This is a genomic window from Cupriavidus cauae (genome assembly GCF_026210475.1).
GTDB classification, from domain to species: domain Bacteria; phylum Pseudomonadota; class Gammaproteobacteria; order Burkholderiales; family Burkholderiaceae; genus Cupriavidus; species Cupriavidus cauae.
In genome coordinates this window covers 679506-794848 of record NZ_CP080293.1, presented here as the reverse complement: position 1 = coordinate 794848, position 115343 = coordinate 679506, and the positions used below count along the sequence as shown (strand labels likewise).

General features: G+C 68.6%; 88 protein-coding genes, 1 tRNA gene and 1 pseudogene (1 of these 90 only partly in view). 69 read left to right on the top strand and 21 right to left on the bottom strand.

Annotated elements, in window-relative coordinates; translation table 11 throughout:
* Nucleotides 1-40: 40 nt before the first annotated feature.
* Entirely contained in the window at nucleotides 41-652 is a 612-nt protein-coding gene (gene soxR / locus KZ686_RS03580) for a redox-sensitive transcriptional activator SoxR (protein WP_407648503.1), read from the top strand.
* 74 nt (nucleotides 653-726) lie between these two features.
* On the opposite strand, the gene KZ686_RS03575 is transcribed toward soxR, so the two are convergent.
* The 5 genes from KZ686_RS03575 to KZ686_RS03555 form a co-directional block, all read right to left on the bottom strand.
* Nucleotides 727-1599, bottom strand: a complete 873-nt coding sequence (locus tag KZ686_RS03575; protein ID WP_265633023.1) for a ChaN family lipoprotein — start codon at nucleotides 1597-1599, stop codon at nucleotides 727-729.
* Nucleotides 1600-1615: 16 nt separating this feature from the next.
* A complete protein-coding gene (locus KZ686_RS03570) occupies nucleotides 1616-4819 on the bottom strand; it encodes an efflux RND transporter permease subunit (protein WP_265633022.1) in 3204 nt (1067 codons plus the stop codon).
* Nucleotides 4820-4823: 4 nt separating this feature from the next.
* Nucleotides 4824-6041 (bottom strand): efflux RND transporter periplasmic adaptor subunit, encoded by a 1218-nt coding sequence (locus tag KZ686_RS03565; protein WP_149317418.1) that lies wholly within the window; start codon nucleotides 6039-6041, stop codon nucleotides 4824-4826.
* 265 nt (nucleotides 6042-6306) lie between these two features.
* Nucleotides 6307-7479 carry an MFS transporter gene (locus tag KZ686_RS03560; RefSeq protein WP_149317419.1) on the bottom strand — a complete coding sequence of 391 codons (1173 nt, stop codon included), beginning with the start codon at nucleotides 7477-7479 and terminating at the stop codon, nucleotides 6307-6309.
* A gap of 160 nt (nucleotides 7480-7639) precedes the next feature.
* Nucleotides 7640-8662, bottom strand: a complete 1023-nt coding sequence (locus KZ686_RS03555) for a D-2-hydroxyacid dehydrogenase family protein (protein ID WP_150083193.1) — start codon at nucleotides 8660-8662, stop codon at nucleotides 7640-7642.
* 727 nt (nucleotides 8663-9389) lie between these two features.
* On the opposite strand from KZ686_RS03555, the gene KZ686_RS03550 reads away from it, so the two are divergent.
* A complete protein-coding gene (locus tag KZ686_RS03550) occupies nucleotides 9390-11246 on the top strand; it encodes a phosphoenolpyruvate carboxykinase (GTP) (RefSeq protein ID WP_265633021.1) in 1857 nt (618 codons plus the stop codon).
* Nucleotides 11247-11392: 146 nt separating this feature from the next.
* On the opposite strand, the gene KZ686_RS03545 is transcribed toward KZ686_RS03550, so the two are convergent.
* Both KZ686_RS03545 and KZ686_RS03540 read right to left on the bottom strand, forming a co-directional pair.
* On the bottom strand, nucleotides 11393-12067 hold the full coding sequence (locus KZ686_RS03545) for a response regulator (protein ID WP_265633020.1): 675 nt from the start codon (nucleotides 12065-12067) through the stop codon (nucleotides 11393-11395).
* A complete protein-coding gene (locus tag KZ686_RS03540) occupies nucleotides 12064-13503 on the bottom strand; it encodes a cache domain-containing protein (RefSeq protein WP_149317423.1) in 1440 nt (479 codons plus the stop codon). Before KZ686_RS03540 ends, KZ686_RS03545 begins: the two co-directional genes overlap by 4 nt.
* Before the next feature lie 426 nt (nucleotides 13504-13929).
* On the opposite strand from KZ686_RS03540, the gene KZ686_RS03535 reads away from it, so the two are divergent.
* The 3 genes from KZ686_RS03535 to KZ686_RS03525 all read left to right on the top strand — a co-directional run bounded on the left by KZ686_RS03535 (nucleotide 13930) and on the right by KZ686_RS03525 (nucleotide 17032).
* Complete coding sequence (locus KZ686_RS03535; RefSeq protein WP_265633019.1) at nucleotides 13930-16002, top strand: carbon starvation CstA family protein; 2073 nt, start codon at nucleotides 13930-13932, stop codon at nucleotides 16000-16002.
* 63 nt (nucleotides 16003-16065) lie between these two features.
* Nucleotides 16066-16269, top strand: a complete 204-nt coding sequence (locus KZ686_RS03530; protein ID WP_265633018.1) for a YbdD/YjiX family protein — start codon at nucleotides 16066-16068, stop codon at nucleotides 16267-16269.
* A 280-nt stretch (nucleotides 16270-16549) separates the two neighbouring features.
* On the top strand, nucleotides 16550-17032 hold the full coding sequence (locus KZ686_RS03525; RefSeq protein WP_149317426.1) for a hypothetical protein: 483 nt from the start codon (nucleotides 16550-16552) through the stop codon (nucleotides 17030-17032).
* Nucleotides 17033-17430: 398 nt separating this feature from the next.
* Here the strand turns inward: KZ686_RS03525 and KZ686_RS03520 are convergent, their stop codons facing one another.
* Nucleotides 17431-17697, bottom strand: coding sequence for a hypothetical protein (locus KZ686_RS03520; RefSeq protein WP_149317427.1), 267 nt, complete (start codon nucleotides 17695-17697; stop codon nucleotides 17431-17433).
* Between the two features lie 192 nt (nucleotides 17698-17889).
* Between KZ686_RS03520 and KZ686_RS03515 the strand changes: the two genes are divergently transcribed.
* Nucleotides 17890-18846, top strand: coding sequence for a LysR family transcriptional regulator (locus KZ686_RS03515; RefSeq protein WP_149317428.1), 957 nt, complete (start codon nucleotides 17890-17892; stop codon nucleotides 18844-18846).
* Nucleotides 18847-18980: 134 nt separating this feature from the next.
* On the opposite strand, the gene KZ686_RS03510 is transcribed toward KZ686_RS03515, so the two are convergent.
* From KZ686_RS03510 to KZ686_RS03495, 4 genes are all read right to left on the bottom strand, one after another.
* A complete protein-coding gene (locus KZ686_RS03510; RefSeq protein WP_265633017.1) occupies nucleotides 18981-21659 on the bottom strand; it encodes a DNA topoisomerase III in 2679 nt (892 codons plus the stop codon).
* Between the two features lie 202 nt (nucleotides 21660-21861).
* Nucleotides 21862-22287 (bottom strand): thioredoxin family protein, encoded by a 426-nt coding sequence (locus KZ686_RS03505; protein WP_265633016.1) that lies wholly within the window; start codon nucleotides 22285-22287, stop codon nucleotides 21862-21864.
* Nucleotides 22288-22426: 139 nt separating this feature from the next.
* A complete protein-coding gene (gene dprA, locus KZ686_RS03500) occupies nucleotides 22427-23584 on the bottom strand; it encodes a DNA-processing protein DprA (RefSeq protein WP_322784899.1) in 1158 nt (385 codons plus the stop codon).
* A 59-nt stretch (nucleotides 23585-23643) separates the two neighbouring features.
* Entirely contained in the window at nucleotides 23644-24018 is a 375-nt protein-coding gene (locus KZ686_RS03495) for a hypothetical protein (RefSeq protein WP_265633014.1), read from the bottom strand.
* A gap of 389 nt (nucleotides 24019-24407) precedes the next feature.
* On the opposite strand from KZ686_RS03495, the gene def reads away from it, so the two are divergent.
* The 18 genes and pseudogenes from def to KZ686_RS03405 all read left to right on the top strand — a co-directional run bounded on the left by def (nucleotide 24408) and on the right by KZ686_RS03405 (nucleotide 45585).
* Entirely contained in the window at nucleotides 24408-24914 is a 507-nt protein-coding gene (def, locus tag KZ686_RS03490; protein ID WP_149317433.1) for a peptide deformylase, read from the top strand.
* A 141-nt stretch (nucleotides 24915-25055) separates the two neighbouring features.
* A complete protein-coding gene (gene fmt, locus KZ686_RS03485; RefSeq protein ID WP_265633013.1) occupies nucleotides 25056-26060 on the top strand; it encodes a methionyl-tRNA formyltransferase in 1005 nt (334 codons plus the stop codon).
* A gap of 82 nt (nucleotides 26061-26142) precedes the next feature.
* Complete coding sequence (locus KZ686_RS03480; RefSeq protein WP_226107842.1) at nucleotides 26143-26793, top strand: LysE family translocator; 651 nt, start codon at nucleotides 26143-26145, stop codon at nucleotides 26791-26793.
* A 185-nt stretch (nucleotides 26794-26978) separates the two neighbouring features.
* Nucleotides 26979-27839: a zinc metalloprotease HtpX gene (gene htpX, locus KZ686_RS03475; protein WP_149317436.1), complete on the top strand. Its 861-nt coding sequence runs from the start codon at nucleotides 26979-26981 to the stop codon at nucleotides 27837-27839.
* Nucleotides 27840-28210: 371 nt separating this feature from the next.
* On the top strand, nucleotides 28211-29596 hold the full coding sequence (rsmB, locus tag KZ686_RS03470; protein WP_149317437.1) for a 16S rRNA (cytosine(967)-C(5))-methyltransferase RsmB: 1386 nt from the start codon (nucleotides 28211-28213) through the stop codon (nucleotides 29594-29596).
* 22 nt (nucleotides 29597-29618) lie between these two features.
* On the top strand, nucleotides 29619-30614 hold the full coding sequence (locus tag KZ686_RS03465) for a DUF4390 domain-containing protein (protein ID WP_407648502.1): 996 nt from the start codon (nucleotides 29619-29621) through the stop codon (nucleotides 30612-30614).
* Entirely contained in the window at nucleotides 30611-33070 is a 2460-nt protein-coding gene (locus tag KZ686_RS03460; protein ID WP_150083182.1) for a sensor histidine kinase, read from the top strand. The genes KZ686_RS03465 and KZ686_RS03460 overlap by 4 nt, the downstream gene beginning before the upstream one ends.
* Before the next feature lie 56 nt (nucleotides 33071-33126).
* On the top strand, nucleotides 33127-33819 hold the full coding sequence (locus KZ686_RS03455) for a response regulator (protein ID WP_149317440.1): 693 nt from the start codon (nucleotides 33127-33129) through the stop codon (nucleotides 33817-33819).
* A 66-nt stretch (nucleotides 33820-33885) separates the two neighbouring features.
* Nucleotides 33886-33961: transfer RNA gene (locus KZ686_RS03450), tRNA-Phe, on the top strand.
* Between the two features lie 778 nt (nucleotides 33962-34739).
* On the top strand, nucleotides 34740-35567 hold the full coding sequence (locus KZ686_RS03445) for a DUF2243 domain-containing protein (protein WP_265633012.1): 828 nt from the start codon (nucleotides 34740-34742) through the stop codon (nucleotides 35565-35567).
* A gap of 107 nt (nucleotides 35568-35674) precedes the next feature.
* Nucleotides 35675-35932: pseudogene (locus tag KZ686_RS03440) on the top strand (type II toxin-antitoxin system RelE family toxin); the annotation flags it as partial.
* Nucleotides 35913-36239 (top strand): helix-turn-helix domain-containing protein, encoded by a 327-nt coding sequence (locus KZ686_RS03435; RefSeq protein WP_265633011.1) that lies wholly within the window; start codon nucleotides 35913-35915, stop codon nucleotides 36237-36239. The pseudogene KZ686_RS03440 and the gene KZ686_RS03435, both read left to right, overlap by 20 nt.
* 313 nt (nucleotides 36240-36552) lie before the next feature.
* Nucleotides 36553-38766, top strand: a complete 2214-nt coding sequence (locus KZ686_RS03430) for a DUF6351 family protein (protein WP_265633010.1) — start codon at nucleotides 36553-36555, stop codon at nucleotides 38764-38766.
* Nucleotides 38767-38950: 184 nt separating this feature from the next.
* Nucleotides 38951-40945, top strand: a complete 1995-nt coding sequence (locus tag KZ686_RS03425; protein ID WP_265633009.1) for a sensor histidine kinase — start codon at nucleotides 38951-38953, stop codon at nucleotides 40943-40945.
* Nucleotides 40935-42332: a sigma-54-dependent transcriptional regulator gene (locus KZ686_RS03420; protein ID WP_226108158.1), complete on the top strand. Its 1398-nt coding sequence runs from the start codon at nucleotides 40935-40937 to the stop codon at nucleotides 42330-42332. The genes KZ686_RS03425 and KZ686_RS03420 overlap by 11 nt, the downstream gene beginning before the upstream one ends.
* Nucleotides 42333-42777: 445 nt before the next feature.
* On the top strand, nucleotides 42778-43047 hold the full coding sequence (locus KZ686_RS03415) for a MoaD/ThiS family protein (RefSeq protein ID WP_265633008.1): 270 nt from the start codon (nucleotides 42778-42780) through the stop codon (nucleotides 43045-43047).
* A 196-nt stretch (nucleotides 43048-43243) separates the two neighbouring features.
* The gene (locus KZ686_RS03410) at nucleotides 43244-44368 is read left to right on the top strand and encodes a WD40/YVTN/BNR-like repeat-containing protein (protein WP_226107830.1); all 1125 of its coding nucleotides are present in this window, start codon (nucleotides 43244-43246) and stop codon (nucleotides 44366-44368) included.
* 371 nt (nucleotides 44369-44739) lie between these two features.
* Nucleotides 44740-45585: an aquaporin gene (locus KZ686_RS03405; protein ID WP_407648526.1), complete on the top strand. Its 846-nt coding sequence runs from the start codon at nucleotides 44740-44742 to the stop codon at nucleotides 45583-45585.
* Here KZ686_RS03405 and KZ686_RS03400 read toward each other — a convergent pair.
* Nucleotides 45569-47356 (bottom strand): carbohydrate porin, encoded by a 1788-nt coding sequence (locus KZ686_RS03400; protein WP_265633006.1) that lies wholly within the window; start codon nucleotides 47354-47356, stop codon nucleotides 45569-45571. The genes KZ686_RS03405 and KZ686_RS03400 overlap by 17 nt on opposite strands.
* 551 nt (nucleotides 47357-47907) lie before the next feature.
* Between KZ686_RS03400 and KZ686_RS03395 the strand changes: the two genes are divergently transcribed.
* The 3 genes from KZ686_RS03395 (at nucleotide 47908) to dinB (ending at nucleotide 51457) form a co-directional block, all read left to right on the top strand.
* Nucleotides 47908-49053: a TRAP transporter substrate-binding protein gene (locus KZ686_RS03395; protein WP_226107825.1), complete on the top strand. Its 1146-nt coding sequence runs from the start codon at nucleotides 47908-47910 to the stop codon at nucleotides 49051-49053.
* A 95-nt stretch (nucleotides 49054-49148) separates the two neighbouring features.
* Entirely contained in the window at nucleotides 49149-50039 is an 891-nt protein-coding gene (rarD, locus tag KZ686_RS03390) for an EamA family transporter RarD (protein ID WP_265633005.1), read from the top strand.
* Between the two features lie 200 nt (nucleotides 50040-50239).
* The gene (gene dinB / locus KZ686_RS03385) at nucleotides 50240-51457 is read left to right on the top strand and encodes a DNA polymerase IV (RefSeq protein ID WP_265633004.1); all 1218 of its coding nucleotides are present in this window, start codon (nucleotides 50240-50242) and stop codon (nucleotides 51455-51457) included.
* Nucleotides 51458-51493: 36 nt separating this feature from the next.
* On the opposite strand, the gene KZ686_RS03380 is transcribed toward dinB, so the two are convergent.
* The gene (locus KZ686_RS03380) at nucleotides 51494-52537 is read right to left on the bottom strand and encodes a DUF2272 domain-containing protein (protein ID WP_149317451.1); all 1044 of its coding nucleotides are present in this window, start codon (nucleotides 52535-52537) and stop codon (nucleotides 51494-51496) included.
* Between the two features lie 295 nt (nucleotides 52538-52832).
* Nucleotides 52833-53111 (bottom strand): HU family DNA-binding protein, encoded by a 279-nt coding sequence (locus KZ686_RS03375; protein WP_006579334.1) that lies wholly within the window; start codon nucleotides 53109-53111, stop codon nucleotides 52833-52835.
* A 1146-nt stretch (nucleotides 53112-54257) separates the two neighbouring features.
* Here KZ686_RS03375 and KZ686_RS03370 point away from each other — a divergent pair.
* Nucleotides 54258-54854 (top strand): SET domain-containing protein, encoded by a 597-nt coding sequence (locus KZ686_RS03370; RefSeq protein WP_149317452.1) that lies wholly within the window; start codon nucleotides 54258-54260, stop codon nucleotides 54852-54854.
* Between the two features lie 28 nt (nucleotides 54855-54882).
* On the opposite strand, the gene KZ686_RS03365 is transcribed toward KZ686_RS03370, so the two are convergent.
* The 4 genes from KZ686_RS03365 to phhA all read right to left on the bottom strand — a co-directional run bounded on the left by KZ686_RS03365 (nucleotide 54883) and on the right by phhA (nucleotide 59199).
* Complete coding sequence (locus KZ686_RS03365) at nucleotides 54883-56547, bottom strand: sensor histidine kinase (protein WP_265633398.1); 1665 nt, start codon at nucleotides 56545-56547, stop codon at nucleotides 54883-54885.
* Nucleotides 56548-56716: 169 nt separating this feature from the next.
* A complete protein-coding gene (locus KZ686_RS03360; protein ID WP_023263551.1) occupies nucleotides 56717-57421 on the bottom strand; it encodes a response regulator transcription factor in 705 nt (234 codons plus the stop codon).
* 301 nt (nucleotides 57422-57722) lie between these two features.
* Nucleotides 57723-58040: a 4a-hydroxytetrahydrobiopterin dehydratase gene (locus tag KZ686_RS03355; protein ID WP_149317453.1), complete on the bottom strand. Its 318-nt coding sequence runs from the start codon at nucleotides 58038-58040 to the stop codon at nucleotides 57723-57725.
* A gap of 211 nt (nucleotides 58041-58251) precedes the next feature.
* On the bottom strand, nucleotides 58252-59199 hold the full coding sequence (gene phhA, locus KZ686_RS03350) for a phenylalanine 4-monooxygenase (protein WP_265633003.1): 948 nt from the start codon (nucleotides 59197-59199) through the stop codon (nucleotides 58252-58254).
* A gap of 242 nt (nucleotides 59200-59441) precedes the next feature.
* Between phhA and KZ686_RS03345 the strand changes: the two genes are divergently transcribed.
* The 6 genes from KZ686_RS03345 to KZ686_RS03320 all read left to right on the top strand — a co-directional run bounded on the left by KZ686_RS03345 (nucleotide 59442) and on the right by KZ686_RS03320 (nucleotide 71946).
* Nucleotides 59442-59915 carry an Lrp/AsnC family transcriptional regulator gene (locus KZ686_RS03345; protein ID WP_149317455.1) on the top strand — a complete coding sequence of 158 codons (474 nt, stop codon included), beginning with the start codon at nucleotides 59442-59444 and terminating at the stop codon, nucleotides 59913-59915.
* Nucleotides 59916-60169: 254 nt separating this feature from the next.
* On the top strand, nucleotides 60170-66472 hold the full coding sequence (locus tag KZ686_RS03340) for an alpha-2-macroglobulin family protein (protein WP_407648525.1): 6303 nt from the start codon (nucleotides 60170-60172) through the stop codon (nucleotides 66470-66472).
* Nucleotides 66473-66501: 29 nt separating this feature from the next.
* Nucleotides 66502-67182, top strand: coding sequence for a lysoplasmalogenase (locus KZ686_RS03335; RefSeq protein WP_265633397.1), 681 nt, complete (start codon nucleotides 66502-66504; stop codon nucleotides 67180-67182).
* Nucleotides 67183-67283: 101 nt separating this feature from the next.
* Nucleotides 67284-69731: a transglycosylase domain-containing protein gene (locus KZ686_RS03330; protein ID WP_407648524.1), complete on the top strand. Its 2448-nt coding sequence runs from the start codon at nucleotides 67284-67286 to the stop codon at nucleotides 69729-69731.
* A gap of 293 nt (nucleotides 69732-70024) precedes the next feature.
* Nucleotides 70025-71002 carry a delta(1)-pyrroline-2-carboxylate reductase family protein gene (locus KZ686_RS03325; protein WP_265633396.1) on the top strand — a complete coding sequence of 326 codons (978 nt, stop codon included), beginning with the start codon at nucleotides 70025-70027 and terminating at the stop codon, nucleotides 71000-71002.
* A gap of 215 nt (nucleotides 71003-71217) precedes the next feature.
* Nucleotides 71218-71946 carry an OmpW/AlkL family protein gene (locus tag KZ686_RS03320; protein ID WP_149317457.1) on the top strand — a complete coding sequence of 243 codons (729 nt, stop codon included), beginning with the start codon at nucleotides 71218-71220 and terminating at the stop codon, nucleotides 71944-71946.
* A 57-nt stretch (nucleotides 71947-72003) separates the two neighbouring features.
* Here KZ686_RS03320 and KZ686_RS03315 read toward each other — a convergent pair whose 3' ends face one another.
* The gene (locus tag KZ686_RS03315) at nucleotides 72004-72198 is read right to left on the bottom strand and encodes a heavy-metal-associated domain-containing protein (RefSeq protein ID WP_265633000.1); all 195 of its coding nucleotides are present in this window, start codon (nucleotides 72196-72198) and stop codon (nucleotides 72004-72006) included.
* A gap of 180 nt (nucleotides 72199-72378) precedes the next feature.
* Here KZ686_RS03315 and KZ686_RS03310 point away from each other — a divergent pair, with 180 nt between their 5' ends.
* The 15 genes from KZ686_RS03310 (at nucleotide 72379) to KZ686_RS03240 (ending at nucleotide 90999) form a co-directional block, all read left to right on the top strand.
* Nucleotides 72379-74913 (top strand): heavy metal translocating P-type ATPase, encoded by a 2535-nt coding sequence (locus KZ686_RS03310; RefSeq protein WP_265632999.1) that lies wholly within the window; start codon nucleotides 72379-72381, stop codon nucleotides 74911-74913.
* A gap of 20 nt (nucleotides 74914-74933) precedes the next feature.
* A complete protein-coding gene (gene cueR / locus KZ686_RS03305) occupies nucleotides 74934-75428 on the top strand; it encodes a Cu(I)-responsive transcriptional regulator (RefSeq protein WP_149317460.1) in 495 nt (164 codons plus the stop codon).
* Nucleotides 75429-75478: 50 nt separating this feature from the next.
* Nucleotides 75479-76369 carry an alpha/beta hydrolase gene (locus KZ686_RS03300; RefSeq protein ID WP_149317461.1) on the top strand — a complete coding sequence of 297 codons (891 nt, stop codon included), beginning with the start codon at nucleotides 75479-75481 and terminating at the stop codon, nucleotides 76367-76369.
* Between the two features lie 197 nt (nucleotides 76370-76566).
* Entirely contained in the window at nucleotides 76567-78186 is a 1620-nt protein-coding gene (locus KZ686_RS03295) for a GMC family oxidoreductase (protein ID WP_265632998.1), read from the top strand.
* 482 nt (nucleotides 78187-78668) lie between these two features.
* The gene (locus KZ686_RS03290; RefSeq protein WP_149317463.1) at nucleotides 78669-79445 is read left to right on the top strand and encodes an ABC transporter ATP-binding protein; all 777 of its coding nucleotides are present in this window, start codon (nucleotides 78669-78671) and stop codon (nucleotides 79443-79445) included.
* Between the two features lie 20 nt (nucleotides 79446-79465).
* Nucleotides 79466-80191, top strand: a complete 726-nt coding sequence (locus KZ686_RS03285; protein ID WP_149317464.1) for an ABC transporter ATP-binding protein — start codon at nucleotides 79466-79468, stop codon at nucleotides 80189-80191.
* Between the two features lie 93 nt (nucleotides 80192-80284).
* Nucleotides 80285-81493 carry an ABC transporter substrate-binding protein gene (locus tag KZ686_RS03280; RefSeq protein WP_149317465.1) on the top strand — a complete coding sequence of 403 codons (1209 nt, stop codon included), beginning with the start codon at nucleotides 80285-80287 and terminating at the stop codon, nucleotides 81491-81493.
* A 156-nt stretch (nucleotides 81494-81649) separates the two neighbouring features.
* Nucleotides 81650-82534 carry a branched-chain amino acid ABC transporter permease gene (locus tag KZ686_RS03275; RefSeq protein ID WP_149317466.1) on the top strand — a complete coding sequence of 295 codons (885 nt, stop codon included), beginning with the start codon at nucleotides 81650-81652 and terminating at the stop codon, nucleotides 82532-82534.
* A gap of 149 nt (nucleotides 82535-82683) precedes the next feature.
* Complete coding sequence (locus KZ686_RS03270; RefSeq protein WP_223819598.1) at nucleotides 82684-83601, top strand: branched-chain amino acid ABC transporter permease; 918 nt, start codon at nucleotides 82684-82686, stop codon at nucleotides 83599-83601.
* A gap of 303 nt (nucleotides 83602-83904) precedes the next feature.
* Nucleotides 83905-84444 carry a hypothetical protein gene (locus KZ686_RS03265; RefSeq protein WP_265632997.1) on the top strand — a complete coding sequence of 180 codons (540 nt, stop codon included), beginning with the start codon at nucleotides 83905-83907 and terminating at the stop codon, nucleotides 84442-84444.
* Between the two features lie 165 nt (nucleotides 84445-84609).
* Nucleotides 84610-85368 carry a TSUP family transporter gene (locus tag KZ686_RS03260; protein WP_149317467.1) on the top strand — a complete coding sequence of 253 codons (759 nt, stop codon included), beginning with the start codon at nucleotides 84610-84612 and terminating at the stop codon, nucleotides 85366-85368.
* Nucleotides 85369-85843: 475 nt separating this feature from the next.
* On the top strand, nucleotides 85844-86992 hold the full coding sequence (locus KZ686_RS03255) for an ABC transporter substrate-binding protein (RefSeq protein WP_149317468.1): 1149 nt from the start codon (nucleotides 85844-85846) through the stop codon (nucleotides 86990-86992).
* Nucleotides 86993-87290: 298 nt separating this feature from the next.
* On the top strand, nucleotides 87291-88343 hold the full coding sequence (locus KZ686_RS03250; RefSeq protein WP_053822848.1) for a branched-chain amino acid ABC transporter permease: 1053 nt from the start codon (nucleotides 87291-87293) through the stop codon (nucleotides 88341-88343).
* Nucleotides 88343-90244, top strand: a complete 1902-nt coding sequence (locus KZ686_RS03245) for a branched-chain amino acid ABC transporter ATP-binding protein/permease (RefSeq protein WP_223819597.1) — start codon at nucleotides 88343-88345, stop codon at nucleotides 90242-90244. The genes KZ686_RS03250 and KZ686_RS03245 overlap by 1 nt, the downstream gene beginning before the upstream one ends.
* An 11-nt stretch (nucleotides 90245-90255) precedes the next feature.
* The gene (locus tag KZ686_RS03240) at nucleotides 90256-90999 is read left to right on the top strand and encodes an ABC transporter ATP-binding protein (RefSeq protein WP_265632996.1); all 744 of its coding nucleotides are present in this window, start codon (nucleotides 90256-90258) and stop codon (nucleotides 90997-90999) included.
* Between the two features lie 156 nt (nucleotides 91000-91155).
* Here KZ686_RS03240 and KZ686_RS03235 read toward each other — a convergent pair whose 3' ends face one another.
* Nucleotides 91156-92100, bottom strand: a complete 945-nt coding sequence (locus KZ686_RS03235) for a LysR substrate-binding domain-containing protein (protein WP_265632995.1) — start codon at nucleotides 92098-92100, stop codon at nucleotides 91156-91158.
* 188 nt (nucleotides 92101-92288) lie between these two features.
* On the opposite strand from KZ686_RS03235, the gene KZ686_RS03230 reads away from it, so the two are divergent.
* The 20 genes from KZ686_RS03230 to putA form a co-directional block, all read left to right on the top strand.
* Nucleotides 92289-93302, top strand: a complete 1014-nt coding sequence (locus KZ686_RS03230) for a tripartite tricarboxylate transporter substrate binding protein BugE (RefSeq protein ID WP_265632994.1) — start codon at nucleotides 92289-92291, stop codon at nucleotides 93300-93302.
* On the top strand, nucleotides 93302-94156 hold the full coding sequence (locus KZ686_RS03225) for an N-formylglutamate amidohydrolase (protein WP_265632993.1): 855 nt from the start codon (nucleotides 93302-93304) through the stop codon (nucleotides 94154-94156). Before KZ686_RS03230 ends, KZ686_RS03225 begins: the two co-directional genes overlap by 1 nt.
* Before the next feature lie 308 nt (nucleotides 94157-94464).
* Entirely contained in the window at nucleotides 94465-96408 is a 1944-nt protein-coding gene (gene mnmG / locus KZ686_RS03220) for a tRNA uridine-5-carboxymethylaminomethyl(34) synthesis enzyme MnmG (protein ID WP_265632992.1), read from the top strand.
* Nucleotides 96409-97161: a 16S rRNA (guanine(527)-N(7))-methyltransferase RsmG gene (rsmG, locus tag KZ686_RS03215; RefSeq protein ID WP_149317474.1), complete on the top strand. Its 753-nt coding sequence runs from the start codon at nucleotides 96409-96411 to the stop codon at nucleotides 97159-97161.
* A gap of 25 nt (nucleotides 97162-97186) precedes the next feature.
* Complete coding sequence (locus KZ686_RS03210) at nucleotides 97187-97969, top strand: ParA family protein (protein WP_149317475.1); 783 nt, start codon at nucleotides 97187-97189, stop codon at nucleotides 97967-97969.
* 34 nt (nucleotides 97970-98003) lie between these two features.
* Complete coding sequence (locus KZ686_RS03205; RefSeq protein WP_149317476.1) at nucleotides 98004-98906, top strand: ParB/RepB/Spo0J family partition protein; 903 nt, start codon at nucleotides 98004-98006, stop codon at nucleotides 98904-98906.
* A 291-nt stretch (nucleotides 98907-99197) separates the two neighbouring features.
* The gene (locus tag KZ686_RS03200) at nucleotides 99198-99755 is read left to right on the top strand and encodes an ATP synthase subunit I (RefSeq protein ID WP_149317477.1); all 558 of its coding nucleotides are present in this window, start codon (nucleotides 99198-99200) and stop codon (nucleotides 99753-99755) included.
* Between the two features lie 263 nt (nucleotides 99756-100018).
* Nucleotides 100019-100882: a F0F1 ATP synthase subunit A gene (gene atpB, locus KZ686_RS03195; RefSeq protein ID WP_149317478.1), complete on the top strand. Its 864-nt coding sequence runs from the start codon at nucleotides 100019-100021 to the stop codon at nucleotides 100880-100882.
* Between the two features lie 64 nt (nucleotides 100883-100946).
* Nucleotides 100947-101213, top strand: coding sequence for a F0F1 ATP synthase subunit C (gene atpE / locus KZ686_RS03190; RefSeq protein WP_006579745.1), 267 nt, complete (start codon nucleotides 100947-100949; stop codon nucleotides 101211-101213).
* A 98-nt stretch (nucleotides 101214-101311) separates the two neighbouring features.
* The gene (locus KZ686_RS03185) at nucleotides 101312-101782 is read left to right on the top strand and encodes a F0F1 ATP synthase subunit B (RefSeq protein ID WP_149317479.1); all 471 of its coding nucleotides are present in this window, start codon (nucleotides 101312-101314) and stop codon (nucleotides 101780-101782) included.
* A gap of 2 nt (nucleotides 101783-101784) precedes the next feature.
* On the top strand, nucleotides 101785-102327 hold the full coding sequence (locus KZ686_RS03180; RefSeq protein WP_053822841.1) for a F0F1 ATP synthase subunit delta: 543 nt from the start codon (nucleotides 101785-101787) through the stop codon (nucleotides 102325-102327).
* 41 nt (nucleotides 102328-102368) lie between these two features.
* Entirely contained in the window at nucleotides 102369-103910 is a 1542-nt protein-coding gene (gene atpA, locus KZ686_RS03175; RefSeq protein ID WP_149317480.1) for a F0F1 ATP synthase subunit alpha, read from the top strand.
* Between the two features lie 84 nt (nucleotides 103911-103994).
* The gene (gene atpG / locus KZ686_RS03170; protein WP_149317481.1) at nucleotides 103995-104870 is read left to right on the top strand and encodes a F0F1 ATP synthase subunit gamma; all 876 of its coding nucleotides are present in this window, start codon (nucleotides 103995-103997) and stop codon (nucleotides 104868-104870) included.
* 45 nt (nucleotides 104871-104915) lie between these two features.
* Nucleotides 104916-106319 carry a F0F1 ATP synthase subunit beta gene (gene atpD / locus KZ686_RS03165; RefSeq protein ID WP_023264072.1) on the top strand — a complete coding sequence of 468 codons (1404 nt, stop codon included), beginning with the start codon at nucleotides 104916-104918 and terminating at the stop codon, nucleotides 106317-106319.
* Between the two features lie 87 nt (nucleotides 106320-106406).
* On the top strand, nucleotides 106407-106823 hold the full coding sequence (locus KZ686_RS03160) for a F0F1 ATP synthase subunit epsilon (RefSeq protein ID WP_149317482.1): 417 nt from the start codon (nucleotides 106407-106409) through the stop codon (nucleotides 106821-106823).
* A 694-nt stretch (nucleotides 106824-107517) separates the two neighbouring features.
* Nucleotides 107518-107943, top strand: coding sequence for a CoA-binding protein (locus KZ686_RS03155; RefSeq protein ID WP_226107809.1), 426 nt, complete (start codon nucleotides 107518-107520; stop codon nucleotides 107941-107943).
* Nucleotides 107944-108022: 79 nt separating this feature from the next.
* Nucleotides 108023-108985: an alpha/beta hydrolase gene (locus KZ686_RS03150; RefSeq protein ID WP_265632991.1), complete on the top strand. Its 963-nt coding sequence runs from the start codon at nucleotides 108023-108025 to the stop codon at nucleotides 108983-108985.
* Nucleotides 108986-109169: 184 nt separating this feature from the next.
* Nucleotides 109170-110270, top strand: coding sequence for a uroporphyrinogen decarboxylase (gene hemE, locus KZ686_RS03145; RefSeq protein WP_265632990.1), 1101 nt, complete (start codon nucleotides 109170-109172; stop codon nucleotides 110268-110270).
* Nucleotides 110271-110788: 518 nt separating this feature from the next.
* Entirely contained in the window at nucleotides 110789-113434 is a 2646-nt protein-coding gene (locus KZ686_RS03140; protein ID WP_265632989.1) for a primosomal protein N', read from the top strand.
* Between the two features lie 245 nt (nucleotides 113435-113679).
* On the top strand, nucleotides 113680-115343 hold the 5' portion of the coding sequence (gene putA / locus KZ686_RS03135; RefSeq protein WP_265632988.1) for a trifunctional transcriptional regulator/proline dehydrogenase/L-glutamate gamma-semialdehyde dehydrogenase. Its footprint extends 2326 nt past the window's final position; 1664 of the gene's 3990 nt are visible here — the first part of the coding sequence; its start codon is at nucleotides 113680-113682; its stop codon lies beyond the right edge, outside the window.

Genomic DNA, 115343 nt, shown 5'->3' with positions numbered 1-115343 from the left:
AGCATTGGGACTTTCGCGCGAAGACCGACGCAATCCCGCCATGCCACGCAAGCCTTCCAACGACCCATCGATCGAACCGCCGCCACGCAAGCCATCCAACGACGAATCGATCGAACGCCGTCGACGCCAGCCATCCAGCGACGAGCCGATCGAACGGCCGGTCCGCCAGCGCGGCCCCAAGGCCGCCGACCTGCTGTCGGTCGGCGAGGTCGCGGCACGCACGGGCCTGGCCGTGTCCGCGCTGCATTTCTACGAGTCCAAGGGCTTGATCCGCAGCACGCGCAGCGCCGGCAACCAGCGGCGCTATGCGCGCGCGGTGCTGCGGCAGCTGGCGGTGATCCGCGTGGCGCAGCGCATGGGCTTGCCGCTGGCCTCGATCGCCGAGGCGATGGCGCGGCTGCCGGAAGGACGCGCGCCGACGGTGGCCGACTGGCGCCGGCTGTCGGCGGCGTGGCGCGAAGACCTGGACGAGCGCATCCGCACGCTGACCCAGTTGCGCGACCAGCTCGACGGCTGCATCGGCTGCGGCTGCCTGTCTCTGAAGGCGTGCCCCTTGCGCAATCCGGGCGACACGCTGGCGGGCCAGGGGCCGTGGCCGCATCTGATGGGCGGCGGCACGGGGGGCGGCGGCACGGGCCGCCGTCACGACTAGCGCGGGGGCATGCGCGCTCGGCGCAGGAACGGCCGCGTCAGCACCTGGCGCGCTCAGCGCAGGACCGCGCGTGCTCAGCGCGCGGCCGGGCGCGCGTTGCCGCAGGGATCGGGCCGCTGCACCGGCGGCACCAGCACCACGTGGTCGTAGGCGCCGGCCTCGTCTGGCGCGGCCCTCTCGAGATACGCGACCGTCAGCACCTCGGCGGGCTTCGCGCCGAGCCAGCGCGGCACGCCGATGTCCTCGCGCACATGGCCGTTGCCTGCCAGCAGCACCACGCCGTGCGCCGCGTGCGCCCTCAGCGCGGCCGCCATCACGGCATCGCGCGCGGCCTGGGCGTTCAGCATGCCGGGCAACATCGCACGCGGGAAATGGCCGCAATGGCTGCCGTCTAGCACCGCCGTCTGCGCGGCGGCGAGATCGGCCGGCAGCGGCCGCGCCAGCCCGAGCCGTTCGCGCTCGGCCGCGCCGAACACGTCGCCGCCCCGCATCACGCCGCGGGCATCGTCGCGCGACAGGTTGGCGGCGATCAGCGGCAGGTCGTGCCGCAACGCCAGCGCGATGACGGGCCGGTACAGCGACCAGTCCCATCCGGCGGCGCCGGCCCGCGCGATCAGATGATCGGCATCGCCCGGCCGCTCGCGGCGTGCCCGGTCCAGATCCGCCTGCCGCTCGCGATCGAATTGCTCCATCGCGATGGCGGGCCGCCAGCCCGCGTCGATCGCCTCGGTCAGCGACGCGAGCCGGCGCCGATGCCCTTCGGGGTTGTCGTGGACCTCGCCCAGCAAGACATAGCGGAACGCTGCGAGCCGATGCGTGCCGTCGTGCGCGCCGACATGCGCGCCGTCATGCGCGTAGCCATGCGCATCGCCCTCGGGATGCGCGGGCGCCGTGGCGCAGCCGGCAAGCAGGGCAAGCGCGGCCGCCATGGCGGCGACCTTCGCCATGCCGCGGGGTCCGCCTTCAGCGGCCCGCATCCGCTCCCACCGTCGCCGGCACGCGATTGCCGTCCGCATCGATCTCCAAGGGGCCGCTGCCGGAGAAGCGGTCCAGCGCCAGGTAGATCACCGGCGTGATGAACAGCGTGATGACCTGCGAGAACAGCAGTCCGCCGACCACGGCCAGGCCCAGTGGCTGGCGCAGCTCGGCGCCGGCACCGAGGCCGAGCGCGATCGGCAGCGCGCCCATGATGGCGGCCAGCGTGGTCATCATGATCGGACGGAAGCGCAGCAGGCAGGCCTGGCGGATCGCCTTCGCCGGCGGCATGCCCTGCTCGCGCTGCGCGGCCAGTGCGAAGTCGATCATCATGATGGCGTTCTTCTTGACGATGCCGATCAGCATCAGCACGCCGATGATCGCGATCAGCGACAGCTCGACGCGGAACAGGAACAGCGTCAGCAGCGCGCCAACCGCCGCCGAGGGCAGCCCAGCGAGGATCGTCAGCGGGTGGATATAGCTTTCGTACAGCACGCCAAGCAGCACGTAGATCACCGCGATCGCCGCGATCAGAAGGATCACCTGTGTCGCCTGCGACGACTGGAACACCGCCGCATCGCCGCCCCAGCTGGTGAAGATCTCCTGCGGCATCGCGGTTTCCTGCTTGAAGCGGTCGATGCGCGCCGACGCGTCGCCCAGCGCCGCGCCCGGTGCCAGGTTGAACGACACCGTGACCGACGGCAGCTGCCCCTGGTGATTGACCGCGATCGGACCGACGCGGCGCTCGGTGGTCGCGAACGCCGACAGCGGCACCAGCGTGCCGTTGGTGCTGCGCACATAGATCTTCGAGAACGCGGTCTCGTCGACGCGGTCGACGTCCGCGGCCTGCAGGATCACGTAATAGCTGTCGATCGAGGTATAGATCGTCGACACCTGGCGCTCGCCGAACGCGGTATAGAGCGCGGTGCGCACGTCCTGCATCTGCACGCCCAGCGAGTTGGCCTTGTCGCGGTCGATCGCCAGCTGCGCCTCGAGGCCGGCCTGCTGCGAATCGCTGGTGACGTCGCGGAACAGCGGATCGGCGCGCATGCGGGCCATCAGCTTGTCGGCGGCGGTCTGCAGATTGCCCGACTGCACGCTCTGCAGCGTGTATTGATAGCGCGCCTTGCTGACGCGGCCGCCCAGCTGCAGGTTCTGCACCGGACGGAAATAGACGTTGAGCCCCGGAATGCCGGCCACGTCGCGGCGCAGCGACTCGACCACCTGCGGCATCTTCGGCCGCTCGCCGCCGGGCTTCAGTTCGATGAACATGCGGCCGGTATTGATGGCGGGCGAGGGGCCGCCGCCGATCGCCACCACGATGCTCTTGACCGCCGGATTCGCGCGCATCCGCTCGGCCGCGTCGCGCATCAGCGTCGACATCGCGTCGAACGAGATGTCCTGCGGGCCGTCGGCATTGACCTGAATCTGGCCGATGTCCTCTTCGGGGAAGAAGCCCTTGGGGATCAGCACGAACAGCACCGCGGTCAGCACGAAGGTCATGCCGGCCGCGGCCAGCACGGTGCGGCGATGCGCCAGGCACCAGTCGAGCCCGCGCGCATAGCGGTGCAGCGTGTATTCGAACAGGTTCTCGAACCACTGCGTCGAACGCAGGCCGATGCTCTGCCGCTGGGCGGGCGCGGCGGCGTGGGCGGGCGCATGGCGGGGCGCATCGCCGTAGGCGTGCTGCGATTCGTCGACCGGCACGTTCTCGGCCGACAGGAAACGCGCGCACAGCATCGGGATCAGCGTCAGCGACACCAGCGCGGAGACCAGGATCGACAGCGATACCACCGCGGCGAACTCGTGGAACAGCAGGCCGATCACGCCCGGCATGAAGAAGATCGGGATGAACACCGCCACCAGCGACACCGAGATCGACACGATGGTGAAGCCCATCTCGCGCGAGCCGACCAGCGCCGCCTTCAACGGCGCCATGCCTTCCTCGATATGGCGGACGATGTTCTCCAGCATCACGATGGCGTCGTCCACCACCAGGCCCACCGCCAGCGTGATCGCCAGCAGCGACACGTTGTCCAGGCTGTAGCCGAACGCCTTCATCAGCGCGACCGTGCCGATCAGCGAGATCGGCAGCGACACCGTCGGGATCAGCGTGGCCGCGGCGCGGCGCAGGAACAGGAAGATCACCATCACCACCAGCGCCGCGGTCAGCGCCAGCGTGAACTGCACGTCGTGGATCGACTCGCGCACCGAGCGGGAACGGTCATTGACCACGTTGACGTTGACCGAGGCCGGCATCTGCTGCACCAGCCGCGGCAGCGCCGCGCGGATCGCGTCGACCACCGCCACCGTGTTGGCGCCGGGCTGGCGCTGCACCGCCAGCACGATCGAGCGTTCGTTGTTCAGCCAGCTGCCGGTCTTCAGCGTCTCGACGCTGTCCTCGACCTCGGCCACGTCGGAGAGCCGCACCAGCGAGCCGTTGGGCTGGCTGGCGACGATGATGTTGCGGAAGGCGTCGGCATCGGCCAGCTGGCGGTTGGCCTGGATCGTCAGCATCTGGCGCGCGCCGTCGAGCGTGCCCACCGGCGTGTTGGCGTTGGCGCGCGAGATCGCGCCGGCCAGCTCGTCGAGCGTCATGCCGCGCGCGGCCAGCGCATCGGGACGCGCGCGCACCCGCACCGCGAACCGCTTCTGGCCGTAGACCAGCACCTGCGCGACGCCGGGCAGCGTCGACAGCGTCGGCGCGATCAGGTTGTCGCCGAAGGCGTTCAGCTCGGCCAGGCTCATCGCCGGCGAATTGATCGCCAGCAGGATCACCGCCGCGTCGGCCGGATTGACCTTGCGGTACGACGGCGGCTCGTTCATCTCGGTCGGCAGCGAGCGCTGGGCGCGGAACAGCGCCGATTGCACGTCGACCGCCGCGGCATCGATGTCGCGGTCGTTGTTGAACTCGATCGTGATGCTGGAATTGCCCAGCGTGTTGGCCGAGCTGATCACCGACACGCCCGGGATGGTGGCGAACTGCTTCTCCAGCGGCGTGGCCACCGACGCGGCCATCGTCTCGGGGCTCGCCCCGGGCAGCCGCGCGGTGACCTGGATCACCGGCGAATTGAAGCTGGGCAGCGCGGCGATCGGGATGGTCGGGTACAGCACAATGCCGGTGACCACGATCGCGATCGCCAGCAGCACCGTCATCACGGGCCGGCGGATGCAGAGTTCGGACAGCGTCATGGCGTCAGTGCTTCCCGGGGGCCGGCGCCGCGGCGGCGGCGCTGGCCTCGCGCACGGCGCTGCCCGGGCGCAGGTTCTGCACGCCCTCGACCACCACGCGCGTGCCGGCCGGCACGCCCTCGACCACTGCCGCGGCGGCGGTCGCCGCCAGCATCTTCACCGGCATCGCGCGGACCTTGCCGTCGGCCTGCACCGCATAGACGAAGCGGCCTTCGGGTCCGGTCACCACCGACTGCGGCGGCACCGACACCACGCCGGTCAGCGTCTGCACCACCGCCTCGACGCGCGCATAGGTGCCGGGCCACAGGCGCTGGGCCTCGTTGTCGAACTGCGCCTTGACGCGGATGGTGCCGTATTGCGGGTCGACGGTGTTGTCGACGAAGGTGATGCGGCCCTGCACCGGTTCGGGATTGCCGTCGTTGGGCTGCGCTTTCACCGGCACCGGGCCGCTGCGCAGCGCGTCGCGCAGCGCGGCGAGCTGGCGCTCGGGCAGCGTGAAGGTGACGGCGATCGGCTGGATCTGCGCGATGGTCACCATCGGCTGGGCCGCGGTCGGCAGCACCAGCGAACCGGGGAAGACGTTGATCACGCCGGTGCGGCCGCTGATGGTAGCGCGGATCGCGCCGTAGCTGACCGCGACGCGGCTGGCCTCGATCGCGGCCTGGTCGGCGCGTACCGTGGCCTCCAGCGCATCGACCTTGGCGCGCGCGGTATCGACGGCGCTGCGCGAGATGAAGTTGCGCGCGACCAGTTCCTCGCTGCGCGCCAGCGAACGGCGGGCGTCGGCCAGATCGGCCTGGTCGCGCAGCAGCTGCGCGCGGGCGCGGGCCAGGTTGGCCTCGTCCATGCGGGTGTCGAGCGAGAACAGCAGATCGCCGGGCTTGACGGTCTGGCCTTCGCGGATATGGACGGTGCGGACGGTGCTGGAGACCTGCGGACGCACCTCGACGGTGGACAGCGCCGTCACGTTGCCGTTGACGCTGACCTGCAGCGGCACGTCGCCCTGGCGCGCCAGCGCGGTGGTCACCGCCACCGGGGCCGGTCCCTGTGCCTGCGGCTTCGGGGCGAACCATGTCTTCCAGCCGAACCAGCCGGCCCCCGCCAGCAGGACGACCAATGCCAGCGCCAGCCAGGGCGACACACGACTTCTGCCGGTACCCATGGCCTGGCTCCAGTTGCTTTCGACGAAGCCCTTGGCCTGGTCGATACCCTTCGATTTCATGCGAGGACCCTCTGCTGCGCCGCGCTGTTGATGCGCGTGTTCGCTCCCGTTGTCGCCGTGCCCATCCGGACGGCCGCCGCCGGCTTCTGGGAACCGGTGGGCGGCCGGCCGCCCCCAGTGGTACCGCCATGGCGCCGTATCTGGCAAGCGTTGGCAGACGCGTCCGTATTACAAACGATTACAGGGGAGGGGCCGTCTTTGTATCAGGGATCAAACATTAGCAGAAAACGGACCTGCCGGGCCGGGCGCTCTGGATCCGGCGCGCTCAGGCCTGCTGCGGCGCCTGCCGGCGCAGCCAGCGGCAGCCCAGGGCGCGGGCTCGCCCGGACAGCAGCAAGGCGCCGAGCATCAGGGCGGCCGCGCCCCAGTGCAGCGCGTGCGCGCCCGCAGTGGCGTAGATCGCCGCGCCGACCATCGCGCCGATCGCCTGGCCCAGATAGATCGAGGAGGAATTGAGCGAGATCGACACCGCCGCCCGCTCCGGCGCGAGCGCCACCAGCCGCGCCTGCTGCGCGCTGTTGGTGGCGAAGCCGCCCACGCCCCACAGCATGAAGATCAGCACCAGCGCGACCGCGCCGACGCCGGTCAGCGGCCACAGCAGCATCGCCGCCAGCGAGGTGCCCAGCGCGACGTGCACCACGCGGGCCGGCGTGGCGCGGTCCATGCGCGCCGCGGCGACGACGTTGCCGAGCACGCCGCAGGCCCCGTAGGCCAGGAACATCAGGCTCAGCGCGCCGCCGCTGACGCCATGGACGTCCCGCAGCATCGGCGCGATATAGGTGAACATCGTGAACATGCCGGCCGACGACACCATGGTGACGCCGACCACCATCAGCAGCGGCGTATGGCGCAGCACCGCGCCCCAGGCCGCGCGGCCCACCGGCGCCACCATCAGCCCGCGCGGCAGCACCCGCCACAGCGCGAGCGCGACGCCCAGCGCCATCACGCCGACCACGCCCATGCTGACGCGCCAGCCCAGCGTGGTGCTGATCCAGGTGCCCATCGGCACGCCGACCACGCTGGCCACGCTCCAGCCGAGGAACACGAAGCTGATCGCCCGGCCGCGCAGCCTGGCGTCGACCAGCAGCGGCAGCGTGGCGGCGGCCTGCGGGGTATAGATGGCGGCGCCGATCGCCGTGACGAAGCGCAGCACCACCAGCGTGCCGAAGTTCGGCGCCAGCGCCGAGGCCAGATGCAGCACGCCATAGAGCGCGAGGGCGCCGGCCAGCAGCAGCCGGCGGTCGATGCGCGAACCGATCGTGGCAAACAGCGGCGCGCCGACGCAGCAGGCCAGCGCGAAGGCGGAGATCAGCTGGCCGGCGGTGGCGGCGCTCAAATGGAAATCGCCGGCGATGTCGTTCAGCATGCCGGTGACGATCATCGCACCGGTGCCGATGACGAAATTGCCGACGCAAAGCGTCAGAAGCCTGGGGTCCATGATGGGGCGCGTGCGGGGAGTCGGCCCGCGGGGCGCGGGCGGTCGCGGGCGCTGCCCGCGAAATCCCGGCAGTGTAGCGGTTTTGCGCCAATCGGGTCGGGCGCCACCGCGGCCGCGCGCGCGGGGGACGGGCGGGCCGGTCCGCCGCGGCGGGCTGCCCCTAGCGCGTCAAGGCGGGGCTCAGCGCCTTGGGATTGACCACGCTGCCGTGCTCGCCGGACAGCACGTCGAGGATGTTCTGGAACGCGGTGCGGAAGTACAGCTCGTAGCTGTCGCGCTCGACATAGCCCAGATGCGGCGTGCAGATGCAGTTCTCCATGCGCAGCAGTGCGTGGCCCTGCAGAATGGGCTCCGACTCGAACACGTCGACCGCCGCCATGCCGGGCCGGCCCCGGTTCAGCGCCGCCACCAGCGCGTTTTCCTCGACCAGCTCGGCGCGGCTGGTGTTGACGAACAGCGCGGTCGGCTTCATCGAGGTCAGGTCGGCCAGCTTGACGATATGGCGCGTCTCGTCGTTCAGCCGCAGCAGCAGCGACAGCACGTCGCTGTCGGCGAACAGCTGCTCCCTGGACTCGGCCACCGCGAAGCCGTCCTCGCGCGCGGCCGTCTGCGAGCCCTCGCGGCCCCACACCAGCACGTTCATGCCGAAGGCGCGGCCATAGCCGGCCACCAGGCGGCCGATCTTGCCGTAGCCCCAGATGCCCAGCGTCTGCCCCTTGAGCACCTGGCCAAGCCCGAAATTGGGCGGCATCGTGGTCGATTTCAGTCCCGACTGCTGCCAGGCGCCGTGCTTCAGGCTGGCGACGTACTGCGGGATCCGCCGCTGCGCCGCCATGATCAGCGCCCAGGTCAGCTCGGCCGGGGCGACCGGCGAACCGACGCCTTCGAGCACCACCACGCCGCGGTCGGTGCAGGCGTCGACGTCGATATGGCTGCCGGCGCCGCCGACCCGGCCGGTCTGGCTGATGATCTTGAGCTTGGGCAGCTTCTCCAGCAGCTGGCGCGTGATGCGGGTGCGCTCGCGGATCAGCACCACGGCTTCGACATCGGACAGGCGCGCCGCCAGCTGGCCCACGCCCTTGACGGTGTTGTTGAACACCTTGACGTCATGCCCCTGCAGCAGCTGGAAGCAGGCCAGCTTGCGCACGGCATCCTGGTAGTCGTCGAGAACGGCAATTTTCATCGTCGGATTCGGTGAGGCGGTTCGGTGAGACGGTTCGGTGAGGCGGTTCGGTGAGGCGATTCGGTGAAGCGGTTCGGTAAGGCGGTTCCGGCGGGGCGGCTCGGTCCGCTGCGGTGAGCGGCCGGATGCCCGATTGCGGTGCAATTGACCCAGCAATCCGGTTGGTACGCGTACCCACAGACCGGCATGCCCGCGGCCAGTAAGGTGGGCCACCAAAGTGCTGCGACAAGCCATGGCGACAGGGCGTTCCGACCGATTTCCGCGCCCGCCGCTTGCTGCAGAGCAAAAAACGGAGGACGACAGCGGTGGTATCCTTGCCGCCTTCGGTGACGTCCCGGATTGTCGGTCGAGCTTCGCTCCCGCAGCCGGTTTGTCGCCGGACAAAGCTTGACTGGCACCCGCTGCGACACGTCCGCGGGAAAACCGCCACTGTAGCGCAGCCGCAAGGACCCCCGCGATCGATTCACCACAGGATCGCGCCGGACTTGTAACGGGATGTGACGGTCCCGAGCGAGCGTGGTCGAGGACCGGCCACCATGCGGTCGCCATGCGGGCACAACGCCCGCCCCACATGCGGAACCGCTTCCACAAGAAGTGGTCCCTCAAGCATGCGGCCATGGCACGCGTTCTCGTCGGCTCCGCGTTTCACCCGGCTGTTTGACGATATTCAGAGCGCGGCCCCGGGCCAGGCTTTGCCAAAGATTTCTTTTTGCTTTGGAGTACCACCATGAACCACCCCACCATGCAAGGCACACCGGCGCTGAACGTTCCGGCCTGGGTCAAGCACCAGAAGCTGGTCGCCTGGGTCGCCGAGATCGCCGCGCTGACCAAGCCCGACAGCATCTACTGGTGCGACGGCTCCCAGGAGGAATACGACCGCCTGTGCGAGCAGATGGTCGCCGCCGGCACGATGAAGCGGCTCAACCCCGCCAAGCGCAAGAACTCCTTCCTGGCCCTGTCGGACCCCTCCGATGTCGCGCGCGTCGAGGACCGTACCTTCATCTGCTCGCAGAAGCAGGAGGACGCCGGCCCCACCAACAACTGGATGCCGCCGGCCGAAATGCGCCAGACCCTGAGCGGGCTGTTCGATGGCTGCATGCGCGGCCGCACGCTGTACGTGGTGCCGTTCTCGATGGGGCCGCTCGGTTCGCCGATCGCCCACATCGGCGTGGAGCTGTCCGACAGCCCGTACGTCGCCGTCAACATGCGGATCATGACCCGCATGGGCCGCGCCGTGTACGACGTGCTGGGCGCCGATGGCGAGTTCGTGCCTTGCGTGCATACCGTCGGCAAGCCGCTGGCCGCCGGCGAGAAGGACGTGCCGTGGCCGTGCAACCCGACCAAGTACATCGTCCATTTCCCCGAGACGCGCGAGATCTGGTCGTTCGGCTCGGGCTACGGCGGCAACGCGCTGCTGGGCAAGAAGTGCTTCGCGCTGCGGATCGCCTCGACCATGGGCCGAGACGAGGGCTGGCTGGCCGAACACATGCTGATCCTCGGCGTGACCTCGCCCGAGGGCAAGAAGTACCACGTCGCGGCGGCCTTCCCGTCGGCCTGCGGCAAGACCAACTTCGCGATGCTGATTCCGCCCAAGGGTTTCGAGGGCTGGAAGGTCACCACCATCGGCGACGACATCGCCTGGATCAAGCCGGGCAAGGACGGCCGCCTGTACGCGATCAACCCGGAAGCCGGCTACTTCGGCGTGGCCCCGGGCACCAGCGAGAAGACCAACTTCAATGCGATGGCGACGCTGAAGGAAAATGTCATCTTCACCAACGTCGCGCTGACCGATGACGGCGACGTCTGGTGGGAAGGCATGACCGAGGAAGCGCCGGCCCACCTGATCGACTGGCAGGGCAAGGACTGGACGCCGGAAATCGCCAGGCAGACGGGCGCCAAGGCCGCCCACCCGAACGCGCGCTTCACCGCGCCGGCGTCGCAGTGCCCGTCGATCGACGCGAACTGGGACAACCCGGCCGGCGTGCCGATCGACGCCTTCATCTTCGGCGGCCGCCGCTCGACCACGGTGCCGCTGGTGACCGAGGCCCGCAACTGGACCGAAGGCGTCTACATGGCCGCCACCATGGGTTCGGAAACCACCGCCGCGGCCGCCGGCCAGCAGGGCGTGGTGCGCCGCGATCCGTTCGCGATGCTGCCGTTCTGCGGCTACAACATGAGCGACTACTTCGGCCACTGGCTGGCGCTGGGCAACAAGCTGGAGGCCGCCGGCGCCAAGCTGCCGAAGATCTACTGCGTCAACTGGTTCCGCAAGGACGAGGCCGGCAACTTCGTGTGGCCGGGCTTCGGCGAGAACATGCGCGTGCTGTCGTGGATGATCGACCGCGTCGAAGGCCGCGGCCAGGGCACCGAGCACGTGTTCGGCACCTCGCCGCGCTACGAGGACCTGCGCTGGGAAGGCCTGGACTTCTCGCCCGAGCAGTTCCAGAAGGTGACCTCGATCGACCGCGCCGCCTGGGAACAGGAACTGGCGCTGCACGAAGAGCTGTTCACCCAGCTCAAGCACCATCTGCCGCAGGCGCTGTCCGAAACCAAGGACGCGCTGGCCAAGCGGCTGGCGGCCTGATGCGGTAGTGCCGCACGTCGCGCTTGCCATCGGCAAGCGCGACGGCAAAAAACGAAGCCCTCGCGATCTTGTGCGCGAGGGCTTTTTTTTTGTCCGGCGTTTTGCTCGACAGGCCAGCCTGGGCGCATCAACGCTTCGCCTTGGCCTCACCCGCCATTCGCTTCGCCCCCCAACTGCTCCACCGCATACTTGACCAAGCCTGCGCGCCCCTCGATGCCGAGCTTGCGTTTGAGGTTCAGCCGATGCGTCTCCACCGTGCGCACCGACACGCCGAGGGACGCCGCGATCTCCTTGTTGGCGAGGCCCCGGCCGATGCCGTTCAGGATGTCGCGCTCGCGCGGGGTCAACGCATCGAGCGGATGCGGAGCCGGACCTTCCTCGATCATGCGGCGCGCGATGCGGGCGCTGTAGAACACGCGGCCGGCCAGCACGGCGTCGATCGCGGCCAGCAGTTCGTCGGCCGGGGCGTCCTTGAGCACGTAGCCGCGCGCGCCGGCGCGCATCGCCTGGCGGACGTATTCGAGGTTGTCGTGCATCGACAGCATCAGCACCGCGATCTCGGGATAGCGCTGGTGCAGCGCGTCCGCCAGTGCGATACCGCCCATGCCGCGCATGCCGATATCGGTGATCAACAGATCGGGCAGCGCATCCGGCTGGCGGCGCGCCAGCCACGCCAGCGCCGTTTCACCGTCGTCGGCCTCGCCGACCACGGTCACACTTGGCTGCAGCGCCAGATGCATGCGCATGCCGTCGCGCACCAGCGTGTGGTCGTCGACCAGCAGCACGCGCGCGGGACGGTAGGGTTCGGAGAAGGAACTCATCGGGACAGCGGGGAAGAGTGGGACGGGGCGCCCGGCGGCGCGTCCGCCGTCCTGGCGAGCGCCCGCGTGTCGGGCACGAACGCCGAGGCCGGCAGATACGCCCGCAGGCGCGTGCCGCCCGGGGCGGACTGGATATCGAATTCGCCGCCGAGGCTGGCGATGCGCTCGCGCAGATTGCGCAGTCCGATGCCGCCGCGCGGGTCGCGCTGCACGCGCTCGAGATCGAAGCCGCTGCCGTCGTCCTGCACCACCAGCGCGACGCCGGACTCGGCATACGACAGCGTCAGCTGGACCCGCCGCGCATTGGCGTGGCGCTCGACATTGGTCAGCGCCTCCTGCGCGATGCGGTACAGCGCGGTGGCCGCTTCATCCGACAGCGGCCGCGGCACGCCGTGGCAGTCGATATCGATCTTCAGTCCGCTGGCGCCCTGCATCTCCCGCGCCAGATGCTGCAACGCGGCCTGCAGGCCCAGATCGTCGAGCAGCGCCGGACGCAGATTGCGGGCAACGCGCCGCACCTCGTTGAACACCGTCTCCAGCCGGTTCAGCGCCATGCCCAGCACGGGCGTCACCGCACCGCCGTCGGTGGGCGCCTGCGCGAGCCGGTTCAGCGCGGTTTCGAGCACCAGCTTGACCGACACCAGCAGCTGGCTGACGCCGTCATGCAGCTCGCGCGACAGTCGCGCCCGTTCGTCCTCCTGCGAGCGCACCACGCGCTGCGCCAGCTGCCGCAGCTTGGCGTCGGCCTCGCGATGCTCGCTGATGTTCAACGCCAGCCCGCCCGCGCCGACCAGCAGGATGCTGATCGCGGCGATCGCGCCGATCCACGCCAGCGTGGCGCGGATATCGGTCTCGGCGCGCTTGTCGAGCTCGCGCAGCGTGCGTTCGACATCGTCCAGGTAGATGCCGGTGCCGAGCATCCAGCCCCATTCCGGCACCGCGACCACATAGCCGAGCTTGGGCGCCATCTGCCGCGTCGACGGCTTCTCCCAGCGATAGCGCACCGCGCCGCCGCCCGCGCGTGCCGCCGCGATCAATTGCTGGATCGGCAGCGCGCCCTCGGGATCGCGCAGGTCCCACAGGTTCCTGCCGATCAGGTCCGGCTGGCGCGGGTGCATCAGGTTGCGGCCGTTCAGGTCGTACAGGAAGAAGTAGCCGTCCGGGCCGTAGTCCAGCCCCGCCAGCGCCTGCATCGCGGCCTGGCGCGTGGCCTCGTCGTTGCGGCCCGACTTGACCAGCGGGGCGATCGCGCTCTGGGCCAGCTGCACGTAGTGGCGCAGTTCGGTTTCCTTGCTCTGCAGATAGGCGGCCTCGACCAGCGCGCGCTCGTGGCGGACCAGCGCGGTGGCCTGATAGTGCACCGCCAGCGCGATGCCAAGCATGGCGATCGCCAGCGGCGCGACCGCGAGCAGCAGAATCTTCTGGCGGAGTTTCATCGTGACCAGGGTAAACACGGATGCCTGGGAAGCGGCCTCTGACCGTCCCGTTGCGTAGTACTACGCAGGATCGCTGCGTAGTTACGCGCTTGTGCCTCGATTGGCGGGTGTCAATACTACACGCCGACGCGCGACCGGCCCCAGGCCTGGCGCGGCGTCATTCGCAACGGGATGCGCCAGTGCCCCGCACCGGCGTATCGCCCCGCCTGCCAGACAAGATCCGGACCGGAAGTCGAGGGACCGGGCGCCGCTGAAATCTGTGCTGACGTCTGCGCTGACGTCCGCGCGGAAATCTGGAGACAGCTTGCCCCCGATCCCCCGCCATTCGCCGCCCGAGGGCGCGCGTGCCACCGTGCGCGCCGATCGGCCCACCGGCCCTTGTCCCTCCGCGGGCTTTGTTCCATGTGGTCTGAGGAGACCTTCACTATGAATCGCATCGGGCAACACCTGATGTGGCTGGCCGTCGCCGTGCTCGGCGCGTTTGCCTTCGCCACCGTTGCACTGTCGCGCGGCGAAGCCGTCAGTGCCTTGTGGATCGTGGTCGCCGCGATCTGCATCTATCTGATCGCTTACCGCTACTACAGCCGCTTCATCGCCGACAAGGTGATGCAGCTGGACGCCAAACGGATGACGCCGGCCTGGCGCCATAACGACGGCCTGGACTACGTGCCGACCAACAAGGCGGTGCTGTTCGGCCACCACTTCGCCGCGATCGCCGGCGCCGGACCGCTGGTCGGACCGGTGCTCGCCGCGCAGATGGGCTATATGCCCGGCATGCTGTGGATCCTGGCCGGCGTGGTGTTCGCCGGCGCGGTGCAGGACTTCATGGTGCTGTTCATCTCGACCCGCCGCGACGGCCGCTCGCTCGGCGACCTGGTCAAGGCCGAGATGGGCACGGTGCCGGGCATGATCGCGCTGTTCGGCTGCTTCATGATCATGATCATCATCCTGGCCGTGCTGGCGCTGATCGTGGTCAAGGCGCTGGCCGATTCGCCGTGGGGCACCTTCACGGTGGCGGTGACGATCCCGATCGCGCTGTTCATGGGCGTCTACACCCGCTACATCCGCCCGGGCCGCATCGGCGAGGTGTCGGTGATCGGCTTCGTGCTGCTGATGCTCGCCATCGTCGGCGGCCAGTACGTGCACGAGAGCGCCACGCTGGCGCCGCTGTTCACCTTCGACGGCAAGGCGCTGACCTGGATGCTGATCGGCTACGGCTTCGTCGCCGCGGTGCTGCCGGTGTGGCTGCTGCTGGCTCCGCGCGACTATCTGTCGACCTTCCTGAAGATCGGCACCATCATCGCGCTGGCGGTCGGCATCCTGATCGTCGCGCCGGAACTGAAGATGCCGGCCTTCACGCAGTTCGCCGAAGGCGGCGGTCCGGTCTGGTCGGGCAACCTGTTCCCGTTCCTGTTCATCACCATCGCCTGCGGCGCGGTGTCGGGCTTCCACGCGCTGATCTCGTCGGGCACCACGCCCAAGCTGCTGGAGAACGAGACCCACGCGCGCTTCATCGGCTACGGCGCGATGCTGGCCGAGTCCTTCGTCGCGATCATGGCGCTGGTGGCCGCCTCGGTGATCGAGCCGGGCGTCTACTTCGCGATGAACAGCCCGGCCGCGGCAATCGGCACCACGCCGGAGGCGGTGGCCCAGGCGGTGTCGAACTGGGGCTTCGTGATCACGCCCGACGTGCTGGTGCAGACCGCCAGGGACGTCGGCGAAAACACCATCATCTCGCGCGCCGGCGGCGCGCCGACGCTGGCGGTCGGCATCGCCCACATCCTGCACCAGGTGGTCGGCGGCCAGGCCATGATGGCGTTCTGGTACCACTTCGCCATCCTGTTCGAGGCGCTGTTCATCCTGACCGCCGTCGACGCGGGCACCCGCGCCGGCCGCTTCATGCTGCAGGACCTGCTGGGCAGCTTCGTGCCGTCGATGCGCCGTACCGACTCGCTGCCGGCCAACCTGATCGCGACCGCGCTGTGCGTCGGCGCCTGGGGCTACTTCCTGTACCAGGGCGTGGTCGATCCGCTGGGCGGCATCAACACGCTGTGGCCGCTGTTCGGCATCTCGAACCAGATGCTGGCCGCTGTGGCGCTGGTGCTGGGCACCTGCGTGCTGGTCAAGATGAAGCGCGGCCGCTATGCCTGGGTCACGCTGCTGCCGACCGTCTGGCTGCTGATCTGCACGCTGACCGCCGGCTGGCAGAAGCTGTTCCATGCCGACCCGAAGATCGGCTTCCTGTCGCACGCCAGCAAGTTCAGCGACGCGATCGCCCAGGGTACGGTGCTGGCGCCGGCCAAGACGATGGAGCAGATGCACCGCATCGTGTTCAACGACTACCTGGACGCGGGCCTGTGCGCGCTGTTCATGGCGGTGGTGCTGTCGATCGTCTATTACGGCCTGCGTACCGGCCTGCGCGCCGGCGCCCAGGCACGGCCGACCGCGCACGAGACGCCGTTCGAGCCGCTGCCGGCGGCCGCTTCGGCGCAGCGCTGAGCCAGGCGCCGAAGCCGACGCCGAACGCCGTAACGTCAAACCCCACGCAGAGGAAGGAACGCCATGCTGGATTCGCTGAACAAGATGGGCCAAATGGGCCGCTACCTGGGCCAGTCGCTGCGGCTGATGGTCGGGCTGCCCGACTACCAGACCTATGTGGCCCATATGGAAAGCACGCATCCGGACCGCGAGCCGATGAGCTACGAGGAGTTCTTCCGCGAGCGGCAGGAGGCGCGTTACGGCGGCGGGCAGGGCAAGTGCTGCTGAGCTGCTGAGCTGCTGACCCCGCGAGCTACTGAGCGCCTGAGCCGCAGCTGCCGAGCTGCCGAGGCTCCCGGGCGGGGGATCCGGTGTGTCGTTGTCCTGACGGGATCGCCGGGTTCCCCACCTTGGGGAAGACGACAAGCTGTCAACATGCCAAAGGCTGCCCACGGGCAGCCTTTGTTGCGTTTCTGCAGCATTAATAAAGGCTTACAGGCAGTTACAGCAATGTCCGTGCCCAAAATCTACACTTGCATCACAGTTTGGCAACCAGAGGAAAAACACTATGTCTCGCCGACTCGTTCGCAATATGACCGTGGCCCTCGCCCTGGCGGCATCGACGACGCTGCCTGCATTCGCGAGCGACATGAATAACGCACTGGGTGGCGCCCTCGGCGGCGTCGCCGGTGCAGCCGTCGGAGGCGCGCTGGGCGGCTCCACCGGTGCCGTGATCGGCGGCGCGGTGGGCGGTGGTGCCGGCGGCGCGATCAGCTCGAATCGCCGCGAGCGTACCGGCGCCATCCTGGGCGGCGCGCTGGGCGGCGGTGCGGGTACGGCGGCGGGCAACGCGATGGGCGGCCGGACCGGCGGCCTGGTCGGCGCGGCCCTGGGCGGCGGCGCAGGCGCGGCGCTGGGCGGCAACATCTCGCGCAGCAATTCGTACGCCGACGACCGCGACCGCTACTACCGCGATCGCCACTACAAGAAGAGCAAGTACAAGAACAAGCACCGCTACCACCGCCGCGGCCATCGTGACTGGGACGATTGATGGCGGATTGATGCAGTGACAGCCAGTTCGACGGGCCGCGCAAGCGGCCCGTTTTGTTTTGCGCGATGGGTACTCGGGTACTCGGGTGCTCGGGTGCTCGGGTGCATCGGGCGCATCGGGTGCATCGGGTGCATCGGGTGCTCGAGTGCGCGGGTGCTCGGGCGCTCGGACGCTCGGGCTCGAGCGGTGAGGCGGTGGGGGTGGGGCGCCAGGGCGGGCGCGCCGTCAGGCGGCGGCGATTGCTGTTTGGATGGCCGGTGTAGGGGCGACCGGTCGATCCCCATCATCCCGCCGCAAGCCGGCATCGAAGCCGAGGCCGTAAACGACGATGCCCGTGCGCGGGGCACGGGCATCGGGACACCAGGCAGACCGCCGAAGCGGTCCGGCAGCCGGCGTGCTTACTTCGCGGCGCCTTCGGTGAAGACGTCGAACTTGCCTTGGCGGGCACCTTCGCTGAACACGTCGAACTTGCCTTGGCGGGCGCCTTCGCTGAACACGTCGAACTGGCCCTGGCGGGAGCCTTCGGTAAATACGTCGGTCTGGCCGACCTTGGCGCCGTCGGTGTACGGGTCGAACTTGCCGGCCTTGGCGAACGCCGGAGCGGCGGTCAGGGTGGCAACGAGGGCGGTGGCGGCGGCGGTCAGGGCAAAGCGGGAGATCGTCATGATGTGTCCTTTCTTCTGTTTGGGAGGACGTCCGCGCCGGCGGGGTTTCGCTGCAGTGCGGCATCCGATGGCTGCATATTAGGCATTTCCCTTATATGAATAAACATTACCGCACACAATGATTAGTTCTATAAAGAACAACAAAAACCCCAAGCTGTGGAAAAATGGGGAAGAAAAAAGGGAGACTGTGCAATGGATCGGCTGCAATCGATGCGCGTGTTCGCCAAGGTGGTCGAACTCGGCAGCTTCGCCCGTGCGGCGCAGCAACTGGAAATGTCCAACGCGGTGGTGACCCGCTATGTCGCGGACCTGGAGAGCCATCTGGGCACGCGGCTGCTGAACCGGACCACCCGCAGCCTGTCGCTGACCGATGCCGGCGAAACCTATCTGCAGCGCTGCCAGCAGATCCTGGAAGACGTCGAGGAGGCCGAATCGGTGGTCACCGCGCGCAGCCAGTCGCTGTCCGGCACGCTGCGGATCGTCACGCCGGTGATGTTCGGGTTACATCTGCTGCCCGACATGCTGGCCCGCTTCCAGCAGATGTATCCCGACGTGGTATTCGATGTGCTGCTGTCGGACCGTAGCATCGATATCGTCGAGGAAGGCCGGGACGTCGGCATCGTGCTGTCCGACCTCGGACTGGGCTCGCATCTGGTGGCGCGGCCGCTGCTGTCGGCCGAAGTGATCCTGTGTGCCTCGCCCGGCTATCTGCGCGCCCATGCGCCGCTGCGCCATGCCCATGAACTGACCCAGCACCGCTGCATCGCCATGCGGCTGACCAATGCCGAGCACGCCTGGACGCTGTCCGGTCCCGAAGGCGAGGTGACCGTGCCGATCCGGCCTGGGCTCGTCTGCAGCAATGCCGAACTGGCGCACCAGGCGGCGCTGGCCGATCTCGGCATCGCAATGCTGTCGTCGTATCTGGCCCGGCCCAGCATCGAAGCCGGACTGCTGGAGCACATCCTGCCGCAATACCAGCTGCCGCGCCGCGACATCAGCGTGGTGTATCCGAGCCGCAAATTCCTGCCGACCAAGGCGCGGGCCTTCATCGACTTCCTGCTGGAAGAGGGGAAGAAGAAGAGCGCGGACGGAGCGGGTGGGGCGGCGGCAGCCGCGGCCGTCGCCGCGGACCATCACGCGGCAAGCTAGCCGAAGAGCCCGAAGGAACGCCGAAGAACCCGGAAGAACGCAGAAGAACGCAGAAGAACCCAGACCGACCCGGAAGAACGTCAGCAACCGAGGCCGGCGTGTGCCTGCCTCGGCCGGTCCCTCGCTCGTACGTCTTATTCGCTGGCGCTGGCCGCCGTCTTGGCGCGGGCGGTCTTCTTGGCGGGGGTCTTGCTGGCCGCCTTGGCCGCGACCTTGGTGCCGGTCTTGGCCGCAGCCTTGACGGCAGTCTTGCTCGCCGGCTTGCCGGCCGCCGCGCCGGCTTCGCCGGATTCGGCGGTCTTGGCGGCGGACTTGGCCGCGGCCTTGCCTGCCGCGGTCTTGGCGCCGGGCTTCGGCTCGCGCACCTCGAACTCGAAACCGATCTTGCCGTCCGGCTGCTTGACCAGATAGGCCTTGAAGTTGCGGCCGGTACGCGAGGACTTGAAGCCGGTCAGCAGGTCCGTGCGGCCCTGGTCCAGCAGCTTGCCGATCTGCTCGCGCGAAATCTCCTGCTGCAGGATGATCTTGCCGGTGGTGAAGTCGCACGACTTGGGCGACCCGACCGCGTTCTCACAGACGTACTTCATGCCGTGCTCGAACACGGAGCCGCTGCACTTGGGGCAGGTGCCGACCGGCTCCTGGCCGCTGAAATCGACCGGCTCGCCGTCGTTCTCGTCCTCGTTCTGGCCGAAGTCGAACTCCATCTTGTAGTTGCCGTCGTCGTCGCGCGCCAGCTTCAGGATCGCGGCGAAGGGGCGGCCCATCTTGCTGCGGAAGCCCTGCAGCGGCCCGATCTCCTTGTCGCGCAGCAGCGTCTCGACCTCGTCGATCTCGAACTGCCGCCCGCCCGGGATCTTGCTGATCGAGAAGTCGCACGCCGTGCAGGCGAAGCGGCGGTAGTTCTCCTTGACCTGGCCCCCGCACTGCGGACACGGCGTCTGCAGCGTCGCGTAGTCGCCCGGGATCGTGTCGCTGTCGTATTCCTTGGCGCGCTTGACGATCTGCTGCGTCATCTGCGCGATCTCGCGCATGAATTCGTCGCGCTTGAGGCGGCCGCGCTCGATCTGCGCCAGCTTGTGCTCCCACTCGCCGGTCAGCTCGGCCTGCGTCAGTTCCTGGACCCCGAGACCGCGCAGCAGCGTCATCAGCTGGAACGCCTTGGCGGTCGGAATCAGCTCGCGGCCCTCGCGCACCAGGTATTTCTCGGTCAGCAGCCCTTCGATGATGGCCGCGCGCGTTGCCGGCGTGCCCAGGCCCTTGCCGGCCATCGCCTCGCGCAGCGCGTCGTCGTCGACCAGCTTGCCCGCGCCTTCCATCGCCGACAGCAGCGTCGCTTCGTTGTAGCGCGCCGGCGGCTTGGTGGTCAGCCCGACCGGCTCCACCTTGTCGGTGCGGACCTTCTCGTCCTTGCCCACCGGCACCAGGTTGGCGTCGTCGCCCTGCGCCTCGCGGCCGTAGACCACCAGCCAGCCCGGATTGACCAGAACCTTGCCTTCGGTCTTGAAGTGGTGGCCGGCAACCTCGGTGATCCGCGTGGTCACCTGGTATTCGGCGGCCGGGAAGAACACCGACAGGAAGCGGCGCACGACCAGGTCGTACAGCTTCTGCTCGGGCTCGGACAGGTTCTTCGGCGCCTGCAGCGTCGGGATGATGGCGAAGTGATCGCTGATCTTGCTGTTGTCGAAGATCCGCTTGTTCGGCTTGATCCAGCCGCTGGACAGGATCTTCCTGGCATGCGGCAGATAGTTCGGCGAGCTGTCGGCCAGCATGTCCATCGTCTGCTGGACCGTGCCCATATAGTCCTCGGGCAGCGCGCGCGAATCGGTACGCGGGTAGGTCAGCACCTTGTGCTTTTCATACAGCGCCTGCGCCAGGCCCAGCGTGTTCTTGGCCGAGAAGCCGAAGCGCGAGTTGGCCTCGCGCTGCAGGCTGGTCAGGTCGAACAGCGCCGGCGACAGCTGGGTCGACGGCTTGGATTCCTCGGTGACGGTGCCCGGCTTGTCGCGGCACGCGGCGACGATGCTCTTGGCCTCGGCCTCGCTCCACAGCCGCGACTCGCGCGCCTCGGGATCGAACTCGTTCTTCTTGAACTTCGGGTCGAACCAGCGGCCCTCGTACAGGCCGGCCGCGGCGATGAATTCGGCGCGCACTTCCCAGTAGTCGCGCGGCACGAAGTGTTTGATCTTCTCCTCGCGCTCGACCACGATCGAGAGCGTCGGAGTCTGCACCCGGCCTACGGTCGTCAGGAAGAAACCGCCGCCCTTGCTGTTGAAGGCCGTCATCGCACGGGTGCCGTTGATGCCGACCAGCCAGTCCGCCTCCGAGCGGCAGCGCGCGGCGTCGGCCAGCGGCAGCATCTCGGCGTCCTCGCGCAGGCTGGCGAAGCCGTCGCGGATCGCCTGCGGCGTCATCGACTGCAGCCACAGGCGCTGCACCGGCTGCCTGGCCTTGGCCTGCTGCACGATCAGCCGGAAGATCAGCTCACCCTCGCGCCCCGCGTCACAGGCGTTGATCAGGCGGGTGACGTCCTTGCGCTTGATCAGCCGGTTCAGCACCTTCAGGCGCGACTCGGTCTTGGCGATCGGGCGCAGGTCGAAGTGCGGCGGGATCACGGGCAGGTTGGCGAAGCTCCACTTGCCGCGCTTGACCTCGTATTCGTCCGGTGCGGCGATTTCCACCAGGTGGCCAACCGCCGACGAGAGCACATATTCGTCGCTCTCGTAATACTCGTCATGCTTGGTAAAGCCCCCGAGCGCACGGGCGATATCGGCCGCGACCGATGGCTTTTCCGCGATGATGAGAGCTTTGGACATGGGTGGGAATCCTTGCCGGCCGCCCCTTGGCGGACCGCGTTTGGCACAGCACTAATAAGTAAACAGCACACTTGAGGCCCCCCGGGGGCCATGAGGCGCCAATAATAAGCGGGGTATTGACAACGGTGCAAGGCGAGTTCCATCCCCGCCTTCGCGCCTCATCCTTGGGCCGGACTCGTTCCAGACCCAGCCCCTGCGGGCTTCAAACGCCGCTTTCTCCCTGCTGTGACCGGCCCGATCCGTCAGGATTCAACCAGCCGAGCAGATCCGGCGGCGGTTCCGCGCCGGCCGGCATGGCCGCGCCGCGGCCCAGCAGCCGGGCCAGCGTGTCGGCGTGGGGCAGCAATGTGCCATAGAACTGGGGCGCCCCGCCGGCGGCATCCTGCACCAGCACGGTCGGGAAGTTCTCGATGTCGATGTCGCCCAGCGCGTCGGCATGCGTCTCGATATCGATCCAGACGAAGCAATCGCCCGGATGGCGCGCCGCCTGCTCGCGCCAGACCGTCAGATAGTCGCGGCAGGCGCCGCACCACTCGGCGCACAGGCACGCCACCAGGCGACCCTCGGGGTGGGCCCGCAGCGCCGCCGCTATCGCGGCCGCATCGCGTTCGGGAAAGTAAACGGCCATCGGTCATCCAAACATGAACCTTGCATGCGCTTGATCGAGCACGTGATCAACGCCGTGACGGCCACGGTGACAAGCGCCTGATCGGGCACGAGGAACGGCGATTGTAGCGACTCCGGCCGCCTGACGTGCTGGGCGGCGTTTACGCCTGGGCCAGACGCCGGTACAGATTGCCCGGCATCCGCTCGACCGCACCGGCCAATTCCAGTTGCAGCAGCGCCGCGGCAACGGCCTCCGGCGGCAGCCCGGTACGGATGCACAGCGTGTCGGGATCGACCGGATCGTACGCCAGCGCGGGGCCCAGCGCATCGGCGGCGGCGGACGACCGCGCCGCGGTCTCCGGCTTGCCGGCGGCACGCGAGGCTCCCGCCCACGAATCTGCCCTCGAACCTCCCCACGGACTTGCCCGCGGATCTGCCAATAAACCCGGTTCCTCGAACACATCCTGTGGCGACGCCACCAGCTTGGCCCCCTGCTGGATCAGCCGGTGGCAGCCCGCCGCCAGCGGCGCGTGGATCGAGCCGGGCACCGCGAACACCTCCCGGCCGAGCTCGGCCGCCAGCCGCGCGGTGATCAGCGAACCCGAACGCAGCGCCGCCTCGACCACCAGCACGCCGCGGGCCAGCGCCGCGATCAGCCGGTTGCGCTGCGGAAAATGCTGGCTGCGCGCCGGCGTACCCAGCGGGAATTCGCTGAGCAGCAGCCCTTCGGCGGCAATCCGCTGCCCCAGGGCGCGATGGCAGGCCGGATAGCAGCGGTCCAGCCCGGTCCCCACCACGGCGATGGTGCCGCCCGGGCCGGCTAGCCCGCCCGCATGCGCCGCCGCGTCGATGCCCAGCGCGAGGCCGGACACGACCGTGATTCCGGCGCTGGAAAACGTGGAGGCGAATAGTTCGGCGTCCCGCACCCCTTGCACGGTGGCGCTGCGCGCGCCGACCACCGCCAGCGCCGGCCTTTGCAGGGTCTCGAGCCGGCCGCGAGCGTACAGCAGCAGCGGCGGGTCGGCGAGGTCAAGCAGGGGGCGGGGGTAGGCCGCGTCCGCCAGTGTCAGCAGGTGGTGGCCGGGTTCGCGCAGCCACGCCACGGTGCGGCCGATCCTGGCCGACAGGGCCGCATGCGGGCGCGCCCGGACGTCCCTGGCCACGGGGCGCGGCAGCCAGCGCGCAAGCTGCGCTTCCCCCGCCGCCAGAACCTGTTGCGGCAGCCCGAACTTGTCCAGCAGCAGCCGGGCGGTCCGGCGCCCAAGGCCCGGCACGGCCTCCAGGCGCAGCCAGGCCGCAACCTCGTCCGGGTCGATCATGGCGGCGCACGCTTCAGGGGCAGAGCAGGGTTCCGGCATAGCGGCGTTCTATATGCTGTTTACTCCACTTCTGCGATCGGTTCGGCTTCGGATCGACCGGCGGGCACCGGCACCAGCACGCTGCCCGGCATCAACTCGCGGACGGAAGACACGATGTTCACGACGGCGATACCGTCCAGGCCGGCGGAACCCGACACCAATTCGACCGTACCCAGGTTCTGCGCCGGCACATCGGGCGGCAGCCGCGGCAAGACCTCACCGCCTCGCCGGTCGCGCGGGTCGGCGGCGGACGGTGCGTACACCTGCCAGCGGCTCCCAACCGTGGCGTCGAGCGGCATACCGATCACATACGCAACATCGCCGGCGGCGCCGAACTGCCGGCCATCGGGTAGCGCCACGATGCTGGGACCCGCGACGCAGGGCAGGGCGACCATCAACCCCGCGAGTGCGAGGCTCCGCGCAGGCCGGCGTGCCGGCCACCACAGCCACCACCGCCGCCACAGACGGCACAGACACCACAGAGGCCATTGCCGCCATTGCCGCCATTGCCGCCGCAACCGCCACACCGGCGCCGCCTGAGGTTCTTTGGTAAGATCGCGCACTTTGTTGAGCCGGTTGGATGTCCTGGCCGGATTGACGGGTTCCGAACAGCGGGGTACCCAACAGCGGGTACCTCAACAGCGCGCAGCGACCGCCGGCGCGCCTTGATTTTTTCCATTCGCGCCCCGATTTTGCTGACATGGCCCCTGCCGCGACAATGCGACAACGGCCCATTCGACAGCAGCGGCAAGCAACGGCGGCATCGGCGTCGCGCATCAGCACCATGGCCAAACTCGACATCCTCACCTACCCGGACCCCCGCCTGCACATCGTGGCCAAGCCCGTCGCGCAGGTGGACGACCGCATCCGCCAACTGGTCAAGGACATGGCGGAAACCATGTACGAAGCCCCCGGCATCGGCCTGGCGGCGACGCAGGTCGACGTGCATGAGCAGGTCATCGTGATCGACATCTCGGAGACCCGCGACGAGCTGCGCGTCTTCATCAATCCCGAGATCGTCTGGGCCAGCGACAACCGCAAGGTCTGGGAAGAGGGCTGCCTGTCGGTGCCCGAGGTCTACGACCGCGTCGAGCGCCCCGACCGCGTGCGCGTGCGCGCGCTCGACGAGAACGGCGAGACCTTCGAGCTCGAGGCCGACGATCTGCTGGCGGTCTGCATCCAGCACGAGATGGACCACCTGAAGGGCAAGGTCTTCGTCGAATACCTGTCGCCGCTGAAGCTGAACCGCATCAAGTCCAAGCTGCAGAAGCGCGCGCGTACCCGGATGTAAGCGCGCACCAGTCACGCGCAATCCAGCGGCAGCCCGCGCCAGCGGGTTTGCTATGCTGATGCCTCCCTTGCAGTCTCCGCACCGGCCGCCCTCGCGGCCGGTGTTGCCTTTCAGAGTCCAACCGTCCAGCCGGAGCGTTCCATGACCAGCCCCGCCCCCTTGCGCGTCGCCTTTGCCGGCACGCCCGAATTCGCGCGCGTCGCGCTCGCGGCCATCGTCGAGGCCGGCTTTCCGGTGGTGGCGGTGCTGACGCAGCCGGACCGGCCGGCGGGACGCGGCATGCAGCTGCAGGCCAGTCCGGTCAAGCAGCATGCGCTCGCGCAGGGGCTCGGTCCGATCCTGCAGCCGCGCTCGCTGCGCCGCCATGGCAAGTATCCCGAGGAAGCGGTCGCCGTGATCGACGCGCTCGCCGCGCAGGCGCCCGACGTGATGGTGGTCGCCGCCTATGGCCTGATCCTGCCGGCCGAGGTGCTGACGCTGCCGCGCCATGGCTGCCTGAACATCCACGCCTCGCTGCTGCCGCGCTGGCGCGGCGCCGCGCCGATTCACCGGGCCATCGAGGCGGGCGACGCGCAGACCGGCATCACGCTGATGCAGATGGACGAGGGCCTCGATACCGGCGCGATGATCGCGCGCGAAGCGGTGCCGATCGGCGAGGACACTACCACCGGCACGCTGCACGACACGCTGGCGGCGCTCGGCGGCCGCATGATCGTGCAGGCGCTGCGGCGGCTGGCGGCCGACGGCGCGCTGCCGGCCGAGCCGCAGCCGGAGCAGGGCGTCACCTATGCCGAGAAGATCGGCAAGGACGAGGCCAGACTCGATCTGCGCCGCGCCGCGGTGGAACTCGCCCGGCAGATCCGCGCCTTCAATCCCTTCCCGGGCGCCAGCGTGCAGATCGGCGACGCAGCGATCAAGTGCTGGCAGGCGCAGCCGCTGGCTCGCGCGCCCGAGCATGGCGACGCTGCACCCGGTACGGTGCTCGCCGCCGACGCGCAGGGCGTGGTGATCGCCTGCGGCGAAGGCGCGCTGCGCATCACCGAACTGCAGAAGGCCGGCGGCCGGCGCCTGCCCGCGCAGGCCTTCCTGCAGGGCACGCCGCTGGCGGCGGGCACGCGCTGCGCGGTGCCCGGCGGCGCGGCATAATCGCGGCGATCGTCCGGGCGGTGGGCGCGCGACTCACGCCTCGCTCGTCAAGTCGAACCCATTTCCGCGAGGACCGACCATCATGCTGGGCATCGTCGACCTGCCGCTCTTCATCGGCGCCGTGTTTCTGCTGAACGTGACACCGGGGCCCGATACCGCCTATATCGTCGGCCGCAGCGTGGCACAGGGCCGCGCCGCTGGCGTGATGTCCTCGCTGGGCGTCAGCGCCGGCTGCTGCGTGCACGCGCTGGCGACCGCGTTCGGCCTGACCGCGGTGCTGGCCGCCTCGCCGGTGGCCTTCACGGTGATCAAGTACGCGGGCGGCGCCTATCTGGCCTGGCTGGGCCTGCGGCTGCTGTTGTCGAGCTGGCGCACGCCGGCCTCCGGCGCGGCCGATCCCGCGCAGGCGCCCGCCACCGACCGCCGCAGCCTGCGCGCGCTGTTCATGCAGGGCTTCCTGACCAACGTGCTGAACCCGAAGGTGATCCTGTTCTTCGTGTCGTTCTTCCCGCAATTCGTCGATCCGCGCGCGGGCCAGCAGGCACTGGCCTTCCTCGCGCTGGGCGCGATCATGGTGGCGATGTCGACGGTCTGGAACTCGATGGTGGCGTGGATGGCCGGCACGCTGACGCGGCGGGCCAGCGAAGCGCCGCGCCTGAAGTGCTGGCTCGACCGCGTGATCGGCGCCGCCTTCATCGGCCTGGGCGCGCGCCTGGCGATGACGCAGCGCTAACGCCGCGGCCGGCAAAAACCCTTGCCGGCATTGAATTTAGCGGCCCGGCCCCTATCTAACCGTCACCGCACGATCGCGCGCGGACGCCCCGATACGGCGGCTGATACTGCGACAACAGGGTCGCAATGCGGCCGCGCAGGCAGGGCGCCCGGGCGCGCGACGGCGTCACCACGGAGACCACGGCAATGTTCAACTGGGTCAAGACCTTCATGCTGATGGCGGCCATCACGGCGCTGTTCATCGTCATCGGAGGCATGATCGGCGGCCGCAGCGGCATGATGTTCGCGCTGCTGATGGCGCTCGGCATGAATTTCTTCTCGTACTGGTTCTCGGACAAGATGGTCCTGCGCATGTACAACGCGCGGGAAGTCGATGCGGCCAGTGCCCCGCAGTTCTACGGCATGGTGCAGGAACTGGCGCAGCGTGCCGGCCTGCCGATGCCGCGCGTCTACCTGATCGACGAGGACGCGCCCAACGCTTTCGCCACCGGCCGCAATCCCGAGAACGCGGCGGTCGCGGCGACCACCGGCATCCTGCGCGTGCTGAGCAACCGCGAGCTGCGCGGCGTGATGGCGCACGAACTGGCGCACGTCCGGCATCGCGACATCCTGATCTCGACGATCGCGGCCACGATGGCCGGGGCGATCGCCGCGCTGGCCAACTTCGCGATGTTCTTCGGCGGACGCGACGAGGAAGGCCGTCCGGCAAATCCGATCGCCAGCATCGCGATGGCGATCCTGGCGCCCCTGGCCGCCTCGCTGATCCAGATGGCGATCTCGCGCGCCCGCGAATTCGAGGCGGACCGCGGCGGTGCCGAGATCAGCGGCGATCCGCAGGCACTCGCGATGGCGCTGGACAAGATCGACCGCTATGCGCGCGGCATTCCGTTCCAGGCGGCCGAGCAGCATCCGGCCACCGCGCAGATGATGATCCTGAACCCGCTGTCGGGCGGCGGCATCGCCAATCTGTTCTCGACGCACCCTTCCACCGAGGAGCGCGTCGCGCGGCTGATGCAGATGGCGCAGACCGGTACGTATCCGGTCTGATCGAAGCGCCGATCGGCGGCCTCGTTGACGGCCTCATTGACGGCCTGATCAAGAGCGTGATCAAGGGCCTGTTAGAAGGCCTGTTCGAAGGCCTGTTCGAGGATCCGATCGGAGCCGTGCGCCGGCCGCCACGGCGGCCGGTCCGCGCCGACAGGGTAAACTGCCCGCCTTGCTCCTCGCGAGCCGGCGGGCTTTTTGATGCGCGGGCGATGCCCGCACGCGCGGCGCGATGCCGATCCGCGGCGCGCCCCGGCCGCGGTTTCCGCGGGTATTTCCACGCGCGAGTTCTGCGCGTAGTGCCGCCCGCCGTTGTGCCCGCGGTTTTGCCCGCAGTGCCCTTTATTTGTTCGTTTCCTCACGGTGTCCGATCCATGCGTTTGCCTCCCGATTCCCTTGCCTTCCAGATGCTCGCCGCCGCGGCCGCGGTGCGTGGCGTCAACGAGGGCAGCGCGCTGCCGCAGGCGATCGAAGCCGCCTGCGCGCAGTACCGGCTCGAGCGTACGCGTGACGCGAGCGCGCGCGGCGCGCTGCAGGACCTGGCCTATCGCACCATGCGGCAGTTCGGCACCGTGCGTGCGCTGGTCACGCGCATGGTGTCGCGCCCGCCCGGCGCGCTGGTCGATTCGCTGCTCGCGGTCGCGCTGACGCTGCTGATCGAGGGCGACAAGGAACAGGGGCAAGACGGCGCGCAGGGCGGAGGACAGGGCGGCTATGCGGCCTTCACCGTGGTGGACCAGGCCGTCAACGCCGCCGCTTCCGATCCGAAGTCCGCGCATGCGCGCGGCATGGTCAATGCGGTACTGCGCCGCTTCCTGCGCGAGCGCGAGGCGCTGCTGGCGGAGGTGCGCCGCGACGAGGAGGCACGCTGGAACCTCCCGGCATGGTGGCTGCGCCTGCTGCGCGAGGCCTATCCCGACCGCTGGCAGGCGCTGGCGGGCAGCGCAAGCGAGCGGCCGCCGATGACGCTGCGGGTCAATACCGCGCGCGTTGCGCTCGACGACTATCTGGCCCGCCTCGCCGCCGCGGGCATCGCGGCCGAACGGGTCGGCCCGCAGGCGGTGCGCCTGGCGCGCGCGCTGCCGGTGGCGCAGGTGCCCGGCTTCGACAGCGGCGAGGTCTCGGTGCAGGACGCCGGCGCGCAGCTCGCCGCGCCGCTGCTCCAGATCGCCGATGGCCAGCGCGTGCTCGATGCCTGCGCCGCGCCCGGCGGCAAGACCGGCCATCTGCTCGAACTGGCCGACGTGGAACTGACCGCGGTCGAGAGCGATGCCGCGCGCGCCCAGCGCATCGACGAGAATCTCGCGCGGCTGCAGCAGCGCGCGCAGGTGGTGATCGGCGACGCGAGCCGGCCGCAGGCCTGGTGGGATGGCAAGCCGTACGATCGCATCCTCGCCGATGTTCCATGCTCGGCCTCGGGCATCGTGCGCCGCCATCCCGATATCCGCTGGCTGCGCCGCGAGAGCGATCTGGGCAAGCTCGTCAACGAGCAGCGCCGCATCGTCTCGCAGCTGTGGCCGCTGCTGAAACCGGGCGGCATTCTGGTGTATGTGACTTGTTCTATTTTCCCAACGGAGGGCGAGGAGCAGGCGCAGTGGTTTGGTGCCCAGCTACCAGATGCGATACGATTGCAGGCGCCCGGCCAGCTGCTGCCCGGCAGCATCCCAAATGGCGTGGCTGATGGCGGGACCGGCAGCCACGATGGCCTGCCGTCGGACCACGACGGTTTCTTCTACGCCCGCTTCCAGAAACGCCTCTGATCCGATGCTCGCACCGCTTCGCTTGTCCGTCCTCCGTGCCCATGACGACAAGGCGTGCGGATCCGCAGCAAACCATGCCGGTATCGGCGTGGCCGCGCTGCGCCGGCTGGCGTGGCTGCTGCTGATGGTGCTGGTCCTGTGCGCGAGCGCGTTGTCGCCCCGCGCCGGGCACGCACAGAACATCGACATCCGCGAGGCGCGCGTCGAATATCAGGACGGCGGCTTCGAACTGAACGCCGCCTTCGACTTCGAATTGTCGCCGGCATTGGAGGACGCCTTGCACAAGGGCATCCCTCTGTATTTCGCGGTGGATTTCCAGTTGAGCCGCCCGCGCTGGTACTGGTTCGACGAAAAGCCGGTGAGCACCAGCCGCAGCGTCAGGCTGACCTTCCATCCGCTGACGCGGCAGTACCGGGTCTCGACCGGCGGACTGCAGCTGCCGTTCATGCGCCTGAAAGGCGCGCTCGATTTCATCAAGCAGGTGCGTGGCTGGCGCGTGTTCGAGCGCGGCGACGTCAAGCTCGGCGTGCCCTACCAGGCCGAGGTCCGCATGCGCCTCGACCTGTCGCAATTGCCCAAGCCGTTCCAGATCAACGCGGTCAATACGCGCGACTGGAATCTGTCGTCCGACTGGCGCCGCTTCGCCTATACGCCGGTGGCCGAAGCCCCGCCGGCACCGCCGCCCGCACCCGCCGCGCCGCCTGCACCCGCTGCACCCGCTTCGCCCGCCGCGCCAACGCCCGCACCGGCAAACGGACATGCGGCCTCGCCCGCGAACGCTTCGCCGGCCGCGGCTGCAACGGGACAGGCCTCGGCTCCGGCGTCGATGCCGCCGTCCGCACCGGGTGCCGCGCCGGGCAACGCTCCGGCCAGCGCACCAGGTCCTGCCTCCACGCCCAATGCCCCGCCGGCCTCGGCCCCGGGCATCGGTAACGTCCGTCCGTCGCCGGCTTTCGGGCGCCCGGTCGCCGGCATGCTGGCGCCGGGCTCGCTGTCGTCGCCGGCCGCCAGGTCATGATCTCCCCGCTGAACAGCGTGCTCGACAGCCGGCTCCGCCGCGTCCTGAGCCGCGTGGTCGCCGGCACCATCGTCTTCCTGGCGCTGGTGCTGGTGATGCTGCTGGCGGCCGCGTCGGCCAACACCGAATTCTTCGACCGCTATTTCACGCTGCTGTACAAGATCAATCTGGTGATCGGCGTACTGATGGTGCTGATCATCGGCGCGCTCGCCGTGGCGCTGTGGGTCCGCTATCGCCGCGGCAAGTTCGGCACGCGGCTGATGACCAAGCTGGCGCTGTTCTTCGGCATCGTCGGCGTGCTGCCGGGCGTGCTGATCTATCTGGTGTCGCTGCAATTCGTCTCGCGCAGCATCGAGTCGTGGTTCGACGTGCGTGTCGAAACCGCGCTCGAGGCGGGCCTGAATCTGGGCCGCTCTACCATCGACAGCGCGCTGGCCGATCTGCAGGCCAAGGCGCGGCAGATGAGCGACCAGATCATCAGCGCCAGCGAGCCCACCAACTCGCTGCAGCTGAACCGGCTGCGCGAGCAGTACGGCGTGCAGGAGGCCTCGATCTTCACCGGCGGCGGGCGCGTGATCGCCTCCGCGTCGAGCAATTACGCGATGCTGGTGCCGAGCCTGCCGAGCGGCGTGCTCGTCGAGCAGGCGCGGCTCGCGGGCGGCTATGCGGCGGTGGAGGGCGGCACCGATCCGGGCACCGACGGCGGCAGCGATGGCCATCCGCAGGCCGAGCGCGCCGACGCCAATCACCTGTACCGGCTGCGCGTCATCATTCCGCTCGGCCCCGCGACGCCGGCCGACGAATCGTCGCTGGGCGCGGCGCCACGTCCCGCCGGCAAGGATCGCTGGGCGGGCTCGGGGCTGTCGCTGGAGCGGCGCGCCGAGGACTATCCGTCATCGGGCTTCGGCCTGATCGGCGATACGGTGCGCGAGGAACGCTATCTGCAGATCGTGCATCCGGTCCCCGCCGTGCTCGCCCGCAATGCCGACGAAGTCCAGCGCGCCTACCAGGACTATCAGGAAAAGGCGCTGGGCCGCACCGGCCTGCGCAAGATGTATATCGGCACGCTGACGCTGACGCTGTTCCTCGCGGTCTTCATCGCCGTGATGCTGGCGCTGCTGCTCGGCGGCCAGCTGGCGCGGCCGCTGCTGATGCTGCTGCAGGGAACCAAGGAAGTCGCCGAAGGCGATCTGTCGCCCAAGCGCGAGCTCAAGAGCCGCGATGAACTGGGCATGCTGACCCAGCAGTTCAACATGATGACGCGCCAGCTGGCCGAGGCGCGCCTGGCGGTCGAGCAGAATCGCGCCGCGCTCGAGCAATCGAAGGCCTTCCTCGAAAGCGTGCTGCAGAACCTGACTGCCGGCGTGCTGGTGATGGACCGGCGCTTCTCGCTGGTGACCGCCAATCCCGGTGCCGAACGCATCTTCGGGCAGCCGCTCGGGCCGACCATCGGCCATCCCGTCGAGGCCATTCCCGGCATGGCGGCGTTCGGCGAGATCGTGCGGCAGGCCTTCTCGGAGCAGAGCACCAGCGAGGTGCTCGGCGGCGCCGCGCACTGGCAGAAGCAGATCGAATTGCCGCACGGCGACGAGGAACAGCCGCTGACGCTGCTGGTGCGCGGCGCGCGGTTGCCGGGCGGCGACGCTATCACCGACCATGCCGAGCCTGGCTACGTGGTCGTGTTCGACGATATTTCCGATGTGATTTCGGCTCAACGGTCGGTCGCATGGGGCGAAGTGGCCCGGCGCCTCGCGCATGAAATCAAGAACCCGCTGACGCCGATCCAGCTGTCGGCCGAGCGACTGCAGATGAAGCTCGCGCCCAAGCTCGAAGGCAATGACGCGGACGTGCTAAAGCGCGGCGCCACCACGATCGTTAACCAGGTAGCGGCGATGAAGCGCATGGTCGACGATTTCCGCGACTACGCGCGCACGCCGCCGGCGATGCTGCAGACGCTGCAGCTCAATGGGCTGGTGGCCGAGGTCCTGCATCTGTACGGCATCGACGATCCCGGCCTGCACGAGCATCCCGTGATTCATCCGTCGCTGGCCGACGATCTGCCCGACATCAAGGGTGACCCGACCCAGCTTCGGCAGGTGATACACAATCTGCTGCAGAATGCGCAGGATGCGGTGGCGGAGAACGTGGCGGCGGGCCGTCCGGCGCCTTGTATCGCTCTGCACACCGAGACTGTAGAATACAAAGATGCCTCCGGCGAAAGCCGCCAGGCTGTCAAGCTGACCATCGCCGACAATGGTCCGGGGTTCGCCCCACGCATCCTCAGCCGCGCGTTCGAGCCATACGTGACGACCAAGGCGAAGGGGACCGGTCTGGGTCTTGCGATGGTGAAGAAGATCATTGACGAACATGGGGCGCGCATCGAGCTGCGCAATCGCATGGAGGGCACCGAAGTCGCCGGCGCCCAGATATCCATCCTGTTCGCCAAGCTGGCATAGCGATGCATGATGATGCGGTCCGACCCGGAACGCCGCGGAGGGGTTAAGAGGAAAGTATGGCAACCATCCTCGTAGTCGACGACGAAATGGGTATCCGTGAACTGCTCTCGGAAATCCTCAGCGACGAAGGCCATGTAGTCGAAGTAGCCGAAAACGCGCAACAAGCCCGTGAATACCGTGCCGGCAATACGCCCGACCTGGTGCTGCTCGACATCTGGATGCCGGACACCGACGGTGTGACGCTGCTCAAGGAATGGTCCTCGCAAGGCCAGCTGACGATGCCCGTGATCATGATGTCCGGGCACGCGACCATCGATACCGCGGTGGAAGCGACCAAGATCGGCGCGCTCAATTTCCTGGAAAAACCGATCGCGCTGCAGAAGCTGCTGTCCGCTGTCGAGCAGGGCCTGGCACGCGGCCAGGAACGTCCGCGCGCGGCAGCCGCGCCCGCGGCCCCGGCCGCCGAGCCCGCCGCCCGCGCCGCCGAGACCGCGCCCACGGAAGCGTCCGCCAACGGCACGCCGCAGCGCGTACCCGAAGCCGAAATGCAGTTCTCCTTCGACATGCCGCTGCGCGAGGCGCGCGACATGTTCGAGCGCGCCTACTTCGAATACCACCTGCTGCGCGAGCACGGCAGCATGACGCGCGTGGCCGAGAAGACCGGCCTGGAGCGTACCCACCTGTATCGCAAGCTCAAGCAGCTCGGCGTCGAGCTGAGCCGCAACAAGCCGGAGCCGGCCGAGCAGTAAGGATGACGATTCGGCGCGGCGGGGGGTTGACCAGTATCATGCCCGCTGTTATAGTTTCGCTTCTTTGGCCCGGTAGCTCAGTCGGTAGAGCAGAGGATTGAAAATCCTTGTGTCGGCGGTTCGATTCCGTCCCAGGCCACCAGGTTGAAAGGAAAAACGGACGCTTCGGCGTCCGTTTTTCATTGGTGCCCTGATCTTTGGTGCCCTGATCTTTGGTGCTTCGCTTTTTCGGGCTTCCCGGGGCCATGCAATGTGGCCGCGGCGTTCCAGCGTCAAGCCGCCTGCGCTCACCATCCCGGCGCCGCTCCTGCGCCGCAATGCTCGCGCTTCCTGCTGGGCAGCCACGTGCATCACGATCACCACGTCCGCTGGCAAAGCTTACAAGCGTTGGTATGTCTTACCCTGCCGGCAACGTTTCCTCCCGCGACACCGACGGACCCGTACCCATCGCAGCGCTCCCGGCCATTGGCCATCGCATGGGAACGCCGATTGCATATTGACGGACGGCCCCCGACCGCGGGGTTCATGTCAGCGCTACGGGGACTTAGCGCACCGCTGGAGGAAAACAACATGAAAACAATGGCATCCATCACCGCCCTGGCTGTTGCCATGGCATGCGGACTCGCCGGCTGTACGGCCGCCGGCAGCGGCACCGGGTCGGGATCCGGCTCCGTTTCCGGCTCGGGCGCCGTGACGCCGACAGACACGTCACGGACGGGCACCGGCACGGGAACCAGCACGAGCGGCAGCTCGTCGGGCACCTCGAGCGGATCCGCCACGGGTACGAGCGGCACCCGCTGAACGCCGCTGTCCATCCGCGACGACAAGTCGCTTCAAGCGGGCCCCATCGGCTGACGTCGGTGCGGCCCGCTTGGCTTTGAGCCGCCACCGCGTCCGACTCGATTCGAAGGAGCGTTGCCATGCCGACCGCCCACGTCGTCTCCGCCGATACCGTCCACCCCCGCACCTTCGCATGGGCTGGCTATGCGCTGGGCTTCGCGATGAGCGGCTTCTTCGACGGCATCCTGCTGCATCAGATCCTGCAGTGGCACCACCTGCTGTCGGGCATCGAACGCGGCGCGCTCGGCGACCTGCGCGTGCAGGTGATGGCCGACGGGCTGTTCCACGCGCTGATGTACGTGATCGCCGCGATCGGGCTGTGGCTGCTGTATCGAACGCGCGAGGCCTTCGCGATTCCCCATGCGCCTCGCCGCCTGCTGGCGGACTTCTGGATCGGCTTCGGCGTCTGGCACGTCGTGGACGCGGTGCTGTCGCACTGGATCACCGGCATCCACCGCATCCGCATGGACTCGCCCACTCCGCTGCTGTGGGATCTGATCTGGCTGTTCCTGTTCGGCGTGATCCCGCTGCTGGTCGGCATCCGCATGCGCAGGACGGGGACCGCGGCGAGCCCCGGCGCAGGCCCGCGCGGCCCAGGCATCGCGGCCAGCTGGGTCGCCGCCATCCTGGTCGGCGGCGCGCTGCTGGGCGCCGCGCTGAACCTGTTCCCGGTACGCGCCGCGCCCAACGACAGCACCACCGTGGTGCTGCGTCCCGGCGCCGCGCCTTCGCAATTGTTCGCCGCGCTCGAGGGCACCGATGCCCGCATCCTGTGGACCGACGCGCGCGGCGGCGTGTGGGTGCTGACCGGCGCCGAAGCGGTGGACCGCCTGCATCTGTACCGGCATGGCGCCATGTACGTCAGCGGGACGATGGCGCCGGCGGGGTGTTCGGCGTGGGTTCGTTAGCGCGATCGCGTGTCCGCACACGGTCTCATCGACGTCGACAGTTCAGAAGCTATAGTCGCTTAAAACTTATAATCGACTTATAATGCAGGATCGGAACAATCGCGTGGATGAACGCGATCAACTGGACCTGCAAGGCGGCCAAACAGCTGCGCACAATGGACAAGCTCCAGCAACGGGCCATTGTGGAAGCGGTCGGCGCACTGCATGCGATGCCCCAATGCCAGAACGTCAAAGCCCTGAACAACCATACCTACGGCTACCGATTGCGCGTGGGCAACCATCGCGTGCTGTTCGACTGGGATGGCCGCATCAGGATCGTCGAGATTCAAGAAGTGAGGAAGCGCGATGAACGCACCTATCAGCATCCAGGTCCTGCTGAACCCCGATGGCAAGCCGGCCTTTGTCGTCATCCCCTATCAGGACTACATCGCTCGCCACGCCGAGGAACGGAGTCTGATTCCGCATGCCGTGATTCAGCGCACGGTCGAGGGCGCAACGGCCGCGCGAGCCTGGCGCGAACATCTCGGACTGACCCAGGCCGACGTCGCGGCGCGTATCGGCATCTCCCAGTCGGCCTACGCGCAGCAGGAGCGCAGCGAGCGTCTACGCAAATCGACGCGAGAAAAGATTGCCGTGGCGCTGGGCATTCAGCCACAACAGCTCGACTTTTGATCGCTGCACACCCGTGCCGGACCTCCCTCGAACCGCACCGCAACAACCCCACCGACGCGACTTTCCGCACGCCGCCCGCTCGCGGCTGTGCGGATTCCCATCCATGTCTGCCCCGATGCAGACATTGCCCCCGCGCAAAAGCGCTTGTGTTTCAGAGGCTTAGTCTCCGCCACCGACCGAGGCGTGCAGTGGCACGCCCATTGCAACGCTGGCGCCTCGCAAGCTGCCGCGACAGACGGCAGACGCGCTGACCGCTCCCGTGCGGAGCGTGGAAAAGGCAATGCCGGCGAGGCCGGCCAAACAGGAGACAACGATGCGGCAAACAGCAGCTCGGTGGAAGCGGCCGTCCTTGGGGACTGGCGCGATGGTGGCGGCATTGCTGGTCGCCGGATGCGGCGGCGGTGACGATGGCGGTGGCGGCAACCTGCAGCCGCAGAGCGCCGAGAACGCGCCCGGCCTGGGCCTGGGACATCGGGCGACGGTCGAGGCGACCGTGCTGTCCTCCGCGCCCGAACGCGTGACGGGCGGCGATGCGCTGATCCGCCTGAGCGCCAGCGAGCGCGCACCGGGCAAGAAATTCAAGGTCAGCCTCAACGGCGTCGATGTCAGCGACGCCTTCACGCCGACCGCCGACCGCGAGGCGCTCGGCATCGTCAGCGGGCTCAAGCTCGGCGAGAACACGCTCGAGGTCAAGCACGGCCCCGCGCGCACCACGCTGACGCTGACCAACTATCCGATCACCGGCCCGGTCTTCTCCGGCCCGCACGAGCGTCCCTACATCTGCGCGACGCAGAACTTCACGCTGCCGGACGGCAGCAAGCTCGGCGCGCCGCTCGACGAGAACTGCTCGGTCGAACGCCGCGTGCACTACGTCTACCGCTCGACCGCCAACAGCTTCAAGCCGTTGCCGACGCCGGTCGCCGCCTATCCGGCGGATGTGGCCAGCACCACCAACAACGCCGGCGCGACCGTGCCCTACATCGTCCGCGTCGAGACCGGCACGATCAATCGCGCGATCTACCAGACCGCGATCCTGCACGACCCGTTGAAGGACGCCGAACCGACGCCGCTGGCGCCACCGTCCGGCTGGAACCGCAAGGTCATCTATCCGCTCGGCGGCGGCTGCCAGGGCGGCTGGTACATGCAGGGCACGCCGGTCGCGGTGCTGAACCACAACTACCTGCGCAAGGGCTACGCGGTGGCCAGCGCCTCGCTCAATACCTTCGGCAACAACTGCAACGACCTGCTGTCGTCCGAGACCATCGCGATGGTCAAGGAACGGCTGATCGAAAACTACGGCACGCCGTTCTTCACGATCGGCACCGGCGGCTCGGGCGGCGCCTACCAGAGCCACCAGACCGGCGACAACTATCCGGGCCTGTTCGACGGCATCATCGTGACCTCGGTGTTCCCGGACGTGACCTCGTCGACGATCTTCAAGCTGCACGATTCGCGGCTGCTGCACCTGTACTTCACGCAGACCGCGCCAGGGCAATACAGCGACGCCCAGCGCTCGGCGATCTCCGGCTACCTGAAGCCGGGCAACATCGCCGCGATGAGCAGCAGCGCGGGCCGTCTCGATCCGGTGGTGTCGTTCCCGGCAGGCTTCCCGGCCGACCAGAAATACCATCCGGTCAACAACCCGACCGGGGTGCGCGCCACCGTCTACGACCACACGGTCAACGTCTACGGCAAGGACGCGCGCGGCTTCGCCAAGCGGCCGATCGACAATGTCGGCGTGCAGTACGGCCTGAAGGCGCTGAACGACGGCATGATCACGCCGGACCAGTTCATCGACCTGAACGAGAAGATCGGCGGCGTCGACGTCGACTTCAAGAAGATCGCGCAGCGCACGGTCGGCGACCTCGACGCGATCGCACGCGCCTACCAGTCGGGCCGCATCACGTCGACCGGCGGAGGCCTGGCGACCACGCCGATCATCGATCAGCGCGACTACTACGACGACCGCGTCAACGGCGACATCCACAACAAGATCCACAGCTACTCGGTGCGCGCGCGGCTGATCGCGGCCAACGGGCATGCGGACAACCAGGTCATCGTCGGACCGGGCACCATCCGTGACGACAACTTCGACCAGATGGACCGCTGGCTGACGGCGATGCTGCGCGACACCGGCCCGGGCAGCAAGGCCGAGAAGGTGGTGCGCAACAAGCCGGCCGACCTGGTCGATGCGTGCTGGGACGCGGGCGGCAACAAGATCATCGAGCCGCAGACCGCGCACGGCCCGGGCCAGTGCAATACCTTGTATCCGGCCGGCACCACGCCGCGCATGGTCGCCGGCGGCCCGCTGGCCGACGATATCGTCAAGTGCCAGCTCAAGCCGGTCGATCCCGCGGACTACAAGGTGATGATGACGCCGGCGCAACTGGCGCGGCTGCAATCGATCTTCACGACCGGGGTCTGCGACTGGTCGCGGCCGGGCGTCGAGCAGCAGCCGTTGAAGGGCACGTGGCTGTCGTTCGGTCCGTCGCCGGTCAATCTGCTGTTCGATGTAACGCAACCTTGATCGGCGCGGCCGTGATGGCCGTGTCAGCCCGAACTGCCCCTTGACGAGGCAGGCGCCGATGCATCGACGACCCGATGCATCGGCGCGCCTGATGTTTACGCCGATTGACGCGCCGGGGTGCGGCTTTGCCTAATGGCCGGTCGTTGGCCGGCGCATGCCGCCGGTATCCCTTCCGCGCATCGATATGACGGACTCCTCCGCGACTTCTGCAGCGACGCCGGCGATGCCGCCTTCGGCATGGCCGCGCGGACGGGCACGCCGCGCGGCCACGATCGCCGCGGTCTGCGCGGTGATGGCGGCCGGTGTCACGATCGCCTATCTGTGGGGCGAGCGCGTCGGCATCCGCGCGCAGCGCGATGGCACCGCGCACCGCATCGAGGCCTATATCGGCGGACTGCGCAGCGAGATGCGCCGCTACGAATATCTGCCCGCGGTGGTCGCGCTGAATCACGACGTGCAGCGCCTGCTGCGCGAACCCGATACACCGGGCCTGCCGATGGCAGCCAACCGCTTCCTGGCCGAGGTCAATGCCGCCGCCAAATCGACCGCGATCTACGTGATGGACGCCCACGGCCTGACGCTGGCCGCCAGCAACTGGAACGAGGCGGCCAGCTTCGTCGGCATCAACTTCTCGTACCGGCCGTATTTCCGCGACGCGATGCAGGGCAAGCCGGGCCGCTTCTATGGCATCGGCACCGTCAGCCGCGAGCCGGGCTACTACTTCTCGCAGCCGATCGTGCGCGAGGGCGCGCTGCTCGGCGTGGCCGCGGTCAAGGTCAATCTCGACAAGATCGACGAGCCGTGGCTCGCCAACGACGACCGCATCCTGGTGGTCGACGCCAACGGCATCGTGTTCCTGAGCTCGCAGCCCGACTGGCGCTTCAAGTCGCTGCGCGAGCTGCCCAGCGAGACGCGCTGGCAGCTCGCCTCGACGCGGCAGTACTCGACCGTCGATTCGCTGGAGCCGATCGGCTTTCGCGAACAGCGCCGCTTCGCTCCCGACATCAGCGTGGTGCAGATGCCGGACGGCGACGAATTCCTCGCGCAGAGCCGCCGCATTCCCGATACCGACTGGCGGCTGATCGTGCTGTCGGACATGGAGCCGATCCGCACGCTGGCGCGCAACAGCGCGGTGATCGGCGCCTTCGCGCTGGGCTTTCTGCTGCTGCTGATCCTCTACGTGCTGCAGCGCCGCCGCGCGGCCGCGCAGAACCGTGCCGCCAAGGAGGCGCTGCAGCGCGCCCACGACGAGCTCGAACGCAAGGTCGCGATGCGCACGCAGGCGCTGTCCGGCTCGAACCTGAAGCTGCAGAAGGAGATCGCCGAGCGCAAGCGCGCCGAGCAGGTGCTGAAGGCGGCGATGGACGAGCTGGTGCAGGCCAGCAAGATGGCCGCGCTCGGGCAGATGTCGACCGGCATCACGCACGAGCTGAACCAGCCGCTGGCGGCGCTGCGCACGCTGTCGGCCAACACCATCGTGTTTTTTCGCCGCGGCCAGACCGAGGCGGTCGAGACCAACCTGAACGTGATCTGCCAGATGGTCGAGCGGATGGGCAAGATCACCGCGCAGCTGAAGAAATTCGCACGCAAGACGCCGGTGCAGTCGGTGCCCACGCCGGTCGGCACGGTGATCGCCGACGCGCTGTTCCTGCTCGATTCGCGCATTCGTGCCGAGGGCGCGGAGCTGGTGGTGTCGGTGCCCGAGCCGTCGCCGCTGGCGCTGTGCGAGGGCAATCGGCTCGAGCAGGTGCTGGTCAATCTGCTGTCGAACGCGCTCGATGCGATGAAGGACGCCAACGCGGACGCCGCGCAGGACCCGGTCGCGCGCGTGCTGGAAATCCGCGCGCACGCCGACCCGCAGTGGGTCACGATCGAGGTGGCCGACCGCGGCTGCGGCATCGACGACGACGTGATGCCGCGGCTGTTCGAGCCGTTCTTCACCACCAAGGAGCAGGGCGTGGGCCTCGGCCTCGGGCTGGCCATCTCCGCCGGCATCGTGCGCGAGTTCGGCGGCACGCTGCGCGCGGAGAATCGCCGTGCCTTCGAGGTATCCAGCCACGTGTCCACCGACGTGTCCGGCAACGTGCCGGGCCACGCGGCGGATCACAACGACATCGCCGGCGCCCGCTTCATCATCCAGCTGCCCGCCGCACAGGAGACCCATGCCGATGCGAACTGACCTGTCGGTCCTCTACGTCGAAGACGATGCCGCGGTGCGGCTGGGCAGCACGCAGTCGCTGCAGATCGCCGGGCTGTCGGTGGAGGCGTTCGGCTCGGCCGAACAGGTGCTGCATCGCCTCACGCCCGGCTTTGCCGGCGTGCTGGTCACCGATGTGCGCCTGCCCGGCATCAACGGCCTGGCGCTGCTCGACAAGGCGCTGGAGATCGATGCCGCGCTGCCGGTGATTCTGGTCACCGGCCACGGCGATATCTCGATGGCGGTGCAGGCGATGCGCCGCGGCGCCTACGATTTCGTCGAGAAGCCGTACTCGCCGGGCGAGCTGACCGAGGTGGTGCAACGCGCGATGGAAAAGCGCGCGCTGACGCTCGAGGTCGAGGCGCTGCGCCGGCAACTGGCCGACACGCAGGCGATCGAGGCCAAGGTGATCGGCCGCTCGGCGGCGGTCGAACGGCTGCGCAAGCTGATCCTCGACCTGGCCTGCACCGATGCCGACGTGCTGATCCTCGGCGAGACCGGCACCGGCAAGGAACTGGTGGCGCGCTGCCTGCATGAATACGGTCCGCGCCGGCAGGGCAACTTCGCCGCGCTCAATTGCGGCGGCGTGCCCGAGTCCCTGTTCGAGAGCGAGGTGTTCGGCCACGAGTCCGGCGCGTTCACCGGCGCCGCGCGGCGGCGCGTCGGCAAGATCGAATACGCGCAGCGCGGCTCGCTGTTTCTCGACGAGATCGAGACCATGCCGATGTCGCTGCAGATCAAGCTGCTGCGCACGCTGCAGGAGCGGCAGTTCGAACGGCTGGGCTCGAACACGCTGCTGCCGATGGATTGCCGCGTGATCGCGGCCACCAAGGTCGATCTGCTGGCGCTGTCGGCGGAGCAGCGCTTCCGCGCCGATCTGTACTATCGCCTCAACGTCGCGGTGATCGACATCCCGCCGCTGCGCGAGCGGCGCGAGGACATTCCGCTGCTGTTCTCGCACTTTCTGCTGCAGGCCGCGCTGCGCTACGAGCGGCCGGTGCCGGAGGTATCGCCGCAACATATGCGCGAGCTGATGATGCATCCGTGGCCGGGCAATGTGCGCGAGCTGCGCAATGCCGCCGACCGCTTCGTGCTGGGACTGCAGGGCGGCAACACGGGCCTGCTCGCCACGGGCAATCATGGCAGCGGCAACGGCACCGGCAATGGCGGCGCCAGCGAGGCGCGTTCGCTCGACGAGCAGGTCGCGGTGTTCGAACGGCATCTGATCGAGGAAGCGCTGCGCGCCGCGTCGGGACGCATGGCGGCGGCGAGCGATCTGCTGCGCGTGCCGAAGAAAACGCTGTACGACAAGATCAAGCGGCTCGGCGTCAATCTCGAGGCATTCCGCTCGACCACGGGCACCGACTGAGAAGCCGCATCGCCGGTACGCGCCGATGCTGTTAACAGCGGGGCCGTCCACATTGCCTTCGTCCACATCGGACCTGTCCACATTGCGCATGTCCACATCGACGTCCACATCGAGCACATCCACTTTCCGCCTCGCCTGTCGCCAGTTCGACCGAGTCTTGCTAGACTGCGTGCGCGCATGGGTCGCGGGGATGGAAGGCTGAAAACCATGCGCACTTCGGTGCCGGGCCTGGCTGTCTGCCGGCGCCGTCGCAGCGGTAACACGACGTGAAAAAAAGACAGGACTGCCAGGCGGCGTCTTTGTCGCGACAGCGGCAAAGACGCCGGTTCTGACGGCGCTGTCCACATTCGAGCGGGCCGCATTTCGCAGCATTCTTCCTTCCCGCGCAGCGCCGAGCGCCTACACTGTAGTGACCGTTTTTTGCGCTCCCTACCACCGCTGCACCATGGCCCATATCACCTTCGCGCCGGCGATCCAGCGCCATGTCCCCACCCCGGACCGTCACCTGCGCGCCGCTTCGGTGCGCGCCGCGCTCGACGCGGTGTTCGCCGAGCAGCCCGAGTTGCGCGGCTACATCCTCGACGACCAGAACCAGTTGCGCCGCCATGTGACCGTCTTCATCGACGGCACCATGATCCGCGACCGGCAACGGCTCAGCGATGCATTGCGCGAAGACAGCAAGGTGTACGTGGTGCAGGCGCTGTCCGGTGGATAGCAGCCGGGGCGCAGGCACAAGGCCCGAGGCGAGTCGACGTTCCGCGCATCGACGTTCCGCGCATCGACATTTCGCGCATCGGCACGTCACGCATCAATCCATCACGCATCGATGCTTCACACCGCGAGCTTCACGCTCCGGCAGCCAACGCGCCGACGGCCACGCGACCGGCGGCCGATACCAGGAGACCTGAACGATGAACGACCGACTTCTCGTGGCCACGCGCAAGGGCCTGTTCGAAATCGAACGCCAGCCCGATGGACGGTGGCAGCAAACCCAGGTGCATTTTCTCGGCGAGCCGGTCAGCATGGTGCTGTCCGACCCGCGTGACGGCACGCTCTATGCCGCATTGAATCTGGGCCACTTCGGCGTCAAGCTGTGGCGCCGCGCGCGCGGCCAGAACGAGTGGACCGCCTGCGCGGTGCCGGTCTATCCGCCGCAGCCGGAAGAGCAGGCCGCGGCCGCAAATGCCCCCACGGACCCGGACGCGCCCAAGCCCGCGCCCTGGTCCCTGCAGCAGTTGTGGGTGCTCGAGGCGGGCGGCGCCGACGAGCCCGGCGTGCTGTGGGCCGGCACCATTCCGGGCGGCCTGTTCCGCTCCGGCGATGGCGGCGCAAGCTGGGCGCTGAACCGGCCGCTGTGGGACCGGCCCGAGCGCGCCGAATGGTTCGGCGGCGGCTACGACTATCCCGGCATCCATTCGATCTGCGTCGATCCGCGCGACAGCCGCCATGTGTCGGTCGCGATCTCGTGCGGCGGGGTCTGGCAGACCCGCAACGGGGGCGACAGCTGGGAGGCCACCACGCGCGGCATGAAGGCGGGCTATATGCCGCCCGAGCGCAGCGAGGACCCCAACATCCAGGACCCGCACTACATGGTGCAATGCCCGGCCCAGCCAGATGCGCTGTGGGTGCAGCATCACGACGGCATCTTCCGCTCCGAGGATGGCGGCGCCAGCTGGCGGCGCATCGAAGGCGGGCCGTCGAAGTTCGGCTTTGCCGTCGCGGTGCATCCGCGCGATCCCGAGACCGCGTGGTTCGCGCCGGCGACCAAGGACGAATGCCGCGTGCCGGTCGACGGCAGGCTGGTGGTGTCCCGCACGCGCGACGGCGGCCGCAGCTTCGAGGTCTTCGACGAAGGCCTGCCGACGCCGCCGGCCTACGACCTGATCTATCGCCACGGCCTGGCGGTCGACGACAGCGGCGATCGGCTGGCGATGGGGTCGACCACCGGCGGCCTGTGGGTCTCGGAGAACGGCGGTGAACGGTGGGCGTGCGTGTCGGCGCATCTGCCGCCGGTCTATTGCGTGCGCTTCGGCTAGCGCGCACGCCCGGCGCACACGCAGGCCGCACAGGCGGCGCACCGCGCAGGACGGAGGGTGCGCCGCGCATTCGATACCGCGGGTCAGGACACAACTGCGCCGGCGCGCATTGACGGCGGGCGGGGCGGACGGAACACTGCGCGCTCCGCGCAGGACCGCACCGTGCCGCGCGCGGATCCGTGTCCACCTTCGCTCCGCGTTCGATGTCCACCCGCCGTCCTTGCGCCATGTCTGCGGCAGATGCCGCCTCCGTCGATGCACGGGCCGATGCACCCGTTAATGCACCCGTTAATGCACCAGTTGATGCACCGGTGGATGCACCGGTGGATGCACGGGTCGATGCACGGGTCGATGCACCGGCTGAGTTCGCAATCCCGCTGGCGCGCAGACTGGTCGCCGAGGCCCTCGGCACGGCGCTGCTGGTCGCGGTGGTGATCGGCTCCGGGCTGCGCGCCGAGCGGCTCGCGGCGGGCAATGTGGCGCTGGCCCTGCTGGTCAACTCGCTGGCGGGCGGCGCGGGCCTGGCCGCGCTGCTGCTGGCATTCGGCGGCATGTCGGGCGGCCATCTGAATCCGGCGGTCACGCTGTCGGCCTGGCTGCGCGGCATGCTGCCGGCGCGCGAGGCGTTGCGCTATGTCGCCGTGCAGCTGGTGGGGGCGGTCGCCGGCGTGGTGGCGGTCCATCTGATGTTCGGCGAGCCGCTGCTGGCCTGGTCGGAGCAGGCGCGCACCGGCGCGCCGCTGTGGTGGAGCGAATTCCTGGCGACCTTCGGCCTGATCGGCGTCGCAATGGGCACCGCCCACGCCCGGCCCGCGCTGCTGCCGTTCGCGGTCGCCGGCTATATCGCCGCGGGCTACTGGTTCACCGCCTCGACCTCGTTCGCCAATCCGGCGCTGACGCTGGCGTGCGCGCTGACCGCGACCTTCACCGGTATCCGCGCGATCGATGTGCCGGGCTTCGTGCTGGCGCAATGCGCCGGTGCGCTGACGGCGACGCTGATGTTCCATTGGCTGCTGCGGCCCGCACCGCGCGGCAGTGCGACCCGAACCGGGGCCGGTTGCGCCGCCGCTAGTGCCGCCGCGAGTGCCGCCGCGAGTGCCGCTGATCGCGCGGAGATCGGTCCGGTCCGCGGTCCCGTCCGCCGCCCCGTCAGCGGCGCCGTCGACGGCCGCATCGGCAGCCCCGCCGGCAGCGCCACCCCTACCAGCGCCGATTGAGCTGGATCCCGAAGATCGAGCCCGTGGCCTGCGAGGCCCAGGCGTCGGCCGGCGCCGCGAAACTGATGCCGTCGACGTCGTTGGCGCGGCTGTAGGTGTAGAAGGCGCGCAGATTGGCGTTGCCGGCGGCCTTGCCCAGCGTCAGCGTCGGCGCCACCGTCAGCGCGGTGCGCTGGCCGCTGACGCCGAAGCCCGACGAGATCTGGTCGTGCGCGACCTCGAAGCTCAGGCGGAAGCGCTCGGTCGGCGCGTAGGCCGGGCGCACGCGCGTGGTCATCCATTGCAGCGTGCCCAGCGCCGAGCGGTCGTATTGCAGGCTCGATTCGACCGAGCCGATCAGGCCCGCGCGGCCCTTCCATTCCATCGATTCGGCGACCCGCACGCGCGACAGCGTGTCGCCCATGCCCGAGTAGCCGGTCATCGCGGTACGGCTGCCGGTGCCGTATTGCAGGCCGAAGCGGTTGGTGCCGGCGAGCACGCCTTTCTGCTCGTGCATCGCCGACGCCCACCAGGCATTGCCGGCGGCGTCGGCCAGCGCGTCGGCCTCGACGCGCGTGAAGCCCAGCTGCAGCGTGCCCTTGTCGTTCACGCCGATCGGTGAGGTGCGCACCGAGTGATAGCTGGGCAGATGCTGCCCGTTGGTGTCGTTGCGGGCGGTGTACTGGTAGCTCAGGCCGACACCGGCGAGCTTGGCGTCGTCGACGCCGAAACGCAGCGCGCTGGAGGTCGGCGGCAGCAGGCCCGACGACATCAGGAACGGCGAGGTATCGCGCCGCCCGGCCCACATGGTGGCGCCGTCGAGCGCGGCGATGCCCTTGACCGCGGTATAGAACTGCGGGATTAGCTGATAGGGATCGACCGGGGCGGGGCGCCCGTCGATGGTGGTGGTGTTGGTGCCGCGCGCCTGCGCGACCACCTCGATCGCAGCGCCGCCGTCCAGCGTATACAGCTGCTCGCGCAGCTTGACCTCGCCGCTGCTCTGGCAGGCCACGCCAAGGCCGATGCCAGTCGACAGGCTGCCGCCCGGGCAGGCCCGCATCGCATGGGTGTTGTCCTCGTAGGCCGCGCGTCCGCTGTACGACAGGCTCCAGACGGTCTCCTCGGCCGGCTCGGTGCTCGGCAGGTTGGAGGCGAACACCGGCGGCGCATCGCTCGGCGTCGCATCGCCGCCCGCCGAAGCCATGGCCTCGGGCATGAACTCGCCCAGCCGGTTGGGAAACAGCACCACCGGCGGCGGCGCGGGGGGCAGTGGCTCCGGCGGGCCCACCACGCCGGGGTCGAGCTCGGCCAGCGCGGTCTGTTCGGGGGTATCGGCGGGCGGCAGGTTCAGCGTTTCGGTGGCGGCGTCGGCCGGGGCGGTCGCCTGCGCTTCCCGCTGAAGCAGGCCCGCCAGCGGGTCCGCTTCAGCCGGCGGCTGCCCGGGTGCGGGGCTTGCCGCCTGCGCCGCAGCGGCCGGCTGGTTGTCCGTTTGGGTCTGCGTTTGATTCTGCGATGAGTGCTGCGTCTGGTTCCGCGCTGGATGCTGCGCCGGATTCGATGGCCAGCTCGACAGCTGCGCCACCGCGGGCACCGGGGCGGTGGGCGCAAACACCGGCGGCGCGATGGGCTCCGGCGCCGGCGGCGTCTGCGCGCAGGCGGCGATACCCCAGGCCGCCAGGCCGGCCAGATACAGCCAGCGCGGACGCGGCAGTACGGGCGATCGGACTGACGAACGGCGGGTGGACCGGTTCAGCGAACGACGGCGAGAGGAAGACGACGCGGACAACGGCATGCGGTGACAACAGGACAGCGGCAAAAGTGCAACGGTGAGGTGCAGCGGCAACGTACAACGGCAGGCTACGGGCTTCGGCCGTGCCGGACCGACGGTTTTATCAGCCGGCCTGATTGGACAGCAAGAGAGGTTACAAAATCCATCGGCCGTGCACTCCAGGTAACGAAAGCGTACGGTCGGCCACGGAGGCAAACACGGCGGACCGGCGCGGATCGGTCGTGGAGGGGCAGGGAATCAGCCGCGAATCGCGGCCCGCCAGGGCGCGTCATACCGCACTTTCCTAGCGAAAACCCGGACACTGGCGCGGCCCCGTGGCGAATTGGGCACCGCTATAATCGATCAGCCTGCTGGAACGGGTATGAGCGGGCAACCAAGGGGTGAATCCGGGCCTGTTATCGGCGCAAGCTGCCACGTCGGCGGGTGCGCCGGTAACAGGCCCGTTGTTGCGCGCTGTCGTACCACGGCTTGCCGCGCGTCCCCGGCCAGCGCTGGAGTCGACGCACTCTCTCGCCTTCGGCCGGATCAAAATTCGAAAACGAGGAGAGTAGTCGATGGAACGTCGTTCCTTTCTGTTGAAAGCGTCGGCCGTGGCCGCCACCGGTGCCCTGGCCGCCTGCGGCAAGCAAGAGCAGGCCGCCGCCCCGGCCCCGGCCAGCGCGCCCGGAACGCCCGCCGCGCCTGCCGTGGTCGGCAGCAATCCGGCCGTCGAATGGCGCCTGGCGTCGAGCTTTCCGAAATCGCTCGACACCATCTACGGCGGCGCCGAGACGCTGTCCAACCGGGTCAAGGAACTGACCGACGGCAAGTTCAACATCAAGGTGTTCGCCGCCGGTGAAATCGTGCCGGGCCTGCAGGTGCTGGACGCCGTGCAGAACAACACCGTGCAGATCGGCCACACCGCCGGCTACTACTACTTCGGCAAGAACCCGACGCTGTGCTTCGACACCACCATCCCGTTCGGCCTGACCGCGCGCCAGCAGACCGCGTGGATGGTGCAGGGCAACGGCATGAAGCTGATGCGCGAGTTCTTCAAGGAATACAACGTCGTCAACTTCCTGGGCGGCAACACCAACGCGCAGATGGGCGGCTGGTTCCGCAAGGAGATCCGGACCGTCGCCGACCTGCAGGGCCTGAAGTACCGCGTCGCCGGTTTCGCCGGCGTGGTGCTGTCGCGCCTGGGCGTGGTGCCGCAGCAGATCGCCGGGGGCGACATCTATCCGGCGCTGGAGAAGGGCACCATCGATGCCGCCGAATGGGTCGGCCCGTATGACGACGAGAAGCTGGGCTTCTTCAAGGTCGCGCCGTTCTACTACTACCCGGGCTGGTGGGAAGGCAGCGCGCAGTTGTCGTTCTACGCCTCGGCCAGCGAATTCGAGAAGCTGCCGGCGCTGTACAAGCGCGCGCTGGAGACCGCGACCTTCGAAGCGCACACCACGATGATGGCCAAGTACGACACCGTCAACCCGCAAGCGCTGGCGCGCCTGCTGGAGAACGGCGTCAAGCTGCGCCCGTTCTCGCGCGAGATCATGGAGGCGTGCTTCAAGGCGACCCAGGACGCCTACGCCGAGGAAAACGGCAAGAACCCGTCGTTCAAGAAGATCTACGACGACTGGCGCGTGTTCCGCAACAACCAGGCCGCGTGGTTCAACGTCGCCGAGCAGGGCTTCGCGCAGTTCAGCTTCGCCCGCAAGCTGTAATCGGCGTTCCGCTGTCTTCCTTGCGGGCGGCTTCACGCCGCCTGCAAGGCTCGGTCCGCACCGGTAGAATCCCCTGCTTCTGAGAGGATTCTCCGATGCAGACCGGCATACTCTACGCCCTGCTGGCGTACATCATCTGGGGCCTGCTGCCCCTGTACATCAAATCCCTCCACGGCATCGCGCCCCTCGAGATCCTGCTGCACCGGATGGTGTGGTCGCTCGTGCTGCTCGGCGCCATCCTGGCGATCCGCCGGCAGTGGGACTGGCTGCGCGCGGTCTGGTCCGATCGCCGCCTGCTGCTCGGCTTCGTCGCCAGCGCCACGCTGCTGTGCGGCAACTGGTTCCTCTATATCTGGGCGGTGTCCAACGACCGCGTGGTCGACGCGAGCCTGGGCTACTTCATCAATCCGCTGTTCAGCGTGCTGCTCGGCGTGGTGTTCCTGCGCGAGCGGCTGCGGCCGGCGCAATGGGCTTCGATCGCGCTGGCGGCGGCCGGCGTGGTGTGGCTGACCTTCGCCGCCGGGCAGCTGCCGTGGATCGCGCTGGCGCTGGCCGGCACCTTCGGCGGCTATGGCCTGCTGCGCAAGACCGCGGCACTGGGCGCGCTGGAGGGGCTATCGCTGGAGACGCTGCTGCTGTTCCCGTTCGCCGCCGGCGCGCTGGCGTGGATGTTCGCCACCGGCCAGGCAGGCTTTGCCCATGCGAGCCTGGGCGTGCAGCTGCTCGTCGCGATGGCGGGACCGGTCACCGCGGTGCCGCTGCTGTTCTTCGCCGCGGCCGCGCGGCGCATCCCGCTGTCGCTGCTGGGCCTGCTGCAGTACACCGGCCCGACGCTGCAGCTGCTGCTGGGCGTCTGGCTGTATCACGAGCCGTTCCCGGCCGACAAGCAGCTGGGCTACGCGATGATCTGGGTATCGCTGGCGCTCTATGCGCTGGAGGGTTTCTGGATGTCGCGGCGTCGTCCGCCCGCGGTGGCGGTGGACTGATTCATCGATGGCATCGATGAAACGATTCGTGGGAAATGCCTGATCATTCATCGGCACCATGATTCTGCCTGACGAGCGGTTGGCCGCGACAATCACCATGCCGGTAATTCGAACGAATCGGTGCGTTTCCATCGATGTGACGGATGTCGCTGGCGCCGGCTCGGCAGCGTTTGATTATTGCCACGAATAATCAAACGCCCATGACCACCACGCCGGCCCCACCGCTGCGCAAGATCATCCATTGCGACTGCGACGCCTTCTATGCCTCGGTCGAGATGCGCGACGACCCCTCGCTGCGCGGCCGGCCGATGGCGGTCGGCGGCTCGCCGGACCGGCGCGGCGTGATCGCGACCTGCAACTACGAGGCGCGCGCCTATGGCGTGCGCTCGGCGATGTCGTCGGCGCAGGCGGTCAAGCGCTGTCCCGAGCTGCTGATCCTGCGGCCGGCGATGGACAAGTACAAGGAAGCGTCGCGCCGGATCTTCGGCATCTACCGCGAATACACCGAACTGGTCGAGCCGCTGTCGCTGGACGAGGCCTATCTGGACGTCAGCGCGTGCCGCCAGCACCAGGGCAGCGCCACGCGCATTGCCGAGGAGATCCGCCGGCGCGTGCGCGAGGAGGTCGGCGTCACGGTCTCGGCCGGCGTCGGCCCGAGCAAGTTCATCGCCAAGATCGCCAGCGACTGGAACAAGCCCGATGGCCTGTTCGTGGTGCGGCCCGAAGCGGTCGACGCCTTCGTCGCCGCCTTGCCGGTCGAGCGCATCCATGGCGTCGGGCGGGTTACCGCGGCCAAGCTCAACCGCCTCGGCGTCAAGACGTGCGCGGATCTGCGGGCCTGGACGCCGGACCTGTTTCATCGGCACTTCGGCAGTTTCGGCGGCCGGCTCTACAACCTGTGCCGCGGCATCGACGAGCGGCGCGTGTCGCCCGAGCGCGAGCGCAAGTCGATCAGCGTCGAGGAGACCTATGCCGACGACCTGCCCGACCTGCCGGCGTGCCTGGCCGAGCTCGACCCGCTGATCGCGCAGCTGGAGGCCCGCATCGCGCGGGCCGGCGCCCAGCACGTGATCCACAAGCTCACGGTCAAGCTGCGTTTCTCGGATTTTCGCCAGACCACGGTCGAATGCCGCGGGCAGATGCCGGACCGCGCCGTCTACGCACGGTTGCTGGCCGAGGGCCATGCGCGGCGGCGGTTGCCGGTACGGCTGCTGGGCGTCGGCGTGGCGACCAGCGATCCTGACACCGCGCAGCTGGACCTGTTCCGCGATCTGGCCGATGTCGATGGGGATGTCGATGCGGATGCCGATGCGGAGATCGACGACAACGACTACGACGGTGAGGGCGAGAACGGGGGTGAGGGCGGCGGCCGCGATGGAGACGGAGACAGAGGCGGCAACTGGCACGAACGCCGCTGACGCCTGGCATCCGAGGCCCGCCGCCTCCGTCCCGGCTTACGGCAACTGGTTGCGCATCAGTACCAGCCAGGGCGCGTGCGAATTCGTGAAGCCATCCACCATTCCCGAATCGCCCAGCTCGATCAGTTCCATCGACACCGACTGCTGCAGATTGCCGCCGATGGTCTTGACCACGCGGGCGGTGGCATCGATCTCGACCACGATATCGCAGTGCATCGGCGTGGTGCCGAAGCCGATTTCGTCGACGCCGCTCAGGTATTTGTCGCGGCCGCGGCCGGCGCACAGGATGTCCCCCGGGCGCGGCATGGCCGGCAGCGGCTCGAGGCGGAAGGCCGGCGCAGGCAGGATGCCGTCGCGCGCGTCCACCACATACATCGAATGCGATTGCCCGGTCAGGAACTGGCGCTCGTTCAGCCCGGCCTGGCGCAGCACCCACGAAATGAACACCGCGGACCAGGCCCATCGTCCCTCGGTGATCTGCTGGCAATCGACCTCCTTGCCGACGATCGCCCAATAACGCTGCGCCAGCGCGCAGCCCTGCGGGGTCGCTTCCATGCCGGTGCCGTCCGGAAAGCCGGCGCAGCCGGGCGCTGCGGTGGTGCCGAAGCTCTCGTCGGTATCGGCCGACGAGGCGTTCAGCGAGCCGTTCTGCAGGAGCTCCTCGATGCCGTCAGGCAGCGCCGGCGGCGGCGGTGGCAGCGGACTGCTGACCACGCAGGCGGTGTCGTCGCGCCCGATGCGGATGGTCTGGCCACCCCAGCGCTGCCATTCCTGCAGCGCGATCTGCACGATGCGCTGGCGCGGCGTGGCGCCCGGCATCGGTGCCGGCGCCTGTACCTGGGCCTGCGGCAACGGCATCGCCTGCGGCCGCGCGGTCGGCGGCGGCGAGGGCGGCTGGGAAGGGGGCGTCGCGCACGCGGTCAGCAGGCAGGCGGCAACCGTGCCGGCAAGCACGGAAAAACGGGTACGCAGCACGGTCAACGCACGTCCCGCCAAACCCGCGGAGCGCTGTGGAAAATCATGTGAGAAACGATGTGAATAACGCTGTGGAAATCCGGGTGGCAAGGCGCGCATCGGCATGACCTGAAAACGGCGGGCTACGACGAGTAATTGGCGCGCAATGGCGCTGCAAGGCCCGTGGAATGCGGGAAAAACACGGGAAAGAACGCGGAACCGGCACGCCGCGGCAGGCTTCGCGGCACCGCATCGGGCGCCGCACGGCCCAGGGGCCGATGCCGGTGGAAAAACGGGGAAAAGCCTTGCGGCTACGTTGTGGATAACATTTCCCGCCCAGTGCCCCACGCTCGCCTTGCGGCGACGGGCGGCGGCACGGCGGGACCATGCAGAACCGGGCTGGTCGGTACCGCCCGACAGCTTACTGATTGACGGCGTCCTTGAACTTCTGGCCGGCCTTGAACTTGACCGTCTTCGCGGCTTCGACCTTGATCTCTTCGCCGGTACGCGGGTTGCGGGCCATGCGTTCGCCACGCTCGCCCTGGCTGAACGTACCAAAGCCGATCAGGCTCAGGGTGTCGCCCTTGGCAACGGCGTCCATGATGGCGTTCAGGGTCACGTTCAGTGCCTGCTCGGCCTTGGCCTTGGTCAGACCATCCACACCCGCGGCGATCGCGTCGATCAGTTCGGTTTTCGTCATGCTTCACTCCGTATCGAGTTGAAAAAACACATTGCCTTCCCGCCCGCCCGGTGTGCCGGACGTGGCCCCGGAAAAGGCGCTGCGGGCCACATCATACCGTGTCACGCCGGCCGGTCCCCGCGCGACATTGTTACAGCAACCCTTGGCTGGACAAGGCCTGCCGGGGTGGGAGGGGGGATCGCGACGGTTTACGGGCGGCACAAGCCGCCATATGCGCTGCCGTATACGCTGTCGTCCATGGGGCCGTATACGCCCCGTGGCGGCCTCGGCTTGCCCAGGACGTGCCATGTGCCGTCCAGGGCGTTAACCGGCCTCTGAAGGCCTCTGAGGGGCTCCGAAGCCTTCCGGTCGCGTCCCGGCCGCTGCCGGCTTGGGTATACGCCGGTTTGTCGACGTTCGGCTGCCAAGGTTCAGGCGTATATCGCTGTCCGAACGATGGGCTTGCCCAGGGTATACGCGTCGAGCGGGTAACCGCGTCCGACGTATACCCGTCGATGGAGGTAAACGCAGCCCGCGGGGTTTACCTCGTTTTCCCCGTTTCGCTTCGCAGCCGACAGGGGGACGTAGTCCCTTTGGTTTAGATAGTTCTTTTGATGTATACGGATAGTAGTAGTAGGTAAACCCGCCCCCTTTCTGTGGACAAGTCGGTATACGTCAGTTGAATCAACGGTTTACCGAATGCAGAACCATCGGGACGAAATCCCGGGGCAGGTGGATGACTCAGCCGTTCGGTGGAGGACCCCGCCGACAAGGCTAGGACTTATGCCCGAGGCATCCCCATGCCAGCCCCAGGCGGCCCACATCAAACCCGCGTGCTTATCCACAGAAGAAGGCCGGGTTGTCCACAGAGCGGACCCGCATCGCGACCCCTGCCGACCGGTATACGCCGGGCGGACGGCGTGTCTGATGGACCGCTTCTTGCACGTTCTTGCGTTAACCGAACGCCGGCCCTTGCGAAACGAGGCGTCAGGCCGGCGTGAGGCGGAAGTCAGACGTGGTCACGCGGAAAGCGAGGTATACGCCCAGCCACGCACCGTCACGCGGCGCGGGTATCATCCCGCATCGCCCGGATGGCAGGCGCCGGCATCGGGCACACGACCAGCAGACAGACCAGACGACGGTAAACAGACGGTAAACAGGACGGATATGGCCGAACAGTCGAAGCGCAAGCAGGACAGCAAGGGAGAAAAGAGCGACAAGGCGGGCAAGGCCGCGAAGGCGCAAGAGCTGGAAAAGGTCGAAAAGGCGGGGAAAGCGGCAAAAGCGGCAAAAGAGAAGAAGCCCAGGACCGCCAAGGACCGCATCGAGGTCCGCCAGTCCGGCGTGCACGGCAAGGGCGTCTATGCGATCGCGCCGATCGCCGCGGGCGAACGGATCATCGAATACAAGGGGGAGCGCATCTCGTGGGAGACCGCGCTGGATCGCCATCCGCACGATCCGACCGACCCCAACCACACCTTCTATTTCAGCCTCGAGGGCGGCGACGTGCTCGACGCCAAGTTCGGCGGCAACCGTTCGCGCTGGATCAACCATGCCTGCGAACCGAACTGCGAGGCGCGCGAGAAGAAGGGCCGGGTGTTCATCCACGCGCTGCGCGATATCGAGGCCGGCGAGGAACTGTTCTACGACTACGGGCTGGTGATCGACGCCCGCTATACGAAGAAGCTGAAGAAGGAGTTCGAGTGCCGCTGCGGCAGCCCGAACTGCCGCGGCACCATGCTGGCGCCCAAGGGCAAGCGCTGAAGCCCTGCCGCCGGGGCGCGGTCCAGGGCTAGCCCGCGCCCGGCGCCTCGCACGGAATCCGGATCACGAAGCGCATGGTCGCGCGCGCCTGGCCATCGGCGCGCTGCGATTCGCCTTGTGATTCGCCTTGTGATTCCCGCTGCGATTCGCGCCGTGATTCCACCTCGGGCACGTCCTCGATGCTGATGCTGCCGTGATGCAGGCTGATGATCTCGTGGACGATCGCCAGTCCCAGCCCGGCGCCGCCCGGGGTGGCTTCGGGACTGCGCCCGGGCACATGGTCGCCGCGGAAGAAGCGCTTGAACACCTCCTCGCGCCGCGCCGGTGCAATGCCGGGCCCGTTGTCCTCGATCATCACCACCGCCATGCCGCGATGGCCGATCGCCTCGCCGCCGGCGCGCACGGTGATGCGGCCGCCGGCGGGCACATACTTGACCGCGTTGTCGATCAGATTGTTCAGCGCCTCGCGCAGCAGCAGCCGGTTGCCGCGCACCATCGATGGCGCGGCGCCGGTGAAGGTCGGCCCCGGCAGCGTCTCGAAACCCAGGTCGATATGGCGCGCCAGCGCCTGCGGCACCCATTCGGCGCCGGTCTCGAAGGCCAGCGTCGCGAGGTCGAAATGCTCGATCGGACCGAGGCGCTCCAGCGACAGGCCGGGCTCGGCGCGCGCCAGCGACAGCAGCTGGTTCGACAGCCGCACCGCGCGGTCCGCCGCCGATTGCAGCTCGCGCAGCGCGTGGCGCGTGACCTCGGGGTTCTCCGCCTCCACCGCGCGGTCGGCATGCAGCTTGACCGCGGTCAGCGGCGTGCGCAGCTGGTGTGCGGCATCGGCGATGAACTTGCGCTGGGCGTCGAGGGCGTCGCGCAGCCGCGCCAGCAGCGCGTTGAGCGCGCGGATCAGCGGCTCGACCTCGGCCGGCACCTGGGTCTCGTCGAGCGAGGCCAGCGAGCGTGCGGTCTGCCGGTTCAGCTTGTCGGTCAGGATCTGCAGCGGCACCAGCTCTTCCTTCAGCACGTGCGACAGGATCAGGCTGCCGACCAGCAGCAGCAGGATCAGCGGCACCGATACCGACAGCAGGATTTCGTTGGCGGCCGTCTCGCGCCGGTCCAGCAGCTCGGCCACCTCGACGACGATGGGGCCGCGTGACGGCGAACCGGCGGCCTGCGGCGCGCTGGCCGAGCCCGCGGCGTCGTTCGGCACGCTGTCGATTACGTTGTCCGCCACGCCGCCCGCCATGTCGGCGGTGGTATCGATGTCGCCATCGGCGGGGGTCGTCTGCACCGGATCCAGATGCACCGGCAGCCGCACCGCCCGTACCTGCCGTCCGCTGAACCAGGCGTAGAACAGCCGCGCATCGTGCAGCGTGGTCTGGCCGGTGCCGTAGCCCAGCCAGGTATCCATGCCGCCGATCAGCCCGTCCGGCCCGTGGATGCGCCAGTAGATGCGGTCGCTGCCCTCGGCCTCGACCAGGGTCTGCGCGATCGCGGGGATGTCGTGTTCGAGCCGGGGACCGGCGATGCGGATCTGCTGGGCGATATTGTTGGCGACGCCGTACAGCGCGCGGTCGAACACCTGCGTGGTGTAGTGCGCCGCGAGCCAGTAGGACAGCGAGCCGCTGGCGAGCACCAGCGCGAACAGCGGCGTGGCCAGCGCCCGCAGCAGATGGACGCGCAGGCTCTGGGTCGAGGCCAGGCGTACCTGCTGGGCGCCGCCGCCGTTTGAACGGGAACCGCCAGCCCCGCCAGAACCGCCGGCCCCCCCGTTGCCGTTGGTTCCCCCGGTACCGCCCTGGCCGCCGGATGGACCTTCGCCGCGCGCGCTCCGCAGAGGCGCCTGGAGCCGCCGCACGCCGCGCCTCGCGCTAGGCCTGGCCGCGGCTTTGCAGCAGGTAGCCGAAGCCGCGCACCGTCACGATCTCGACGTCGCTGTCCTCGAGCTTCTTGCGCACGCGATGGACGTAGACCTCGATCGCGGTATCGCCGACGGTGTCGCCGCCATCGCCGGCCGGATGGGCGAAGGTCGCCAGGTGGTCCTGCAGCTGGGCCTTGCTGACCACGCGCCCTTGCCGCTGCAGCAGCAGCTCGAGCACCGCGAACTCGCGCGGCGACAGTTCCAGCGGCTTGCCGTCGAGGAACATGCGCCGGTCGCTGCCCGACAGCCGCAGCCGGCCCAGCCGCACGTCGCGGTCGGGCGCCGCCTCGCCATGCTGGCTGCGGCGCAGCAGCACGCGCACGCGCGCCTCCAGTTCGGGAAAGGCAAAGGGCTTGACCAGGTAGTCGTCGGCGCCGGCGTTCAGGCCGGACAGCTTGTCCTCGAGTTCGTCGCGCGCGGTCAGGATCAGCACCGGGGTGGTGCGGTTGCGGGCGCGGTAGCGCGACAGCAGGGTCATGCCGTCGATGCCGGGCAGGCCCAGGTCGAGGATCACCAGGTCGTGCTGCTCCTTGAGCAGATGCTCGGTGGCATAGACCCCGTCATGGACGACGCGCACCTGGTGGCCCGCCTGGAACAGGCCGGCTTCGACGCCGCTGGCGATCTGGCGGTCGTCTTCGATCAACAGGATGCGCATGGGCGAAAGGTTCGGCTGGGTTCGGCAGGGATGCTCGGGGGAGCGCCGCAGGTAGCGCGGCTGGCGTCGCGCTTCGGGTGCCGGGCGCCCCGCCTGGCCGCCGATTGTACCGCGCAAGGCGTGGGCCTTCCTTTCGATTGGCTTGCGGCGGGGGACCGCGGTTGGTCACGCTGGGCCCCGCGGTGTGCCCCCCGGGTCGGCCCTGCGATCGGGCTACGCGATCGGGTTACGCGGCGGGTCCTCGCGGTCCGCCCCGATGCCTTGGCAACGCGCCGTTGGCAGCGCGCCCGCCGCTCAGCGCTCAGCGCTTGGCCAGCGTCGCCGCGGCCTGCTCGATGAAGCGCGCCAAGTCGATATCGCGCTGGGTCAGGCCGTTGGCGTCATGGGTCGACAGCGTGATGTCGACGCGGTTGTAGACGTTGAACCATTCGGGATGGTGGTCGGCCTTCTCGGCCTGCATCGCCACGCGCGTCATGAAGGCGAAGGCGGCGTTGAAGTCGGCGAAGGTAAAGCGCTTGTGGATAGCGTCGCGATCGGCGACCGCGGTCCAGCCGGGCAGCGACGCCAGCAGCGGCGCGCGTTCCTGTTCGGACAAGGGGGAAAGGGTGGCAGACGTCATGATGGCAAGGCCCGGAAAGTCGAAATCGGAAAATGGCAGAGCCGGCCCGCCCGGCCGTTGCGGTCGGGCATGCCGGCATTCTTTCATAAAGCCCGGCAATGGGGCGTGGAATGGCGTGGAACAGCCGCGCAACGGACGCGCAACGGACGCGCAATCGGCGCGAACCAGGGCGCAACCGGCGTCCCGCAAAGGGCCGCCGAACGCGGCGGCCTCAGATATCGTCGCTGTCGCTCCAGCCCTCGCGGTTGCCGACCTGCAGCACCTGGTCGCCCTCGGCGATGTCGCCCGCGCCCAGCGTCGGCTGCTGGCGCAGCTCGGCGTACAGCGGCGTGAAGTCCGGGCGGGTCGCTTCGAACAGCTGTTCGAAGCTGTCGATGACGAAATAGGTCTTCTGGAAGGTGTCGATCCGGTAGCGGGTGCGCATGATGCGGCGGACGTCGAAGCCGATCCGGTTCGGGCTGGCCGAGTCCAGGCTGTAGATCGACTCGCCCTGGCTCGACACGATGCCGGCGCCGTAGATGCGCAGGCCCTCGGGCGTGCGGATCAGGCCGAATTCGACGGTGTACCAGTACAGCCGCGCCAGCATGTCGAGCGCGCCCATGCCCGCCGCCTTCAGGCCGCCCTGGCCGTAGGCCTGCATGTAATCGGCGAAGACCGGGTTGATCAGCAGCGGCACGTGGCCGAACACGTCGTGGAAGCAGTCCGGCTCCTGCAGGTAGTCCAGCTGCTCCGGCTTGCGCATCCACCAGCTTGCCGGAAAGCGCCGGTTGGCCAGATGCTCGAAGAAGACCTCGTCCGGCACCAGGCCCGGCACCGCGACCACCTGCCAGCCGGTGGCGGCCATCAGCTTGTCGTTCAGGCGGGCGAAGTCGGGCACGCGGTCGGCGTCCATGCCCAGCGTGTCCAGGCCGCGCAGGAATTCGTCGCAGACCCGGCCGCGCAGCATCGAGGCCTGGCGCGCGCACAGCTGGCGCCAGACGGCGTGGTCGGCGTCGGTGTAGCGGTGCAGCGGCTGCGCGATGGTGAAGTCGGGGTTCAGGTCCGGGTCGGACAGCAGGCCGGCTTCGAACTGCTCCTTCAGCTTGTCGGTCAGCGTGCCGGCAAAGGCGGGCGCCGACGCGGCTTTCTGGTCCTGGGTTGGGTCGAGGATCGCTTCCATCTGGCTTGTCTCCGGCGATTCGGTGGGGCCATGCCCTTGATCTTGTCCGGCTCCTGTCCGTTCTGGGGGGTTGGCGCGCCCGGGCTGGCATTTGCAGGTTTGCCGCACGCGGTCCCTCGCGCATGCGGGATTTCTGCAAAGTCTACCGAGATGGCGCTGCAAAGAGCCCGCAAAAACGGCTTGGATTGCCGTTCCGATGCGGGTAATCTGCATAAAACGCAAAACCGATGCAGGATCCTTGTATGCTGAGCCTCGACAACTTCGATCTGGCCCTGCTGGCCGCGCTGCAGGCCGATGGCCGCAGCACGCACCAGCAGCTGGCCGAGCAGGTCCATCTGTCGCCCAGTCAGGTGGGCCGACGCATCGCCCGGCTGGAGGCCGAGGGCGTGATCGCCGGCTACCGGGTCGTGCTGTCGCCGCCCGCGCTGGGCCTGGGCGTACTGGTCTTTACCAGCGTCAAGCTGGCCCACCATGGCGACACGGCGATCGAACGCTTCCGCGAGGAGATCCTGCTGCTCGAGGAGGTGCAGGAGTGCTACTCCGTCGCCGGCGAGGCGGACTACCTGCTGCGCATCGTCGTCACCGACCTGCCGGCGCTGGCCGATTTCACCATGCGCAAGCTGATGCGCGTGCCCGGCGTCGAGAGCGTGCGTTCCAATATCGTGCTGACCGCGCTGAAGCGGGAAGGGGCGTTGCCGCTGTCCCATCTGCGGTGACACTGCGGCGCTGACGCCTGGCTGACCCCTGGCTGACCCTTCCGGCGCTGACCCTTCGGCGCTGACCCGTCGGTTGGCTTGCGCGCCGGCGCCTCGCATGTCACTCTCGCCAGGTGCCCGCTGATGCACCAGAGCGGGGCGACCATCCGGAGAGGGATCAGATGCGAGACCGGGCCACGGGCGTTGGCGGGGAAGGCGAAATGAAGGAAGTGGCGGACGTCGCGGCGGAAGCAGCGTCGGTCGTCCCGGCAGACATGGCGGCGGACGTCCCGGGCGATGTTGCCAGGCGCAGTGCTCGCAGGCCCGACCGCCGGCGCCTCCTCGGCCATGCCCTCGCGGCATGCGTACTGGGGTTCGGCACCCACGCCGCGCTGGCGACCCAACTGACGCGTATTTCCCCGGAAGGCCAGGTCTCCAAGGTCCGCCAGGTCACGCTGCGCTTCGACCAGTCGATGGTGCCGCTGGGCGACCTGCGCGCGACCGCGCCGGCCGCCGTGCAATGTGCCGGCGCCGCGCCGGCGGACCTGGCCGGCGAAGGCCGCTGGGTCGACGACCGCAACTGGGTGTTCGATTTCGTCCGCGACCTGCCGCCCGGGGTGTCGTGCACGGTCCGGCTGCGCGCCGGGCTGAAGAGCCAGGCCGGCCAGGACTATCGCGGCAAGTCCGAATACCGCTTCGAGACCGGCGGTCCGATCGTGGTGTCCAGCCGGCCTTCCGGGGGCGAGATCGAGGAGGACCAGGTCTTCGCGCTGCGCTTCAACGGTCCGGCCACGCCCGACTCGGTGCGCCAGCATGCGTGGTGCCAGGCGCAGGGCGTCGGCGAGATGATTCCGGTGCGGCTGGTCACCGGCGCGGACCGCGAGGCGGTGCTCAAGGCGCTGGGATGGAAGCCGCGCAGTGCCGACAGCGTGCATCTGCTGGCCTGCCAGCAGCGGCTGCCCGCCGGCGCCAGGATGGAACTGCTGCTGACGCCGGGCATCGCGACGCCGTCGGGCCTGGCCAGCAAGGAAGGGCGCCGTTTCGAATACCGCGTGCGCGAGCCGTTTACCGCCAGCTTCAGCTGCGAGCGCGAGAACGCGCAGGCGCCCTGCACGCCGCTGCGGCCGATCACGCTCGAATTCTCGGCGCCGATCGCGCGCCGCGCGGCCGAATCGGTGGTGCTGCGCACGCCGTCGGGACCGGTGGCACCGAAGCTGGAGGCCAACCTGGCCGCCGATGCCACGATCACCTCGCTGCGCTTCGAGCCGCCGTTCGCCGAGAACGCCAATTTGACACTTGAGTTGCCGTCCGGCCTGAAGGACGAAAGCGGCCGGCCGCTGAACAACGCCGACCTGTTTCCGCTGCGGGTGGCCACCGCGCCGATGCCGCCGCTGGCCAAGTTCGCCGCGGCGCCGTTCGGCGTGATCGAGCGCTTCGGCGAGTTGCCCAGGAGCAAGACCGACAAGCCGGCCGACTATCCGCCGCTGCTGCCGGTCACGCTGCGTCATGTCGAGCGTGAACTGAAAGTGCTCGGCGTGCGCGCCGAGGCGGGCATGGTCAGCCGGGTCCGGGTCGACGACGATGCCGCGGTGCTGCGCTGGCTGGCGCTGGTGCGGCGCATGCACGAGACCAGCTGGACCCGCGCCGAACTCGACGCGATCCTGGCCGGCAAGCCGCCGTCGGCGGCGCGCATTCCGCGCAACGCGCCGCAGGTGGAAACGCGTGCCGTGTCGCTGCTGGCCGGGGTGCCCGGCGCGCGCAAGCTGGCCGTGCCGGCCTCGGTGGGCGAGGGCGCCAGCCGGCCGTTCGAGGTGGTCGGCATTCCGCTGCCGGAGCCGGGCTTTCACGTGGTCGAGATCGCCTCGCCGAATCTTGGCGCGGCGCTGCTGGGCAAGCCGGCGCCGATGTATGTCCGCACCGCGGCGCTGGTCACCAACCTCGGCGTGCACTTCAAGGCCGGGCGCGACAACGCGATGGCGTGGGTTACCACGCTCGATGGCGGCAAGCCGGTGCGCGAGGCCAGCGTCGCGGTGCGCGACTGCAGCGGCAAGCTGATCGCCACCGCGCGCACCGACGATGCCGGCGTCGCGCGCTTCGGCCGGCTGGGCGATGGCGGCGACGGCGAGGGCGGCAGCGGGACCGGCCGCTATTGCGAGGACACCGGGCTGTCGGGCTACTTCGTCTCGGCGCGCATCGTCGCCGCGCATCCGCAGGCGCGCGGCCAGGCCGACATGGCCTTCGTGATGTCCGACTGGAACCGCGGCATCGAGAGCTGGCGCTTTCATGTGCCGACCGATACCAGCGCCACGCCCACGGTCCGCGCGCATACGGTGTTCGACCGCACGCTGCTGTCCTCGGGCGAGACCGTCTCGATGAAGCACTACCTGCGCGTCGAGACCTCGAGCGGCTTCGCGTTGCCGCCGGGCGGCGCCGGCGAGTCCGGACAGTTGCCGGACAAGCTGGTGATCCGCCACGAGGGCAGCGGCCAGACCTACGAGCAGCCGCTGCAATGGCGCACCACCGCCTCGGGCGGGCGCAGCGCGGAGAGCCGCTTCGCGCTGCCGCCTGCGGCCAAGCTGGGCCGCTACACGGTGGAGCTGGCCGACGCGCGCCAGCGCAGCTACGACAGCGGCGCCTTCCGCGTCGAGGCTTTCCGGCTGCCGGTGCTGACCGGCACGGTGCGCGCCGCGGCCGCCGGCGGTGCGCAGGCGCTGGTCGCGCCGAAGTCGCTGCCGCTCGATGTCGAGGTGCACTATATGTCCGGCGGCGCGGCGGCGGGTTTGCCGGTGCGGGTGTCCGCGCTGCTGCGCGACCGTATGCCGCGCTTTGCCGATGCCCCCGGCTACAGCTTCGATGCGCCGCGTGCGGCGGACGAACAGCGCGAGGAGTCGGACGAGATTGAAGATCAAGACCAGGGCCGGGCGTCGGCGCAGGACGGCCAGACGCTGATCGCCGACAAGCGCGCGCTGACGCTGGACGCCAACGGCGGCGGCCGTCTGACGCTCGACACGCTGCCGCCGGTGACCGCGCCGCGCGATCTGCTGGTCGAGGCCGCCTTCGCCGATCCCAACGGCGAGATCCAGACGCTGCGGCAGACGTTGCCGCTGTGGCCCGCGGCGGTGGTCGCCGGCATTCGCGCCGACGACTGGGTTGCGGTCAAGCGCCAGGCCACGGTGCAGGGCATCGCGTTCGATATCGACGGCAAGCCGCGCGCCGGCGTGCCGATGGAGGTGCACGCGCGCGCCCGCATCACGACCTCGGCGCGCAAGCGCGTGGTCGGCGGCTTCTATCGCTACGACAACCGCACCGAGGTGCGCGACCTGGGCAAGGTCTGCGAGGCGAAGACCGATGCGCGCGGCCGCATGCAGTGCGCGGTGACGCTGGAGCAGACCGGCGAGGTGGAACTGATCGCCCGTGCCCGCGACGATGCGGGCCGCGTCTCCGAAGCGGCCACCAGCGTCTGGGTCACCGGCCAGGGCGAGCTGTGGTTCGGCGGCGAGAACCACGACCGCATCGACGTGCTGCCCGAGCGGCCGTCCTATGCGCCCGGCGATACCGCGCGCTTCCAGGTACGGATGCCGTTCCGCCAGGCCACCGCGCTGGTGGCCGTCGAACGCGAGGGCATCCTGGAGACCCACGTGGTGACACTGGCGGGCAAGGACCCGACCGTCAGCGTCAAGGTCAAGCCCGAATGGGGGCCGAACGTCTACGTGTCGGTGCTGGCGCTGCGCGGACGCCTGCACGAGGTGCCCTGGTATTCCATCTTCACCTGGGGCTGGCGCGAGCCGCGCGAATGGTGGCGCGCCTTCCGCAGCGAGGGGCGGGAGTACGTCGCGCCGACCCCGCTGGTCGACCTGTCGAAGCCGGCGTTCCGGCTCGGGCTGGCCGAGATCCGCGTCGGCAACGAGGCGCACCGGCTCGACGTCAAGGTCGCCACCGACCGCGCCAGCTACCCGGTGCGGGGCCAGGCCAAGGTGACGGTGCAGGTCACGCTGCCGGACGGCAAGCCGGCCGCCAACGGCGAGGTCGCGCTGGCCGCGGTCGACGAGGCGCTGCTCGAACTGATGCCCAATACCAGCTGGAACCTGCTCGAGGCGATGCTGCAGCGGCGCAGCTACGGGGTGGAAACGGCGACCGCGCAGATGGAGATCGTCGGGCGGCGCCACTATGGCCGCAAGGCGGTGCCGGCCGGCGGTGGGGGCGGCAAGAATCCGACCCGCGAACTGTTCGACACGCTGCTGCTGTGGAACCCGCGCGTGCAGCTCGACGCGGCCGGCAAGGCCACGCTGACCGTGCCGCTGAACGATTCGCTGACGCGCTTTCGCATCGTCGCGATCGCCGATCTTGGCGTCTCGCGCTTCGGCACCGGCAGCACCACCGTGGCGGCGACGCAGGATCTGCAGCTGATCTCGGGTTTGCCGCCGCTGGTGCGCGAGGGCGATCGCTACCGCGCGATGTTTACGCTGCGCAATACCACGGCACGCGCGATGACGGTGCAGGTTAGCGCGCGCAGCGTGGCGGCCGGTGCGGGCGGCCGGGTTGGCGTCAATGGTGGCGCCATGGCTGGCGCTGCTGCCGGTCCTATCCCCGGTGCCAGCGCCGGCGCCGCCTCCGCTGCTGCCTCTGCTGCTGCCTCTGCTGCTGCCTCCGGCGCCGCGGCTTCCGATCCGGCGGCAGCGACGCTGCCCACGCAGACGGTATCGATCCCGGCCGGCCAGGCGCGCGAGATCGGCTGGGACGTGGTCGCGCCGCTGATCGCGCAGGGCAGCGGCCAGGCGACCGCCACCGAGAGCGAGACGCAGTGGGAGATCGCGGCAACCGAGACGGGCAAGGCCGGCGGCGCGGGGGCCACAGGCGGCACAGGCGGCACAGGCGGCACAGGCGGCACGGGCGGCGACGGTCCCGCCTCCGACCGCATCCGCATCGTCCAGCGGCTGGCCGCGGCGGTACCGCTGACCGTGCAGCACGGCACGCTGGCACAGCTGGCGCCGGGGCTGTCGGTGCCGGTCCGCGCCCCCGCGGCCGCGCTGCGCGATTCGTCCGGGGCGCCGCGCGGCGGCCTGCAGATCGGCCTGCAATCGTCGCTGGCCGGCGGCCTGCCCGGCGTGCGCGACTGGTTCGCCCGCTATCCGTATACCTGCCTGGAGCAGCGTGCGTCGAAGGCCGTGGGCCTGGGCGACGCCGCCGGCTGGCAGGCGCTGATGGCGCAGCTGCCGGCCTATCAGGACGACGACGGGCTGGTCGCCTATTTCCCGATGCAGGGCGACGCGGTGCGCGACGGCGGCAGCGAGGTGCTGACCGCCTATCTGCTGGCGCTGGCCGACGAGGCGCATCGCGCCGGGCTGCCGCTGCAACTGCCGGCGCAGGCGCGCGAGCGGATGGAACAGGCGCTGGCCGCCTTCGTCGAGGGCCGGCTGCAGCGCCGCCCGTGGGCGCCGACCGCCGACCTGGAGATCCGCAAGCTGGCCGTGCTCGAGGCGCTGTCGCGCGGCGGCAAGGCGCAGGCCCGCATGCTTGGCTCGATCCAGATCGCGCCGCAGCAGTGGCCGACCTCGGCGCTGCTCGATTGGACCGCGTTGCTGCAGCGCCTGCCCGATGTGCCGCAGCGCGAGGCGCGGCTGGCCGAGGCGCAGCGCCTGCTGCGCGCGCGCCTGGACCTGCAGGGCACGCGGCTGGCGTTCTCGACCGAGCGCGACGACCACTGGTGGTGGCTGATGGCGGGCGGCGACATCAACGCCGCGCGGCTGCTGACGCTGGCGCTGGAACTGCCCGACTGGCGCGAGGATGCGCCGCGGCTGGCCAGCGGCCTGCTGGGCCGCCAGAGCGCCGGCGCATGGAACACCACCAATGCCAATGCCTGGGGCGTACTGGCGGTGCGCCGGTTCGCGCAGGTCTTCGAGCGCGAACCGGTGGGCGGTGCCACGCGCGTGACGTTGGGCGAGGCCGCGCGCAGCTTCGACTGGCGCTCGGCCGCGACGGGCAAGGACGGCGTGGCGACGGGCGCGCTGATGCTGCCCTGGCCCGTGCAGCCGCCCCAGCCCGGTCCGTCCGCCGCCCCGGCCACGCTGCAGCTGCAGCACGAGGGCGCCGGCCGGCCGTGGGCGACGGTACGCGCGCTGGCTGCGGTCCCGCTGGCCGAGCCGATCGCCGCCGGCTACCGCATCCGCCGCAGCGTCAGCGCGGTCGAGCAGGCCACGCCGGGACGCTGGTCGCGCGGCGACATCTATCGCGTCAAGCTGGAGATCGACGCGCAGGCCGACATGACCTGGGTCGTGGTCAGCGATCCGGTGCCCGGGGGCGCCACCATCCTCGGCAGCGGGCTGGGCCGCGATTCGCAGATCGCCACGCGCGGCGAGCGCCGCACCGGCGCCTGGCCGGCCTTCAGCGAGCGCACGCCGCAAGCCTACCGCGAGTACTACGCCCATCTGCCGAAGGGCACGGCGACCATCGAGTACACCGTGCGGCTGAACAACGCCGGCGAGTTCGCGCTGCCGCCGACGCGCGTGGAGGCGATGTACGCGCCCGAGGTGTTCGGTGCCGCGCCCAATGCGCGCCTGACCGTGGGGCAGCGTCCGTGAGCGATGTCCTGGAACGGCGCGGCTGGACGATGCCGCCGCGGGTGCGCGAATGGTGGATGGCCGGCGCGGTCGCCGGCACCATCTACGGCACGCTGCTGGTCAGCGCCGCGCTGGAGCTGCCGCCCGGCACGCCGCTGACGGGCAGCTTCGCCTGGCAGCCGGCGTGGAAGACCGCGATGGTGCTGCTGCTGGCGCGCGCGGCGTGGTTCCATCCGCTACGCCGCGAGCGCCGCTGGCTGATCGCCGCGCTGCTGTTCTCCGCGAGCGGCGATCTGTTGCTCGCGGTACCGTGGCTGCCGTTCTCCTTCGTCGGCGGGCTGGGATTCTTCCTGCTGGCGCATCTGGCCTATCTTGCTCTGCTGTTGCCGCTGTTGGGCGACGACCGCCCGCACCGGCTGCTCGCCTGCGGCGCGGTGATCGGTGCGGTGGGCACGCTGCTGGGACGCTTCTGGCCCAACCTTGGCACGCTGACGGTCGAGGTCTGCGCCTATGTCGTCGCGCTGACCGCGATGGCCTGCGCGGCGCTGCTGGCGCGGCTGCCGACGCCGCTGGCCGCGCTCGGCGCGCTGTGCTTCGTCGTGTCCGACGCGCTGGTCGGCATCGCGCGCTTCCTGTCGCCGTTCGATCGTTTCGAACTGGGCATCTGGTGGACCTATGCCGCGGCGCAGGTGCTGCTGGTCGCGGGCATCGTCGCGGGGCGGCGGCCATGAGGCAGGGGACGGGTTCGCTGGGCTCGTTGCGGGTGGCCAGGGCCCCGGCACTGCCGCGGGCGCTGCCAAGTTCTCTGTGGTTCGGGATGCGGTTCGTGCTGCTGTTCGCGGTCTTGATCGCGTTCTTGTTCGCGATACCGTCCGCGCCGGCGTCCGCCGAGGCGCTGCCCGGCTTCGAGCAGGTGCGCGAGCGCTACCGCAGCGCCGACGTCATCGTGCGAGACCGCCATGGCGAGCCGGTCGCCACCGTGCGGACCGATTTCAGCGCGCGGCGCGGGCAATGGGTGTCGCTCGACGAGATCTCGCCGGCGGTGCGCACCGCCATCGTGCTGTCGGAGGACCGGCGCTTCTACCAGCACAGCGGCGTCGACTGGCAGGGCGTGGCCGGCGCGGCCTGGGCCAATCTGTGGAACACGCGCACGCGCGGCGCCTCGACGCTGACGATGCAGCTGGCGGCGCTGCTCGACGACGATCTGCGCCGCGGCGCGGGCGGACGCAGCGCGGCGCAGAAGATGAGCCAGGCCTGGCGCGCGGCGCGGCTCGAACACGGCTGGAGCAAGAGCCAGATCCTCGAGGCCTATCTGAACCTGGTGCCGCTGCGCGGCGAACTGGTCGGCCTGTCGGCGTTGTCGCACGCGCTGTTCGGCAAGCTGCCGAGCGGACTCGATGCGCGCGAGGCGGCGCTGGCGGTGGCGCTGGTGCGCGCGCCCAATGCCGCGCCGGCGCGGGTCACGCAGCGCGCCTGCCAGATCCTGCGGGAGATGGGGCAGCCCGCGGGCTGCAGCGGACTGGACGGCTTCACGCAACTGGCGCTGGCGCGCGCCGCGATGCCGCCGTCCGGTCCGGGCCGCGCGCAACTGGCGCCGCACCTGGGCCGGCTGCTGGTCGATCGGGTCGTGCAGGGCGCACCGGGTGCACTGGGCGCACTGGGCGCACCGGCAGTACCCGGAGCACCGGGAGCACCGGGAGCACCGGGAGCGCCGGGAGCACCGGGCGTGCGAGGCGCGGCACGGACGCCGCCGGCCGCGATCGATTCGACGCTGGACGCGGGCGTGCAGCGGCTGGCGATGGCCAGCCTGCAGCGGCATCTGCGCGAACTGGCCGGACGGCATGTCGAGGACGGCGCGGTGGTGGTGCTCGACAACGCCAGCGGCGACGTGCTGGCCTACGTGGGCTCGTCGGGCGCGCTGTCGGGGGCCGCGCAGGTCGATCATGCGGCCGCGCTGCGCCAGGCCGGCTCGACGCTCAAACCCTTCCTGTATGCGCAGGCGCTGGAGGAGCGGCGCCTGACCGCCGCCTCGCTGCTGGACGACCGGCCGGTCAACCTGCCGACCGGCGGCGGCCTCTACATCCCCCGCAACTACGACGGCCGCTACGGCGGCTGGGTCAGCATGCGCGCGGCGCTGGCCGCTTCGCTCAATGTGCCGGCGGTGCGCACGCTGGTGATGGTGACCCCGCACCGCTTCCATCGGCGCCTGGTCGCGCTCGGGCTGCCGCTGACCGAGGCCGGCGACTACTACGGCTACAGCCTGGCGCTGGGCAGCGCCGACGTGTCGCTGCTGACGCTGACCAATGCCTACCGGACGCTCGCCAACCAGGGCCGGCAGGCGCCGGTGCGGATGCGGCTGGCCGAGCCGGCGCCCCGGCCGGTGGCGGTGATGTCGGCGGCCGCGACCCATGTGATCGGCGACGTGCTGTCCGACCGGCATGCACGCGCGCGCACCTTTGGCCTGGACAGCCCGCTGACTACGCGCTTCTGGACCGCGGTCAAGACCGGCACCAGCAAGGACATGCGCGACAACTGGTGCATCGGCTGGTCGCAGCACTATACGGTCGGCGTCTGGGTCGGCAACGCCAGCGGCGCGGCGATGCGCGATGTGTCCGGCGTATCCGGCGCGGCGCCGGTCTGGCACGACGTGATGGCCTTCCTGCATCGCGATCGCGCCAGCCGGCCGCCCGCACTGCCCACCGGCGTCGAACGCGTGCCGGTGCGGTTCGAGGGCGTACCCGAGCCTGCGCGCGAGGAGGTGTTCCTGGCCGGCACCGCGGTGCCGGTGGTTGCCGTCGGCAGCCATCACCAGGGCGCGCCGGCGGGGCGGACGGCAGCGCCGAGTGCGGCGCCGGGCGCTGCGCTGAATGCGGCGGCGAATACAGCGTCGGGTGCCGCGTCGAGTGCCGCGCGGACGGCGGCAGACCCCGGCCGCGGCGCGGCGATCGCGAGCCCGGCCGATGGCACCGTCTTCGCGCTCGATCCCGATATTCCGCCGCAGGCGCAACGTGTCTGGCTGCATGCCGAAGATGTCGCCGGCCGCACCGCCCAGGGAGTGGCCTGGCGGCTCGACGGCAAGCGGCTCGGCCGCGGCGGCAAGCTGGCCTGGCTGCCGTGGCCGGGACGGCATCGGCTCGAGCTGGTCGATGCCGGTGGCACGGTGATCGATACGGTACGCATCGAGGTGCGCGGCGCGACCGTGCGGGAGGCGGGCGCGCGACCGCCGTCGGCGCCGGGCCGGGCGGCGGTGAGGCAGGGCGCCGCGGCCGAGCGCGGATAATCGCTGGTTGCTGGTTGCTGGTTGCTGGTTGCTGGTTGCTGGTTGCTGGTTGCAGTTGCAGTTGCAGTTGCAGGCTGCTGGTTGCCGCTTGCCGCTTGCCGCTTGCGCCGTCCGCCACTCGCCGCTCGCCGTCCGCCGCTCGCTGCCGCCCGTGGTCCTTCGTCCGCGCCCGTAACGCGTCGCGCCGCCGCCATCCTCCGCATTCCCAATATCTTCAGGAGCCTCGATCCGTGCCTACCGAACCGACCGCCTCGCCGACCGCCTCACCGACCGGATCACAGATCGCCTCGCCGATGCTGCTCGATGCCGCCCAGACCGCGGCGCGGCTGCCGTATCCCGAACTGGCTGTCGCCATTGCCGACATGCTCGGCGAACTGCGCGCCGGCACCGCGATGGCGCCGCCGCGGCTGGCGCTGCCGGTCGGCGACGTGACCGCCGCCAGTCCGGAAGGCGAGGGAACGCTGCTGGTGATGCCGGCCCGCAATGCCGACCTGGTGATGACCAAGAACATCACGGTCCATCCCGGCAACCCGGCGCGCGGGCTGGCCAATATCCTCGGCGAAGTGGTGGTGGCCGACGCGCATACCGGCGTGCGGCTGGCGCTGCTCGACGGGCCGACCGTGACCGGGCGCCGCACCGCCGCGGTGTCGCTGCTGGCGGCGCAGCGCTTCGCCGCGCGGCCCGACGGCGAGCTGCTGATCGTCGGCGCCGGCGTGCAGGCCACCACGCACCTCGAGGCCTTCGCGGCGGGATTGCCGCTGCGGCGGGTCTGGCTGCATTCGCGCACGGCGGACAAGGCCAATGCGCTGGCGGCGCACGCGCGCGGCCTCGGGCTGGAAGCCGAGGTGCTGGAATCCGCCGCGGGCGAGATCGAAGCGGTGTTGGACCGCGTGTCGATGGTGGTCACCGTGACGTCGAGCCGCGCGCCGGTGCTGCCGGATCTGGATGCCGGCTGCTGGCGCGACGACCACTTCATCGCCGCGGTCGGGGCGTTCCGGCCGGACATGTGCGAGCTGCCGCCGGCGCTGTGCCGCGGCGCCGCACAGGCGGGGCGGCTGCTGGCCGATACGCTGTTCGGCATCGAGGACGAGGCCGGCGACCTGCTGCAGGCCGGCATCGACTGGGCCGCGGTGCAGCCGTTCGAGACGGCGATCCTCGCCGCCGATGCGATCCGCGCGCGCACCGGCAGTCCGCTGGTGTTCAAGAGCGTGGGCTATGCGCTGTGGGATCTGGCCGCGTGCGCGCTGGCGGTGCGAGCCGCCAACGCATGACGCCGCGGAAGGCATCGGGGCACGACCCGGTGTCACATTCCTGAGACACTTCTGCCGCCTCTCTCCCCGCCGCGGTGGCCCTTCGGGTACCGCTGATTGCGGTAAACCCTCAATTTAGTGGCGCCCCTCTACAAAATGTATCTAGATTGAAACGATGGCGGCATCCGCAGCGGGATAATGCTGCCCTTGCAGTTGAAAACCACGAAGGAGAGAGGATGTCGCACAAGAAAAAAATCCTGGTGGCTGTCGCGGCCATGGTAGTGGGCGGGGTTGCCCAGGCACAGTCGGCCGGCAGCACCGTCGTCAGCACGGGCTGGTTCCGCGTGATGCCGAACAGTTCGGCCGATCCGCTGACCATCGACAGCGTCGGCGGCCGCCCGGTCGGCACCCAGCGCCCCAATACCGGCGCCGATATCAAGGCCGCCAATACGCTGGGCCTGTCGATCGACCACTTCATCACGGACAACATCTCGGCCGAATTCGTGCTGGGCCTGCCGCCCAAGCACGACGTCGAGGGAGACAAGGGCTACGGCAAGTACGGCAAGCTGGGCACGGTGCGCCAGTGGAGCCCGGCGGTGCTGGTCAAGTACCACTTCCTGGAGCCCGCCGCGCGCCTGCGTCCCTATGTCGGCCTGGGCGTGAACTACACCTGGTTCAGCGACGAGACGATTACCAACCAGCAGTTCGTGCGCCAGGAGTTCGGCCCGAACGCCACCATGACCGCCAGCGCCAAGTCGTCGTGGAATCCGGTCTTCAACATCGGCGCCAACTACAAGATCAACGAGCGCTGGCACGTCGGCCTGTCGGTGTCCTACCTGCCGCTGGATACCCGCGCGACCTTCGTCACGCGCAACTCCGCGCTGGGCGGCGCCACCGTGGTGTCGCACACCAAGATCAAGATCGATCCGATCGTGACCTTCCTGAACGTCGGCTACCGCTTCTGAGCGTCGCCGACCGGCCGCGTCCGCGTCTCCCTGGAGCGCGGACGCGGTTCCTTCCGATCAGCCCTTGACCGGATAGCCCGCCGATTCGATGGCCTCGCGCACTTCCTGCGCATCGGCGTCCGATTCCACGCTGACCGCCTGCGCCGCGATATCGGCCGACACGCGGGCGTCGGGATCGACCTGCTTCACCGCGCGCGTGATCGCGCCCACGCAGTGATTGCAGGACATGCCTTCCACTTGAAACTGCATCATCGTCGAACTCCTCGGTATGGGTGGTGAATGCGGTGAATGGCGCCATTGTGAACCTTCCCATCATGTCAAGCGCAAGCCCCGACGCGCCGCATGGAGAACTGGCACTTCGGCCTTGACCTTCCTAGCATGGTAAGGTCCAGCATCCAGTGACAGGCTATGTCAACGAGGATGCCAACCGCCATGTCCACTTCTTCCATACCGCTGTCTCCGGCCCCGGCCGGCACGAATGCCACCCCGGCCGCGCCCGAATGGCGCCTGCCGATCGAAGGGATGACCTGCGCCTCCTGCGTGCGCCGGGTCGAGAACGCGCTGGCCAAGGTGCCGGGCGTGCGTTCGGTCGCCGTCAACCTCGCCACCGAGGAAGCGACCGTGCAGGCCGACAGCGCCGCGGTGCTGCCCGCCGCGGCCGACGCCATCGCCGCCGCCGGCTACGCGGTGCCCCGCACCGAGCTGGAGCTGTCCGTGCGCGAGATGACCTGCGCCTCCTGTGTCGGCCGCATCGAGCGCGCCTTGCGCGCGGTGCCGGGCGTGGTCGATGCCCAGGTCAACCTGGCCACCGAGCGCGCCCTGGTGACGCTGGTCGGCGGCAGCGCGGCCGACATGCTGCCGGCGCTGACCGAGGCCGTGTCGCGTGCCGGCTATGCCGCCGAACCGGTGAGCGATGGGGTAGCCGATGCCGCCGCGGCCGCAGGGGCGCCGCCCGCGCGCACCGCCGACTTCTGGTCCGGACCCTGGTCGGTCGCGATCCCGGCCGCGCTGTCGCTGCCGCTGGTCGCGCCGATGGTGCTCGGCTGGTTCGGCATCGCGTGGAACGTGCCGGCGCTGTGGCAATGGCTGCTGGCCACGCCGGTGCAGTTCGTGTTCGGCTGGCGCTTCTATCGCGCCGGCTGGAAGGCGCTGCGCGCCGGCACCGGCAATATGGATCTGCTGGTGGCGCTCGGCACCTCGGCCGCCTACGGCCTGTCGCTGTGGCTGATCTGGCGCGGCGCCGCCGCCCATGGCGAGAGCCATCCGCACCTGTATTTCGAGAGCGCGGCGGTGGTGATCACGCTGGTGCGGCTCGGCAAATGGCTCGAGGTCCGGGCCAAGCGGCAGACCGCCGACGCGATCCGCGCGCTGGCCGCGCTGCGGCCCGATACCGCGCGGGTGCGCCGCGACGGCGTCGACACCACGGTGCCGCTGGCGCAGGTACGCGTCGGCGACGAGGTGGTGGTGCTGCCGGGCGAGCGCATTCCGGTCGACGGCGTGGTGATCGACGGCGACAGCCATGCCGACGAATCGATGCTGACGGGCGAGAGCCTGCCGGTGCCCAAGCATGTCGACGACCGCGTGACGGGCGGCGCCATCAACGGCGAGGGCCGGCTGGTGCTGCGCACCGCCGCGGTCGGCGCGGAAACGGTGCTGGCACGCATCATCCGCATGGTCGAACACGCGCAGGCGGCCAAGGCGCCGATCCAGCGGCTGGTCGACCGCGTCAGCGCGGTGTTCGTGCCGGTGGTGCTGGCGATCGCGCTGGTCACGCTGCTGGGCTGGGGCCTGGCGCTGGGCGACTGGCAGTCGGCGCTGCTCAACGCGGTGGCGGTGCTGGTGATCGCGTGCCCGTGCGCGTTGGGGCTGGCCACGCCGACCGCGATCATCGCCGGCACCGGCGCGGGCGCGCGGGCCGGCATCCTGGTCAAGGACGCCGAGGCGCTGGAGACCGCGCATCGCGTCAACGTGGTCGCGTTCGACAAGACCGGCACGCTGACGGTCGGCCAGCCCGAGGTGGTGGCGCTGCTGTCCGCGGAGGGAATGACGGGCGGCGGCGAGCGGCGTGACGACGCCTCTTCGCTGCTGCTGGCGCGGCTGGCCGCGCTGCAGGCCGGCAGCGAGCATCCGCTGGCCCGAGCGGTGCTGCACGCCGCCGAGCAGCGTGCGCTGGCGGTGCCGGTCGCGAGCGAACTGCGCGCGCTGCCGGGCCGCGGCATCAGCGGGCGCATCGATGGCGTCGCCTGGGCGCTCGGCAGCGAGCGCCTGCGCAAGGAGCTGGGCGCGTCGCTGGACGAGAGCTCCGCACTGCAGCGCGAGGCCGAGGCGCTGCGCCGGGCCGGCCGCACGGTGTCGTGGCTGATCGCGGTCGATACGCGCCGCGTCGAAGGACTGGTCGCGTTCGGCGATGCGATCAAGCCGGGCGCGCGCGAAGCGGTGGCGCGCCTGCATGCGGCCGGCGTGCGCACCGTGATGCTGTCCGGCGACAGTCACGGCGCCGCGGCACAGGTCGCCGACGCGCTCGGCATCGACGACGTGCAGGCCGAGGTGCTGCCCGAGGACAAGGCGGCGCGCGTGGCCTCGCTCAAGCGCGGCGGTGCGGTGGTCGCGATGGTCGGCGACGGCGTCAACGATGCGCCGGCGCTGGCCGCGGCCGACGTCGGCATCGCGATGTCCACCGGCACCGACGTGGCGATGCACGCGGCCGGCATCACGCTGATGCGCGGCGACCCGGGCCTGGTTGCCGACGCGCTGGCGATGTCGCACCGGACCGTGCGCAAGATCCGGCAGAACCTGTTCTGGGCCTTCGTCTACAACGTGATCGGCATCCCGCTGGCGGCGGCCGGTCTGCTCAGCCCGGTGGTGGCCGGCGCGGCGATGGCGTTCTCGAGCGTCAGCGTGGTCGGCAACGCGCTGCTGCTGCGGCGCTGGCGGCCGGCACCGCGCGACGGGGCCGTGCCGCACTGAAATCTGGAGGAAGCAAGGCGATGAATATCGGCGAAGCGGCGGCCGCCTCGGGCGTGTCCGCCAAGATGATCCGGCACTACGAATCGATCGGGCTGCTGCCCGAGCCGCCGCGCAGCGAAGGGGGCTATCGGCGCTACGACGAGCGCGCGCTGCATACCTTGCGCTTCGTACGGCGCGCCCGTAATCTCGGGTTCTCGCTGGACGAGATCCGCAACCTGCTGCTGCTGTGGCAGGACCGCGGGCGCGCCAGCGCCGACGTCAAGGCACTGACGCTGCGCCATGTCGCCGAGCTGGAAACGCGCATCGCGGAACTGGCGGCCATGCGCGACACGCTGCGCGCGCTGGCCGAGGCGTGCAGCGGCGACGAGCGGCCGGATTGCCCGATCCTCGCCGACTTCGCCGAGCCCGGGAGCGCGCCGTCAGCGGGGGATAGGCGTCACGGCAGTTCGCGCGACGGCAATGCGGACGATGGCAATGCGTCCGACGGCAATGCACGCCACGCCTGCCACTCTTGAACGCTGACCGGCGTGCGGCCGCGCCGCGCGCCGACGAGGAGAGCGATCGCATGGAAGCATCCAGGCCCGCCGCCATCGCGCCGGCCGACAGCCGCCAGCGCATGCGCGACGGCACCGAGCTGCTGCTGCGCACCTGGCTGCCCGACCCGCAACTGTGGCCCGAACCGTCGGGCACGCTGCTGCTGGTACACGGGCTGGCCGAGCACTGCGGCCGCTATGCGCATGTGGCGGCGCGCCTGTGCGCGCTGGGCCTGCGCGTGGTGGCCTACGACCAGCGCGGCCACGGCGCCAGCGGCGGCGCGCGCATGGTGGCCGAGCGGCCCGATGTCTTCCTCGACGACCTGGTGGAGATCTACGACGGCGTGGTGCAGCGCTGGCCCGAACTGCCGATCGTGCTCGGCCACAGCATGGGCGGGCTGGTCGCGGCGCGGCTGGCGACCTCGCGCGTGCGGCCGGTGCGCGCGCTGGTGCTGTCCTCGCCCGCGCTGGCGCTGCGCATCAGCGGCGCGATGCTGACGCTGCAGCGGATGCTGCTGACGCTGGCGCCGAACCTGCGCGTACCGAGCCCGATCCGTCCGACCGACCTGAGCCACGATCCCGCCGAAGTCGCCAGCTACCGCAGCGATCCGCTGGTACAGCGCACGCTGACGGCCGGCATCCTGCAGAGCATGCTGCTCGGCATCGAACGCGCGCAGGCCGACGCGCCGCTGCTCGAGGCACCCACGCTGCTGCTGGTGGCGGGCGCCGATCGCGTGGTCGATCCGGCGGGCAGCCGGCGCTTCTGCGACAATGCGCCGGCCGACCTGCACGAATGCATCTGGTTCGAGCACGCCTACCACGAGATCTTCAACGAGCAGGCGGCGTTGCGGGCGGAGGTGCTGGACGCGCTGAGCGACTGGCTGCGCCGTCATCTGCAGCCGGTGACGGATGCGGGTCGCTGACGCGCGCCACGCGTAGGCCGACGTGTATGCCGACGTGTATGCCGACGTGTATGCCGACGCGACGGCCGATATCGACGCAGCCCACGAAGACCAACGCAGGACGCACGACGCATAATCCCTGACGCCTCACGCTTGCCGGCCGTCCTCCCGCGGCGGACGGCCGTACCCCGATCGACTACCCAACCCAGAAGAAGAGCATGGAGACCTACGACTACATCATCGTCGGCGGCGGCACCGCGGGCTGCGTGCTGGCCAACCGGCTGACGCAGGACGCCGACGTCAGCGTGCTGCTGCTCGAGGCGGGCGGCAAGGACGACTACCACTGGATCCATATTCCGGTGGGCTACCTGTACTGCATCGGCAATCCGCGCACCGACTGGATGTACCGCACGGTCGCCGAGCCCGGGCTGAACGGCCGCTCGCTGATCTATCCGCGCGGCCGCGTGCTGGGCGGCTGCTCGTCGATCAACGGCATGATCTACATGCGCGGGCAGCGCGAGGACTACGACGAGTGGGCGCGCATCACCGGCGATGACGGCTGGCGCTGGGACAACGTGCTGCCGCTGTTCAAGCGCAGCGAGGACCATCACCGCGGCGCCAACGAGTTTCACGGCGCCGGCGGCGAATGGCGCGTCGAGCCGCAGCGCCTGCGCTGGGACATCCTCGAGCGCTTCATCGACGCGGCCGAGCAGACCGGTATCCCGCGCACCGACGACTTCAACCGCGGCGACAACTTCGGCGTCGGCTACTTCGAGGTCAACCAGCGCCGCGGCATTCGCTGGAATACCTCGAAGGCGTTCCTGCGGCGCGCCTCCGAACGGCCGAACCTGACCATCGTCACCGGCGCGCAGGTCAGCGAGCTGACCTTCGACGGACGCCGCTGCAGCGGCCTGCATTACGTCGGCGGCGGCCAGCCGCATACGGTGGCCGCGCGGCGCGAGGTGATCCTCGCCGCGGGCGCGGTCAACACGCCGCAGCTGCTGGAACTGTCCGGCATCGGCCAGCCCGAACGGCTGCAGGCGCTCGGCATCCCGGTGCGGCAGGCGCTGCCGGGCGTCGGCGAGAACCTGCAGGACCATCTGCAGCTGCGCATGATCGTCAAGGTCGAGGGCGTGCGCACGCTGAACACGCGGGTCGGCAACTGGTGGGGCAAGCTGGGCATCGGGCTGCAGTATGCGTGGAACCAGAGCGGGCCGATGAGCATGGCGCCGTCGCAGCTCGGCGCGTTCGCGCGCTCGGATCCGGAGCAGGCGCGGCCCAACGTCGAGTACCACGTGCAACCGCTGTCGCTCGACAAGTTCGGCGAGCCGCTGCACACCTTCAACGCCTTCACCGCGAGTGTCTGCAATCTGCGGCCGACCTCGCGCGGCAGCGTCCACATCGACAGCCCGGACTTCCGCCAGGCGCCGGTGATCGCGCCCAACTACCTGTCGACCGACGAGGACCGCAAGGTCGCGGCCGACTCGCTTCGGCTGACCCGCCGCATCGTCGCCGCGCCGGCACTGGCGCCGTACCGGCCGCAGGAATGGCTGCCGGGTCCGCATGTCGAGGACGACGAATCGCTGGCGCGCGCGGCCGGCGATATCGGCACGACGATCTTCCATCCGGTCGGCACCTGCCGCATGGGCAGGCCCGACGATCCGCAGGCGGTGGTCGACCAACGGCTGCGCGTGATCGGCGTGCAGGGCCTGCGCGTGGTCGATGCCTCGGTGATGCCGCTGATCACCTCGGGCAATACCAACTCGCCGACCATCATGATCGCCGAGCGCGCCAGCGACATGATCCGCGAGGACCGGCGCAGCGGGGCGCGCGGCTGAGGCGGCAGACGCTGCGCCACGGTCTCGGCGCCACCGTCGGCGCCGCCCGCGCGCGGCGCCGCACCGCACCGCCCCCTGCGCCCCCGCAGCGGTGTGGCAGCTTCTCCGAAGCTTGCCCATGTCCTGCTTGCGGCTTTCCCGCAGCCAGCCCGCACACGGCGGCCGCGCTGCCTGACAAACATGACAGCTGGTTCATGTTTCAGGCTCAGTGCAAACCCGGATGTTTTGCGACGCAACAGGTGCCCACAATAGACGCCGGACAGTCGTGATGCCGCGCTCACATCTGCGCATGCATCGGCGCTTGCATCCGACCGTGCCGCCGCTGCCACCCAGCGCGCTGCCACACACACCAATAAGACATTGCAGACAAGGCGACCCCCACCCGCGCTGATATTCGCGCAGCGCCGGCCGGGGTCGCGGGTCGAATCCGGGCACGACGGGCCAGAAGCCGGCGTCGCGCCGAACGAGGACGGGCAGGAGACATGAACCAGCAGGAAACCATCCTGGAGACGCGCAACCTCACCAAGGAGTTCAAGGGGTTTACCGCGGTCAGCGACGTCAATCTGCGGGTCAGGCGCGGGTCCATCCATGCGCTGATCGGCCCCAACGGAGCGGGCAAGACCACCTGCTTCAATCTGCTGACGAAGTTCCTGGTGCCGACCACCGGCACCATTCTGTTCAACGGCATCGACATCACCGGCGAGAAGCCCGCGCAGATCGCGCGCCGCGGCGTGATTCGCTCGTTCCAGATCTCGGCGGTGTTTCCGCACCTGACCGTGCGCGAGAACGTGCGCATCGGGCTGCAGCGCAAGCTCGGCACCGCCTTCCACTTCTGGCGCAGCGAACGCACGCTGTCGGTGCTCGACGACGAGGCGATGGCGCTGCTCGAGCAGGTGGGGCTGACCGAGTTCGCCGACACCGTGACCGTCAACCTGCCGTACGGCCGCAAGCGCGCGCTGGAGATCGCCACCACGCTGGCGATGGAGCCCGAGCTGATGCTGCTCGACGAGCCGACCCAGGGCATGGGTCACGAGGACGTCGACCGCGTCACGCAGCTGATCAAGAAGGTCTCGGCCGGCCGCACCATCCTGATGGTCGAACACAACATGAACGTGGTGTCGTCGATCGCGGACACGATCACCGTGCTGCAGCGGGGCGCGATCCTCGCCGAAGGGCCGTACGAGCAGGTGTCGAAGGACCCGCGCGTGATGGAAGCCTATATGGGCACGGCCGACGCCGAGCTGCAGGGCGCGCACTGAGAGCAATGCGGAGCGACGACATGACGACTGACAACACGCCCGCCCTCGAGATCCGCGGCCTGCAGGCCTGGTACGGCGAATCGCACATCCTGCACGGGGTCGACCTGACCGTGAACCGCGGCGAAGTGGTCACGCTGCTGGGCCGCAACGGCGCCGGCCGCACCACCACGCTGCGCGCGATCATGGGCCTGACCGGCACGCGCAAGGGCTCGATCAGGATCAACGGGCACGAGACGATCCATCTGCCGACGCACAAGATCGCGCACTACGGCATCGGCTACTGCCCCGAGGAACGCGGCATCTTCGCCAGCCTGTCCTGCGAGGAGAACCTGCTGCTGCCGCCGCAGCTCAAGGGCGCCGGCGCGCAGCAGGGCATGAGCGAGGCCGACATCTACGAGATGTTCCCGAACCTGGCCGAACGCCGGCAAAGCCAGGGCACGCGGCTGTCGGGCGGCGAGCAACAGATGCTGGCGGTCGGGCGCATCCTGCGCACCGGCGCGAACCTGCTGCTGCTCGACGAGATTTCGGAAGGATTGGCACCGGTGATCGTGCAGGCGCTGGCCCGCATGATCCGGATGCTGAAGCAGAAGGGGTACACGGTGGTGATGGTGGAGCAGAACTTCCGCTTCGCCGCGCCGCTGGCGGACCGCTTCTATGTGATGGAGCACGGCACCATCGTCGAGCGCTTCGGCGCCGGCGAGCTCGAACAGAAGATGCCGGTGTTGCACGAACTGCTTGGGGTCTGATCCTTCGGGGTCGCAGGCATGGTCGAAGGTACGGTCGAACGTACGGTGGCAGGAACGGGCGGCGCGAGGCCGCCGAAACACAGGAGACAAGCAATGAAGATCAAACGGCTCGCAGCCGCGATGGCGGCCTTGGTGACGGGCATGGCGGCCGGAGCGGCCTCCGCGCAGGTATCGGGTGACTCGGTCAAGATCGGCTTCATCACCGACATGTCCAGCTTGTACGCGGACATCGACGGCAAGTCGGGCGTCGAGGCGGTCAAGATGGCGATCGAGGACGCCGGCGGCAAGGTGCTCGGCAAGCCGATCGAGCTGCTGTCGGCCGACCACCAGAACAAGGCCGACATCGCCGCCTCGAAGGCGCGCGAATGGATGGACCAGCAGGGCCTGGACATGCTGCTGGGCGGCACCAACTCCGGTACCGCGCTGGCGATGAACAAGGTCGCGCAGGAAAAGAAGAAGGTCTACATCAACATCGGCGCGGGCACGGCCCGCCTGACCAACGAAGAGTGCTCGCCGTACACGGTGCACTACGCCTACGACACGGTGGCGCTGGCCAAGGGCACCGGCAGCGCGGTGGTCAAGCAGGGCGGCAAGTCGTGGTTCTTCCTGACCGCGGACTACGCCTTCGGCCATTCGCTGGAGAACGACACCTCGGCGGTGGTCAAGGCCAATGGCGGCACGGTGGTCGGCTCGGTGCGCCATCCGCTGTCGGCGTCGGACTTTTCGTCGTTCCTGCTGCAGGCGCAGGCCTCGAAGGCGCAGATCCTGGGCCTGGCCAACGCCGGCGGCGACACGATCAATTCGATCAAGGCGGCCAAGGAATTCGGCATCACCAAGAACATGAAGATCGCCGGCCTGCTGATGTTCATCAACGACGTGCACAGCCTCGGACTGAAGAACACCGAAGGCCTGCTGATGACCGACAGCTGGTACTGGGACATGAACGACGAGACCCGCAAGTTCGCCAACCGCTTCTTCGCCAAGAACAAGAAGATGCCGAGCAGCCTGCAGGCCGCCGACTACTCCGCGGTGCGTACCTACCTGAAGGCGGTCGAGGCGGCCAAGACCGACGATCCGGACAAGGTGATGGCCGAGCTGAAGAAGGCGAAGATCGACGACTTCTACACCAAGGGCTATATCCGCGCCGACGGCCGCGCCATTCATGACATGTACCTGATGCAGGTCAAGAGCCCGGCCGAGTCGAAGAAGCCCTGGGACTACCTGAAGGTCGTGGCGACGATCCCGGGCGACCAGGCCTTCACGACGCCCGCCGAGTCGAAGTGCGCGCTGCTGAAGAAGTAAACGACGCCGGCCCGGCGGTGCGCGCCTCGCGCATCGCCGCGGCCCGATGAACGACCGGCGCCGCGTGCGCGTTCGCTGCCGCCGGCCCATGCCTTCCTCGACGGAGGGCGGGCCGGCGCGGAACGGGCCCGCGGCGCCGCATAGCTGACGCCTGCGATGGACATCTTCGGTATTCCCTTGCCCGCCATGTTGTCCCAGCTGTTGCTCGGGCTGGTCAACGGGGCTTTCTATGCGATGTTGAGCCTTGGCCTGGCGGTGATCTTCGGCCTGCTCAACGTCATCAATTTCGCGCACGGCGCGCTCTTCATGCTCGGCGCGGTGCTGGCCTGGATGGGCATGGAGTACGCCGGGCTCAACTACTGGGTGATGCTGCTGCTCGCCCCGGTGGTGGTCGGCGTGATCGGCGTGGTCATCGAGAAGACCATGCTGCGCTGGATCTACAAGCTCGACCATATCTACGGCCTGCTGCTGACGCTGGGCATCACGCTGGTGATCGAGGGCGTGTTCCGCTCGATCTACGGCGTGTCGGGCCTGCCGTATTCGACGCCGGAACTGCTGGCGGGCGCGACCGACCTCGGCTTCATGATCCTGCCGAACTACCGCGCCTGGGTGGTGGTGGCCTCGCTGGCGGTGTGCCTGGCGACCTGGTACATGATCGAGAAGACCAAGCTCGGCGCCTATCTGCGCGCCGGCACCGAGAACCCGAAGCTGGTCGAGGCCTTCGGCGTCAACGTGCCGCTGATGGTCACGCTGACCTACGGCTTCGGCGTCGCGCTGGCCGCCTTCGCCGGCGTGCTGGCCGCGCCGGTGATCCAGATCTCGCCGCTGATGGGGCAGAACCTGATCATCGTGGTGTTCGCGGTGGTGGTGATCGGCGGCATGGGTTCGATCCTGGGCTCGATCGTCACCGGTCTTGGCCTCGGCGTGATCGAGGGCCTGACCAAGGTGTTCTATCCGGAAGCGTCGTCGACCGTGGTGTTCCTGATCATGGTGATCGTATTGCTGCTGCGGCCGGCCGGGCTGTTCGGGAGGGAGAAGTGATGGACGGACAAAGCGCATCGCGCACACAGGGACCCCAGGGCACGCAGGCTTCCGCGCCGGTGGAGGCGGGCGCCGCGCGCCGCGGCGTGCCGCGCACCGTGCCGCTGCTGTTGTATGGGCTGCTGCTGCTCGCGCTGATTGCCGCGCCGATGGCCGGCGCCTATCCGGTGTTCGTGCTGAAGGTGCTGTGCTTCGCGCTGTTTGCCTGCGCGTTCAACCTGCTGATCGGCTACACCGGCCTGCTGTCGTTCGGCCACGCGGCCTTCTTCGGCGGCGCCGGTTATGTGGCCGGGCATGCGATGAAGGTGTGGGGCGTGACGCCGGAGGTCGGGCTGGTGCTCGGCACGCTGGCAGGGGCGGCGATCGGCTACGTGGTCGGCGCGCTGGCGATCCGGCGGCAAGGCATCTACTTCTCGATGATCACGCTGGCGCTGGCGCAGATGCTGTTCTTCTTCTGCCTGCAGGCGCCGTTCACCGGCGGCGAGGACGGGCTGCAGGGCATTCCGCGCGGCAAGCTGTTCGGCGTGCTGTCGCTGTCGGACGACCTGACGCTGTACTACGTCGCGCTGGCGATCATCGTGCTGGCCTTCGCGCTGATCGTGCGTACGGTGCATTCGCCGTTCGGGCAGATCCTGAAGGCGATCAAGGAGAACGAGCCGCGCGCGATCTCGCTGGGCTACGACACCGACCGCTTCAAGCTGATGGCCTTCGTGCTGTCGGCCGCGCTGTCGGGGCTGGCCGGCGCGATCAAGGCGCTGGTGCTGGGCTTCGAGACGCTGACCGACGTGCACTGGTCGATGTCGGGCACGGTGATCCTGATGACGCTGGTCGGCGGCCTGGGTACGTTGTCCGGTCCGATCGTCGGCGCCTTCGTGATCGTCGCGCTGGAGAACAAGCTGGGCGATATCGGCAGCTTCCTGGCCTCGGCCACCGGCGTCGAGTGGTTCAACTCGCTGGGCGAGTCGGTGACGATGGTGACCGGCGTGATCTTCGTGATCTGCGTGCTGCTGTTCCGCCGTGGCATCATGGGCGAGCTGCAGGCGCTGTTCAGCCGGAGCCGGCATTAGCGCACCTCCGGAGGCCGCGGCGGGGAGTGGCCGCCGCGGTACATGCCCGTTTTTAGGGCTAGGGTTTTTTCTAGCTTGTTGGATACGCACCGCTTCGTTACATTGGAGCCACGGTTTTCGCAGGTTAAATGGAGGCGGAAGCGAGGAGACGACAGGCGCGCACCCACGATGAGCATTCCGTGAGGAAGCAGCGTTAAATAAGGAAAGGGCGTTGACGGGTGATCCTCGGCAACGCCCTTTTTAATTTGTGGCTTATTTGTCCGGTTCCTCCGTGAGACAATGCGCGCCTTGCCCGCGACCGCCATGCCGTCTCCGTCCGATCCCATTCTTTCCGGTTCCTCCGGTGCCCCCGGCGCCTCTGCGCCAACTCCCAACTATCTGATTCGACAGGCTTTTCCGGCCGACCAGCCGATGCTGGCGGACTGGTTGCAGGCGTGCGCGCCGGCGCCGGTGCTGCTGCAGCGCGGCCGCGCCGCGATGCTCGAGCGGCTGCTGCAACGGCCCGAGCTGGGCCTGTGCCTGCTGGCGTGGGAGGGCGCCGCGCTGGTCGGCTGCCTGCCGGTCCAGCTGGTGCCGCGCCTCGATCTGGGCGGTCTGGCGGCGCTGGCCACCGAAGCCTGGTGCTTGCCCGGCGCGCACGAAAGTGGTGCAATCCTCGCTTCTTGCCGCGACTGGCTCGCCGACTGGTGCCGCGCGCATGGCGTGCGCCATCTGCTGTGGGCCCCGGGCCTGCCCGCTGCCAGGGAGTCTGGCGAGCCCGGGAAGTCGGATCACGGCCTGAGCCGGTTGCCGTGCGGCCTGTGGCATCGCGACCTGGCGCCGGCGGTCAAGCAGCTGTCCTGATCCGACCGCGGAGTCCTTGCCCGTTCCTGTGTTTGGCGACGTCCCGGATAGTCCGTCCCACGCCGTCGCCTGCCCGGCCTGCGTCCGCCCCACGCCGTCGCCCGCTTTCGCTTCCTGCTTTCGTTTCTTTACCCCTGACCCGCTGACGCCTTCCCGGATGTTCCAATGGAGTTCGCCTTCCTGTTTGCCGCCGCCTTCCTGGCCGGCCTGATCGATGCCGTCGCCGGCGGCGGCGGCCTGGTGCAGATTCCCGCCATCTTCAGCGCCTACCCGAGCCACGCGCCGGCGACGCTGATCGGCACCACCAAGGTCGCCTCGATGGCCGGCACCTTCAACGCCGCGGTGCGCTACGCGCGCAGCGTGCGGATCTACTGGGGTGCCACCGGGCCGGCGGTGGCGGCTGCCTTCCTCTGCTCGATGGCCGGCGCCTACACGCTGACGCTGGTGCCGGCCGAACCGCTGCGCAAGCTGCTGCCCTTCGTGCTGGCGATCCTGCTGATCTATACGCTGGCCAGGAAGGACCTCGGTGCCGAGCACGCGCCGACGCTGTCGGGCGCGCGCGAGCGTTGGGTCGCGCTGATGGGCGGCGCGGCGATCGGCTTCTACGACGGCATCTTCGGACCCGGCACGGGCAGCTTCCTGATGATCATGTTCGTGCGGCTGTTCGGCTACGACTTCCTGCACGCCGCGGCCTCGACCAAGCTGGTCAACCTCGCCACCAATGTCGCGGCGCTGATGCTGCTCGGCTTCAAGGGGCACGTCTGGTGGGAGCTCGGCCTGGTGATGGCGGTGGGCAACGTCATCGGCAGCCAGCTCGGCAGCCGGCTTGCGCTGAAGCACGGCAGCCGTTTCGTGCGCAAGGTGTTCCTGCTGGTGGTCAGCGCGCTGATTCTGAAGACCGCCTGGGACGCCTTCGTCGGCTGAGGGCGCGCACGGCCTTCGCGTAGCCGCCGGGTACGTTTCGCGCAGGGCTCCGCGCGCTCCTCGCGGACGTCCCGAGGCAGGTCGCCGCGTGGTCCTGGGGCACGTCCCCACGCGGGTCCTCGCTGACGTCCCCGCGCACCGGTCGCTCCGCCGAAAGGCGCGCCGATGCTGGCGATGCGGGTTAATCCTGCCTTGGCGGCAAGGGGCGCTGTGTTAGACTCGGTGCGAATTCCCGACCGCTCGGTCGGCGAATCAAATCCGGCGCCGGCCGCCTCCTCGCAAGCCTGTCTTCAGTACGGATTGCGCTGGAAGATCGGCCGCGACCCTTCGAAAAAAGAGGGCACGCGCGGACGGGATCGGGCACGACGGCGAAGCGCGGCGACCAGCACCGCGGATCCGTCGGAACAACAAGCCAGGCGCGGACCGGCCCCAAGCCGGCTCGATGCCGACCGGTTTGAGAGAAGAAGGAGACACGATGAATTTCAAGCGCGCCAGCATGCTGGCCTTCGCCGCCGCCTGTCTGTGCGCCGGCGCTGCCCAGGCCCAGATCAAGATCGGGGTCACGGTATCGGCGACCGGTCCGGCGGCTTCGCTGGGCATCCCGGAAAAGAACACCTTCACGCTGCTGCCCAAGGAAATCGCCGGCAAGAAGGTCGAATACATCGTGCTCGACGACGCCTCGGACAGCACCACCGCCGTCAAGAACACCCGCAAGCTGATCAGCGAGGACAAGGTCGACGCCGTGGTCGGCTCGACCGTGACGCCGAATTCGCTGGCGATGGTCGACGTGGTCGCCGAGAGCGGCACGCCGATGATCACGATGGCGGCGTCGGCGCGCATCATCGAACCGATGGACGCCAAGCGCGCCTGGGTCTTCAAGACCCCGCAGAACGACTCGCACATGGCGACGGCGATCTCCGAGCACATGAGCAACAACAACGTGAAGACGGTGGCCTTCATCGGCTTCGCGGATGCCTACGGCGAGAGCTGGTCGCAGGAGTTCGCCAAGGTGGCGGACATCCGCAAGATCAAGGTCGTCGCCAACGAGCGCTTCGCCCGCACCGATACCTCGGTCACCGGCCAGGTGCTGAAGATCATGGCCAGCAATCCGGACGCGGTGCTGATCGCCGGTTCCGGCACGCCGTCGGCGCTGCCCGCCAAGGCGCTGAAGGAGCGCGGCTACAAGGGCAAGATCTACCAGACCCACGGCGTCGCCAACCCCGACTTCCTGCGCGTCTGCGGCAAGGACTGCGAAGGCGCGCTGCTGCCGGCCGGTCCGCTGCTGGTCGCCGAGCAGCTGCCCGACAGCAATCCGGTCAAGAAGCCGGCGATGACCTACAAGACCGCCTACGAGAAGGCCTTCGGCGGCCAGGTGTCGACCTTCGGCGGCCATGCCTGGGACGCCGGCCTGCTGCTCGAGCGCGCGATTCCGGTCGCGCTGAAGAAGGCGCAGCCGGGCACGCCGGAATTCCGCAAGGCGCTGCGCGATGCGCTGGAGCAGACCAAGGAGCTGCCGGTCTCGCACGGCATCATGACGATGAGCCCGACCGACCATCTGGGCCTGGACCAGCGCTCGCGCGTGATGGTGCAGATCGTCGACGGCAAGTGGAAGCTGCAGAAGTAGGAACGCCTGGCAGCTTCGCCGCGCGGCAGGGCGCATGGACGCACCATGCGCCTTTTTTGTTTTGCGGCCCCGGGGAAGGGGAACCGGTGAGGCAGAACCGGTGAGGCAGAACCGGTGAGGCAGAACCGGTGAGGCAGAACCGGTGAGGCAGAACCGGTGAGGCAGAACCGGTGAGGCAGAACCGGTGAGGCAAAACCGGTCAAGCGGAACCGGGCGCTAGGGTTCGCGCGGATTTCCTCGAAGCGTAAGACCTTTACTATTTCGTAATTCGCTGCATCGCGGCAACCCCGAGGAGATCATGGACCTCTCGATTGCGGCCATCCTGGCACAGGACGGCATCACCTCCGGCGCGATCTACGCGCTGTTGGCGCTGGCCCTGGTGCTGGTGTTTTCGGTGACCCGCGTCATCTTCATCCCGCAAGGGGAGTTCGTCGCCTACGGCGCGCTGACGCTGGCGGTGATGCAGGCGGGCCATGCGCCGCAGACCTCGTGGCTGCTGGTGGCGATGGGGGTGCTGACCTTCGTCTACGAGGGCGCCACCGTGCTGCGCAGCGCCGAACTGCGCCGCAGCGCCGGCCGCCGGCTGGCGGTGCTGGCCGGCAAGTACCTGGTCTTTCCGTTCGCGGTGCACTGGCTGACGCAGGCCTATGGCGCGCAGCCGCTGCCGATGCTGGCGCAGATTGCGCTGACGCTGCTGATCGTGGTGCCGATGGGCCCGATGCTGTATCGCATCGCCTACCAGCCGCTGGCCGAGGCCAGCACGCTGGTGCTGCTGATCGTCTCGGTCGGCGTGCACTTCGCGCTGGTCGGACTGGGACTGGTGATGTTCGGCGCCGAGGGCTCGCGCACCACCGCCTTCTCCGATGCGCGCTTCGATGTTGGTGCGCTGTCGGTGTCGGGCCAGAGCCTGTGGGTGATCGGCGTGTCCGGGCTCTTGATCGCCGGCCTGTACTTCTATTTCGACCGCACGCTGACCGGCAAGGCGCTGCGCGCCACCGCGGTCAACCGGCTGGGCGCGCGCCTGGTCGGCATCGGCACCACGCAGGCGGGCCGGCTGTCGTTCACGCTGGCCGCCGCGATGGGCGCGCTGTGCGGCATCCTGATTGCGCCGCTGACCACGGTCTACTACGAGTCGGGCTTCCTGATCGGCCTGAAGGGCTTCGTCGGCGCCATCGTCGGCGGGCTGGTCAGCTATCCGGTGGCGGCCGCCGGCGCGCTGCTGGTGGGGCTGCTCGAATCCTATTCGTCCTTCTGGGCCAGTGCGTTCAAGGAGGTCATCGTGTTCACGCTGATCATTCCGGTGCTGCTGTGGCGCTCGCTGACCAGCAAACATGTGGAAGACGAGGAATGATGCAACGGCAAGCCACACGCACAACCGGGACGCAGCAGGCGTCCGACACGGCGGCGGCCGCAACGCCGACGCTCCCGGCGACGGCGCCGGCGACGACCCCGGCCCCGGCCTCCGGCAGCGCCAACCTGCGCAACCGGCTTCTGCTGATCGCGTTCGCGGCGATCCTGGCCTTGCTGCCGGTGCTCCCCACGCCTGAGTTCTGGATCACGCTGGGCAACTACATCGGCCTGTACAGCATCGTCGCGATCGGCTTGGTGCTGCTGACCGGCGTCGGCGGCATGACCTCGTTCGGGCAGGCGGCCTTCGTGGGCCTGGGCGCCTACAGCACCGCCTACCTGACCACGCAGTACGGGCTGTCGCCCTGGTTCGGCCTGCTGGTCGGGCTGGTGATCACGATGGCCTCGGCCTATGTGATCGGCCTGATCACGATGCGGATGTCGGGGCATTACCTTCCGCTGGCAACGATCGCCTGGGGGCTGTCGCTGTTCTTCCTGTTCGGCAACCTCGAATTCCTCGGCAAGTACGATGGCCTGAACGGCATCCCGGTGCTGTCGCTGCTGGGCTTCGAGCTGCAGTCGGGCCGCTCGATGTTCTATCTGATCTGGGTGGTGGTGCTGCTCGCGGTGGTGGCGATGCAGAACCTGCTCGATTCGCGTCCTGGCCGGGCGATCCGCGCGCTGAAGGGCGGCGGCGTGATGGCCGAGGCGATGGGCGTCAATACCGCGTGGATGAAGGTGGTGGTGTTCGTCGTCGCCGCGGTGCTGGCCTGTATCTCGGGCTTCCTGTACGCGCATCTGCAGCGCGCGGTGAACCCGACGCCGTTCGGCCTGAACTATGGCATCGAGTACCTGTTCATGGCGGTGGTCGGCGGTGTCGGCCACGTGTGGGGCGCGGTGCTGGGCGCGGGCATCCTGACCATCCTGAAGGACATGCTGCAGGGCGTGCTGCCGAAGCTGCTGGGCGCCAACGGCAACTTCGAGATCATCGTGTTCGGCGTGCTGCTTGTGCTGCTGCTGCAGTATGCGCGCGACGGGCTCTGGCCCTTCCTGCGCAAGGCATGGCCGAGCGGGCCGCCGGTGCGCGCGCCCGAACAGGCCGCCGCGCTGCCCGTACGGCAGAAGCCGCAGGCCGGCGAACTGATCCTCGACGTGCGCGCGGCGCGCAAGGAGTTCGGCGGGCTGGTGGCGGTCAACGACGTCAGCTTCCAGGTGCGCGCCGGCGAGATCGTCGGACTGATCGGGCCCAACGGCGCCGGCAAGTCGACCACCTTCAATCTGGTCACCGGCGTGCTGCCGCTGACGCGCGGCGAAGTGCGCTATCGCGGCGAGGCCATCACCAATCTGCCGTCGCGCGAGATCGTCAAGCGCGGTATCGGCCGGACCTTCCAGCACGTGCATCTGCTGCCGACGATGACGGTGCTGGAGAACGTCGCGATCGGCGCGCATCTGCGCGGCGACTACCGGCCGCAGGGCGGCGTGTCGGCGGCGATCCTGCGCATGAACCGCGGCGAGGAGGCCAAGCTGCTGTTCGAGGCGAAGCGCCAGCTCGAGCGCGTGGGCCTGGCCGACTGCATGTACATGGAGGCCGGCAGCCTGGCGCTGGGCCAGCAGCGCATTCTCGAGATCGCCCGCGCGCTGTGCTGCGATCCCGCGCTGCTGCTGCTCGACGAGCCGGCCGCGGGCCTGCGCTACAAGGAGAAGCAGGCGCTGGCCGAGCTGCTGCGCAAGCTCAAGGGCGAGGGCATGAGCGTGCTGCTGGTCGAGCACGACATGGACTTCGTGATGAACCTGACCGACCGGCTGGTGGTGATGGAGTTCGGCACGCGCATCGCCGAGGGCGTGCCCGAGGAAGTGCAGAAGAACCCCGCGGTGCTCGAGGCCTATCTGGGCGGCGTGGAATAAGGGAGCGAGCGGTGAGCGTGATTCTCGAAGTGAAGGACCTGCATGTCCGCTACGGCAAGGTCGAGGCGGTGCACGGGGCCAGCCTGTCGGTCGAGGCCGGCAAGATCGTCACGGTGATCGGCCCCAATGGCGCGGGCAAGTCCACCATGCTGAACGCGATCATGGGGGCGCTGCCGCCGACCGGCTGGGCCAGCGGCATGGTGTCCTACCTGGGCCACGACATGGCGGGCATTCCGGTCGAGGGACGGGTCGCGCGCGGCATGTGCCTGGTGCCGGAGAAGCGCGAGCTGTTCGGCTCGATGAGCGTCGAGGACAACCTGCGGCTCGGCGCCTTCCGCCGCAAGCGCGCGGGCGAGAAGAACTTCCTCGACCAGATGGACGTGGTCTACGAGCTGTTCCCCCGGCTGCGCGAGCGCGCGCGCCAGGATGCCGGCACGCTGTCCGGCGGCGAGCGCCAGATGCTGGCGGTCGGCCGCGCGCTGATGGCCAAGCCCGAACTGCTGATGCTGGACGAGCCCAGCCTTGGCCTCGCGCCGCTGATCGTCAAGGAGATCTTCCACATCATCAACGACCTGCGCCGCACCGGCGTGGCGACGCTGCTGATCGAGCAGAACGCGCGCGCCGCATTGCAGGTGGCGGACTACGGCTATGTGATCGAGACGGGAGAGATCGCGATGGCCGGGCCGGCCGACGAGCTGGCCGCGGATCCGCGCGTCATCGAGACCTACCTGGGGTTGGCGAAGAAGGCGGCTTGAAGGCTGGCTTGAAGCGTGGCCGGACAGCCTTGTCGGACCCTTCCATGCGATGAAAGAATAACGGCGCGCTTCGGTGCGCCGTTTTCATTTGTCGCTCTTATGGTCGGCGACGTTAAATTAGCGTGATTAATGTTTCTTGCGTTGGGTAACTATTTGTCATCTATCCGGTGAATCATTACCCCGGACGCGGACCACATCCGGGTCCTGCGCCGCCGTTTCGAGCAGCCACTGCCGGAAACGGTTCAGCGCCGGATGGTCGCGCCGCTCCCGCGGCGCGCACAGGAAGTAGCCCCGCGTCAGACGGATCGGCAGATCGAAGGGCGCCACCACTCGGCCGGCCGCGATCTCGTCGCGTACCAGGCAGCGCTGCAGCACCGCGATGCCGATATCGGCCTTGACCGCCTGCACCAGAATCGACACCTGGTCGAACCCCGTGGCCAGCGTGGGCGCAGCGTTGGGTACGCCCGCCGCAACGAACCAGTGCTGCCAGTTGGCGGGCGCGCCGGTGTGAAAGAGCAGGGACTCCCGCAGCAGATCCGCGGGCGTCCGCCATTGACCAGCCTCCCGCCGCAGCCGTGCGCGCTCCGGATGGCAGACCGGCACCATCTCGCTGCCGATTACGTAGTCCACCTGCAGATTGGGCCAGCTGTTGGCGGTGCCCGCCAGCAGCGCCGCATCGGGTGCGGGCCCCGAGAAATCCTCGTCGCGCCGGTAGGGCACGAAGTCGAGGCGGATATCGGGATGGCGCCGATGGAAGTCCGGCAGGCGCGGCACCAGCCAGACGCTGGCCAGCGTGGGCACGGCGGACAGCGTCAGATGGTGTTGCCGGTCGCCGGCGAGCAGCGCGGCGCTGGCCGATTCGATCGCGGCCAGCGGCTGGGCCACCGCCTCGAGGAAGCCGCGACCCGCGGCGGTCAGCACCAGCCGATGCGCGTTGCGCTGGATCAGTGGCTGGCCGAAGTGCGCCTCCAGCCTGGCGATCGCCCGGCTGATCGCGCCCTGGGTCACACATAGCTCCTGCGCGGCGCGCGTGAAGCTGCCCAGCCGCGCCGCGGTGGCGAAGGCGTGCAGCTCGGACATCGACGGCGATCGCAGGCGCATGCGGGGCTTCTGCGCTCATCGGCGGATGGGCGCGGCGAGGATGAACTGAGGTAATGGAAGCGTGCAATATAGTCGTTTGTGCACGCTCGGTAAACTGGCCGACACTTGACGCGTCGTGGGCATCTTTGGCCCCGAATCGGCATCGTCCGCCACGTAAAAGACAAGGCAATTCCAAGGAGAACATCGCCATGAACCGAGCCGTGACCACGCGTCGTCGCTTTGTGCTGTCCGCCGTGACTACCGCCGTCACTTCCGCAGTCGCCGCCGCGCTGCTGCCCGCCGCGGCCAGCGCCGCGCCGGCCAACTATCCCAGCCGTCCGATCCGCCTGATTGTTCCGTTCGCCGCCGGCGGCTCCACCGATCTGTCGGCGCGCCTGGTCGCCGAGTACGCTGGCCGCGAGCTGGGCCAGTCGATCGTGGTCGAGAACAAGGGCGGGGCAGGCGGCTCGCTCGGCATGGGCGAAGTCGCCCGCTCGGCGCCGGACGGCTACACGATCGGCATGGCCACGGTCAGCACGCACGGCTCGAACCCGGCGGTCTATCCGAAGCTGAGCTATGACCCGATCAAGGACTTCGTGCCGGTCACCAATGTGGTGGCGATCCCCAGCGTGTTTGCCGTCCATCCGAGCGTGCCGGCCAAGACCATGAAGGAGTTCATCGCGCTGGCCAAGGCCAACCCCGGCAAGTACAGCTTCGCGTCGCCGGGCGCCGGCTCGCTCGGGCACGTGAATATCGAGAACTTCATGATGCTGTCCGGTATCGATCTGCTGCATGTCCCGTACAAGGGCGCCGGCCTGGCGCTGAACGATGCGGTCGCCGGACAGGTCAACGCGATCACCGACAACCTGTCGTCGACGCTGCCGCACGTCAAGGGTGGCCGCCTGCGCGCACTCGCCGTGCTGGGTGCCGGCCGCTCGTCGCAACTGCCGGACGTACCGACCTATGCCGAGCTCGGCTTCAAGGACATGGGCGAGGGCGGCTGGTTCGGCATCGTGGCGCCGGCGGGCACGCCCGCACCGGTGGTCGCCAAGCTGAACGCCGCGATCCACAAGGCGATGCAGAACCCGGACTTCAAGCGCAAGGTCGAGGAATCCGGCGGGACGCTGGTGCCGACCACGCCCGAGCAGTTCAAGGCGCAGATCGAGCAGGCGATGGCCCGCTACGCGCGCGTGGCCAAGACCGCCAAGATCGAGCTGAACTGATGGCGGCGGCGTTCGAACCCATCGTCCGCCGCCTGCCCGAGGGCGAAGCGCTGCCGCTGGTCTGCGATTCGCCCCACAGCGGCACGCGCTATCCCGACGACTTCGGCGCGGCCGTGCCGATGGCGAGGCTGCGCGAAGGCGAGGACACCCACGTCGAGGCGCTGTGGGAGGCGGTGCCTGCGGTCGGCGGCACGCTGATCGCGGCGAACTTCCCGCGCGTCTATATCGATCCGAACCGGATGCCGGACGACCTCGACCCGGCGCTGCTGGACGGGCCTTGGCCCGAGCCGCTGGCCCCGGGCGAGAAGACGCAGCTGGGCTTCGGCTTGGTGTGGCGCAACATCGACGCCAATACGCCGATCTACGCCCGCAAGCTCGGCGTGGCCGAGGTGCGCAACCGCATCGAGCATTACTACCGCCCGTACCATGCGGCGCTGGCGGAAGCGGTGGACACGACCTATCGCCGCTTCGGCGCCGTATGGCATCTGAACCTGCACTCGATGCCGAACAATGCCTACGAGCGGCTGAAGAAGGTCAGCCCGCACCCGCTGGCGGACTTTGTGCTGGGCGACCGCGACGGCACGACCTGCGATTCGGAGTTCGTCGGACTGATCGAATTGGGACTGCGCGACATGGGCTATACCGTTGCGCGCAACGACCCGTACAAGGGGGTGCAGTTGATCGCCCAGATCGGCCGGCCGGCGGAGCGCCGCCACAGCCTGCAGATCGAGATCCGCCGTCCCCTCTACATGGACGAGCGGACTCGGGAGCGCAATGCCAATTTCGGTACGGTGCAGCGGGATATGGGACGGCTGCTGGAGCGGGTGGCGGAGTACTTGCGGCAGCAGCGGTGATTCTTTGGCGCCCCAACTGGCGGGGTAGGGGCGCCGCAGCGTAGTGAGGCAGTGGAAGAAGGCCGGGCCGATGGCCCGGCCTTTTTTGTTTCACGTGGAACACCGCCTCTGGCAGCGGTGATGGCTCGACGTTTCGCGTGAAACAGGGCGAAGCCGTGTGGCGATTGCGTTGTTCCACGTGAAACACGGTCGCGGCGGAAGCACAATGTTTCACGTGGAACGGGAGTCTGTCCGGAATGCCCAAGTGAATGCCGGTATAATTCCGCATCCCGTTTTTCCCTCTCCAGCCTCCCGGAGGAGGTGCCCCCATGCTTTACCCGAAAGAGTTCGATGTCATTGTCGTCGGCGGTGGCCATGCCGGCACCGAAGCGGCCTTGGCCGCGGCCCGCATGGGCTGCCAGACGCTGCTGCTGACCCATAGCATCGAGACGCTGGGGCAGATGAGCTGCAATCCGTCGATCGGCGGCATTGGCAAGGGGCATCTGGTCAAGGAAGTCGACGCGCTTGGCGGTGCCATGGCGGCCGCAACCGACGAGGCCGGCATCCAGTTTCGTATCCTGAACTCCAGCAAGGGCCCGGCTGTGCGCGCCACCCGCGCCCAAGCCGACCGCGTGCTGTATCGCAAGGCGATCCGCACCCGGCTGGAGAATCAACCCAATCTGATGCTGTTCCAGCAGGCCGTCGACGACCTGATGGTCGAGGGGGACCGCGTGGTTGGCGCCGTGACCCAGGTCGGCGTCCGCTTCCGCGCCCGCGCGGTGGTGTTGACCGCCGGCACCTTTCTGGATGGCAAGATCCACGTCGGCCTGGACAACTACACCGGCGGCCGTGCCGGCGATCCAGCCGCGGTCACGCTGTCGGCCCGCCTCAAGGAGCTGAAGCTGCCGCAGGGGCGCCTGAAGACCGGCACGCCGCCGCGTATCGACGGCCGCACCATCGACTTCTCGGTGATGGAAGAGCAGCCCGGCGACCTGGATCCGGTCCCGGTGTTCTCCTTCCTGGGCCGTCCGGAGCAGCATCCGCAGCAGCTGCCGTGCTGGATCACCCACACCAACGCCCGTACCCACGAGATCATCCGGGGTGGGCTGGACCGCTCGCCGATGTACACCGGCGTGATCGAAGGGGTAGGCCCGCGTTACTGCCCGAGCATCGAGGACAAGATCCATCGCTTTGCCAGCAAGGAAAGCCACCAGATCTTCCTGGAGCCGGAAGGGCTGACGACGAACGAGTTCTATCCCAATGGCATCTCGACCAGCCTGCCGTTCGACGTGCAGCTGGAGCTGGTGCATTCGATCCGTGGCCTCGAGCACGCCCATATCCTGCGTCCCGGCTATGCGATCGAGTACGACTACTTCGACCCGCGTGCGCTGAAGGCCTCGCTGGAGAGCAAGGCAATCGGCGGGCTGTTCTTCGCCGGCCAGATCAATGGAACCACGGGTTACGAAGAGGCCGCGGCCCAAGGGCTGCTGGCGGGCATCAACGCCGGCCGCTACGCGCAGGAGCGCGAGGCCTGGGCGCCGCGCCGCGACCAGGCTTACCTTGGCGTGCTGGTCGACGACCTGATCACGCGCGGCGTGACCGAGCCGTACCGGATGTTCACCAGCCGCGCCGAATTCCGCCTGAGCCTGCGGGAGGACAACGCCGACATGCGGCTGACCGAGATCGGCCGCGAGCTTGGCGTCGTCGACGACGTCCGCTGGGACGCCTTCAATCGCAAGCGCGACGCTGTTTCACGTGAAACAGAGCGCCTGAAGAGCACCTGGGTCAATCCGGCCAGCCTGCCGGCGGAGGATGCCGTGCCGCTGCTGGGCAAGCCGATCGAGCGCGAATACAGCCTGGCGGACCTGCTGCGGCGCCCGGGCGTCGGCTACGACGCGCTGATGGCGCTGCAGGCCGGCCGCCATGCGCCGTCCGAGCCGCTGGCCGAGGACCCGCTGCAGGCCGAACAGATCCGCGAGCAGATCGAGATCGGCATCAAGTACCACGGCTATATCGCCCGCCAGGCGGCCGAGGTCGACAAGCTGGAAGCCAACGAGTCGACCCGGCTACCGGACGACTTCGACTACACCGAAGTGCGCGGCCTCGGCTTCGAGGTCAGCCAGAAGCTGAACCAGCATCGTCCGCAGACGCTTGGCCAGGCTTCACGCATCTCGGGCGTCACGCCGGCGGCGATCTCGCTGCTGCTGGTACACCTGAAGAAGAAGGGCATGGGCCGCGGCAAGACGGCCGGCTCGGGCCGTGAGGCGGCCTGAGTGAGCGGTCCGCACGCATCCCAGGCGCGGCGCCACGGCGCGGTCGACGAGGCCGCGCAGCGCCGCCGCCTCGAAGCTGGCCTGGCCGCCATCGGCCTGCCGCTCGACGACGCCCGTATCGAGACGCTGCTCGCCTATCTGGCCCTGCTGCGCAAATGGAACGCCACTTATAACCTGACCGCGATCCGCCATCCGGATGAGATGCTGACGCATCATCTGCTGGACTCGCTGGCCGCCGTGCCGGCGCTGGCCGAGGCGGCGCGTCGGCCCGAGGTCGCGCCCGGCGCGCGGGGCAGGGTGCTGGACGTCGGCTCGGGCGGCGGCATGCCGGGTCTGCCGCTGGCCATCGCCTGTCCCGACGTGTCGGTGCTGATGGTGGACATCGTGCAGAAGAAGACCGCCTTCCTGACCCAGTGCCGCGCCCAGCTGAGGCTCGGCAATGCGGCGGCGCATTGGGGACCGGTGGAGAAGCTGGCCGACGCCGACGGTTTCGCCGTGATCACGTCGCGGGCCTTCGCCGAGCTGACCGATTTCGTCACGCTCGCCGGCCACCTGCTGGCGCCGGGCGGACGCATGATCGCAATGAAAGGGGTCTATCCGCACGCCGAACTGGAGCGGATGGAGCAGGCCGGACTGATGTCGGCCTGGCAGGTCGAAGCGGTGCCGCAGCTCGCGGTGCCCGAACTGGACGCGCAGCGCCACCTGGTGGTGCTGTCGCGCCGTGGCGAGCGCAGCGATGCGCGCGCCGACTGAATACAAGCGAGGAGCTGCAGAACCCATGGCAAAGGTATTCGTGATCGCAAACCAGAAGGGCGGGGTGGGCAAGACCACCACCACGGTGAACCTCGCCGCTGGCCTTGCCGCGCAAGGGCAGCGCGTGCTGCTGGTCGATCTCGATCCGCAAGGCAATGCATCGATGGGTTCGGGCATCGACAAGCAGGGGCTGGAGCACAGCGTCTATCAGGTGCTGGTCGGCTTCGCCACGATCCCGCAAGCACGCCAGCGCTCGGAGTCGGGCAAGTACGACGTGCTGCCGGCCAACCGCGAGCTGGCCGGTGCCGAGGTCGAACTGGTCGAGCTCGAGCATCGCGAGCGCCGGCTGCGCCAGGCGCTGGCCGAGGTCGAGGGCGAGTACGATTTCGTGCTGATCGACTGCCCGCCGTCGCTGTCGCTGCTGACGCTGAACGGCCTGTGTGCGGCGCATGGCGTCATCGTGCCGATGCAGTGCGAGTACTTCGCGCTGGAGGGGCTGTCCGACCTGGTCAATACGATCAAGCAGGTGCACGCCAACCTGAACAAGGACCTGAAGGTCATCGGCCTGCTGCGTGTGATGTTCGATCCGCGCGTGACGCTGCAGCAGCAGGTTTCCGCCCAGCTGGAAGCGCATTTCGGCGACAAGGTCTTCAAGACGATGATCCCGCGCAATGTGCGGCTGGCGGAGGCGCCGTCGTACGGCATGCCGGGCGTGGCCTTCGATCCGGCGTCGAAGGGCGCCAAGGCCTATCTCGATTTCGGCGCCGAGATGATCGCGCGCGTCAAGCAACTCGGCCAGATCGCCTGAGCCGGCGAGCGGCAGCAAGCAAGGAGCCACCACCATGAGTACCGCGAAGAAGAAGGGCCTGGGCCGTGGGCTGGAAGCCCTGCTGGGCGGCCCGGCGGAGATCGTCGAGGCGGCGCGCCAGGACGGTTCGCCAACCGTGCTGCGCGTGGATCAGCTGCAGCCCGGCAAGTACCAGCCGCGCACGCGGATGGACGAGGGTGCGCTGCAGGAGCTCGCAGCAAGCATCCGCGCGCAGGGCCTGATGCAGCCAATCCTGGTGCGGCGCGTGGCCGAGCCCGATCGCTACGAGATCATTGCCGGCGAGCGCCGTTTCCGCGCCTCCAAGCTGGCGGGGCTGGACAAGGTGCCGGTGCTGATCAAGGACGTGGCCGACGAGGCCGCGGCGGCGATGGCGCTGATCGAGAACATCCAGCGCGAGGACCTGAACCCGCTGGAAGAGGCGCAAGGCATCATGCGCCTGATCCGCGAATTCAAGTTCACCCACGAACAGGCCGCCGAGTCGGTCGGCCGCTCGCGCAGCGCGGTGTCCAATTTGCTGCGCCTGCTGAACCTGGCGCAGCCGGTGCAGACCATGCTGATGGCCGGCGATCTCGACATGGGCCATGCGCGCGCGCTGCTCGCGGTGGACGGCGCGCACCAGATCACGCTGGCCAACCAGATCGTCAACAAGCGGCTGTCGGTGCGCGAGACCGAGAAGCTGGTGACCTCGACGCTGAAGCCCTTCGATCTGAAGTCGCTGAAGCAGAAGACCGGGCAGGGCGCGCGCGACGTCGCGCGGCTGGAGGAGGAACTGTCCGACGCGCTCGGCATGCCGGTGCAGATCAAGCTCGGCGCGCGCGGCAAGGGTCAGCTGACGATTCAGTTTTCCAGCAACGATGCGCTCGACGGCGTGCTGGCCCGCTTGCGCGACCCCGCCGCGGGACGGCAGGTCGCATGAGCGCGGTTGGGCGATGATCGCCCAATGGAACAGCGCGAATGGCGCCGGGTTCTTCCCCCGGCGCCATTTTTTTGCTACGCAATCCGATTACGTGTCAGGTCATTGCCGCGCAATATCCGCGCAAGCATGATCGAAGCGAGATAGCAAGAGTTGTGGTGTTTTGCCTTGCAAGGCAACTGTAAGCAGATTGACTCGTTATCCGCATTCCCCGTAAAATCGTGCGGTTTGAATACTGGCCGAGGACGAAAAGTTCCCGGCCAGAACTGCAAGCAGGCAGACCGACAAGTTGTAGTGGCGACAGACCCAAAGCCGCCTCGCGCGGGATCGAATACCGACCGTACCGAGCGGACTTCCGGGCGTCAGGCCGACGAGTGGGATCGCGACGCGTGGGACCGTGACGACTGGCGCGATGACGCGTCCGACGACGGCCCCGCCGCGCCGATCCAGCCGCTGTCGCACGACGACGCGGTGTCGCTGTTCGGCGAACGCGCGCTACGGCCCTCGCGGATGACGCCGGGCAAGGTCGTGCTGGCGCAAGTCGCAGTGACGCTGCTGTCGGCGATCGGCTGGGCGGTGTTCGGCCCCGAGGCCGGACCGTACGGCTGGTCGGCGCTGTTCGGCGGCGCGGTGTGCTGCGTGCCGAGCGCGTTCTTCGCCTTCCGGCTTTGGCTCGCACGGGACCGCGCGTCGATCGGCGGGCTGGTGGTCGGCGAGGCGATCAAGGTGATGGCCACCGTCGCGCTGTTCGTGCTGGTGGTGGTGCTGTACCGCGATCTGCGTTGGGTGCCGATGCTGGTCACGTTCCTGCTTGCGTTGAAGACGTACTGGGTGGCGCTGGCGATTCGATAGATTTTCGAATTGCCGAATTACGGATCGCCATGCCCCGAACCGGTGCCGCGTTGTTCTGATTCAGGGCAATTGAGGGCCGGATTCGAGAAAACAAGATTGGGATGCCGCGCCGATTTCGAATCGCGCGCGGCATCGGGAAGTTACGAAGCGACTTGCATTGCGGTGACCGGCCGACGAGCCGAAGGCGGTGCAAGAAGCATACCGAGCGTTCGCGATGGCGAATGCAGGTCAAACAGGTTTCGCAATATACGGTTCGATTCGACATGGCAACTGCTCAAGGCGCTGAAAACGCGCTCACCCCATCCGGCTATATCGCCGAACATTTGCAGAACCTGAATTCGATCGGCGGCAAGCAGGCCTCCGTGGTCGACTTCGGCGTGATCAATTACGACACCGTGTTCTGGTCGGTGCTGTGCGGCGCGATCGCCGTGCTGTTCCTGTACCTGGCCGCGCGTCGCGTTACCGCCGGCGTGCCGGGCCGCTTCCAGGCCTTCGTCGAAATGATCGTCGAGATGGTCGACGACCAGGCCAAGGGCATCATCCACGGCGACCGTTCGTGGATCGCGCCGCTGGCGCTGATGGTGTTCTGCTGGATCACCATGATGAACGCGATCGACCTGATCCCGGTTGACTGGGTCCACGGCCTGAACCACCTGCTGGGCGTGTTCGGCGTCCATCTGCCGCACCACAAGGCCGTGGCGACCGCCGACCTGAACGGCACGCTGGGCATGTCGTTCGCCGTGCTGATCCTGATGATCTACTACAGCTTCAAGATCAAGGGCGCGGGCGGCTTCGTGCACGAGCTGCTGTCGGCACCGTTCGGCGGCAAGTGGTACCTGGCCCCGTTCAACCTGGTGCTGAACGTCATCGAATTCCTGGCCAAGGCCGTTTCGCTCGGCATGCGACTGTTCGGCAATATGTACGCCGGCGAACTCGTGTTCCTGCTGATCGCGCTGCTGGGCTCGATGTGGACCTTCGGCGCCGACCTGTCGGCTCTGGGCTTCGTCGGCCACGTGATTGCCGGCGCGGTCTGGGCGATCTTCCACATCCTGATCGTGCTGCTGCAGGCCTTCATTTTCATGATGCTGACGCTGGTGTATCTCGGCCAGGCACACGACAAGCACTGATTTCCGGTTTTTTGGTTTTTGGTTTTTTTGGTTCTAAGTCTCTTCTCAAATTAAAGGAGTCGTCATGCAAGAATTTCTCGCCAACATCCAGGGTCTGACCGCCATCGGTATCGGCATCATCATCGGCCTGGGCGCGATCGGTGCCTGCCTGGGTATCGCTCTGATGGGTGGCAAGTACATCGAAGCCTGCGCGCGTCAGCCGGAACTGATGAACCCGCTGCAGACCAAGATGTTCCTGCTGGCCGGCCTGATCGACGCGGCATTCCTGATCGGTGTGGGCGTGGCCATGCTGTTCGCGTTCGCCAACCCGCTGCTGGCCGTCATTCAGTAAATCTTTTCGGTCTGCATGATGCTGACGGGCGGCGCAGGCCACTAGCCTGGCCGCCTTTGCGCATTTATCTGTAGTTTGTTTACCGAAAGGAACACACCATGAATCTGAACGCAACGTTTTTTGCGCAGATGGTCGTGTTCTTCATCCTGTGGTGGGTTGTCGCCAAATTCATTTGGCCGCCGCTGGTGAAGGCGCTCGACGAACGCGCAAAGAAAATCGCCGACGGTCTCGCGGCTGCCGAAAAGGGCAAGGCCGAACTCGAGCTGGCCAACAAGCGCGTGGACGTGGCCCTGGCCGAAGCCCGCGCCGAAGGTGCGCAACGCGTCGCCGACGCGGAGAAGCGCGCCCAGATGGTCGCCGAAGAGATCAAGCGCAACGCCCAGGCCGAAGCCGCACGCATCATCGCGCAAGCGAAGGCCGATGCCGAACAGCAGGTCACCAAGGCACGCGAGCAGCTGCGCGACCAGGTCGCCGTGCTGGCCGTCAAGGGTGCAGAGCAGATCCTCAAGCGTGAAGTGAATGCGCAGGTCCACGCCGACCTGCTCAACCAACTGAAGGCCGAGCTCTAATCATGGCAGAAACCGCAACCATTGCCCGTCCCTACGCCGAGGCGCTGTTCCGCGTCGCCAGCGAGGCCAACGCCGGCAATCTGGGTGCATGGTCCGAGCTGGTTTCGGAAATGGGGCAGGTCGCGGCCACCCCGGAGATCAAGGCGCTGGCCGACGATCCGAACGTTCCCGGCGACAAGCTGGCCGAACTGTTCCTGTCGGTGCTGAAGTCTCCGGTCAACGACGAGGCGCGCCGCTTCGTGCAGTTGCTGGTGGACAACGACCGCCTGACCGTGCTGCCGGAGATTGCCGAGCAGTTCCATGCGCTGAAGAACGCCCAAGAAGGTTCGGCCGACGTCGAAATCACCAGCGCGTTCCCGCTCGACGGCGCGCCGCTGACCGATCTGGTCGCCTCGCTCGAACGCAAGTTCGGGCGCAAGCTGGTGCCGACCGTGACGGTCGACCCCTCGCTGATCGGCGGCGTTCGCGTCAAGGTGGGCGACGAAGTGCTGGATACCTCGGTGCGCGCGCGCCTGGCCGCCATGCAAGCCGCGCTGACCGCCTGATGTGCGGACAGCCGACGGATTGAAGAATTAGGAGCATTGTGATGCAACTGAACCCCTCAGAAATCAGCGAGCTGATCAAGTCCCGCATCTCGGGCCTTGGCGCCGAAGCTGAAGTGCGCAACACCGGCACGGTGATTTCCGTGACCGATGGCATCTGCCGCGTGCACGGCCTGTCCGGCGTGATGCAGGGCGAGATGCTGGAATTCCCCGGCAACACCTTCGGCCTGGCGCTGAACCTCGAGCGCGACTCTGTCGGCGCCGTGGTGCTGGGCGACTACGAACACATCTCGGAAGGCGACCAGGTCAAGTGCACCGGCCGCATTCTGGAAGTGCCGGTGGGCAAGGAACTGCTGGGCCGCGTGGTCAACACGCTGGGCCAGCCGATCGACGGCAAGGGCCCGATCAACGCCAAGCTGACCGATGTGATCGAGAAGGTCGCCCCGGGCGTGATCGCGCGCCAGTCGGTGAGCCAGCCGGTGCAGACCGGCCTGAAGTCGATCGACGCGATGGTGCCGATCGGCCGCGGCCAGCGCGAGCTGATCATCGGCGACCGCCAGACCGGCAAGACCGCCGTCGCCGTCGACGCGATCATCAACCAGAAGGGCAAGGGCGTCTATTGCGTCTACGTGGCAATCGGCCAGAAGGCTTCGACGATCGCCAACGTGGTGCGCAAGCTGGAAGAGACCGGCGCGATGGAATACACCGTCGTGGTGGCCGCCGCCGCTTCGGACTCGGCCGCCATGCAGTACCTGGCCGCCTACGCCGGCTGCACGATGGGCGAGTACTTCCGCGACCGCGGCGAAGACGCGCTGATCGTCTATGACGACCTGACCAAGCAGGCCTGGGCCTATCGCCAGGTGTCGCTGCTGCTGCGCCGCCCGCCGGGCCGCGAAGCCTACCCGGGCGACGTGTTCTACCTGCACTCGCGCCTGCTGGAGCGCGCCGCCCGCGTCAACGCCGACTACGTCGAGAAGTTCACCAATGGCGAAGTCAAGGGCAAGACCGGTTCGCTGACCGCGCTGCCCGTGATCGAAACGCAGGCCGGCGACGTGTCCGCGTTCGTGCCGACCAACGTGATCTCGATTACCGACGGCCAGATCTTCCTGGAAACCGACCTGTTCAACGCCGGTATCCGTCCCGCGATCAACGCCGGTATCTCGGTGTCGCGCGTCGGTGGCGCTGCGCAGACCAAGGTCGTCAAGAAGCTGTCCGGCGGTATCCGTACCGACCTGGCCCAGTACCGTGAACTGGCTGCGTTCGCGCAGTTCGCCTCGGACCTGGACGATGCCACCCGCAAGCAGCTCGAGCGCGGCCGCCGCGTGATGGAACTGCTCAAGCAGCCGCAGTACCAGCCGCTGCAGGTGTGGCAGCTGGCCGCGTCGCTGTACGCCGCCAACAATGGCTTCCTCGACAACGTGGAAGTGAAGGACATCCTGCCGTTCGAAAAGGGCCTGCACGACCACCTGAAGACCAAGTACGCCGATCTCGTCAACCGTATCGAAGACACCAAGGATCTGTCGAAGGACGACGAAGCTGCCCTGCGTGCCGCGATCGAGGATTTCAAGAAGTCCGCCGCGTTCTAACCGCGTGATTCCACGGACCGCGCAACCGGCGTCGGCCTGAAAAAGGGCGACGGCCGGGCGCGCGGCACGACTGGAGAGGAAGATATGGCCGGAACGAAAGAGATTCGAACCAAGATCAAGAGCGTGCAGAACACGCGCAAGATCACCAAGGCGATGGAAATGGTCGCCGCATCCAAGATGCGCAAGGCGCAGGAGCGGATGCGTGCTGCCCGCCCGTACGCCGAGAAGGTGCGCAACATTGCCGCGCACCTGGCCACGGCCAACCCGGAGTTCAAGCATCCGTTCCTGCAGGCGCGCGACGTCAAGCGCGCCGGCTTGATCGTGGTGACGACCGACAAGGGGCTGTGCGGCGGCCTGAACACCAACGTGCTGCGCGCCGTCACCAACGAGCTGCGCGACTGGCAGAACCGCGGTGTGCAGGTGCAAACCACCGCGATCGGCACCAAGGGGATGCAGTTCCTGGGCCGCGTTGGCGCCAAGGTGGTCTCGCACGTGGTGCATCTGGGCGATACGCCGCATCTGGAAAAGCTGATCGGCGCGATCAAGGTCCAGCTCGACGCCTTCACCAATGGTGAGGTGGACGCCGTGTACCTGGCGTACACGAAGTTCGTCAACACCATGAAGCAGGAGCCGATGGTCGAGCAGCTGCTGCCGCTGTCCGCCGAGCGGATGGCGCAGACCGAAGAGGAAAAGCGCGCTTACTCGTGGGATTACATCTACGAGCCCGACGCCCAGACGGTGGTGGAAGACCTGCTGGTCCGCTACGTCGAAGCGCTGGTGTACCAAGCCGTGGCCGAGAACATGGCGTCCGAGCAGTCGGCGCGCATGGTGGCCATGAAGGCGGCGTCCGACAACGCCAAGAACGTGATTGCAGAACTGCAGCTGGACTACAACAAGACCCGCCAGGCAGCGATCACCAAGGAATTGTCGGAAATCGTCAGCGGTGCGGCAGCCGTGTAACTGACGAGACTGGGCGTCAAGAATTCAAGCTATCGGAGATACGAAATGAGTATCGGAAATATTGTGCAGTGTATTGGCGCCGTGGTGGACATCGAGTTCCCCCGCGACGCGCTGCCGAAGGTGTACGACGCGCTGGTGCTGGAAGAGAGCAACGAAGCGTCGTTCGCCGAGAAGGGCCTGACCTTCGAAGTGCAGCAGCAGCTCGGTGACGGCGTCGTCCGTACCATCGCGCTGGGCTCGTCCGACGGCCTGCGCCGCGGCATGGCGGTGAAGAACACCGGCGCGCCGATTTCGGTGCCGGTCGGTCACGGCACGCTGGGCCGCATCATGGACGTGCTGGGTCGTCCCATCGACGAAGCCGGCCCGATCGCCGCGGACGAAGTGCGCGCGATTCACCAGAAGGCCCCGCAGTTCGACGAACTGTCGCCTTCGGTGGACCTGCTCGAAACCGGCATCAAGGTGATCGACCTGGTCTGCCCGTTCGCCAAGGGCGGCAAGGTTGGCCTGTTCGGCGGCGCCGGCGTCGGCAAGACCGTCAACATGATGGAACTGATCAACAACATCGCCAAGCAGCACAGCGGCTTGTCGGTGTTCGCCGGCGTGGGCGAGCGTACCCGTGAAGGGAACGACTTCTACCACGAAATGAAGGACTCGAACGTGCTCGACAAGGTGGCCATGGTGTTCGGCCAGATGAACGAGCCGCCGGGCAACCGTCTGCGCGTGGCGCTGACCGGCCTGACGATGGCCGAGCGTTTCCGCGACGAAGGCCGCGACATCCTGTTCTTCGTCGACAACATCTACCGCTACACGCTGGCCGGTACCGAAGTGTCGGCACTGCTGGGCCGTATGCCTTCCGCCGTGGGCTATCAGCCGACGCTGGCTGAAGAAATGGGCAAGCTGCAGGAGCGCATCACGTCGACCAAGACCGGCTCGATCACCTCGATCCAGGCCGTGTACGTGCCGGCGGATGACCTGACCGACCCGTCGCCGGCTACCACCTTCCTGCACCTGGACTCGACCGTCGTGCTGTCGCGTGACATCGCCGCGCTGGGTATCTACCCCGCCGTCGATCCGCTCGACTCGACCTCGCGCCAGCTGGATCCGCAGATCGTCGGTACCGAGCACTACGAAGTGGCCCGCCGCGTCCAGCAGACGCTGCAGCGCTACAAGGAACTGCGCGACATCATCGCGATTCTGGGCATGGACGAACTGTCGCCGGAAGACAAGCTGGCGGTGGCGCGTGCACGGAAGATCCAGCGTTTCCTGTCGCAGCCCTTCCACGTCGCGGAAGTGTTCACGGGTTCGCCGGGCAAGTACGTGCCGCTGAAGGAAACCATCCGCGGCTTCAAGATGCTGGTGGACGGCGAGTGCGATCACCTGCCCGAGCAGGCGTTCTACATGGTCGGCTCGATCGACGAAGCCTTCGAGAAGGCCAAGAAGCTCCAGTAAGCCTCGCCAGGCGGCGGCGCGCCGGCACGGTTTCCGTGCGCAGGCGCGCCGCCGTTCCAAGCGAAGCGACTGGACAAAGGAATTCACATGGCAACCATTCTTGTAGACGTCGTCAGCGCGGAAGCCTCGATCTTCTCCGGCCAGGCGAAGTTCGTGGCGCTGCCGGGCGAGTCGGGTGAGCTGGGCATCCTGCCCGGGCACACGCCGCTGATCACGCGCATCCATCCGGGTGCGGTGCGGATCGAGAAGGAAGACGGCAGCGAAGAGTTCGTGTTCGTCGCCGGCGGCATTCTGGAAGTCCAGCCCAAGCACGTCACCGTGCTGGCCGACACCGCGATCCGTGGCACCGACCTCGACGAGGCCAAGGCGCAGGAAGCAAAGCGCGCCGCCGAGGAACTGCTGCAGAACCAGAGCAGCGAGTTCGACCTGGCGCGTGCGCAGAGCGAGCTGGCGGTTGCGGCCGCCCAGCTGGCGGCCATCGCCCGCCTGCGCCGGAAGAAGTAAGCAGGACCCCGTCCAGGCGTTGCTTTTTCGTCAGCGCGAAGGAAAAAGGCAGCCGCGAGGCTGCCTTTTTTCATGATGCGAGCTATGCTGTTGGCTGAAGTCAGACAAACACTGACAAAAAACTAAAAACACAAAAAAAAGCGCGCGGGCCGGGGAGGCGCCGCGCGGACGGGAAAATCCCTTCGAGGGGTCAATTCGAAGGAACGGGTTCGGTCGGGCGACGTGTAGCGTGTCCTGTTGCAGGGACAGCCTGTCTCGCAGGCTTCGCTACCGCTCGCCACAGCACCGGCATCCGATCTGGCGCATACTCGACTACTATTCGCGCCGTTTATCGGGACACCGGCAATACATTCTGCTGCTGGGCTTTCTTCAGGGCGCCTGCGGCTCTCTGGCTTGCGGCGCCGTCACAAAGTTCACAATGTGTCAAAGCATTGTGGGGGAAACTTCCCCCTATGGCAGTAACAAAGTGTATCGGTTTGCAAGTAGTTGAAAGCGAAAAGACGGCAAATTGGCCGCAATAGCCACAAAAATAGGCACACTCTGTTGGCTATCGCACGCTGGCATCGTTCTGGTGCATGACTATTTCCGTTTCGGCACTGCTCGTCGGATCACCTCGTCGGGGTTGACGCCCGGTGCGTGCACCGGCAGTGTTCCATCGCTGCGGGTGTCTTGCCCGCCTGCCAAGGAGCACTGAATGGATACCATGCAGGCCGATATCGAAGGCATGCTGAAGCTGCGCACGGTCGCCGTGGTTGGGCTGTCCGACAAGCCCGAGCGCGCGAGTCACGAGGTGGCCGCCTTCCTGCAGCGGCACGGTCACCGGATCGTCCCCATCAACCCGAACCACGCCGGCGAATCGATCCTGGGCGAGCGCTGCCATGCCTCGCTGCACGACGCCGCGCAAGTGTTGGCGGCGGAGGGCGCGCGCATCGAGTGGGTCGATATCTTCCGGCGTTCGCCCGATGTGCCGCCGGTCGTGGAGGAGGCGATCGCGATCGGTGCGCGAGGCGTCTGGCTGCAACTGGGCATCGTCAACGACGAGGCGTTGGCCCGCGCGAAGGACGCCGGGCTGATGGCGGTACAGGACCGCTGCACCAAGATCGAAACGATGCGCGGTTGAGCGGCGTCGCCGCGTATCATTCGACCCCTTCGCTTTCCGTCTTCCATCCTCACCTCCCACGAATTCGCCCAGGGACGCCATGGCCATCGACCCCGACCTGCTTGTCTACTATCGCGGACTCGCCGAGCGCTATGCCGGCGCGCCGGTGCCTGCCGATGCGCTCGAGCGGCGCGCCCGCTTCCGCGAGGTCGCGGCGCTGTCGCATCGTCCAGATCCGGAAGGGCTCGCCGTGTCCGAGTTGGCGATCGCGCTGGAAGGCAGGACGCTGAACGCACGCCTGTTCCGGCCCACCGCGGTGGCGAGGCCGCGTCTGCTGGTCTATTTCCATGGCGGCGGCTGGGTCGTCGGCTCGCACGAGACCCACCACGGCGTCGCCGCGGCTTTGGCGCTCGACACCGGCTGTGCGGTGGTCAGCGTCGACTACCGCCTCGCACCCGAGCATCCCTATCCCGCGCCCTGCGACGATGCGCTCGACGCCGTGCGATGGCTGGCGCAGCGGCGCAACGCCCTCGAAGTCGATCCGCGCTTTCTGGCGGTCGCTGGCGACAGCGCCGGCGGCCACCTGGCGGCGCAGGCCGCCGCGCTTTCCAATGCCGATACGCCGGGCCTGGTGCGCGCGCAGTTCCTGATCTATCCCGTCACCGCACCGCGGTTCGCCAGCGAGAGCTATCGCGCCTTTGCCGCCGGCCCCGGCCTGACGCGCGACGAAATGACGTGGTACTGGACGCAGCTCATCGGCGAAGCGCGGCTCGCCGACGGCACGGCAATGGACGATCCTCGCCTGCATCTGATGGCGGCGCTCCCCGGCCGCTCCACCGCGGTCCCGCCGGCGACGGTGGTGCTGGTCGCGGCGCATGACGTGCTGCGCGACGACGGCCTCGCCTACGCCGATCATCTGGTGCGCGAGGGCGCCGCCGTGATCACCATCGAGGCGAGCGGCATGACCCATGGCTTCGCCCGCCTGCAGGGCGAATCGCCGCGGGCACGGGAATGGATGCGGCGCGGCGCCCAGGCCTTCGCCCAGTTGCTGGACGAGGAATGACGCTCGACGGGATGACGCTCGACGAGATCGAGGCTGGACGAGGAGGGCGGTCTGAAAAGGAATGAGGCAGAACAAGCAATGAAGCCGGGCGCACCGGCGCGCGGAATCACCGGGGCGCCATGCCCGTAATACTGCCGGCGGCGGTGTGGCGATCCCGTAGAATGGCGGGCTGACGAGGACCACCATGACCGCACTGCAGAACGACATCTTCCTGCGCGCGCTGCGCCGCCAGCCGACCGAATACACGCCACTGTGGCTGATGCGCCAGGCCGGGCGCTATCTGCCCGAATACAACGCCACACGCGCACGGGCCGGCAGCTTCCTTGGGCTGGCCAAGAATCCGGCGTTTGCCACCGAAGTCACCCTGCAGCCGCTCGACCGCTTTCCGCTCGACGCCGCAATCCTGTTCTCGGACATCCTGACCGTACCCGACGCGATGGGCCTCGGCCTGTCGTTTGCCCAGGGCGAAGGCCCGCGCTTCGCGCGGCCGCTGCGCACCGAGGCCGATGTCGCCAGGCTGGCGGCGCCGGATATGGGCGAACTGCAGTACGTGTTCGATGCGGTCGCGTCGATCCGGCGTGCCCTGGTACAGGACGGACGCCAGCGCGTGCCGCTGATCGGCTTCTCCGGCAGCCCCTGGACGCTGGCCTGCTATATGGTCGAAGGCGGCGGCTCGGACGACTTCCGGCTGGTCAAGGGCATGATGTACGCCCGCCCGGACCTGATGCACCGGATCCTGGAGATCAATGCGCAGGCCGTGTCCGCCTATCTGAACGCGCAGATCGAGGCGGGCGCCCAGGCCGTGATGCTGTTCGATACCTGGGGCGGCACGCTGGCCGACGGCATGTACCAGCGCTTTTCGCTCGACTACATGCGCAAGGTCATCGCGGGCCTGCGCCGCGAGCATCAGGGCGAGAACGTGCCGGTGATCGTCTTTACCAAGGGCGGCGGCCTGTGGCTGGAGCAGCTGGCCGACAGCGGCGCCGATGCCATCGGCCTGGACTGGACGGTCAATCTGGCCGCCGCGCGCCGGCGTACCGGAGGCCGCGTGGCCCTGCAGGGCAATCTGGACCCGACCGTGCTGTTCGCCGACGAGGCCGGCATCCGCGAACAGGCCCGCAGGGTGCTGGACGATTACGCGGCCGGCGGCGGCAGCGATGGCCACGTCTTCAACCTCGGACATGGAATCTCGCAATTCACGCCGCCCGAGAGCGTAACGGTGCTGGTCGACGAAGTGCACCGCCACAGCCGTGCGCTGCGGGAGCGCGACGGCGCCCAGGCATAGGCCCGCGCACGCCGGTGCCGGTGCGTCTGCGCTGCCGAATCGTGTGCATGCGGGGCGCCATCGTGGCGCTTCGACGATGAATCGGTGCCTGTCAAGGCTTGACTTATGCACACAAATGGGCTTTCCGCAGTGCACGACGGGGTTATCACTTAACACAATCGGGGGATATTGCTAAGTCATTGATTTTTAATGGCTTGACAGCAGGCGCTGGAGCATGGTCATGGTCCCGAAAGCCTTGTTTCGCGCGCCTTTACGGCAAGTTGGCCCGAGTTTTCAACAAAGTTATCCACAGGCGATGTGGAGAGAGGGGAAAACTGGTCATCTATCATCGACTTAGCCCCACATTTGAAGTTTTACTTTAAGTTGATGCTGCACCGCACCCAACGACCGGCACGCCGTCCTCGTACTCCCGGCCTCGCCCCGCCGATGCAGAGTCTTGGCAACGAAGTGTCGTGTATGGTGCACACTTCGGTGCCGGCGGAATTTACCGGCCGTCCTCGCCCCCGCCCCCGCTGATCGTGTCGTCCCCGTCCTCATCCCTGGCAAGCCCGCCGCTGCAGAACGAAGTCGGCGGCGCTGCGTCGCCGCTGGTGCAGATCGCGCTGGACACGCCCGCAGACGACCGCTTCGATTATCTGAACGCCGAGCTCGACGGCAGGCACGTCCGTCCGGGCGAGCTCGTTGCCGTGCCGTTCGGCCGGCGCGAGATGGTGGGGGTCGCGATTGCGGGTACCGATCGCAGCGAGGTGCCCGCCGACCGGCTGCGTCCGATATCGCAGCGGCTGGGCTGGCTGCCGCCGCTCAATGCGCACTGGCTGGCGCTGGCCTCTTTTGCGGCCGCCTATTACCACCGGCGTCTGGGCGAGGTGATCCTGCCCGCCTTGCCGCCCGGTTTGCGCGACGCGCAGGCCTGGCCCCGGCTGGCGGCGCGCGCGCGCACCGAGCGGTTCCGGCTGCGCGAGGGCTGCGCCGAGGCGCTGCTGGCCGCGGTGCCGCCGCGCGCCCGCTCCGTTGGCGCGCTGGCCAAGGCGCTGGTCGATGCCGGCTCGCAGGGGCAGTGGCTGACCCGGCAGGCCGCGCGCCTGCTGTGCACCGCCGCGCCGGCGCCGCTGGCGCAATGGGTCGAGGCGGGTTGGGTCGACTGCGAGACGGTGGACCGGCCGCTGCTGACCGCCGCCGAGCCCGGCGGATCCGATGAATCCGCTGATCCCTGCGAGCCCGGCATCCTCAGCCACGACGGCGGCCCCCGCCACTCCGGCGGACCCGGCGGACCCGGCGCACCCGGCGAGCCCCGCGGACCCGGCGGACCCGGCGCACCCGGCGAGCCCCGCGGACCCGGCGAACCCGGCGAACCCGGCGAACCCGGCGGACCCGGCGGACCCGGCGGACCCGGCGGACCCGGCGGACCCGGCGGACCCGGCGAACCCGGCGAACCCGGCGACTCGGGCCCCGGTCGCGGTGGCGACCGCCGCGATCCGGCCGATCCTGCCGCAACGGCCGAATCGACGGCCGCAGTACGTCCCCCCACACCCGCCCTGCACCCGGAACAGCGTCAGGCCGTCGACGCCATCGCCGCCGCGATCGGCTTCGCCCCCTTCCTGCTGCACGGCGTCACCGGCAGCGGCAAGACCGAGGTCTATCTGCACGCGATCGCGGCCGCACTGGCGCGCGATCCCGCGGCCCAGGTGCTGATGCTGGTGCCCGAAATCAATCTGACACCGCAGCTGCAGGCGCGCATCGCCGCACGCTTCCCGGCGGCGCCACTGGCCGTCCTGCACAGCGGCATGGCCGATCAGGAGCGCACGCTGCACTGGCTGGCGGCCCATCGCGGCGAAGCGCGTATCGTGCTGGGCACACGGATGGCGGTGATGGCGTCGCTGCCGACGCTGGCGCTGATCGTGGTCGACGAGGAGCACGACACCTCGTACAAGCAGCAGGAGGGCCTGCGCTACTCGGCCCGCGATCTGGCGGTCTGGCGCGCCAAGCAGCTCGGCATCCCGGTGGTGCTCGGCTCGGCCACGCCGTCGATGGAATCCTGGTGGCGCGCCGAGCAGGGGGCCTACCGCAAGCTGGTGCTGCGCGAACGGGCCCAGGCCGACGCGGTGCTGCCGACCGTGCGGCTGGTCGACCTGAATCACGAGCGGCAGCGCCAGCGGCCGCTCTACGAGGGCCTGTCGGCGCCGCTGCTGCAGGCGATCGAGGCGCGCCTGGCCCGCGGCGAGCAAAGCCTGCTGTTCCTGAACCGGCGCGGCTATGCGCCGGTGATCGCCTGCGACAGCTGCGGCTGGCTGTCCGGCTGTCCACGCTGCTCCGCGTACCTGGTGCTGCATCGCCCCGAGCGCTGCCTGCGCTGCCATCACTGCGGGCTCGAGGCCCGCATCCCGCACCACTGCCCCGACTGCGGCAACGTCGACATCGCGCCGCTGGGCCGCGGCACGCAGCGGATCGAGGAGGCGCTGGCCGCGCGCTTCCCGCAGGCCCGCATTGCCCGGATCGACGCCGATTCGACCCGCCGCAAGGGCAGTGCGCAAGCGATGTTCGACGAGGTCCACGCCGGCGAGGTCGACATCCTGGTCGGCACCCAGATGATCGCCAAGGGCCACGACTTCCAGCGCGTGACGCTGGTCGGTATCGTCCATCCCGACGCGGCGATGTTCAGCCACGATTTCCGCGCGGCCGAGCACCTGTTCGCGTCGCTGATGCAGGTGTCGGGCCGCGCCGGCCGCGCCGGCCTGGCGGGCGAGGTGCTGATCCAGACCCGCTATCCGGATGCCCCGGCGCTGCAGGCGCTGGTACGCCACGACTACGACGGCTTTGCGGCCACGCAGCTGCGCGAACGGCGCCAGGCCGGGCTGCCGCCCTTCGTCCATCAGGTACTGGTGACGGCCGAACATGGGCAGTTGCAACGGGCCCTGGACTTCCTGCATGCCGCCCGCGAGCGGGCCGACGGCATGGTGCTGGGCGCCGAGGTGCAACTGCACGACCCGGTACCGATGTCGATGGTGCGAATCGCCAACCGGGAGCGCGCCCAGATGCTGATCGAAAGCGGATCGCGCATGGCACTGCAACGCTTTGTCGGAGAGTGGACGCAAACTTTCAGTGAAGTCGGGACGAGCGTCAAAGGAGTACGCTGGCAGCTGGAGATCGACCCGTTGCGGATCTGACCACGGGCGCACCAAGCCCGCCATCGCCTCTCGGCACACCGGCGGTGCAACCGCATGGAGCCGGTGCCTTCATGGCAGTTGCACCTAGTGGGTTATACCAAGTTGCACCCTGGCTTTCTCCGGGAGTATGATCGCGCCAATTTGCATCACATCGCGCGACTTCCGCACGACCGTCCGGGCTCCATTGAGCGACCCACGGCGGGCGATTGAGAGGCGGCAAGCGCGTTCCTCGGAGATCTCCTCGCATGGCCACCACCACCCTCGGCGTCAAGCTCGACGACGCCTCCCGCGACCGCCTGAAGCGCGTTGCCCAGTCGATCGACCGCACGCCCCACTGGCTGATCAAGCAGGCGATCTTCTCCTACCTGGAGCAGATCGAGCGCGGACAGGCGCCGCACGAGGCGAACGGCAGCGGCCAGCCCGACGCGGACGGGGCCGACACGCTCGACGCGGTGGCCGGCGAGGGCGCGCCACAGCCCTTCCTCGAATTTGCCCAGAGCATCCAGCCGCAGTCGGTGCTGCGCGCGGCGATTACCTCCGCCTACCGCCGGCCCGAAACCGAATGCGTGCCGGTGCTGCTGGAGCAGGCCCGCCTGCCGCAGCAGCAGGCCGACGCCGCGCTGGCGATGGCAAAGAAGCTGGCCCTGAACCTGCGCCAGCAGAAGGGCGGCAGCGGCCGCGAAGGGCTGGTGCAGGGGCTGATCCAGGAATTCTCGCTGTCGTCGCAGGAAGGCGTGGCGCTGATGTGCCTGGCCGAGGCGCTGCTGCGCATTCCCGACAAGGCCACCCGCGACGCGCTGATCCGCGACAAGATCAGCGGCGCCAACTGGCAGTCGCACCTCGGCCAGAGCCCGTCGCTGTTCGTCAACGCCGCCACCTGGGGCCTGCTGGTCACCGGCAAGCTGGTCTCGACCCATAACGAGGCCGGCCTGACCCGCGCGCTGACGCGCATCATCGGCAAGGGCGGCGAGCCGCTGATCCGCAAGGGCGTCGACATGGCGATGCGCCTGATGGGCGAGCAGTTCGTCACCGGCGAGACCATCTCCGAGGCGCTGGCGAACGCGCGCAAGTACGAGGCCCAGGGCTTCCGCTACTCGTACGACATGCTGGGCGAGGCCGCGATGACAGAGGCCGACGCGCAGCGCTATCTGGCCTCCTACGAGCAGGCCATTCACGCGATCGGCCAGGCCTCGCGCGGCCGCGGCATCTACGAGGGCCCGGGCATCTCGATCAAGCTGTCGGCGCTGCATCCGCGATACAGCCGCGCCCAGCACGAGCGCGTGCTCGGCGAGCTGTACGGGCGCCTGAAGTCGCTGACGCTGCTGGCCCGCCAGTACGACATCGGCATCAACATCGACGCCGAGGAGGCCGACCGGCTGGAAATCTCGCTGGACCTGCTGGAACGGCTCTGCTTCGAGCCCGAGCTGGCCGGGTGGAACGGCATCGGCTTCGTCGTGCAGGGGTACCAGAAGCGTTGCCCGTTCGTGATCGACTACCTGATCGACCTGGCGCGCCGCAGCCGCCATCGCCTGATGATCCGGCTGGTCAAGGGCGCCTACTGGGACAGCGAGATCAAGCGCGCCCAGGTCGACGGCCTGGAGGGTTACCCGGTCTACACGCGCAAGGTCTACACCGATGTGTCGTACCTCGCCTGCGCGCGCAAGCTGCTGTCGGTGCCGGACGCGATCTATCCGCAGTTCGCCACCCACAACGCGCACACGCTGGCCGCGATCTACCAGATCGCCGGCCATAGCTACTACCCCGGACAGTACGAATTCCAGTGCCTGCACGGCATGGGCGAGCCGCTGTACGACCAGGTGGTCGGCCCGGTGGCCGAGGGCAAGCTGAACCGGCCGTGCCGGATCTACGCGCCGGTCGGCACGCACGAGACGCTGCTGGCCTACCTGGT

Bases quoted from the DNA above. Each gene is read 5' to 3' on its own strand.
- soxR (WP_407648503.1), top strand. From the start codon at position 41: ATGCCACGCAAGCCTTCCAACGACCCATCGATCGAACCGCCGCCACGC.
- KZ686_RS03575 (WP_265633023.1), bottom strand. From the start codon at position 1,599: ATGGCGAAGGTCGCCGCCATGGCGGCCGCGCTTGCCCTGCTTGCCGGC.
- KZ686_RS03570 (WP_265633022.1), bottom strand. From the start codon at position 4,819: ATGACGCTGTCCGAACTCTGCATCCGCCGGCCCGTGATGACGGTGCTG.
- KZ686_RS03565 (WP_149317418.1), bottom strand. From the start codon at position 6,041: ATGAAATCGAAGGGTATCGACCAGGCCAAGGGCTTCGTCGAAAGCAAC.
- KZ686_RS03560 (WP_149317419.1), bottom strand. From the start codon at position 7,479: ATGGACCCCAGGCTTCTGACGCTTTGCGTCGGCAATTTCGTCATCGGC.
- KZ686_RS03555 (WP_150083193.1), bottom strand. From the start codon at position 8,662: ATGAAAATTGCCGTTCTCGACGACTACCAGGATGCCGTGCGCAAGCTG.
- KZ686_RS03550 (WP_265633021.1), top strand. From the start codon at position 9,390: ATGAACCACCCCACCATGCAAGGCACACCGGCGCTGAACGTTCCGGCC.
- KZ686_RS03545 (WP_265633020.1), bottom strand. From the start codon at position 12,067: ATGAGTTCCTTCTCCGAACCCTACCGTCCCGCGCGCGTGCTGCTGGTC.
- KZ686_RS03540 (WP_149317423.1), bottom strand. From the start codon at position 13,503: ATGAAACTCCGCCAGAAGATTCTGCTGCTCGCGGTCGCGCCGCTGGCG.
- KZ686_RS03535 (WP_265633019.1), top strand. From the start codon at position 13,930: ATGAATCGCATCGGGCAACACCTGATGTGGCTGGCCGTCGCCGTGCTC.
- KZ686_RS03530 (WP_265633018.1), top strand. From the start codon at position 16,066: ATGCTGGATTCGCTGAACAAGATGGGCCAAATGGGCCGCTACCTGGGC.
- KZ686_RS03525 (WP_149317426.1), top strand. From the start codon at position 16,550: ATGTCTCGCCGACTCGTTCGCAATATGACCGTGGCCCTCGCCCTGGCG.
- KZ686_RS03520 (WP_149317427.1), bottom strand. From the start codon at position 17,697: ATGACGATCTCCCGCTTTGCCCTGACCGCCGCCGCCACCGCCCTCGTT.
- KZ686_RS03515 (WP_149317428.1), top strand. From the start codon at position 17,890: ATGGATCGGCTGCAATCGATGCGCGTGTTCGCCAAGGTGGTCGAACTC.
- KZ686_RS03510 (WP_265633017.1), bottom strand. From the start codon at position 21,659: ATGTCCAAAGCTCTCATCATCGCGGAAAAGCCATCGGTCGCGGCCGAT.
- KZ686_RS03505 (WP_265633016.1), bottom strand. From the start codon at position 22,287: ATGGCCGTTTACTTTCCCGAACGCGATGCGGCCGCGATAGCGGCGGCG.
- dprA (WP_322784899.1), bottom strand. From the start codon at position 23,584: ATGATCGACCCGGACGAGGTTGCGGCCTGGCTGCGCCTGGAGGCCGTG.
- KZ686_RS03495 (WP_265633014.1), bottom strand. From the start codon at position 24,018: ATGGTCGCCCTGCCCTGCGTCGCGGGTCCCAGCATCGTGGCGCTACCC.
- def (WP_149317433.1), top strand. From the start codon at position 24,408: ATGGCCAAACTCGACATCCTCACCTACCCGGACCCCCGCCTGCACATC.
- fmt (WP_265633013.1), top strand. From the start codon at position 25,056: ATGACCAGCCCCGCCCCCTTGCGCGTCGCCTTTGCCGGCACGCCCGAA.
- KZ686_RS03480 (WP_226107842.1), top strand. From the start codon at position 26,143: ATGCTGGGCATCGTCGACCTGCCGCTCTTCATCGGCGCCGTGTTTCTG.
- htpX (WP_149317436.1), top strand. From the start codon at position 26,979: ATGTTCAACTGGGTCAAGACCTTCATGCTGATGGCGGCCATCACGGCG.
- rsmB (WP_149317437.1), top strand. From the start codon at position 28,211: ATGCGTTTGCCTCCCGATTCCCTTGCCTTCCAGATGCTCGCCGCCGCG.
- KZ686_RS03460 (WP_150083182.1), top strand. From the start codon at position 30,611: ATGATCTCCCCGCTGAACAGCGTGCTCGACAGCCGGCTCCGCCGCGTC.
- KZ686_RS03455 (WP_149317440.1), top strand. From the start codon at position 33,127: ATGGCAACCATCCTCGTAGTCGACGACGAAATGGGTATCCGTGAACTG.
- KZ686_RS03445 (WP_265633012.1), top strand. From the start codon at position 34,740: ATGCCGACCGCCCACGTCGTCTCCGCCGATACCGTCCACCCCCGCACC.
- KZ686_RS03435 (WP_265633011.1), top strand. From the start codon at position 35,913: ATGAACGCACCTATCAGCATCCAGGTCCTGCTGAACCCCGATGGCAAG.
- KZ686_RS03430 (WP_265633010.1), top strand. From the start codon at position 36,553: ATGCGGCAAACAGCAGCTCGGTGGAAGCGGCCGTCCTTGGGGACTGGC.
- KZ686_RS03425 (WP_265633009.1), top strand. From the start codon at position 38,951: ATGACGGACTCCTCCGCGACTTCTGCAGCGACGCCGGCGATGCCGCCT.
- KZ686_RS03420 (WP_226108158.1), top strand. From the start codon at position 40,935: ATGCGAACTGACCTGTCGGTCCTCTACGTCGAAGACGATGCCGCGGTG.
- KZ686_RS03415 (WP_265633008.1), top strand. From the start codon at position 42,778: ATGGCCCATATCACCTTCGCGCCGGCGATCCAGCGCCATGTCCCCACC.
- KZ686_RS03410 (WP_226107830.1), top strand. From the start codon at position 43,244: ATGAACGACCGACTTCTCGTGGCCACGCGCAAGGGCCTGTTCGAAATC.
- KZ686_RS03400 (WP_265633006.1), bottom strand. From the start codon at position 47,356: ATGCCGTTGTCCGCGTCGTCTTCCTCTCGCCGTCGTTCGCTGAACCGG.
- KZ686_RS03395 (WP_226107825.1), top strand. From the start codon at position 47,908: ATGGAACGTCGTTCCTTTCTGTTGAAAGCGTCGGCCGTGGCCGCCACC.
- rarD (WP_265633005.1), top strand. From the start codon at position 49,149: ATGCAGACCGGCATACTCTACGCCCTGCTGGCGTACATCATCTGGGGC.
- dinB (WP_265633004.1), top strand. From the start codon at position 50,240: ATGACCACCACGCCGGCCCCACCGCTGCGCAAGATCATCCATTGCGAC.
- KZ686_RS03380 (WP_149317451.1), bottom strand. From the start codon at position 52,537: ATGCCGATGCGCGCCTTGCCACCCGGATTTCCACAGCGTTATTCACAT.
- KZ686_RS03375 (WP_006579334.1), bottom strand. From the start codon at position 53,111: ATGACGAAAACCGAACTGATCGACGCGATCGCCGCGGGTGTGGATGGT.
- KZ686_RS03370 (WP_149317452.1), top strand. From the start codon at position 54,258: ATGGCCGAACAGTCGAAGCGCAAGCAGGACAGCAAGGGAGAAAAGAGC.
- KZ686_RS03360 (WP_023263551.1), bottom strand. From the start codon at position 57,421: ATGCGCATCCTGTTGATCGAAGACGACCGCCAGATCGCCAGCGGCGTC.
- KZ686_RS03355 (WP_149317453.1), bottom strand. From the start codon at position 58,040: ATGACGTCTGCCACCCTTTCCCCCTTGTCCGAACAGGAACGCGCGCCG.
- phhA (WP_265633003.1), bottom strand. From the start codon at position 59,199: ATGGAAGCGATCCTCGACCCAACCCAGGACCAGAAAGCCGCGTCGGCG.
- KZ686_RS03345 (WP_149317455.1), top strand. From the start codon at position 59,442: ATGCTGAGCCTCGACAACTTCGATCTGGCCCTGCTGGCCGCGCTGCAG.
- KZ686_RS03340 (WP_407648525.1), top strand. From the start codon at position 60,170: ATGGCGGCGGACGTCCCGGGCGATGTTGCCAGGCGCAGTGCTCGCAGG.
- KZ686_RS03335 (WP_265633397.1), top strand. From the start codon at position 66,502: ATGCCGCCGCGGGTGCGCGAATGGTGGATGGCCGGCGCGGTCGCCGGC.
- KZ686_RS03325 (WP_265633396.1), top strand. From the start codon at position 70,025: ATGCTGCTCGATGCCGCCCAGACCGCGGCGCGGCTGCCGTATCCCGAA.
- KZ686_RS03320 (WP_149317457.1), top strand. From the start codon at position 71,218: ATGTCGCACAAGAAAAAAATCCTGGTGGCTGTCGCGGCCATGGTAGTG.
- KZ686_RS03315 (WP_265633000.1), bottom strand. From the start codon at position 72,198: ATGATGCAGTTTCAAGTGGAAGGCATGTCCTGCAATCACTGCGTGGGC.
- KZ686_RS03310 (WP_265632999.1), top strand. From the start codon at position 72,379: ATGTCCACTTCTTCCATACCGCTGTCTCCGGCCCCGGCCGGCACGAAT.
- cueR (WP_149317460.1), top strand. From the start codon at position 74,934: ATGAATATCGGCGAAGCGGCGGCCGCCTCGGGCGTGTCCGCCAAGATG.
- KZ686_RS03300 (WP_149317461.1), top strand. From the start codon at position 75,479: ATGGAAGCATCCAGGCCCGCCGCCATCGCGCCGGCCGACAGCCGCCAG.
- KZ686_RS03295 (WP_265632998.1), top strand. From the start codon at position 76,567: ATGGAGACCTACGACTACATCATCGTCGGCGGCGGCACCGCGGGCTGC.
- KZ686_RS03290 (WP_149317463.1), top strand. From the start codon at position 78,669: ATGAACCAGCAGGAAACCATCCTGGAGACGCGCAACCTCACCAAGGAG.
- KZ686_RS03285 (WP_149317464.1), top strand. From the start codon at position 79,466: ATGACGACTGACAACACGCCCGCCCTCGAGATCCGCGGCCTGCAGGCC.
- KZ686_RS03280 (WP_149317465.1), top strand. From the start codon at position 80,285: ATGAAGATCAAACGGCTCGCAGCCGCGATGGCGGCCTTGGTGACGGGC.
- KZ686_RS03275 (WP_149317466.1), top strand. From the start codon at position 81,650: ATGGACATCTTCGGTATTCCCTTGCCCGCCATGTTGTCCCAGCTGTTG.
- KZ686_RS03270 (WP_223819598.1), top strand. From the start codon at position 82,684: ATGGCCGGCGCCTATCCGGTGTTCGTGCTGAAGGTGCTGTGCTTCGCG.
- KZ686_RS03265 (WP_265632997.1), top strand. From the start codon at position 83,905: ATGCCGTCTCCGTCCGATCCCATTCTTTCCGGTTCCTCCGGTGCCCCC.
- KZ686_RS03260 (WP_149317467.1), top strand. From the start codon at position 84,610: ATGGAGTTCGCCTTCCTGTTTGCCGCCGCCTTCCTGGCCGGCCTGATC.
- KZ686_RS03255 (WP_149317468.1), top strand. From the start codon at position 85,844: ATGAATTTCAAGCGCGCCAGCATGCTGGCCTTCGCCGCCGCCTGTCTG.
- KZ686_RS03250 (WP_053822848.1), top strand. From the start codon at position 87,291: ATGGACCTCTCGATTGCGGCCATCCTGGCACAGGACGGCATCACCTCC.
- KZ686_RS03245 (WP_223819597.1), top strand. From the start codon at position 88,343: ATGCAACGGCAAGCCACACGCACAACCGGGACGCAGCAGGCGTCCGAC.
- KZ686_RS03235 (WP_265632995.1), bottom strand. From the start codon at position 92,100: ATGCGCCTGCGATCGCCGTCGATGTCCGAGCTGCACGCCTTCGCCACC.
- KZ686_RS03230 (WP_265632994.1), top strand. From the start codon at position 92,289: ATGAACCGAGCCGTGACCACGCGTCGTCGCTTTGTGCTGTCCGCCGTG.
- KZ686_RS03225 (WP_265632993.1), top strand. From the start codon at position 93,302: ATGGCGGCGGCGTTCGAACCCATCGTCCGCCGCCTGCCCGAGGGCGAA.
- mnmG (WP_265632992.1), top strand. From the start codon at position 94,465: ATGCTTTACCCGAAAGAGTTCGATGTCATTGTCGTCGGCGGTGGCCAT.
- KZ686_RS03210 (WP_149317475.1), top strand. From the start codon at position 97,187: ATGGCAAAGGTATTCGTGATCGCAAACCAGAAGGGCGGGGTGGGCAAG.
- KZ686_RS03205 (WP_149317476.1), top strand. From the start codon at position 98,004: ATGAGTACCGCGAAGAAGAAGGGCCTGGGCCGTGGGCTGGAAGCCCTG.
- atpB (WP_149317478.1), top strand. From the start codon at position 100,019: ATGGCAACTGCTCAAGGCGCTGAAAACGCGCTCACCCCATCCGGCTAT.
- atpE (WP_006579745.1), top strand. From the start codon at position 100,947: ATGCAAGAATTTCTCGCCAACATCCAGGGTCTGACCGCCATCGGTATC.
- KZ686_RS03185 (WP_149317479.1), top strand. From the start codon at position 101,312: ATGAATCTGAACGCAACGTTTTTTGCGCAGATGGTCGTGTTCTTCATC.
- KZ686_RS03180 (WP_053822841.1), top strand. From the start codon at position 101,785: ATGGCAGAAACCGCAACCATTGCCCGTCCCTACGCCGAGGCGCTGTTC.
- atpA (WP_149317480.1), top strand. From the start codon at position 102,369: ATGCAACTGAACCCCTCAGAAATCAGCGAGCTGATCAAGTCCCGCATC.
- atpG (WP_149317481.1), top strand. From the start codon at position 103,995: ATGGCCGGAACGAAAGAGATTCGAACCAAGATCAAGAGCGTGCAGAAC.
- atpD (WP_023264072.1), top strand. From the start codon at position 104,916: ATGAGTATCGGAAATATTGTGCAGTGTATTGGCGCCGTGGTGGACATC.
- KZ686_RS03160 (WP_149317482.1), top strand. From the start codon at position 106,407: ATGGCAACCATTCTTGTAGACGTCGTCAGCGCGGAAGCCTCGATCTTC.
- KZ686_RS03155 (WP_226107809.1), top strand. From the start codon at position 107,518: ATGGATACCATGCAGGCCGATATCGAAGGCATGCTGAAGCTGCGCACG.
- KZ686_RS03150 (WP_265632991.1), top strand. From the start codon at position 108,023: ATGGCCATCGACCCCGACCTGCTTGTCTACTATCGCGGACTCGCCGAG.
- hemE (WP_265632990.1), top strand. From the start codon at position 109,170: ATGACCGCACTGCAGAACGACATCTTCCTGCGCGCGCTGCGCCGCCAG.